138 protein-coding genes, 1 tRNA gene, 1 other RNA gene, 1 pseudogene and 1 riboswitch (1 of these 142 cut by a window edge) are annotated in these 110,455 nt (G+C 62.6%); of the genes and pseudogenes, 100 read left to right on the top strand and 41 right to left on the bottom strand.

Translation table 11 applies throughout. The features are described from left to right. A protein-coding gene (gene hrpA / locus E1809_RS09515; protein ID WP_133203993.1) for an ATP-dependent RNA helicase HrpA crosses the window boundary here: on the top strand, positions 1–1,438 show its 3' end. Its footprint begins 2,579 nt before the window's first position; only the last 1,438 of its 4,017 coding nucleotides appear in the window; its start codon lies beyond the left edge, outside the window; its stop codon occupies positions 1,436–1,438. 21 nt (positions 1,439–1,459) lie between these two features. Here the strand turns inward: hrpA and E1809_RS09510 are convergent, their stop codons facing one another. From E1809_RS09510 to E1809_RS09500, 3 genes are all read right to left on the bottom strand, one after another. Further along, positions 1,460–1,888: an HIT family protein gene (locus tag E1809_RS09510; protein ID WP_133203992.1), complete on the bottom strand. Its 429-nt coding sequence runs from the start codon at positions 1,886–1,888 to the stop codon at positions 1,460–1,462. Beyond that, positions 1,885–3,048: an NAD(P)-dependent alcohol dehydrogenase gene (locus tag E1809_RS09505; protein ID WP_133203991.1), complete on the bottom strand. Its 1,164-nt coding sequence runs from the start codon at positions 3,046–3,048 to the stop codon at positions 1,885–1,887. The genes E1809_RS09510 and E1809_RS09505 overlap by 4 nt, the downstream gene beginning before the upstream one ends. A gap of 91 nt (positions 3,049–3,139) precedes the next feature. Continuing rightward, the gene (locus E1809_RS09500; protein WP_133203990.1) at positions 3,140–4,012 is read right to left on the bottom strand and encodes a sulfurtransferase; all 873 of its coding nucleotides are present in this window, start codon (positions 4,010–4,012) and stop codon (positions 3,140–3,142) included. Between the two features lie 104 nt (positions 4,013–4,116). Between E1809_RS09500 and E1809_RS09495 the strand changes: the two genes are divergently transcribed. Then, positions 4,117–5,205, top strand: coding sequence for a PLP-dependent cysteine synthase family protein (locus E1809_RS09495; protein ID WP_133203989.1), 1,089 nt, complete (start codon positions 4,117–4,119; stop codon positions 5,203–5,205). A 6-nt stretch (positions 5,206–5,211) separates the two neighbouring features. Here E1809_RS09495 and E1809_RS09490 read toward each other — a convergent pair whose 3' ends face one another. Next, positions 5,212–5,868, bottom strand: coding sequence for an MBL fold metallo-hydrolase (locus E1809_RS09490; protein ID WP_133203988.1), 657 nt, complete (start codon positions 5,866–5,868; stop codon positions 5,212–5,214). Positions 5,869–5,977: 109 nt separating this feature from the next. On the opposite strand from E1809_RS09490, the gene E1809_RS09485 reads away from it, so the two are divergent. Continuing rightward, a complete protein-coding gene (locus tag E1809_RS09485; RefSeq protein ID WP_133203987.1) occupies positions 5,978–6,460 on the top strand; it encodes a Fur family transcriptional regulator in 483 nt (160 codons plus the stop codon). On the opposite strand, the gene E1809_RS09480 is transcribed toward E1809_RS09485, so the two are convergent. From E1809_RS09480 to E1809_RS09460, 5 genes are all read right to left on the bottom strand, one after another. Further along, entirely contained in the window at positions 6,457–7,374 is a 918-nt protein-coding gene (locus E1809_RS09480) for a metal ABC transporter permease (protein WP_133203986.1), read from the bottom strand. The two genes, E1809_RS09485 and E1809_RS09480, sit on opposite strands and share 4 nt — an antisense overlap. Further along, positions 7,374–8,189 carry a metal ABC transporter ATP-binding protein gene (locus E1809_RS09475; RefSeq protein ID WP_205754150.1) on the bottom strand — a complete coding sequence of 272 codons (816 nt, stop codon included), beginning with the start codon at positions 8,187–8,189 and terminating at the stop codon, positions 7,374–7,376. Before E1809_RS09475 ends, E1809_RS09480 begins: the two co-directional genes overlap by 1 nt. A gap of 135 nt (positions 8,190–8,324) precedes the next feature. Then, the gene (locus E1809_RS09470) at positions 8,325–9,266 is read right to left on the bottom strand and encodes a metal ABC transporter solute-binding protein, Zn/Mn family (protein WP_133203984.1); all 942 of its coding nucleotides are present in this window, start codon (positions 9,264–9,266) and stop codon (positions 8,325–8,327) included. Positions 9,267–9,414: 148 nt separating this feature from the next. After that, on the bottom strand, positions 9,415–10,485 hold the full coding sequence (locus tag E1809_RS09465; RefSeq protein WP_133203983.1) for a hemolysin family protein: 1,071 nt from the start codon (positions 10,483–10,485) through the stop codon (positions 9,415–9,417). Beyond that, positions 10,482–11,897 (bottom strand): hemolysin family protein, encoded by a 1,416-nt coding sequence (locus E1809_RS09460; protein ID WP_133203982.1) that lies wholly within the window; start codon positions 11,895–11,897, stop codon positions 10,482–10,484. The genes E1809_RS09465 and E1809_RS09460 overlap by 4 nt, the downstream gene beginning before the upstream one ends. 566 nt (positions 11,898–12,463) lie before the next feature. On the opposite strand from E1809_RS09460, the gene E1809_RS09455 reads away from it, so the two are divergent. The 5 genes from E1809_RS09455 to E1809_RS27970 all read left to right on the top strand — a co-directional run bounded on the left by E1809_RS09455 (position 12,464) and on the right by E1809_RS27970 (position 18,797). Further along, positions 12,464–16,246 (top strand): multifunctional oxoglutarate decarboxylase/oxoglutarate dehydrogenase thiamine pyrophosphate-binding subunit/dihydrolipoyllysine-residue succinyltransferase subunit, encoded by a 3,783-nt coding sequence (locus E1809_RS09455; protein ID WP_133203981.1) that lies wholly within the window; start codon positions 12,464–12,466, stop codon positions 16,244–16,246. 134 nt (positions 16,247–16,380) lie between these two features. Then, positions 16,381–16,980 (top strand): GDSL-type esterase/lipase family protein, encoded by a 600-nt coding sequence (locus E1809_RS09450; protein WP_133203980.1) that lies wholly within the window; start codon positions 16,381–16,383, stop codon positions 16,978–16,980. Between the two features lie 157 nt (positions 16,981–17,137). Then, positions 17,138–17,986, top strand: a complete 849-nt coding sequence (locus E1809_RS09445) for a DUF4097 family beta strand repeat-containing protein (RefSeq protein WP_133203979.1) — start codon at positions 17,138–17,140, stop codon at positions 17,984–17,986. Then, positions 17,986–18,600, top strand: coding sequence for a PadR family transcriptional regulator (locus E1809_RS09440; protein ID WP_133203978.1), 615 nt, complete (start codon positions 17,986–17,988; stop codon positions 18,598–18,600). Before E1809_RS09445 ends, E1809_RS09440 begins: the two co-directional genes overlap by 1 nt. Positions 18,601–18,722: 122 nt before the next feature. Then, positions 18,723–18,797, top strand: coding sequence for a 50S ribosomal protein bL37 (locus E1809_RS27970; RefSeq protein WP_369299106.1), 75 nt, complete (start codon positions 18,723–18,725; stop codon positions 18,795–18,797). A gap of 79 nt (positions 18,798–18,876) precedes the next feature. Here E1809_RS27970 and rsrA read toward each other — a convergent pair whose 3' ends face one another. Further along, on the bottom strand, positions 18,877–19,134 hold the full coding sequence (gene rsrA / locus E1809_RS09435; protein ID WP_133203977.1) for a mycothiol system anti-sigma-R factor: 258 nt from the start codon (positions 19,132–19,134) through the stop codon (positions 18,877–18,879). Next, the gene (locus tag E1809_RS09430) at positions 19,131–19,970 is read right to left on the bottom strand and encodes a sigma-70 family RNA polymerase sigma factor (protein ID WP_374102688.1); all 840 of its coding nucleotides are present in this window, start codon (positions 19,968–19,970) and stop codon (positions 19,131–19,133) included. The genes rsrA and E1809_RS09430 overlap by 4 nt, the downstream gene beginning before the upstream one ends. A gap of 228 nt (positions 19,971–20,198) precedes the next feature. Between E1809_RS09430 and E1809_RS09425 the strand changes: the two genes are divergently transcribed. The 7 genes from E1809_RS09425 (at position 20,199) to E1809_RS09395 (ending at position 27,418) form a co-directional block, all read left to right on the top strand. Continuing rightward, the gene (locus tag E1809_RS09425; RefSeq protein WP_133203976.1) at positions 20,199–20,714 is read left to right on the top strand and encodes a DoxX family protein; all 516 of its coding nucleotides are present in this window, start codon (positions 20,199–20,201) and stop codon (positions 20,712–20,714) included. Between the two features lie 7 nt (positions 20,715–20,721). Then, complete coding sequence (gene aroA / locus E1809_RS09420) at positions 20,722–22,137, top strand: 3-phosphoshikimate 1-carboxyvinyltransferase (protein WP_133203975.1); 1,416 nt, start codon at positions 20,722–20,724, stop codon at positions 22,135–22,137. A gap of 2 nt (positions 22,138–22,139) precedes the next feature. Beyond that, positions 22,140–23,255, top strand: coding sequence for a ribosome small subunit-dependent GTPase A (gene rsgA, locus E1809_RS09415; RefSeq protein WP_133203974.1), 1,116 nt, complete (start codon positions 22,140–22,142; stop codon positions 23,253–23,255). A gap of 64 nt (positions 23,256–23,319) precedes the next feature. Next, positions 23,320–24,132 carry a histidinol-phosphatase gene (gene hisN / locus E1809_RS09410; protein ID WP_133203973.1) on the top strand — a complete coding sequence of 271 codons (813 nt, stop codon included), beginning with the start codon at positions 23,320–23,322 and terminating at the stop codon, positions 24,130–24,132. Positions 24,133–24,287: 155 nt separating this feature from the next. Continuing rightward, positions 24,288–24,400: riboswitch (SAM riboswitch) on the top strand. A 35-nt stretch (positions 24,401–24,435) separates the two neighbouring features. Then, the gene (locus E1809_RS09405; protein ID WP_133203972.1) at positions 24,436–25,848 is read left to right on the top strand and encodes an aminotransferase class V-fold PLP-dependent enzyme; all 1,413 of its coding nucleotides are present in this window, start codon (positions 24,436–24,438) and stop codon (positions 25,846–25,848) included. A 49-nt stretch (positions 25,849–25,897) separates the two neighbouring features. Next, positions 25,898–26,674, top strand: a complete 777-nt coding sequence (locus E1809_RS09400; RefSeq protein WP_133203971.1) for a class I SAM-dependent methyltransferase — start codon at positions 25,898–25,900, stop codon at positions 26,672–26,674. A 30-nt stretch (positions 26,675–26,704) separates the two neighbouring features. Next, positions 26,705–27,418: a metal-dependent transcriptional regulator gene (locus E1809_RS09395; protein ID WP_133203970.1), complete on the top strand. Its 714-nt coding sequence runs from the start codon at positions 26,705–26,707 to the stop codon at positions 27,416–27,418. A 27-nt stretch (positions 27,419–27,445) separates the two neighbouring features. Here the strand turns inward: E1809_RS09395 and E1809_RS09390 are convergent, their stop codons facing one another. Then, positions 27,446–28,891: an MFS transporter gene (locus E1809_RS09390; RefSeq protein ID WP_205754148.1), complete on the bottom strand. Its 1,446-nt coding sequence runs from the start codon at positions 28,889–28,891 to the stop codon at positions 27,446–27,448. A 140-nt stretch (positions 28,892–29,031) separates the two neighbouring features. Here E1809_RS09390 and E1809_RS09385 point away from each other — a divergent pair, with 140 nt between their 5' ends. Further along, positions 29,032–29,400, top strand: a complete 369-nt coding sequence (locus E1809_RS09385; protein WP_133203968.1) for a hypothetical protein — start codon at positions 29,032–29,034, stop codon at positions 29,398–29,400. Between the two features lie 121 nt (positions 29,401–29,521). Then, positions 29,522–29,656 (top strand): hypothetical protein, encoded by a 135-nt coding sequence (locus E1809_RS27710; RefSeq protein ID WP_268908671.1) that lies wholly within the window; start codon positions 29,522–29,524, stop codon positions 29,654–29,656. Between the two features lie 30 nt (positions 29,657–29,686). Here the strand turns inward: E1809_RS27710 and E1809_RS09380 are convergent, their stop codons facing one another. From E1809_RS09380 to E1809_RS09305, 16 genes and pseudogenes are all read right to left on the bottom strand, one after another. Then, positions 29,687–30,685, bottom strand: a complete 999-nt coding sequence (locus E1809_RS09380) for a S1C family serine protease (RefSeq protein WP_133203967.1) — start codon at positions 30,683–30,685, stop codon at positions 29,687–29,689. Between the two features lie 155 nt (positions 30,686–30,840). Next, positions 30,841–31,209: a transfer-messenger RNA gene (gene ssrA, locus E1809_RS09375) on the bottom strand. Between the two features lie 144 nt (positions 31,210–31,353). Continuing rightward, a complete protein-coding gene (gene smpB / locus E1809_RS09370; RefSeq protein WP_133203966.1) occupies positions 31,354–31,824 on the bottom strand; it encodes an SsrA-binding protein SmpB in 471 nt (156 codons plus the stop codon). A gap of 65 nt (positions 31,825–31,889) precedes the next feature. After that, positions 31,890–33,230: a peptidoglycan DD-metalloendopeptidase family protein gene (locus E1809_RS09365; RefSeq protein WP_374102687.1), complete on the bottom strand. Its 1,341-nt coding sequence runs from the start codon at positions 33,228–33,230 to the stop codon at positions 31,890–31,892. A gap of 83 nt (positions 33,231–33,313) precedes the next feature. Continuing rightward, positions 33,314–34,228 (bottom strand): permease-like cell division protein FtsX, encoded by a 915-nt coding sequence (ftsX, locus tag E1809_RS09360; protein ID WP_133203965.1) that lies wholly within the window; start codon positions 34,226–34,228, stop codon positions 33,314–33,316. Then, positions 34,225–34,989, bottom strand: a complete 765-nt coding sequence (gene ftsE, locus E1809_RS09355; protein ID WP_133203964.1) for a cell division ATP-binding protein FtsE — start codon at positions 34,987–34,989, stop codon at positions 34,225–34,227. Before ftsE ends, ftsX begins: the two co-directional genes overlap by 4 nt. Before the next feature lie 163 nt (positions 34,990–35,152). Then, positions 35,153–36,268, bottom strand: a complete 1,116-nt coding sequence (prfB, locus tag E1809_RS09350) for a peptide chain release factor 2 (RefSeq protein ID WP_133203963.1) — start codon at positions 36,266–36,268, stop codon at positions 35,153–35,155. An 88-nt stretch (positions 36,269–36,356) separates the two neighbouring features. Continuing rightward, positions 36,357–36,770: a pilus assembly protein TadG-related protein gene (locus E1809_RS09345; protein ID WP_133203962.1), complete on the bottom strand. Its 414-nt coding sequence runs from the start codon at positions 36,768–36,770 to the stop codon at positions 36,357–36,359. A gap of 56 nt (positions 36,771–36,826) precedes the next feature. Then, the gene (locus E1809_RS09340; protein ID WP_165962265.1) at positions 36,827–37,348 is read right to left on the bottom strand and encodes a hypothetical protein; all 522 of its coding nucleotides are present in this window, start codon (positions 37,346–37,348) and stop codon (positions 36,827–36,829) included. Continuing rightward, positions 37,329–37,748: a TadE/TadG family type IV pilus assembly protein gene (locus tag E1809_RS09335; protein ID WP_133203961.1), complete on the bottom strand. Its 420-nt coding sequence runs from the start codon at positions 37,746–37,748 to the stop codon at positions 37,329–37,331. Before E1809_RS09335 ends, E1809_RS09340 begins: the two co-directional genes overlap by 20 nt. 3 nt (positions 37,749–37,751) lie before the next feature. Then, positions 37,752–37,955: a hypothetical protein gene (locus E1809_RS09330; protein WP_133203960.1), complete on the bottom strand. Its 204-nt coding sequence runs from the start codon at positions 37,953–37,955 to the stop codon at positions 37,752–37,754. A 178-nt stretch (positions 37,956–38,133) separates the two neighbouring features. Then, positions 38,134–39,072, bottom strand: coding sequence for a type II secretion system F family protein (locus tag E1809_RS09325; RefSeq protein WP_133203959.1), 939 nt, complete (start codon positions 39,070–39,072; stop codon positions 38,134–38,136). Further along, a complete protein-coding gene (locus tag E1809_RS09320) occupies positions 39,069–39,923 on the bottom strand; it encodes a type II secretion system F family protein (protein WP_133203958.1) in 855 nt (284 codons plus the stop codon). Before E1809_RS09320 ends, E1809_RS09325 begins: the two co-directional genes overlap by 4 nt. Next, a pseudogene (locus E1809_RS09315) lies at positions 39,923–40,135 on the bottom strand (CpaF family protein); the annotation flags it as partial. The pseudogene E1809_RS09315 and the gene E1809_RS09320, both read right to left, overlap by 1 nt. Before the next feature lie 84 nt (positions 40,136–40,219). Then, a complete protein-coding gene (locus E1809_RS09310; protein WP_205754147.1) occupies positions 40,220–40,480 on the bottom strand; it encodes a helix-turn-helix domain-containing protein in 261 nt (86 codons plus the stop codon). A 433-nt stretch (positions 40,481–40,913) separates the two neighbouring features. Next, on the bottom strand, positions 40,914–41,168 hold the full coding sequence (locus E1809_RS09305; protein ID WP_133203956.1) for a helix-turn-helix domain-containing protein: 255 nt from the start codon (positions 41,166–41,168) through the stop codon (positions 40,914–40,916). Between the two features lie 171 nt (positions 41,169–41,339). Between E1809_RS09305 and E1809_RS09300 the strand changes: the two genes are divergently transcribed. From E1809_RS09300 to E1809_RS08975, 72 genes are all read left to right on the top strand, one after another. Continuing rightward, positions 41,340–41,588: a helix-turn-helix domain-containing protein gene (locus E1809_RS09300; RefSeq protein WP_133203955.1), complete on the top strand. Its 249-nt coding sequence runs from the start codon at positions 41,340–41,342 to the stop codon at positions 41,586–41,588. 274 nt (positions 41,589–41,862) lie between these two features. Continuing rightward, positions 41,863–42,114, top strand: coding sequence for a hypothetical protein (locus E1809_RS09295; RefSeq protein ID WP_133203954.1), 252 nt, complete (start codon positions 41,863–41,865; stop codon positions 42,112–42,114). Further along, positions 42,111–42,233, top strand: coding sequence for a hypothetical protein (locus E1809_RS27705; protein ID WP_268908670.1), 123 nt, complete (start codon positions 42,111–42,113; stop codon positions 42,231–42,233). Before E1809_RS09295 ends, E1809_RS27705 begins: the two co-directional genes overlap by 4 nt. 121 nt (positions 42,234–42,354) lie before the next feature. Beyond that, positions 42,355–42,861: a hypothetical protein gene (locus tag E1809_RS09290; RefSeq protein WP_133203953.1), complete on the top strand. Its 507-nt coding sequence runs from the start codon at positions 42,355–42,357 to the stop codon at positions 42,859–42,861. Continuing rightward, the gene (locus E1809_RS09285) at positions 42,858–43,109 is read left to right on the top strand and encodes a hypothetical protein (protein WP_133203952.1); all 252 of its coding nucleotides are present in this window, start codon (positions 42,858–42,860) and stop codon (positions 43,107–43,109) included. The genes E1809_RS09290 and E1809_RS09285 overlap by 4 nt, the downstream gene beginning before the upstream one ends. A 133-nt stretch (positions 43,110–43,242) precedes the next feature. Then, on the top strand, positions 43,243–44,160 hold the full coding sequence (locus E1809_RS09280; protein ID WP_165962264.1) for a lambda-exonuclease family protein: 918 nt from the start codon (positions 43,243–43,245) through the stop codon (positions 44,158–44,160). Between the two features lies 1 nt (position 44,161). Then, on the top strand, positions 44,162–44,545 hold the full coding sequence (locus E1809_RS09275) for a helix-turn-helix domain-containing protein (RefSeq protein WP_133203950.1): 384 nt from the start codon (positions 44,162–44,164) through the stop codon (positions 44,543–44,545). After that, on the top strand, positions 44,545–44,862 hold the full coding sequence (locus tag E1809_RS09270; RefSeq protein WP_133203949.1) for a hypothetical protein: 318 nt from the start codon (positions 44,545–44,547) through the stop codon (positions 44,860–44,862). Before E1809_RS09275 ends, E1809_RS09270 begins: the two co-directional genes overlap by 1 nt. Positions 44,863–44,864: 2 nt before the next feature. Beyond that, positions 44,865–45,170, top strand: a complete 306-nt coding sequence (locus E1809_RS09265; RefSeq protein ID WP_133203948.1) for a hypothetical protein — start codon at positions 44,865–44,867, stop codon at positions 45,168–45,170. Between the two features lie 2 nt (positions 45,171–45,172). Next, on the top strand, positions 45,173–45,475 hold the full coding sequence (locus E1809_RS09260) for a hypothetical protein (RefSeq protein WP_133203947.1): 303 nt from the start codon (positions 45,173–45,175) through the stop codon (positions 45,473–45,475). Further along, positions 45,475–46,047: a hypothetical protein gene (locus E1809_RS09255; RefSeq protein ID WP_133203946.1), complete on the top strand. Its 573-nt coding sequence runs from the start codon at positions 45,475–45,477 to the stop codon at positions 46,045–46,047. The genes E1809_RS09260 and E1809_RS09255 overlap by 1 nt, the downstream gene beginning before the upstream one ends. Then, a complete protein-coding gene (locus E1809_RS09250) occupies positions 46,044–46,367 on the top strand; it encodes a hypothetical protein (protein WP_133203945.1) in 324 nt (107 codons plus the stop codon). Before E1809_RS09255 ends, E1809_RS09250 begins: the two co-directional genes overlap by 4 nt. Next, the gene (locus E1809_RS26630; RefSeq protein WP_165962263.1) at positions 46,364–46,522 is read left to right on the top strand and encodes a hypothetical protein; all 159 of its coding nucleotides are present in this window, start codon (positions 46,364–46,366) and stop codon (positions 46,520–46,522) included. The genes E1809_RS09250 and E1809_RS26630 overlap by 4 nt, the downstream gene beginning before the upstream one ends. Then, positions 46,519–46,914, top strand: coding sequence for a hypothetical protein (locus tag E1809_RS09245; RefSeq protein WP_133203944.1), 396 nt, complete (start codon positions 46,519–46,521; stop codon positions 46,912–46,914). The genes E1809_RS26630 and E1809_RS09245 overlap by 4 nt, the downstream gene beginning before the upstream one ends. Further along, positions 46,911–47,075 (top strand): hypothetical protein, encoded by a 165-nt coding sequence (locus E1809_RS26625; protein ID WP_165962262.1) that lies wholly within the window; start codon positions 46,911–46,913, stop codon positions 47,073–47,075. The genes E1809_RS09245 and E1809_RS26625 overlap by 4 nt, the downstream gene beginning before the upstream one ends. Beyond that, a complete protein-coding gene (locus E1809_RS09240; RefSeq protein ID WP_133203943.1) occupies positions 47,072–47,296 on the top strand; it encodes a hypothetical protein in 225 nt (74 codons plus the stop codon). Before E1809_RS26625 ends, E1809_RS09240 begins: the two co-directional genes overlap by 4 nt. A gap of 283 nt (positions 47,297–47,579) precedes the next feature. Then, entirely contained in the window at positions 47,580–47,912 is a 333-nt protein-coding gene (locus E1809_RS09235) for a hypothetical protein (protein WP_133203942.1), read from the top strand. Next, a complete protein-coding gene (locus tag E1809_RS09230) occupies positions 47,909–48,124 on the top strand; it encodes a hypothetical protein (protein ID WP_165962261.1) in 216 nt (71 codons plus the stop codon). Before E1809_RS09235 ends, E1809_RS09230 begins: the two co-directional genes overlap by 4 nt. Before the next feature lie 116 nt (positions 48,125–48,240). Continuing rightward, positions 48,241–48,966: a hypothetical protein gene (locus E1809_RS27055; protein ID WP_205754146.1), complete on the top strand. Its 726-nt coding sequence runs from the start codon at positions 48,241–48,243 to the stop codon at positions 48,964–48,966. Continuing rightward, positions 48,953–49,288: a hypothetical protein gene (locus tag E1809_RS09220; protein ID WP_133203940.1), complete on the top strand. Its 336-nt coding sequence runs from the start codon at positions 48,953–48,955 to the stop codon at positions 49,286–49,288. Before E1809_RS27055 ends, E1809_RS09220 begins: the two co-directional genes overlap by 14 nt. 1 nt (position 49,289) lies before the next feature. Next, on the top strand, positions 49,290–49,721 hold the full coding sequence (locus tag E1809_RS09215) for a hypothetical protein (RefSeq protein ID WP_133203939.1): 432 nt from the start codon (positions 49,290–49,292) through the stop codon (positions 49,719–49,721). Then, a complete protein-coding gene (locus tag E1809_RS09210; RefSeq protein ID WP_133203938.1) occupies positions 49,718–50,038 on the top strand; it encodes a hypothetical protein in 321 nt (106 codons plus the stop codon). The genes E1809_RS09215 and E1809_RS09210 overlap by 4 nt, the downstream gene beginning before the upstream one ends. A gap of 378 nt (positions 50,039–50,416) precedes the next feature. Next, positions 50,417–50,782, top strand: coding sequence for a hypothetical protein (locus tag E1809_RS09205; protein WP_133204041.1), 366 nt, complete (start codon positions 50,417–50,419; stop codon positions 50,780–50,782). 223 nt (positions 50,783–51,005) lie between these two features. Beyond that, positions 51,006–51,416 carry a hypothetical protein gene (locus E1809_RS09200; protein WP_133203937.1) on the top strand — a complete coding sequence of 137 codons (411 nt, stop codon included), beginning with the start codon at positions 51,006–51,008 and terminating at the stop codon, positions 51,414–51,416. Further along, complete coding sequence (locus tag E1809_RS09195; protein ID WP_133203936.1) at positions 51,416–52,054, top strand: DUF7340 domain-containing protein; 639 nt, start codon at positions 51,416–51,418, stop codon at positions 52,052–52,054. Before E1809_RS09200 ends, E1809_RS09195 begins: the two co-directional genes overlap by 1 nt. Further along, entirely contained in the window at positions 52,051–52,233 is a 183-nt protein-coding gene (locus E1809_RS09190) for a hypothetical protein (RefSeq protein ID WP_133203935.1), read from the top strand. The genes E1809_RS09195 and E1809_RS09190 overlap by 4 nt, the downstream gene beginning before the upstream one ends. 318 nt (positions 52,234–52,551) lie before the next feature. Continuing rightward, positions 52,552–52,692, top strand: a complete 141-nt coding sequence (locus E1809_RS27050; RefSeq protein ID WP_205754145.1) for a hypothetical protein — start codon at positions 52,552–52,554, stop codon at positions 52,690–52,692. Between the two features lie 334 nt (positions 52,693–53,026). Next, positions 53,027–53,158, top strand: a complete 132-nt coding sequence (locus tag E1809_RS27700) for a hypothetical protein (RefSeq protein WP_268908669.1) — start codon at positions 53,027–53,029, stop codon at positions 53,156–53,158. A 169-nt stretch (positions 53,159–53,327) separates the two neighbouring features. Beyond that, positions 53,328–53,468 (top strand): hypothetical protein, encoded by a 141-nt coding sequence (locus E1809_RS26620; RefSeq protein ID WP_165962260.1) that lies wholly within the window; start codon positions 53,328–53,330, stop codon positions 53,466–53,468. Beyond that, positions 53,465–53,599 (top strand): hypothetical protein, encoded by a 135-nt coding sequence (locus E1809_RS27695; RefSeq protein ID WP_268908668.1) that lies wholly within the window; start codon positions 53,465–53,467, stop codon positions 53,597–53,599. The genes E1809_RS26620 and E1809_RS27695 overlap by 4 nt, the downstream gene beginning before the upstream one ends. After that, complete coding sequence (locus E1809_RS26615) at positions 53,596–55,074, top strand: DUF6745 domain-containing protein (protein ID WP_165962259.1); 1,479 nt, start codon at positions 53,596–53,598, stop codon at positions 55,072–55,074. Before E1809_RS27695 ends, E1809_RS26615 begins: the two co-directional genes overlap by 4 nt. Before the next feature lie 25 nt (positions 55,075–55,099). After that, positions 55,100–55,507, top strand: coding sequence for a hypothetical protein (locus E1809_RS09180; RefSeq protein ID WP_133203934.1), 408 nt, complete (start codon positions 55,100–55,102; stop codon positions 55,505–55,507). A 63-nt stretch (positions 55,508–55,570) separates the two neighbouring features. After that, positions 55,571–55,855 (top strand): hypothetical protein, encoded by a 285-nt coding sequence (locus E1809_RS09175; protein WP_133203933.1) that lies wholly within the window; start codon positions 55,571–55,573, stop codon positions 55,853–55,855. Beyond that, positions 55,852–56,181, top strand: coding sequence for a hypothetical protein (locus E1809_RS09170; RefSeq protein ID WP_133203932.1), 330 nt, complete (start codon positions 55,852–55,854; stop codon positions 56,179–56,181). The genes E1809_RS09175 and E1809_RS09170 overlap by 4 nt, the downstream gene beginning before the upstream one ends. Beyond that, entirely contained in the window at positions 56,178–56,366 is a 189-nt protein-coding gene (locus E1809_RS09165; RefSeq protein WP_133203931.1) for a hypothetical protein, read from the top strand. Before E1809_RS09170 ends, E1809_RS09165 begins: the two co-directional genes overlap by 4 nt. After that, on the top strand, positions 56,363–56,686 hold the full coding sequence (locus E1809_RS09160; RefSeq protein ID WP_133203930.1) for a hypothetical protein: 324 nt from the start codon (positions 56,363–56,365) through the stop codon (positions 56,684–56,686). The genes E1809_RS09165 and E1809_RS09160 overlap by 4 nt, the downstream gene beginning before the upstream one ends. Before the next feature lie 327 nt (positions 56,687–57,013). Beyond that, the gene (locus E1809_RS09155) at positions 57,014–57,349 is read left to right on the top strand and encodes a hypothetical protein (RefSeq protein ID WP_133203929.1); all 336 of its coding nucleotides are present in this window, start codon (positions 57,014–57,016) and stop codon (positions 57,347–57,349) included. A 49-nt stretch (positions 57,350–57,398) separates the two neighbouring features. Further along, a complete protein-coding gene (locus E1809_RS09150) occupies positions 57,399–57,830 on the top strand; it encodes a hypothetical protein (protein WP_133203928.1) in 432 nt (143 codons plus the stop codon). Next, positions 57,827–58,267, top strand: coding sequence for a zinc finger domain-containing protein (locus E1809_RS09145; protein WP_133203927.1), 441 nt, complete (start codon positions 57,827–57,829; stop codon positions 58,265–58,267). The genes E1809_RS09150 and E1809_RS09145 overlap by 4 nt, the downstream gene beginning before the upstream one ends. Positions 58,268–58,515: 248 nt before the next feature. Beyond that, positions 58,516–59,004: a hypothetical protein gene (locus E1809_RS09140; RefSeq protein ID WP_133203926.1), complete on the top strand. Its 489-nt coding sequence runs from the start codon at positions 58,516–58,518 to the stop codon at positions 59,002–59,004. Positions 59,005–59,196: 192 nt separating this feature from the next. Continuing rightward, positions 59,197–59,415 (top strand): hypothetical protein, encoded by a 219-nt coding sequence (locus E1809_RS09135; protein WP_133203925.1) that lies wholly within the window; start codon positions 59,197–59,199, stop codon positions 59,413–59,415. Continuing rightward, entirely contained in the window at positions 59,412–59,645 is a 234-nt protein-coding gene (locus E1809_RS09130) for a hypothetical protein (RefSeq protein ID WP_133203924.1), read from the top strand. Before E1809_RS09135 ends, E1809_RS09130 begins: the two co-directional genes overlap by 4 nt. Positions 59,646–59,663: 18 nt before the next feature. After that, on the top strand, positions 59,664–60,032 hold the full coding sequence (locus E1809_RS09125) for a hypothetical protein (protein ID WP_133203923.1): 369 nt from the start codon (positions 59,664–59,666) through the stop codon (positions 60,030–60,032). Positions 60,033–60,306: 274 nt separating this feature from the next. Next, the gene (locus E1809_RS09120; protein ID WP_133203922.1) at positions 60,307–60,876 is read left to right on the top strand and encodes a recombinase family protein; all 570 of its coding nucleotides are present in this window, start codon (positions 60,307–60,309) and stop codon (positions 60,874–60,876) included. A 601-nt stretch (positions 60,877–61,477) separates the two neighbouring features. After that, complete coding sequence (locus tag E1809_RS09115; protein ID WP_133203921.1) at positions 61,478–61,747, top strand: hypothetical protein; 270 nt, start codon at positions 61,478–61,480, stop codon at positions 61,745–61,747. Positions 61,748–61,750: 3 nt separating this feature from the next. After that, positions 61,751–61,821 (top strand) — tRNA-Cys (locus E1809_RS09110). Positions 61,822–61,931: 110 nt separating this feature from the next. Beyond that, positions 61,932–63,452, top strand: a complete 1,521-nt coding sequence (locus E1809_RS09105) for a terminase large subunit domain-containing protein (RefSeq protein ID WP_133203920.1) — start codon at positions 61,932–61,934, stop codon at positions 63,450–63,452. Next, positions 63,449–63,742: a hypothetical protein gene (locus E1809_RS09100; protein WP_133203919.1), complete on the top strand. Its 294-nt coding sequence runs from the start codon at positions 63,449–63,451 to the stop codon at positions 63,740–63,742. Before E1809_RS09105 ends, E1809_RS09100 begins: the two co-directional genes overlap by 4 nt. Beyond that, entirely contained in the window at positions 63,739–64,146 is a 408-nt protein-coding gene (locus tag E1809_RS09095) for a hypothetical protein (RefSeq protein ID WP_133203918.1), read from the top strand. The genes E1809_RS09100 and E1809_RS09095 overlap by 4 nt, the downstream gene beginning before the upstream one ends. A 15-nt stretch (positions 64,147–64,161) precedes the next feature. Further along, the gene (locus tag E1809_RS09090; protein ID WP_133203917.1) at positions 64,162–66,018 is read left to right on the top strand and encodes a phage portal family protein; all 1,857 of its coding nucleotides are present in this window, start codon (positions 64,162–64,164) and stop codon (positions 66,016–66,018) included. After that, on the top strand, positions 66,015–66,965 hold the full coding sequence (locus E1809_RS09085; RefSeq protein WP_133203916.1) for a hypothetical protein: 951 nt from the start codon (positions 66,015–66,017) through the stop codon (positions 66,963–66,965). The genes E1809_RS09090 and E1809_RS09085 overlap by 4 nt, the downstream gene beginning before the upstream one ends. After that, the gene (locus tag E1809_RS09080) at positions 66,962–67,591 is read left to right on the top strand and encodes a terminase large subunit domain-containing protein (RefSeq protein ID WP_133203915.1); all 630 of its coding nucleotides are present in this window, start codon (positions 66,962–66,964) and stop codon (positions 67,589–67,591) included. Before E1809_RS09085 ends, E1809_RS09080 begins: the two co-directional genes overlap by 4 nt. Positions 67,592–67,664: 73 nt before the next feature. Beyond that, positions 67,665–68,189 carry a hypothetical protein gene (locus E1809_RS09075; RefSeq protein ID WP_133203914.1) on the top strand — a complete coding sequence of 175 codons (525 nt, stop codon included), beginning with the start codon at positions 67,665–67,667 and terminating at the stop codon, positions 68,187–68,189. 7 nt (positions 68,190–68,196) lie between these two features. After that, positions 68,197–68,502 (top strand): hypothetical protein, encoded by a 306-nt coding sequence (locus E1809_RS09070; protein ID WP_133203913.1) that lies wholly within the window; start codon positions 68,197–68,199, stop codon positions 68,500–68,502. 3 nt (positions 68,503–68,505) lie between these two features. Next, positions 68,506–69,117: an HAD family hydrolase gene (locus E1809_RS09065; protein WP_133203912.1), complete on the top strand. Its 612-nt coding sequence runs from the start codon at positions 68,506–68,508 to the stop codon at positions 69,115–69,117. 117 nt (positions 69,118–69,234) lie between these two features. Beyond that, entirely contained in the window at positions 69,235–71,160 is a 1,926-nt protein-coding gene (locus E1809_RS09060; RefSeq protein ID WP_133203911.1) for a zinc ribbon domain-containing protein, read from the top strand. Between the two features lie 30 nt (positions 71,161–71,190). Beyond that, positions 71,191–72,984: a hypothetical protein gene (locus E1809_RS09055; RefSeq protein ID WP_133203910.1), complete on the top strand. Its 1,794-nt coding sequence runs from the start codon at positions 71,191–71,193 to the stop codon at positions 72,982–72,984. A 39-nt stretch (positions 72,985–73,023) separates the two neighbouring features. After that, complete coding sequence (locus tag E1809_RS09050; RefSeq protein ID WP_133203909.1) at positions 73,024–73,353, top strand: hypothetical protein; 330 nt, start codon at positions 73,024–73,026, stop codon at positions 73,351–73,353. Beyond that, a complete protein-coding gene (locus E1809_RS09045; RefSeq protein WP_133203908.1) occupies positions 73,350–73,802 on the top strand; it encodes a hypothetical protein in 453 nt (150 codons plus the stop codon). Before E1809_RS09050 ends, E1809_RS09045 begins: the two co-directional genes overlap by 4 nt. Before the next feature lie 144 nt (positions 73,803–73,946). After that, positions 73,947–74,468, top strand: a complete 522-nt coding sequence (locus E1809_RS09040) for a hypothetical protein (protein WP_133203907.1) — start codon at positions 73,947–73,949, stop codon at positions 74,466–74,468. Between the two features lie 2 nt (positions 74,469–74,470). After that, positions 74,471–75,394, top strand: a complete 924-nt coding sequence (locus E1809_RS09035) for a hypothetical protein (protein ID WP_133203906.1) — start codon at positions 74,471–74,473, stop codon at positions 75,392–75,394. A 235-nt stretch (positions 75,395–75,629) separates the two neighbouring features. After that, positions 75,630–76,133 (top strand): hypothetical protein, encoded by a 504-nt coding sequence (locus tag E1809_RS09030; RefSeq protein WP_133203905.1) that lies wholly within the window; start codon positions 75,630–75,632, stop codon positions 76,131–76,133. Beyond that, complete coding sequence (locus tag E1809_RS09025; protein ID WP_133203904.1) at positions 76,130–76,570, top strand: HK97 gp10 family phage protein; 441 nt, start codon at positions 76,130–76,132, stop codon at positions 76,568–76,570. The genes E1809_RS09030 and E1809_RS09025 overlap by 4 nt, the downstream gene beginning before the upstream one ends. Continuing rightward, positions 76,570–76,800, top strand: coding sequence for a hypothetical protein (locus E1809_RS09020; protein WP_133203903.1), 231 nt, complete (start codon positions 76,570–76,572; stop codon positions 76,798–76,800). Before E1809_RS09025 ends, E1809_RS09020 begins: the two co-directional genes overlap by 1 nt. Further along, positions 76,781–78,004, top strand: a complete 1,224-nt coding sequence (locus tag E1809_RS09015) for a phage tail tube protein (protein WP_133203902.1) — start codon at positions 76,781–76,783, stop codon at positions 78,002–78,004. Before E1809_RS09020 ends, E1809_RS09015 begins: the two co-directional genes overlap by 20 nt. A 15-nt stretch (positions 78,005–78,019) precedes the next feature. Beyond that, positions 78,020–78,520, top strand: a complete 501-nt coding sequence (locus E1809_RS09010) for a hypothetical protein (protein WP_133203901.1) — start codon at positions 78,020–78,022, stop codon at positions 78,518–78,520. A 162-nt stretch (positions 78,521–78,682) separates the two neighbouring features. Beyond that, positions 78,683–82,720, top strand: coding sequence for a phage tail tape measure protein (locus tag E1809_RS09000; protein ID WP_133203899.1), 4,038 nt, complete (start codon positions 78,683–78,685; stop codon positions 82,718–82,720). Positions 82,721–82,724: 4 nt separating this feature from the next. Next, entirely contained in the window at positions 82,725–85,796 is a 3,072-nt protein-coding gene (locus E1809_RS08995) for a phage tail protein (protein ID WP_133203898.1), read from the top strand. Then, positions 85,797–86,126, top strand: coding sequence for a hypothetical protein (locus E1809_RS08990; RefSeq protein WP_133203897.1), 330 nt, complete (start codon positions 85,797–85,799; stop codon positions 86,124–86,126). Continuing rightward, on the top strand, positions 86,126–86,509 hold the full coding sequence (locus tag E1809_RS08985; protein ID WP_133203896.1) for a hypothetical protein: 384 nt from the start codon (positions 86,126–86,128) through the stop codon (positions 86,507–86,509). The genes E1809_RS08990 and E1809_RS08985 overlap by 1 nt, the downstream gene beginning before the upstream one ends. Further along, the gene (locus E1809_RS08980; RefSeq protein WP_133203895.1) at positions 86,502–87,902 is read left to right on the top strand and encodes a hyaluronate lyase N-terminal domain-containing protein; all 1,401 of its coding nucleotides are present in this window, start codon (positions 86,502–86,504) and stop codon (positions 87,900–87,902) included. The genes E1809_RS08985 and E1809_RS08980 overlap by 8 nt, the downstream gene beginning before the upstream one ends. Next, positions 87,902–88,306 carry a hypothetical protein gene (locus E1809_RS08975; protein ID WP_133203894.1) on the top strand — a complete coding sequence of 135 codons (405 nt, stop codon included), beginning with the start codon at positions 87,902–87,904 and terminating at the stop codon, positions 88,304–88,306. The genes E1809_RS08980 and E1809_RS08975 overlap by 1 nt, the downstream gene beginning before the upstream one ends. On the opposite strand, the gene E1809_RS08970 is transcribed toward E1809_RS08975, so the two are convergent. Both E1809_RS08970 and E1809_RS08965 read right to left on the bottom strand, forming a co-directional pair. Further along, complete coding sequence (locus tag E1809_RS08970) at positions 88,197–89,597, bottom strand: O-antigen polymerase (RefSeq protein WP_133203893.1); 1,401 nt, start codon at positions 89,595–89,597, stop codon at positions 88,197–88,199. The two genes, E1809_RS08975 and E1809_RS08970, sit on opposite strands and share 110 nt — an antisense overlap. Beyond that, entirely contained in the window at positions 89,557–90,279 is a 723-nt protein-coding gene (locus tag E1809_RS08965) for an SGNH/GDSL hydrolase family protein (RefSeq protein WP_133203892.1), read from the bottom strand. Before E1809_RS08965 ends, E1809_RS08970 begins: the two co-directional genes overlap by 41 nt. A 55-nt stretch (positions 90,280–90,334) precedes the next feature. Here E1809_RS08965 and E1809_RS08960 point away from each other — a divergent pair, with 55 nt between their 5' ends. The 10 genes from E1809_RS08960 to E1809_RS08915 all read left to right on the top strand — a co-directional run bounded on the left by E1809_RS08960 (position 90,335) and on the right by E1809_RS08915 (position 97,590). Continuing rightward, positions 90,335–90,949, top strand: coding sequence for a hypothetical protein (locus E1809_RS08960; protein WP_133203891.1), 615 nt, complete (start codon positions 90,335–90,337; stop codon positions 90,947–90,949). 11 nt (positions 90,950–90,960) lie between these two features. Next, positions 90,961–92,364 carry a LamG domain-containing protein gene (locus E1809_RS08955; RefSeq protein WP_133203890.1) on the top strand — a complete coding sequence of 468 codons (1,404 nt, stop codon included), beginning with the start codon at positions 90,961–90,963 and terminating at the stop codon, positions 92,362–92,364. Between the two features lie 7 nt (positions 92,365–92,371). Continuing rightward, the gene (locus tag E1809_RS08950; RefSeq protein WP_133203889.1) at positions 92,372–92,854 is read left to right on the top strand and encodes a hypothetical protein; all 483 of its coding nucleotides are present in this window, start codon (positions 92,372–92,374) and stop codon (positions 92,852–92,854) included. Positions 92,855–92,861: 7 nt separating this feature from the next. Further along, a complete protein-coding gene (locus E1809_RS08945; RefSeq protein ID WP_133203888.1) occupies positions 92,862–93,371 on the top strand; it encodes a hypothetical protein in 510 nt (169 codons plus the stop codon). Between the two features lie 26 nt (positions 93,372–93,397). Continuing rightward, on the top strand, positions 93,398–93,811 hold the full coding sequence (locus E1809_RS08940; protein WP_133203887.1) for a hypothetical protein: 414 nt from the start codon (positions 93,398–93,400) through the stop codon (positions 93,809–93,811). Further along, positions 93,808–94,119, top strand: a complete 312-nt coding sequence (locus E1809_RS08935; protein ID WP_133203886.1) for a hypothetical protein — start codon at positions 93,808–93,810, stop codon at positions 94,117–94,119. The genes E1809_RS08940 and E1809_RS08935 overlap by 4 nt, the downstream gene beginning before the upstream one ends. 242 nt (positions 94,120–94,361) lie before the next feature. Continuing rightward, positions 94,362–95,885, top strand: coding sequence for a C1 family peptidase (locus tag E1809_RS08930; protein WP_133203885.1), 1,524 nt, complete (start codon positions 94,362–94,364; stop codon positions 95,883–95,885). A 4-nt stretch (positions 95,886–95,889) separates the two neighbouring features. Further along, positions 95,890–96,123 carry a hypothetical protein gene (locus E1809_RS08925; protein WP_133203884.1) on the top strand — a complete coding sequence of 78 codons (234 nt, stop codon included), beginning with the start codon at positions 95,890–95,892 and terminating at the stop codon, positions 96,121–96,123. Then, positions 96,120–97,166, top strand: coding sequence for a GH25 family lysozyme (locus tag E1809_RS08920; RefSeq protein ID WP_133203883.1), 1,047 nt, complete (start codon positions 96,120–96,122; stop codon positions 97,164–97,166). The genes E1809_RS08925 and E1809_RS08920 overlap by 4 nt, the downstream gene beginning before the upstream one ends. A 10-nt stretch (positions 97,167–97,176) precedes the next feature. Further along, positions 97,177–97,590: a hypothetical protein gene (locus tag E1809_RS08915; protein WP_205754144.1), complete on the top strand. Its 414-nt coding sequence runs from the start codon at positions 97,177–97,179 to the stop codon at positions 97,588–97,590. A gap of 87 nt (positions 97,591–97,677) precedes the next feature. Here the strand turns inward: E1809_RS08915 and E1809_RS08910 are convergent, their stop codons facing one another. From E1809_RS08910 to E1809_RS08900, 3 genes are all read right to left on the bottom strand, one after another. Further along, complete coding sequence (locus E1809_RS08910; RefSeq protein WP_133203882.1) at positions 97,678–98,016, bottom strand: hypothetical protein; 339 nt, start codon at positions 98,014–98,016, stop codon at positions 97,678–97,680. 66 nt (positions 98,017–98,082) lie between these two features. Continuing rightward, complete coding sequence (locus E1809_RS08905; RefSeq protein WP_268908672.1) at positions 98,083–98,991, bottom strand: recombinase family protein; 909 nt, start codon at positions 98,989–98,991, stop codon at positions 98,083–98,085. A gap of 109 nt (positions 98,992–99,100) precedes the next feature. Beyond that, entirely contained in the window at positions 99,101–99,427 is a 327-nt protein-coding gene (locus tag E1809_RS08900) for a recombinase family protein (RefSeq protein WP_133203881.1), read from the bottom strand. Positions 99,428–99,875: 448 nt separating this feature from the next. Between E1809_RS08900 and E1809_RS08895 the strand changes: the two genes are divergently transcribed. Then, positions 99,876–104,684 carry a DEAD/DEAH box helicase gene (locus E1809_RS08895; protein ID WP_133203880.1) on the top strand — a complete coding sequence of 1,603 codons (4,809 nt, stop codon included), beginning with the start codon at positions 99,876–99,878 and terminating at the stop codon, positions 104,682–104,684. Positions 104,685–105,043: 359 nt separating this feature from the next. On the opposite strand, the gene E1809_RS08890 is transcribed toward E1809_RS08895, so the two are convergent. The 8 genes from E1809_RS08890 to E1809_RS08855 all read right to left on the bottom strand — a co-directional run. Next, positions 105,044–105,598, bottom strand: a complete 555-nt coding sequence (locus E1809_RS08890; protein WP_133203879.1) for an RES family NAD+ phosphorylase — start codon at positions 105,596–105,598, stop codon at positions 105,044–105,046. Beyond that, on the bottom strand, positions 105,598–106,134 hold the full coding sequence (locus E1809_RS08885; protein ID WP_133203878.1) for a hypothetical protein: 537 nt from the start codon (positions 106,132–106,134) through the stop codon (positions 105,598–105,600). The genes E1809_RS08890 and E1809_RS08885 overlap by 1 nt, the downstream gene beginning before the upstream one ends. A 244-nt stretch (positions 106,135–106,378) precedes the next feature. Next, positions 106,379–106,765: a recombinase family protein gene (locus tag E1809_RS08880; protein WP_133203877.1), complete on the bottom strand. Its 387-nt coding sequence runs from the start codon at positions 106,763–106,765 to the stop codon at positions 106,379–106,381. 239 nt (positions 106,766–107,004) lie between these two features. Beyond that, positions 107,005–107,613 carry a MarC family protein gene (locus E1809_RS08875; protein WP_133204039.1) on the bottom strand — a complete coding sequence of 203 codons (609 nt, stop codon included), beginning with the start codon at positions 107,611–107,613 and terminating at the stop codon, positions 107,005–107,007. A 180-nt stretch (positions 107,614–107,793) separates the two neighbouring features. After that, positions 107,794–108,057 carry a hypothetical protein gene (locus E1809_RS08870; protein WP_133203876.1) on the bottom strand — a complete coding sequence of 88 codons (264 nt, stop codon included), beginning with the start codon at positions 108,055–108,057 and terminating at the stop codon, positions 107,794–107,796. Between the two features lie 5 nt (positions 108,058–108,062). Further along, positions 108,063–108,965, bottom strand: a complete 903-nt coding sequence (gene pdxS / locus E1809_RS08865; RefSeq protein WP_133203875.1) for a pyridoxal 5'-phosphate synthase lyase subunit PdxS — start codon at positions 108,963–108,965, stop codon at positions 108,063–108,065. 25 nt (positions 108,966–108,990) lie between these two features. Further along, positions 108,991–109,743, bottom strand: a complete 753-nt coding sequence (locus E1809_RS08860) for a methylenetetrahydrofolate reductase (protein ID WP_133203874.1) — start codon at positions 109,741–109,743, stop codon at positions 108,991–108,993. Beyond that, positions 109,724–110,455 (bottom strand): lipoyl synthase (locus E1809_RS08855; protein WP_133203873.1); only part of this gene is annotated, 732 nt, incomplete at its 5' end. The genes E1809_RS08860 and E1809_RS08855, both read right to left, overlap by 20 nt.

Genomic DNA, 110,455 nt, shown 5'->3' with positions numbered 1-110,455 from the left:
CGGTTCCCCACCGAATCCGTCCGACGGCGTCACCGCCGAGGTTCCCGTCCTCTTTCTCAACCAGCTCGACGACGCCGCCTTCCGCTGGCAGATTCCCGGCCAAAGAGTGGACCTCGTCACGGCCTTGATCAAGTCCTTGCCGAAACAGGTCCGCAAGAACTTCGTTCCAGCACCCGATGTCGCCCGGCAAGCAGCCGCAGCCCTGGAGGACGGCTTCGATCCCGCGACGGACGAGCTCGAACCGTCCCTCGAACTGGTGTTGCGCCGCCTCCGCGGGCACATCATCCCGCCGGGCTCCTGGAACTGGGATGCGGTGCCTCCCCACCTCCGTGTCAGTTTCAAAGTGGTCGACAGCCGTGGAAAGGTCCTCGGCGAAGGAAAAGACCTCGCCGCGCTCCAGGAGCAGCTCGCGCCCGCCACCCGCCGGGCCATCGCCGAGTCGCTCGGCGCAACGCCCGCGAAGGCCGCCCGCGCCAAGGGCCCGACGCCGGAGCGGACCGCAGGGGCACCCGCGCCTTCCCGGGGCAGCGGCGAAGCCGTTCCCGCGCCGCAGGGCGCCGGTTTCCTGGCAGAGCAGACCGGACTCACGCAATGGACCGTCGGGACGATCCAACGCCAAGTGACCCGCATGGTCAAAGGGCACGACGTCACCGGTTTCCCGGCATTGGTGGACGAAGGCAAGTCCGTGGCACTGCGTGTCTTCCAAACGCGGACCGAACAGGAAGCCGCAATGCGCGGAGGTGTCATCCGTTTTCTCGCGCTGCGGGTTCCTTCCCCGGACCGCTATGTCCTCGAGCACCTGAACAACACCGAGAAGCTCACGTTCAGCCAGAACCCGCACGGTTCCGTGGCAGCGTTGATCGCCGACTGCGTTCTCGCAGCCATCGACAAGCTCGTCCCGGCTGAGCTTCCGTGGGACAAAGCGGCCTTCGATGCCCTGTACGAACTGGTCCGGGCGGATCTGATCGATACGGTATTCACCGTGACCGCCGTCGTCGAACGCGTTTTGGCGAGCACCCGACGCATCGAGAAGCAACTCAAGGGCAGCACGAGCCTTTCCCTCATCAGCGCCCTCAACGACATGAAGAGCCAGCTGGAACAACTCGTGTATCCCGGTTTTGTGGCACAGTCGGGTTACGCGCAGCTCAGCCACCTGCCGAGGTACCTGGCCGCGATCGAGAAGCGCCTTGAGAAGCTCCCCGGCAACGTCCAACGCGACGGACTCAATATGTCCGCGGTCCAAGCGTTGGAGGACGACTACGACGACGCCGTGTCGGCCTTGCTGCCCGGGCGTCGGGCAGGGGCGGAACTAACACGCGTGCGCTGGATGATCGAGGAGCTCCGGGTGAGCCTCTTCGCCGTCGAACTCGGCACGGCGTACTCGGTTTCGGAAAAGCGCATCCGGACCGCGCTCAACCAGGCACTGGCGCCGGCGTAGCCGCATCTCCTGCGAAGCGGTTCAGTCCGCCGGCACGAATTCCGCGTGCCCGGCATCGACCAGTCCGGCGCGGAGCTTCGCCGCGTTGGCATCGAGTACCGCGGGGTCCGGGTGGTGGTCCACCGAACCGAAGTCGAAGTCGGCCAGCGAGTTGGCCGGGAAGACGTGAACGTGGAAGTGCTCCACTTCGAAACCGACCACCGACAGGCCGGCCCGTGGAGCCCCGAACACCTTCACCTGCGCCTGTCCAATGGTTTGCGCCACGGACATGACCTTGCCAAGGAGCTCCGGATCCGAGTCGGTCCAACGATCCACCTCTTGTCGAGGAACCACCAAGGTATGCCCGTCGGTGAGCGGAGCAATGGTCAGGAAAGCCACCACGTCCTCGTCTTTCCAGACGAACCGACCGGGAATCTCGCCGTTGATGATTTTGGTAAACAGGGTGCTCATGCGTCTGCCTTTTCCGAAGGGGTATGGAGTGTCTTGGTATCTAGGACGAAGCGGTATTTCACGTCGCCGGCGACCATGCGGTCGTAGGCGTCGTTGAGCTGGTCCGCGGTGACGATTTCGATGTCGCTCGCGACTCCGTGTTCCGCGCAGAAATCCAGCATTTCCTGGGTCTCGGCAATGCCGCCGATCGACGATCCGACGTAGGCGAGCCGGCGACGCATCAACGAGCCCGGCTTGACCGGCGGCATGTCAGTGGCAGGAAGGCCCAACTGGAAGAGGGCACCGTCCAGGCGCAAGGAACGGAAGTAGGGATCCAGGTCATGCGGAGCCGCCACGGTATCGATGATGAGGTCCACTGTGCGCTCGGCACCCTCCATGGCGTCGCTGTCCGTCGAAAGAATGACGCCATCCGCGCCCAACTCGCGTGCCGCTTCGACCTTGGCCTCCGACGTCGTGAAGACCACCACATGCGCGCCCATCACCTTCGCGAGCTTGACGGCGATGTGGCCCAACCCGCCGAGCCCGACGATTCCCACGACGTCCCCTTCCTCGACATCGAAGTAGCGCAACGGCGAATACGTAGTGATGCCCGCGCAAAGCAGCGGCGCCGCCTCAGCCGGGTCCAGGCTTTCGGGAATGCGAAGGACAAAACGGCGGTCCACGACTACGGAAGTTGAATAGCCCCCCTGCGTGATGGAATCGCCATTCCGGGCGTCCTTCGCCCCGTACGTGCCCACGTTCCCGCGTTCACAGTACTGCTCCAGTCCCTCAAGGCAGCTCTCACACTCGCCGCAGGAGTCCACCAGGCAACCGACGCCCACCCTGTCCCCGGGTGCGAAGTCGTGAATCGCGGAGCCCACGCTGCGGACCCGGCCCACGATCTCGTGTCCCGGGACCAACGGATAATTCCGCATTCCCCATTCACCGCGCGTCGAGTGAACATCGGAGTGGCACAGGCCGCAGAATTCGATCTCGATCTCGACGTCGTCGGGCTTGGGTGCGCGCCGGACGATGGTCAGCGGGACAAGACCGCTCCCGGGAGACGTCGCGCCATAAGCGGCCGCAAGCGTCCGAACGCCGTCGCCGGCCGAACTGGAGTCGGCATCGCCCAAGGTAAGGTGCTTGCCCAAGGGAGGAGGAACAGGTCGTCCGGGAGTCATGGTTCGACGCTACCCCTGCCCCTCATGTTGTGCCACTCTCCGGAAACGGCTCGTAACGCCCCCGATTCGGCGGCTTCACCGGCTGGCGGCTTCACTGGCCGGCGGGGTTCCGGACTTCGGCACGGCCAAGCGGCTCCGCTCCGGTGGCCACGGGGTTGGGCTCGAAGGAAGACCATTGCGAGAAGGAACCCGGGAACAAGGCAGCCTTAATGCCGGCAACCTCCAAGGCAGCGATTTCGTGCGACGCCGTCACCCCTGAACCGCAATACACCGCTACTTTCGTGCCGTCGGCGATCCCAAGCTCCGCGAATCGTGCGCGTAGACCGGCCGAATCCCTGAAGGCGCCGTCGGAGTCGAGGTTTGCTCCGGTGGGCGCACTGATGGCTCCGGGAATATGTCCGGCACGGGGATCGACGGGTTCGATCTCGCCGCGATAGCGCTCGCCGGCGCGGGCGTCGAGGAGGATCCCGTGGCGGTGCCAATCAGCGGCTTCGTCCATGCTGATGGCGGGCATGTGCCCGTGGCCGAGCACTACATTGCCGGGTGCGGGATGGTCCTCGTCCTGCGCCAGCGGATAGCCCGCCGAGCGCCAGGCGCCCAATCCGCCGTCGAGCAGGAAAACCGAATGGAAACCGGCGTCGCGAAGGAGCCACCACAGCCGGGCCGCTGCCATGTTGCCGCTGTCGTCATACGCGACGACGGTATCGCCGTCGTTGACGCCCCACGCCCGCGCGCTTTGCTGAAGGGCAGCCGTCTTCGGCAAAGGATGGCGGCCTTCGCCTTCGGCGGTGGGATCGGCCAGCTCGTTGTGCAAGTCGACGTAGACGGCGCCTGGGATGTGCCCCTGCCGGAAGTGCGAATGGCCGTGCGGATCGCCCAGCACCCATCGGACATCAAGAAGTACCGTCCGCAGGCCCGCATCCATGCGGTTTTTGAGGGTGTCTGCGTCCATCAGGGTGGCCATCAAATCTCCTTCGTCGAGCCGGTCCGGAAAGTCTGCCGCCGTGCGGTTCCCGGCCGCCTACCAGCCTATCCCCCGCTGGCCCGCGCCGCCGGTAGGCTGAGTCGATGAGCATTCCGCGCAACCAGGACCGGGCATGGGCCAACGAGGCGATCCGACGGATCGAAGCCGAGAACAACCGATCCGCGGACACCCACCTGTACGCGGTTCCCCTTCCCGAACACTGGGGCGTCCAGTTGTATTTCAAGGACGAATCCACGCACCGCTCCGGAAGCCTCAAGCATCGATTGGCCCGCTCGCTCTTCCTCTATGGCTTGGTCAACGGATGGATCAGCGAAGGAACAACCATCGTTGAAGCGTCCAGCGGCAGCACCGCGGTGTCTGAAGCGTATTTTGCCCGGCTCATCGGCCTGCCCTTCATTGCCGTCATGACCAGGACCACCAGTCCGGAGAAAATCGCGCTCATCGAGGAATTCGGAGGCGCTTGCCTCCTCGTGGACCACGCCTCGGAAGTCTACGAAGCGGCCGAAAACGTCGCCCGGACCACTGGCGGCTACTACATGGACCAATTCACGTTTGCCGAGCGCGCAACCGACTGGCGGGGTAACAACAACATCGCGGAATCGATCTTCGAACAACTTGCCCTCGAAGAGCACCCCGTCCCCGAGTGGATCGTCGTAGGCGCCGGGACCGGCGGGACGAGCGCGACGATCGGGCGCTACTTGAGGTACCACCGCCATGGCACCCGCCTTGCCGTGGTCGATCCGGAGAATTCGGCCTTCTACCCGGGCTGGCGTGACGGCCTGCAGGACCATTCCACCGGCATGCCGTCACGGATCGAAGGAATTGGCCGGCCTCGCATGGAACCCAGTTTTGTCCCGGCCGTCATCGACACGATGATCCAGGTGCCCGACGCCGCGTCGATCGCCGGCATGCGCTACCTGCAGCGATTGGCCGGTCTTCGCGCCGGGCCGTCCACGGGAACCAACCTCTGGGGCGTCTGCAAGCTGGTGTCGGCCATGGTCGCCGAGGGAAAGCGCGGTAGTGTCGTCTCCCTGATGTGCGATGCCGGCGAACGGTACGAAGGCAGCTACTACAATCCGGAGTGGCTGGCAGAACGCGGCCTGGATCCAGCGCCGTATGAGGCCGTCCTCGCCGGGTTCTTCGAGGACGCCTCCTGGCCTGGCGATATGTAAGCCCGGCTAAACCTCCACCGAATCCATGGGCGACAACCGCGCATACGTGGTGCCGTATTTTGCGCCGATGCGGGTGACGTGGGCTTCGACCAACCCGCGCCCGAGTTCGTTGAGCAGGCCGTCGTGGACGGGATACGCCTTCGGCGCCCGCACGGATATGACGAAGTCCACTACTTCCCCCACTTTCGACCACGGCGCATGGATGGGGACCAGGAGGGTCTTGACGTCGATGCCGTCCGGAACTACGAAAGAGTCCCCCGGGTGGAAGACATTCTCGTCCACGAGGTAACCGATATTGGCGACAACTGGAATCTGGGGGTGGATCAGTGCGTGCTGGCCGCCAAAGGAACGGATTGCAAACCCGCCGGCGTCAAAGGAGCTTCCGGGCTCGACGGCGTGTACCCGGCCGCCGCCGTCGCCCGCCTTGTCCGCAAGCTGGGAAGCGACGCCCGAAGGCGCGTGCACGTGGAGTTCCGGATTGTCCCTGAGCGCCTCGACGACGGCGTCGACGTCCACATGGTCCGCATGCTCGTGGGTGATGAGTACGAAGTTGGCACCCGCGAGCGCCTCCCCCGTTTCCGAGTACGCGCCGGGATCGATCACAAGGACCTGGTTGTCCTTCTCCAGGCGGACACAAGCGTGGGTGAACTTGGTGAGCTTCATGCAGCCAGCCTAGGTGCGGGCGCGCGACGGTGTCCACGAACCCGCGTCCGTAAAGGTCCGGCTGGTAATCTTGGTGCTTGCGAATGTCCACACCGAAATGAGTTCACGAATGTCACAGGGCGCCAAAGCCGCCACGTCCGGGCCCTCTGCCCAGTCGCTTCCGGTTGCGAAGGAACCCGCCGTCAAGGAGCAGCGGGTCACCAAGCAGCGCTTGGCCGTCAGTGCCGCCCTCGATGAACTGGATGACTTCGTCAGCACCCAGGAGCTCTACCGCCTGCTTCAAAACAAGGGTGTCTCGGTGTCTTTGGCAACGGCCTACCGCATTTTGCAATCCCTCGCGGACGACGGCCTGATCGATGTCCTTCGCAACGCCGACGGCGAAGCGGTCTACCGCCGTTGCGCCGTCACCGGCCACCACCACCACTTGCTGTGCCGCAATTGCGGAAGGGCCGTCGAGGTGGAAGCTCCCGCCGTCGAAACCTGGGCAGCCCGGGTGGCCGCCGAAAACGGCTACACGGAAGTTGCGCACACGGTGGAAGTTTTTGGCCTCTGCCCTGATTGCACCGCGAAGAAAGCCGCCGGCCAGCTCTAGCCGGCTACCGCCCGGTCTTCGGCCGGGCGCCCCGCGGCCTGTAACGGGATCCCGGTCCTTCCGTTGATCCCCCGTTTGGTGCGGACGTTGCCGATGATCCGGCACACCACGTAGATCAAGAACGACAACGTGGTGACGTAGGGGCTGATCGGAATCCTGCTTCCGAGCGCCAACAGAATGCCGCCCACGGTAGATGCGGTCGCAAACAGGACACTCAGCAAGACCACAAGACGTGGTGAGGTTGTCACCCTCAGCGCGGCAGCCGCCGGAGTGATCAGCAGCGCGAGGACCAGCAACGCGCCCACGATCTGGATGGACAAGGCGACACTGATCCCGAGCAAAACCATGAAAGCGATCGCCAGGCCCCGCACGGGCACTCCCCTGGCTTCTGCCATTTCGGGGTCGACGCTGGCAAAATTGAGCGGCCGCCACAGGATGGCGAGGGCGATCATGACCACAACGGCGGTGCCTGCGAGCATCTGCAACTGCACCGTATCAACGGACACGATCTGGCCGGTCAAGAGCCCGAACTTGTTGGCCGCCCTGCCTTGGTACAGGGCCAGGAACAAGATTCCCAAGCCGAGGCCGAACGGCATGATGACGCCGATGATCGAATTCTTGTCCCGCGCCCGGACTCCCATGAGTCCCAGCAGGAGCGCGGCCGCAACGGAACCGGCAAGTGATCCGAAAATGATGTCGGCCCCCACCAACAGGGCGAATGCTGCACCCGCGAACGACAATTCGGAGATGCCGTGGACCGCGAACGCGAGGTCGCGCTTCATGACGAAAGTGCCGACGAGCCCGCCGAGGAGCCCGAGCACGGCGCCCGCCCAGATGGAGTTCTGCACGAGGGCCAGCAGTTCGCCGTAGTCCTCGAAGTTGAAGATGGTGTGCAGGATGTCGCCGAAGTCCATCAGTGCCCCTCCTCCACACCGGAGTGTGCGTCGTCGTGGTAGTGGGTGGTCGCATCCGGCAGGCCGACGACGACGATCCTGCCGTTCGCGCGGATGACTTCCACGTGGCTGTTGTACAGATCGGAGAGGACCTCGGTGGTCATGACTTCCTCGGGCGTCCCCACCCTGAACCTGCCGCCCGCGAGGTAGAGGACCCTGTCCACGTATTCGATGACGGGGTTGATTTCGTGTGTCACGAAGACCACCGCGCTGTTCCGTTCGCGGCATTGCCGGTTGATGAGTGCACTCACGGCCTGCTGGTGGTTCAAGTCGAGGGACAGGAGGGGTTCGTCGCAAAGCAGCAATTCGGGCTCGGTAGCCAGTGCCTGAGCGACCCGGAGCCTTTGTTGCTCGCCGCCTGACAATTGGCCGACCGGCACCTTCGCATAGTCCCGTGCGCCCACGAGGTCCAAGAGTCCATCGACCCGTTCATTGACGATCCTGGAGTTCAGCCGGAGACCCCAGCGATGGCCGTCAACGCCCAGTGCCACAAGGTCACGCGCACGGAGCGGAGTGTCCGCGGCAAAGGACTTCTGCTGAGGTATGTAACCGATTTTGCGGCTCCCCCTTTCCACTGGACGGCCGCCCACGGTCGCCGTTCCGGAGTGGAGGCGTTGGAGGCCCAGGAGGACTTTGAGGAAACTGGACTTACCGCTGCCGTTCGGACCGAGCACGGCGAGGAACTCGCCTGCCCGGAGGTCGACGTCGAGATCCTTCCACAAAGCCCTTTGGCCGAACTGGAGGCCCGCGCCGCGAAGGCTCACTACCGGTGTCAAAAAATTCCTCGATCCATGGGGAAACCCCTCCCTTCGGACAGCAGTGCCCCGCGTCCGCCCTGTACATCTTAGGACGATCGCGGGGCCTGGCGGCTTACAGTCTTACCGCCCGTCGTTGTGCCGGCCAGCGCAGCCTTACTTGTTCAGCGCAGCAACAACATTGCCTACGTTGTCATTCATCCAGGAGAGGTAGTCCTTCCCTTCCGGAAGCGTCTCGGTGAAGCCGACCACAGGGACGCCCGCGGCGTTCGCCGCGGCCTTCAGCTTTTCCGTTTCGACGCCGGACGTCTGTTCGTTGTATGCGAGGAAACGGACAGACTTCGAGGAAATCAGGTCATCGGTTTCCTTGACGGCCGCGGGCGGGACGTCGGACCCTTCCTCGATCGCGTGGCTGAACGCCTCTGGGGTCTTGTTCTCCAGTCCGGCAGCCTCGAGGAGGTAGCCGGGGACGGGTTCGGTGATCGCGACGGGGAGTCCACCCCTGGACGATTTGATCGCGGCTACTTTCGCATCCAGCCCTGCGAGGGAGGACTTGAACTTGTCCGCGTTGGCGGCAAAGGTCTTGGCGTCTGCCGGATCCAGGGCTCCCAGCTTGGCTGACACCGCGTCCGCCACCTTGCCCATGGCGTCGAAGTTGTACCAGACGTGCTCGTTGAAGCCTTCCGGTACATTCGTCGAGCCGCCGGTGGTCGAGGCGGGCAAGAGGCCTGAAACGTTGACGGCCACGATGACGTCGTCGGCCGGAACCTTGGTGCCGTCAAGCAGTTTGGTAAAGAAATCGTCGTAGCCTGCGCCATTGCCGATTACCAGCTTCGCCTTGGAAACCGCCAACTTGTCCTGTGTGCTCGCCTCGTAGGAGTGCGGATCCTGGCTTGTCTTGCTGATGATCGATGTCACGGACACTTTATCCCCGCCGACGCTCTTCGCTATGTCCCCGTACACGCTCGTCGAAGCGACCACGTCGATCGCGCCGGAGGACGACGACGGCGCCGTGGCGGCCGGAGCCCCGCACGCGGAGAGCAGGACGGCAAGGCCGGCGGATGCGGCAAGGGAAAGACGGACGGCGGCGAGACGCACGGGATACCTCGGATCTACTCATATGAGAATGAAGCACAATAGCTGGCTCAACGAGTGTATCGATAAATAGGAATGATTCCTATTTAGAACCGGAAGTCCGCGCCAGCCAAGCCGGCCGGCGCGGACCACCGCGAAAGAATGGCGGCAACTAGGCGGGCGCCTGGCCGCCTAGCCTCCGGATTCCCGTTGCCTGCGTGGCGTCGCGGATCTCGCCTACCAATTGCTCGATGACATCCTCAAGGAACAGCACGCCCAGTGTCGATCCGCCCTGGCCAACCACACGGCCAAGGTGCGAACCGGTCCGCTGCATCACGGACATCGCATCTTCGATCTCGTCGTCCGGGGCGAGATTCACAAGCGACCTGACACGGCTTTCGGCGATGGGGTGGCGGCGTCCTTCCTCCGGTATGGACAGCACGTCCTTGATGTGCACGTAACCCGTCAGCTCGCCGTCGTCGTCCAGAACCGGGAACCTCGAAAAGCCGGTACGGCTGACCGCCTTCTCCAATTGCCGCGGAGTGGACCCCGGCTTGAGCATCACGAGCTTGTCGAGCGGAACCATGATGTGCGCGGCGGTGTGCTCGGAAAATTCCAGCGCGCCGCTCAGCAAACCGGCGTCGTCGTCCACAAGCCCGTGGCGCGTCGATTCGAGCACGATCGACTGCACCTCTTCGAGCGTGAAGGAGGAGGTCACTTCGTCCTTCGGTTCGATCCGCATGAGCCGCAGGATGTGGTTGGCCGACCAGTTCAACGTCCAAATAACAGGTTTGACGAACCGTGCAATATGGACCAACGGAGGTGCGAGCAACAGCGCCGCCTTGTCCGCCACCGAAACCGAAATGTTCTTGGGGACCATCTCACCGAAAGTCACGTGCAGGAACGTGACAGCCAGGAGGGCAATGGCGAATGCGACGACGTCTGCCAGCTCGACCGGGACGCCTACCGATCCCAACGGCCCGGCCAGCAAATGGTGGATGGCGGGCTCAGCCACTTGGAGGATCAGCAAGGAACACACGGTGATGCCCAATTGGGCACACGCCAACATGAGCGAGACGCTCTCCATCGCGCGCAAGGTTGTCTGCGCCCGTTTGGATCCTCCGCGTGCCAAAGGCTCGATCTGGCTCCGCCTCGCTGACATCACGGCAAACTCTGCCCCGACGAAGAAGGCGTTGCCGATCAGGAGCACCACAAGCCATAGGATCCCTGCCCAGTCGCTCATGCTGCACGCCCCTTCCGGGCGCCCTTGCCGGGCACCCTGCTGACTGCACTGCGGCCTGGACTTCCGACGGCGGGCGCCGGAACGTTATTGGCGTCCGCACGGTCCTCGCCCGGTTCCCCAGTCGCCGGCTTGAAGCAGATACGGTCGATCCGCCGGCCGTCCATCCGGGTGACCGACAGCGTCCCGCCGCCGGCCTCCACGACGTCGCCGACAACGGCGATACGCCCCAATTGGCTCATGACGTATCCGCCGACTGTCTCATACGCCGGATCATCGGGAACAGTGAGTCCGGGGATCTGTTCACTCACCTCGTCCGGGCGAAGGAGGCCAGGGAAGTACCAGTCGCCGGAGGCGCTTTGCAGCAATCCAGGCCGGACCTTGTCGTGTTCGTCCGCCACTTCACCAACGATTTCCTCCACAAGGTCCTCCAGCGTTGCGATACCCGCGGTTCCGCCGTACTCGTCAAGCACGACAGCGAGCTGCAGGTTCCCTTCGCGAAGTTCCAGGAGCAGGGCGTCAAGATGGATCGTTTCGGGGACGCTCAGGACGTCGGACATGATGGCTCCGGCTTCGACGCCGCCGCGACGTTCCGAGGGGACGGCGACGGCTTTCTTGATGTGCACGACGCCACGGATGTCGTCGGCAGAGTCCCCGATCACGGGGAAACGCGAGTAGCCGGTACGCCGCGCGGCGTCGATGATGTCCGAAACCGGTTGGTCGGCGTCGATCGTTTCCATGCGGATCCGCGGGGTCATGACGTCCGCGGCCGTGCGCGCCGAAAAGTTCAATGTCCGGGCGACAAAGTTTGCCGTCCCGGCGTCGAGGGTTCCCAGCTCCGCCGAACGGCGCACCAAGGATGCCAACTCCGACGGCGAACGAGCGCCCGAAATCTCCTCCTTGGCTTCAAGCCCCATGAGGTTGAGGACCTTGTTGGAAAAGCCGTTGAGCACCACGATGGCGGGCTTGAACACTGCGGTAAAGATCAATTGCGGCCTCGCCAGTGTCCTTCCGAGCGGAAATGCCAAGGCGATGGCCATGTTCTTCGGCACGAGTTCACCGATCAGCATCGACAGGCCTGTGGCGATCGCCATGGCGATGACGAGCGACACGGACTGGGCCGCTGCCGCGGGCAGCCCAATCAAGAGCAATGGCCCGCGCAAGAGGAAGCCAACCGAGGGCTCCATGACGAACCCCGTGAGCAACGTGGTCAGGGTGATACCCAGTTGGCAGCTTGAAAGCTGGGTGGAGAGCGACTTGAGGCAGGCAAGAAGCGCGATGGCCGCGTGGTCGCCGCGGTCTACGGCCCGCTGGACGGTCGCTTGGTCGAGAGCGACCAGGGAGAATTCGACGGCGACAAAAAAGCCGGTCCCCACGATCAAAAGCAGGCCGGCAAGAAGGAGGAGCCACTCCATTATTGGCCACCACCGAAGCGGACGGGCGGCTTGGCTGGCATGAGTGAAGGCGGCTGGAGAGAAAGTGGCTGAAGTGAAATTACCGGAAGGCGGCGGGCCGTTTGGCCCGGCGGGGGTTGGTCGGACGCAGCGGATGATCTATCCGCCGACCTGCCGGCCTGAAGCTCCGGGGTGCGATGGGCATGTGAACGGGTATTGCCGGCTCGGCGAGTGTGCTGCAGGGAGATTGCCAATCGACGTCCCCCGCAGTTCCCAGGCCGGCACCTAGAATTACTGTCCATAAGAATCCCAGTCTACAGTCCGGCGGACCGGGACACTCACGCGCGCTTTGATGGCCGGAGCCAGGCAATTCGCCGTCAAAAACGATGCTCTCCGGGCACCGTTGCGGAGCTTCCTCCGGATCGGCATGATTTAGGTCACCACTATTGGCAGTTACCCGTCGCTCGTCACTAGACTGGCTAGGGTCTGAGTTCGCGGGACCCAGACCCTGGCCCGCTGTTTGCACCCCCTGCACCTACCTACCGGGCCAGCTGGAAATCAACACTCATGGAAGAGGCGTATTTCAAGTGCCAGAGCAGCCAACCCACCGTCTACCCGAGGAATTTGGCGGAAACGAGTGGCTCGTTGACGAACTGTACGAGCGGTACCAACAGGACAAGAATTCAGTCGACGCCAAGTGGTGGCCCCTGTTTGAGTCTTTCGATACCGCTGACGGCACTTCCTCCAACGGAACCTCCGCTCCTGTGAATCCTCCCACTCGCGAACTTCCCGTCGTGGCCCCGGCCGCAGCAACGGCAACGGCGCCGGCTGCTCCCGCTGCGGCCCCGGCCGCAGCTCCTGCCCCTGCTGCACCGGCCAAGAAGGCACCGGCCACTGTCGCCAAAGACGGCGCTCAGAAGCCCGCCGAAGGCCAGGCCCAGCCGATCCCCGCACAGCTCCCCAAGAGCACCAAGGCCCCCACTCCGCCGGAAGAGGACGTCGTCTCCGTCCTTCGCGGACCCGCGAAGGCCATCGCTTCCAACATGGTGACGAGCCTCGAGGTTCCCACCGCAACGAGCGTCAGGGCCGTCCCCGCCAAGCTCCTGATCGACAACCGCGTTGTCATCAACTCCAACCTTGCCCGCGCCCGCGGCGGCAAGGTTTCCTTCACGCACCTCATCGGCTACGCAGTTGTCCGCGCGTTGTCGCAGTTCCCGTCGATGAACGTCTACTACGACGAAGTGGACGGCAAGCCCGTCGCTGTGCAGCCCGCGCACGTCAATTTCGGCATCGCGATCGACATGCCCAAGCCGGATGGCACCCGCCTTTTGATGGTCCCCAACATCAAGAAGGCCGAGACCATGAACTTCGCGGAGTTCTGGCACACCTACGAAGACCTCATCAAGCGCGCCCGCAACGGCAAGCTCACCGCTGACGACCACGCGGGCACCACGGTCTCCCTGACCAACCCGGGCGGCATCGGCACCGTGCACTCCGTGCCGCGCCTCTCCAAGGGCCAGGCTGCAATCATCGGCGTCGGCGCCCTTGACTACCCCGCTGAGTGGCAGGGCGCGAGCGAGAAGATCATTGCCCAGAACGCCATCAGCAAGATCCTCACGCTGACGTCCACCTACGACCACCGCGTCATCCAGGGCGCGGGCAGCGGTGAATTCCTCAAGCTCGTCCACCAGCTGCTCCTCGGCGCACAGAACTTCTACGACGAAATCTTCGAAGCCCTGCGCATCCCCTACGAGCCGGTCCGTTGGAGCCCCGACCTCCAGGTCGATCCCGCCGACGAAATCAACAAGGTCGCCCGCATCCAGCAGCTGATCCACTCGTACCGCGTGCGCGGCCACCTCATGGCGGACACCAATCCGCTTGAATACGTCCAGCGCAAGCACGCCGACCTTGACGTCCTGACCTACGGCCTGACCTTGTGGGACCTCGACCGCGAATGGCCCACGGGCGGCTTCGGCGGCAAGCCGATGCTCAAGTTCCGCGACATCCTCGGTGTCCTCCGCGACGCCTACTGCCGGACCACGGGCATCGAATACATGCACATCCAGGAACCGGCGGAACGCAAGTGGTTCCAGGACCAGCTTGAGCACCCGTACTCGAAGCCGAGCCGCGAAGAGCAGCTGCGGATCGTCTCCAAGCTCAACGCGGCCGAGGCCTTCGAAACCTTCCTGCAGACCAAGTTCGTGGGCCAGAAGCGATTCTCCCTCGAAGGCGGCGAGTCCCTGATCCCGCTCTTGGACACGATCATCTCCGACGCCGCCGACGACGGCCTCGACGAGGTCGCCATCGGCATGGCCCACCGCGGCCGCCTCAACGTGTTGACCAACATCGCCGGCAAGACCTACGCCCAGGTGTTCCGCGAGTTCGAAGGCACCCAGGACCCCCGCTCGGTCCAGGGCTCCGGCGACGTCAAGTACCACCTCGGCACCGAAGGCACCTTCACCTCGGACAACGGCAATGAGACCAAGGTCTACCTGGCCGCCAACCCGTCGCACCTCGAAGCTGTGGACTCCGTGCTCGAAGGCATTGTCCGCGCCAAGCAGGACCGCTTGGACCAGGGCGAAGTCTTCCCGGTGCTGCCCATCATGGTGCACGGTGACGCGGCATTTGCCGGCCAGGGCGTCGTGGCGGAAACCCTCAACCTGTCCCAGCTGCGCGGTTACCGCACGGGTGGAACCATCCACGTCATCGTGAACAACCAGGTCGGCTTCACTACCGCACCGTCGTCGTCGCGTTCTTCCACGTACTCCACCGACGTCGCCAAGATGATCCAGGCTCCCGTCTTCCACGTCAATGGAGACGACCCCGAGGCCGTGGTGCGCATCGCGCAGCTCGCCTACGAGTTCCGCCAGCGCTTCCACAAGGACGTCATTGTGGACATGGTGTGCTACCGCCGCCGTGGCCACAACGAGGGCGACGACCCCTCGATGACCCAGCCGCTCATGTACAACCTGATCGAAGCCAAGCGCTCCGTCCGCAAGCTCTACACGGAATCCCTCATCGGCCGTGGCGACATCACCGAGGACGAAGCCGAGCAGTTGCTGCGCGACTACCAGGAACGCCTTGAGCGGGTCTTCGCCGAGACCCACGCGGCCCAGACCTCGCCGATCCCGATCATCACGGCGGATTCCGCCGCGGTCTCCGACATCGAGCGTCCCATTGCCCAGCAGGCAGACTCCGGTACCAGCGCTCCGGCATCCACCGCCATTTCGGCCGAGAAGCTCCAAAGGATCGGCCAGGCCCACCTGGACATTCCGGAGGACTTCACGGTGCACTCGAAGCTCAAGCAGCTCCTTGAGAAGCGCGAGCAGATGTCCCGCGAAGGCGGAATCGACTGGGGCTTCGGTGAAATCGCAGCCTTCGGTTCGCTCATCATGGAAGGCGTTCCCGTCCGCCTCGCAGGCCAGGACTCGCGCCGTGGAACCTTCGTGCAGCGCCACGCTGTTTTCCACGACCGCGTCAACGGCAATGAGTGGATGCCCCTCGCCAACTTGAGCGACGACCAAGCCAAGCTGTGGATCTACGACTCCTTGCTGTCCGAATACGCGGCAATGGGCTTCGAATACGGCTACTCGGTGGAACGCCCGGATGCCTTGGTGCTCTGGGAGGCCCAGTTCGGCGACTTCGTCAACGGCGCACAGACCATCATCGACGAGTTCATCTCCTCGGCCGAGCAGAAGTGGGGCCAGCGCTCTTCCCTCATCCTGATGCTTCCGCACGGCTACGAAGGACAGGGACCGGACCACTCGTCCGCCCGCATCGAGCGCTTCCTGCAGCTTTGCGCTGAAGACAACATGATTGTTGCCAACCCGACCACGGCGGCATCGCACTTCCACCTGCTGCGCCGCCAGGCCTACAGCCGTCCGCGCAAGCCGCTGATCATCTTCACCCCGAAGCAGCTCCTGCGCCTCAAAGGCGCGGCGTCGTCGGTGGAGGACTTCACCACGGGCGGCTTCAACCCGGTCATCGGCGAACACGAACAGTTCGATGCCCAGAAGGTTGATCGTGTCATCCTGGTTTCGGGCCGCTTGTACTACGACCTCCTGTCGAGCCGCCAGAAAACCGGCGACACGTCTACGGCGATCATTCGTGTTGAGCAGCTTTACCCGTTGCCGGCGGAACAGATCGAGGCCGAGCTGGCCAAGTACCCGAACGCAGAGGTCGTCTGGGCACAGGACGAGCCCGCCAACCAGGGTCCGTGGCCGTTCATCGGCCTGAACCTGCCGCAGCACCTGAACCGCGGGGTCCGCCTTGTCTCGCGTCCGGCGTCGGCGTCCACCGCGGCCGGTTCCATGAAGCGGCACAGCGCCGAGCAGGCCACCTTGCTCAAGCAGGCTTTCGAGCGCAACTAAAACGGCGACTGCCCGGCTGGAGGTTCAATACCCGCTTCCAGCCGGGCAGTTCTGTTTAATGGATAAGTGTTCGGCGATCCCGCCGCCCGGCCGGACACAGTGCATGGACCGCGACGTTTGGTGAAGAGGTAACTGTGGAAGACAGGAAGCTGCGCATCGCAGCTGTAGGTGATGAACTACTCGCCGGGCTCGGTGATCCCCGAGCCTTGGGCTGGCTTGGAAGGGTGCTCGCACGTACACCCCAGGACTCCGTGCTGGTGGAGAGCTATTCCCTGCCCTGCCCCATGGAGGGGACGGAAGGCCTCGCGGCCCGCTGGATGGACGAGGCTGGGCGGCGTTTCAGCGATATCCATGAGAACCGCTTGGTGATCGGCTTGTCCTGCCGGGACATTGAATTCGGCATCTCGACTGCGCGCAGCCGGCTCAACCTGGCCAATATCCTGGACGGAGCTTCCCACAGCAGCATCGAAGTATTCGTCGTCGGTCCACCGCCGACGTTGGATCCCGCGAAGAACCGCCGGATCGCGGAGCTCAACGCTGCGTTCGCTGACGTCACTACACGTCGCAACCACCAGTATGTGGATACGTTTTCTCCCTTGCTCAACCATGAACAATGGCGCACCGACCTCGCGGCGAATGGCGGCACTCCGGGCCAGGCGGGATACGGCCTGATGGCCTGGCTCGTGCTGCACCGCGGTTGGTTCCAATGGTTGCGGATTTCCCAGCCGGAATAGGCTCATAGAGAGCCGACCCGAAAGACAAAAGGCGGATGCGAAGAAGGCACGGACCACGCGGTCCGTGCCTTCTTTCGCGCCCGAACCCCTTGCGGATCCCAAAAACGCGATATATCGTGAACTTGTCAACGCGATATATCGCATTTCTGGAGGGGTCATGTCAGAAGAGAACTGGACCGTCACCGGTCCGCAGACCATAGACGTCGACGGCGTCCGCTCACTCAAACTCGGGATCGTCAAGGGCCGCTTCGACGTCGTAACGCACGACGAAACGACAACGAGGGTCGAAATCTCCGAAATCGCGGGTGATCCGTTGAGTGTCACGCTCATCGACGGCAGGCTCGAAGTCCGCCACCAGCTTCACGGTCCGCAAGGATGGTTCCGCAACCTCATGGGAACGGTCAACAACACGAGTACCAACACGGTCGTCATCAGCATTGCGTTGCCGGTCGGCGTCGATGTGGAAGCCGGAACCGTGAGCGGCGACGGGATGGTTTCCGGCGTCGAAGGCAATATCCGCCTCAATACCGTTTCCGGTTCCGTGCTCGCTGACGGTACCCACGGCGAGCTCCACGTCAACACGGTCAGCGGCGAGGTCATCGCGAGGAACCATGACGGCGTCATGACCGCCAAGAGCGTCTCCGGCGAAGTGACGGCGTCGGGCGACTTCAAGAACATCCGAGCCACCACGGTCAGCGGCGACCTCAGTTTCGATCTCCACGGCTACACCCGGGACTTCGGCGGCAATTCGGTGTCCGGCGACATCACTATCCGACTTCCGCGGGACATTGGAGTGGACGTGACCGCCAAATCGGCGAGCGGGACGGTCGTCATCGACAACCAGCGATTCATTCAGCCGGGCAGCAAGATCCAGACGATCGCAGGTCCGGACGAAAAGCTCATGGTAGTGCGCACGAACTCCGTGTCAGGCAAGACATACATCCTCCACAGCACCGGGCCGAATTCCGGAAACACCCGTCCCCAACCGGAGGAAGAGGGTATCTGATGCCTCCCGTTTTCGCCCACGGGGCCTTGAGGCTGTATCTGCTGGCACTCCTCGAGTCCGGTCCCAAACATGGCTACGAGCTCATCAAAGCCCTTGGTGAACGCTTCGGCGGCACGTACTCCCCCAGCGCGGGCACCATCTACCCCAGGCTTGGCAAACTGGAGGAAGAAGGACTGGTGGCCACAAGCAGCGATGGCCGCCGGACCAACTACTCGATCACAGCTGCCGGACTCGCGGAACTCAACAACCGGCGGCAGGAACTGGCCGACGTCGAAGACAGCATTTCGGCCTCCGTGAGGCGGCTGGCCGACGACCTGCGCGAAGACATCCGCAACAACATGCGTGGACTGCGAGCCGACCTGGCCGCCACTGCTGAGGCTGCCCGCGCGAACGCGAAAACCACGGAATCCCAACCCCGGTCACGGACCTACTCGCCAGAGGGCGACCGTGTCCTCAAGGAAGCCGAGCTCATGGTCCAGTCGTTCCGCGACGACATCCGCGTCGAGCTGCGCAAGCACGCCGGCTCCATGCCTTTGACTCCAGTCGCCCTCGAAACCGTGCGGACCGTCCTCGACCAGGCACGGATCTCCATCCGGAATTCCTTGCGGAGCTGAGCTGGATCCGGCATGGCGACGCCGGTCCGCGAGGCAACGGACCCGGTTCGCGGCGCGACCCCCGGATGTGGGAGACTGGAGGGCAGCTTTGTTGAGTATCAAAGAATCTAAGGAGGCCAGCTATGAGCAAGCGTGCACGTAAGCGTCGTGACCGTAAGCGCGGCGGCGCAAACCACGGCAAGCGTCCCAACACCTAAGCCTGCGGCTTAGCGTAAGACTTAATGCGGAGGGCCCCGGAAACCATGAGGTTTCCGGGGCCCTTGCCGTTCCGGGAGCTTAGACGTCCACCGTATTCATCGCGTGGATCTTGTCCAGGATCGAGTTCTTGAGGTTCTCGGGAGCAGCCTCGGTGCAAGATCGCTTGACGACCGTGCGGATAACGCACTCGAGGTCATACTGCTCCGTGCACTCCGGGCAGCTGTCCAGATGCTCTTTGATCTCCGCGATATCTTCCCGCGTCAACGCACCGTCGAGGTACTCGTAGATACGCTGCATCCGAGCATCGTCGCAGTCGCCCAATCCTTGGCAGCTCATTTCCTTTTCTCCTGTTTTTTGCTTTCGGCCGCACCCGTGGCCAAGGCCTTTTCTTCGGTGGCGGCGTTGATTCCCCGGTCGGCGGCGTAGTCCGCCAGCAGATCGCGCAGCATCTTCCGGCCGCGGTGAAGCCGGGACATGACCGTTCCGATCGGGGTGTTCATGATGTCTGATATTTCCTTGTACGCGAAGCCTTCGACGTCCGCGAAGTACACCGCGAGCCGGAATTCCTCCGGGATGGACTGCAGCGCGCGTTTGACGTCCGAGTCCGGCAAGTGGTCCAGTGCTTCCGCCTCCGCCGAGCGCAAGCCTGTGGACGAGTGCGACTCCGCCCGCGCCAGCTGCCAGTCTTCGATCGTGTCCGAGTTCGACTGCAGCGGCTCACGCTGCCGCTTCCTGTAAAGGTTGATGTAGGTGTTGGTCAGGATGCGGTAAAGCCACGCCTTGAGGTTGGTCCCCGGCTTGTACTGGTGGAAGGCAGAGAAGGCCTTGGTGTAGGCCTCCTGGACGAGGTCCTCTGCGTCGGAAGGGTTCCTGGCCATGCGCATGGCAGCCGAATAGAGCTGGTCCACATATTGCATGGCGTCGCGCTCAAAACGCGCGCGCCGCTGTCCGGGAGTCTCGCTTGCAAAGTCCACCGCAGTCTCGACGGCGGCCTCTACAATTGCGTCGTTGCCGGACGGCGTGTCCGCGGCCTCCATCGCTGCTTCATACATGGCCGCTGCGGCCGGATCCTTGGTGCTCATTGCATCCAAGTCTACTGTCACCCTCCGCGGGTCCATTGGCGCCTCACGGCCGGGGGCCAAGTGCTCCTCGCGGTCCTTCACCAAGGCCAAGAAACCATCTCCACTCATTCGCACGATGTGACTTGCAAGCGCACCGCGGCGCACCACAACCGAAGGTCCAGCCCGTGCCGCACCTTCTACTCACAACGGCAGGCATCGGGCAAATATTCCGCAAAGATGCAAGACTAGGACCGACTGCTCCGGTGAACCGCGCACAAATTACGGAACGCGGAAGCAGCACCACCTGAAAACCGTGGCAAGCCCTCCAGGAGGCAAAACATGTCCCTCGTCCGTTTTCTCGCCAGGCCAATGTTGGCTTCCAGCTTCGTGATCGCCGGGCTGGACAAGCTCAAGAACGCGGATGACACGGCCAAGCAGCTCTCCCCCTTGCTCCGCAGGGCGGCGGAGACCCTGCCCTTCGCGACGGATGAGAAAATGCTTGCTCGCGTGATCGGCGGAACCCAGGTGGGCGCCGGCGCCCTGCTTGCGCTCGGGAAGTGTTCCCGGATCTCGGCCACACTCCTCGCCGGCATCTCGGCACTGAACACTTTCGTCGAGTACCGCTCGGCTGACATCAGCACCAAGGAAGGCCGGATCGCCCGCCGTTCGCGTCTGCTCAAGAATCTCTCCCTGACCGGTGGCGTGTTGCTCGCTGCCGTGGACACTGCCGGACGGCCCAGCCTCGCGTGGCGCGCAGAGCACTTGGCGATGGACGCCAAGAAGGCCACCGGGAAGCAACTCAAGAAGACGGACCGCGCCGTTCGCAAGGCCGTAGACCACGCAGTTGGAGCATAACGAAGCAATGCCAGGAACACCCGCAACGCACGCAGGCAATTCAACGCAGCCCGGCGATTTGGCCCAGGGCACCACGGACTCCGCACTTCCCTTGTGGCCGGCACCCTTCGCCGCCCGCCCCGTGGACGCTACCGTCTCGGTTCCGGGGTCAAAATCCCTGACCAACCGGTACCTCGTGCTGGCAGCGTTGGCCAACGGGCCGTCCAGGCTGCGGGCTCCGCTGCATTCGCGGGATTCAGCCCTCATGATTGAAGCCTTGCGGAGCCTTGGCGCCACGGTCACGGAGGTTCCCGGCGACGGGCACTACGGCCCGGACCTTGAGGTCACGCCGATCGACCCGACGACTGCAGCATCCACTACCGCCATCGATTGCGGCCTTGCCGGCACGGTCATGCGGTTCGTGCCGCCCATCGCCGCGCTTCGTCAAGGTGTCGCGGTCTTCGACGGCGATCCCCATGCCCGCAAGCGACCCATGGGCACCATCATCGAAGCCATCCGCGCCCTCGGAGTCGACGTCGGCACGGAAGACGGGCGGCCCGCGACGTCCTTGCCGTTCAAGGTATCGGGCACCGGCTCCGTGCGCGGGGGCCACTTGGTCATCGACGCGAGCGCGTCGTCGCAATTCGTCTCCGCCCTGCTGCTTGTCGGTGCGCGGTTCGAAGAGGGCCTCCACCTGGAGCATGTCGGCAAGCCCGTCCCGAGCCTGGACCACATCAACATGACCGTGGCCGTTTTGAGGGGCGTCGGCGTCCACGTCGATGATTCGGTTCCTAACCATTGGCGAGTGGCCCCCGGCCCGATTGAAGCGTTCGACGAACGCATCGAACAGGATCTGTCCAACGCCGGCCCGTTCCTCGCCGCAGCGCTGGCAACCAAGGGAACCATCCGCATCCCCAACTGGCCAAGCAACACAACCCAGGTGGGCGACCTCTGGCGCGGCATCCTCGAAACCATGGGAGCCACCGTCACGCTGGCGGACGGCACGCTCACGGTCACCGGCGGAGCAGAAATCCTGGGAGCGGACTTCGACGAAACAAGCGAGCTCGCCCCCACGGTCGCTGCTTTGTGCGCCTTGGCCTCCGGACCTTCCCGGCTCACCGGGATCGCCCACTTGCGCGGCCACGAAACAGACCGGCTTGCCGCGCTGGTAGCCGAAATCAACCGCCTGGGCGGCGACGCGGAGGAAACCAGCGACGGCCTGGTGATCCGGCCCGCAAAGCTGCATGCCGGCGTCGTACACAGTTACGCGGACCACCGCATGGCGACGGCGGGTGCGATCCTGGGGCTCGCCGTCGAGGGCGTCCAGGTGGAAGACATCGCCACCACGTCGAAGACCATGCCCGAATTCCCGCAGATCTGGGCGGCGATGCTGGCCGCGGACGCCGCCGCCGGCAGCACGGCTTCGGCAGGGTCCAGCAACTGACAATGGCCCGCGACGCACGTTCCTGGGACGAATCCGACGTCCGGATCCGCCCCAACAAGAAGGGCTCACGCCCCCGCACAAAAGACCGTCCCAGCCACGATGACGCGGTGATCGGGCGCATCATCACGGTGGACCGCGGCCGCTACACCGCGGTGGTGGGCGAAGGCTCCAACCATGAGCGCGTCGTCATCGCGGCCCGTGCCCGCGAACTGCGGCGCTCCCCGGTGGTCCCCGGCGATTTCGTGGCACTCGTCGGGGACGTGTCCGGCGCGCCGGACACCCTCGCCCGGCTGGTGCGCGTCGAAGACCGCAAGACCCTGCTGCGGCGCAGTGCCGACGACACCGACCCCGTCGAGCGCGCCGTCGTCGCGAACGCCGACCAACTAGTAGTGGTGGTTGCCGCCGCCAACCCCGAGCCGCGTACCGGTTTCATCGACCGCGCCCTCGTGGCAGCGTACGACGCCGGAATTGAGCCGCTGCTCCTCGTCACCAAGGCGGACGTCAAGGATCCGGGCGAATTGCTCGCTAACTACGTGAGCCTCGGCTTCCCTGTCATCATCAGCCGGACGGCCGATGCCGACGCTTCCGGTATCGATGCCCGGTCCGATGACGGCATGTCCGCGCGTCTGGACGGAAGCGCCGTCGGGCAGTTGCGGGATCACCTGGATGGCAAGGTTACAGTTCTCTTGGGGCACTCCGGCGTCGGGAAGTCCACCATGGTGAACGCCCTTACCGGTGCGGAACGCGCCACCGGCGGGGTCAACGCCGTGACCGGCCGCGGACGGCACACCTCTTCGTCCGCCCTCGCCCTGAAGTTGAGCGACGCCCCGGACGGAAGCTGGATCATCGACACCCCGGGCATCCGTTCCTTCGGCTTGGCCCATGTGGATCCCGACCGCATCCTGCACGCGTTCCCCGACCTCGAACCCGGCACGGATACATGTGAGCGCGGCTGCAAGCATGATGCCAGTGCGATCAATTGCGGGCTCGACTCATGGGTCGCGGAAGGCCATGCGGGCGACGCCGGACCTGCCCGGCTTTCGTCGTTGCGCCGACTCCTGGGGGCTGACCCGCGCCAGGAAGCCCAAGAGACGAAAGAACTGGGCAGCGTCACCTAGTTCCGCCGCTCAGTAGCGCCCCGACATCCACAGTTCGCCGCACGATAGACGGTAGTTTGTAATCATGACCCAACCCGATCCGAGCTACAACGACGACCTGCGGCTTGCCCATGTCCTGGCGGACTCCGTCGATTCCCTGACCATGGAGCGCTTCAAGGCCCTGGACCTCCAGGTCGAGACCAAACCGGACTTGACCCCCGTCACTGACGCCGACAAAGCAGCCGAGGAAGCAATCCGCGGGCAGCTCTCCCGTTCCCGTCCGCGCGATGCCGTCATCGGGGAAGAATTCGGAAGCAGCGGCCACGGCTCACGGCGTTGGATCATCGATCCCATCGACGGGACCAAGAACTTCGTGCGCGGGGTGCCAGTGTGGGCAACCCTGATCGCCCTCGTTGACGAAGGCGAAGTGGTGGTGGGGCTCGTCAGCGCACCCGCTCTCGGCAAGCGCTGGTGGGCCGCCAAAGGTTCGGGCGCATACATGGGCCGCTCGCTCGCAGCCGCCACGCGGCTCAAGGTCTCCAACGTGTCTCGCTTGGCGGACGCTTCCTTGTCCTACTCCGAGCTTTCCGAATGGAAGGAACAAGGATCGCTGGACAACTTCCTGGCTCTTGAGAATGACGTTTGGCGCAGCCGCGCATACGGCGACTTCTGGTCCTACTGCCTCGTGGCCGAAGGCGCTGTGGACATTGCCGCCGAACCCGAACTCGCGCTGTACGACATGGCGGCATTGGTGCCGATCGTCACGGAAGCCGGCGGGCGCTTCACCTCCTTGGAAGGCGCCGACGGACCTTTCGGCGGCAATGCCGTTGCCACCAACTCGATCCTCCATTCCGAAGTCCTCAAGCGGCTGAATCCGGAAATCGACGATCTCCTCTAATCGGGTTTTCTGAATATTCGACGGCGGACGCTCCTTTTTCGGGGCGTCCGCCACTTTTTCTTCGACAGAACGGCGTTTTTTCGGCGATCGTAATATCCGCTTAACAATACGGGCCGCCTTGGAACCCTCCGCGCCCGTGTCCTAGTCTCTTTACAGGTCACGAGTGCCAGCGTGAAACCCCGGTTTGCTGGCCGGCAACCCTCCGTCGCGGCGGGGTGCCCCGGGTGACGACCCGGCCGGTCCGGAACGGATACGGCAAGCGCGGATCCCCTGTCACCAGGGGTCCCTCTTGAGTGAGGTTCCATGAGCACAGCTACGTTTACTTCTCCCGTCATCGCCGCTGCTTCAGCACATTCCGGCGTCGAATCCCCTGCAGCCCGCCCGCTGGCCGCCGTCACCGGTGCTGAGTTGCAGGCTCCCTTGATCCAAGGCGGCCACGTCCGGTACGCCAACCTCGACTATGGTGCTTCAGCTCCCGCGCTGACGGTGGTTTCGGCGTACCTGAACGAGATCCTGCCGTACTATGCGAGCGTGCACCGCGGTGCCGGCTACGCTTCCCAAATCAGCACTTCCGTCTATGAGAACGCCCGCAACATCGTGCGCGAATTCGTCGGTGGACGTCCGGACGACTCCGTCATCTTCACGCGCAACACTACGGATTCCCTCAACCTCCTGGCCGGTTGCTTGCCTGCCGAGGACGGCCGGTACCTTGGCGAAGTCCTGTACCTGGACATCGAACACCACGCCAATCTCCTCCCGTGGCAAGGCGTCCCGCACCGCAGCATAATCGCGGCGGAAACCTTGGCGGAGACCGTGAACAACGTCCGCGCTGCCCTCGCCCAAGGCGGAGTCAGCCTCCTTGCCGTCACCGGCGCCTCGAACGTGACCGGCGAAATCCTGCCCATCAAGGAGTTGGCAGCCCTTGCGCACGAGTTCGGCGCACGAATCGTGGTTGACGCGGCACAGCTCGCACCGCACCGCCGGATCGATGTCGCCTCGGCAGACATCGACTACTTGGTGTTCTCCGGACACAAGCTCTACGCACCGTTCGGCGCGGGAGTCCTGGTGGGCCGCCCCGACTGGCTCGACGCCGGTACCCCGCACCTCGCCGGTGGCGGAGCCGTCCGCGAAGCGCGGCTTGATTCCGTCAGCTGGGCCACGGGACCCGCGCGGCACGAAGGCGGCTCCCCGAACGTGCTCGGAGCCGCTACCCTTGCGCGGGCCACCCAGGTCATCGCCAGCCTCGACAACGACGAATGGCACGCCCATGAGGCCGCCATCCGTACGCGCTTGGTCGACGGCCTCAAGGAAATCGACGGCGTGACCGTCCACCAGATCTTCAGCGATACCGACCCCGCCGACACCATCGGCGTGGTGAACTTCTCGCTGCAAGGCTACGACGCCGGCCTGGTCGCGGCGTACCTCGCGGCAGAGCATGGCATTGGCCTGCGTGACGGCCGGTTCTGCGCGCATCCCCTGCTCAAGCGGCTCGGCCTTCCGTCCGGATCCCTGCGTGCGAGCTTCGGCGTCGGTTCGCGCTTGGAGGACGCTACGCGGCTCATCGCTGGAATCAAGGCGCTCAAGAGCGACGGCCTTGGCTGGGACTACGTGGTTGATGCCGGCCGCTGGGTGCCCGCCAATGACCACCGCAGCTACCCTGAGTGGGCGCCGAACACTCCGGGGACCGCGGGCGCCGCACCCTGCAGCACTGACTGATTGAGGTAGATTCGTAGGGTATTTCCACGCCCCACGAAGGAGTTCCTGGGTGGTTCCACGACCCAAAGGCACGTCAACCGGTCCGAAGCTCTTTGAGCAACGTCGCCTCGAACTGGGCCAAAGCTTCCAGGACGGCGGCGAGCACTACGAGCGTGTCCGGCCCGGGTACCCCGCGGATTCCGCCGACTGGGTGATACCGGACGGCGCGCGTGACGCGGCCGACGTCGGCGCCGGCACCGGAAAGTTCACCGCCCTCCTCGTGGAGCGCGGCCTGGCCGTATCCGCCGTGGACCCCTCAACGGACATGCTCGCCCAGCTCCGGAAGGCCTACCCGCAGGTGAACGCCTTGGAGGGAACGGCCGAGGCAACTGGACTGGCGGACTCAGCATTCGACGTCGTCAGCGTTGCCCAAGCCTGGCACTGGTTCGACCCCATCGAAGCCAGCAAAGAAGCCGCCCGCATCCTTCGGCCCGGAGGCGTGATCGGATTGGTCTGGAACCAATTGGATACCTCCGTGCCGTGGGTTCACCGTTTGTCCCGCATCATGCACGCCGGCGACGTCCACAAACCGGACTTCCGGCCAGCGATGGGACCCGAGTTCACGGGGCTCGAGAGCCACCTGACCCGTTGGGAGGATCCCGTGACCCCGGATGACGTCCTCGAATTGGTGAAGTCGCGCAGCTACTACTTGAGGGCCAATGAGGTCACACGCGCCAAGGTCATGGGCAATCTCCAGTGGTACCTCTTCGAACATCTCGGCTACGTCGAGGGCGACGTGCTCATGCTGCCTTATCTGACCCAGAGCTGGCGGGCGCGGAAAGCCTGAGAAGTGACGGTTCGCGATAGGCTTGGAAGCGTGAAGACCAGTGCGCCCTCCTCCTCGATCGAGGACTACGTCAAGGTCATCTACTCCTTCACGGAGTGGCAGGACAAGCCCATCACCTCCTCCCAGCTCGCGCAGCGCCTGGGCGTGGCTAATTCCTCGGTTTCCGAGATGGTCCGCAAGCTCAAGGACCAAGGCCTCGTGGACCACCAGCCTTACAGCGCCATCACGCTGACGCCGGAGGGAATGGAACTCGCCCTGGGCATGGTGCGCAGGCACCGGCTGATTGAGACGTACCTCGTCCGCGAGTTGGGCTACAGCTGGGACGAAGTCCATGACGAAGCCGAGATGCTCGAGCATGCTGTCACGGATACTTTCATTGAGCGGATGGCCGCAAAGCTGGGCAACCCCGCCCGCGATCCGCACGGGGACCCTATCCCGGCGGCCGACGGTTCAGTGAACCTCCCGCATGCACACCGGATGATCGAGCTCGACGACGGCCATTCGGGCAAGATCACCCGGATCAGCGACGAGAACCCCGAACTCCTGCGTTATCTTTCCGCGGAGGAAATTGACCTTGACGCCAAAATAGAGGTCATCGGGCGCAAGCCGTTCGGTGGCGCGCTCGTGGTCCGGATCGCGCATGGCGGCGAAAGCCGGGACTACGACCTCGGCGATGAAGTGACCTCGGCTCTCTGGGTGGCAACAGATACCGAGCACGAAGGGTGCGCCCTCGCGGGACGCTGACCCCGCTCGCGTTTGGACCGCTTCGGGTCACGCCCGCTGGGCAGCCGACCCGCCGTCGTCGGGCCCCGAACCTTCCGCAGCTTCCGTCACCGGGGCTCCCAGTACAGGATTGCGGATCCCGACGGCGGAAGCCGTGGCCCCGATGAAGAACAGTACCGCCGTGACAATCACCGCGTTGTAGAGGCCTTGGCGGGTGAAGACCGGTCCGATAATGAGGCCCGCGAACGCTATGCAGATCAAACCCGCGATGCGCGCAACCGCGTTGTTCACGGCGGAGCCGATCCCCGCTTCCTCAGTGGGGACGGCGCCAAGGATCGCTGCGGTGAGGGGTGCCACCAGGCTGCTGAGTCCGATGCCGAAGACGATCTGCCCCGGCAGGACCTGCGTCCAGTAGTTCAGCGGGTCCTGGACGGTCAGCGTCATGAGGAAGCCGATTCCGCAAATAAACGGGCCAGCCGCCATGAACCAACGGGGCCCGTATTTGCCGGCGAGGCCGCCGAAGAAGGACGCTGTCAGCATCAGGAGGAGGGTGGAAGGCAACAAGGCGATTCCCGCCGTCGTGGCCTTCATGCCGCCCACTTGCTGGAGGTAGATGCCCACCGAAAAGAAGCCAAAGGACAGCGCCCCGTAGATGGCGAGGGTTGCGAGGTTCCCCCACCCGAAGTTACGGATGCCGAAAAGCCGCAAAGGCAGCATCGGAGCCGGCGTCCTGGCTTCATGGACCAGGAAGAACGCCAACGCCACGGCCCCGAGCACGAGCGGGATCCAGACGAGCATGTTGTTCCAACCCATCCGTCCTTGCTCGATGAAGGCATATACCGGGCCGCCCAGTCCAAGCATGGCCAGGAAAGCGCCAAGGTAGTCGATCTTCTTGCTGGTGTCGGTCTCTGCGTCGGACTTCCGCAGGCCCATCAGGATGGGCCACACGGCCACGGCCGGAACTACGTTGATGAAGAAGATGACCCGCCAGGAGAGCAGGTCGACGGATGCTCCACCGATCAGCGGCGCCACAATGGCCGCCGCGCTCGTCCAGCCCGACCATTGGCCGATCGCTTTGGACTGCGCTGGGCCGGCGAAAAAGGTCACGATCATGGCGAGCGAACTCGGAACCAAGAGCGCCCCGGCGATTCCTTGCAGCGCTCGGGATACCACCAGCACTTCACCATTCCACGCGAGCCCGCACGTGACGGAGGTCAAGGTGAAGCCGGCAAGTCCCCACTCAAGGATCCGGGCGCGGCCAAAGTGGTCGGACAACGAACCAGCAACCAGGATCAGCGCGCCCAGGGTCAGTAGGTACGCGTCGACTACCCATTGCTGGATCACGAGCCCGCCGCCTAGCTCACGCCCGATCGCGGGGAGGGCCAAGTTGACCACGAACCCGTCAAGGATGGCAATGAAGGAAGCCACGATAGCCACAACAAGGACCCGCTTTTGCAGCGGAGTGCTTGGCAGCAGGGCCGCTGCATCGGTCATGAGCACAGCCTACGCCTGCCGGGGACGTGGCGGATCCGGCACCGGTTTCGCGGGGCCGGTGCCGGCTCTCGGACCGGCTGCCGCGCGCCGGGAGAGGGACCCGGGACCGGCAACGTCCGGGAGTCCCGTATCGTTGAAAGGTGATCAGTAGACGTGACGCCGCCATAGCCCTCGACATTCCCCTTGAAATGGCGCAGCGCCACGGAATTCCCACCAGGTTGTCGCAGGCCGAACTCACTGAACTGCAGGACAGTCCGCCCGCCTGGTTGGTCCAGTCACGTGCAAACCGCACGGGGAAGAGGCCGGTCTGGGTACACCTCAACTGTGTGGTGTGCGGCTACGCCGAGGCTGCCCGCCCCAAGAAGTGGTGGCCTGAATTCACTTATGTCTTCTGCGGACACCACCGCGATAGCGAAGTTCCTGGAGTGCTGCCCGGAGAAGTCCGGAGCGAATTCGAGGGTATCGGTTCGAGGTTCGTGGGCATCGTGGACGTCCCGGCTGATTCCTGACTCGCAGGGCGGTTAGAGGCCGGTTGCTTTCGGCCAAAACAGGCGTAGCTTACAAGAAGAGGGTCCTTCAGGGCCCTCTTTGCAGGGTCTTCACTGAAGATCCGTAGTTAGGGAGCATGACATGCCTGACAAAGCGCCGCACCAACACGAGATGAAGAAAAGCATCAAGACCATCAAGGAAAAGCGGGCCGTGAAGCGTGCGAAGCACGACACCGAAGCCGCCGCGGATCCCGTGGGCCGTTTGCGGAAGAAGTAGCGCCAGCCGGGGCCATCCACCCCGGCTGTTCTACGCGTCGCCGTCGGTCATCTCGCTGGGAACAGCCACGATCGCGAGGACCTTCCCGTCCCGAAGCACTGTCAGGGGGAACGGCTCACCTATCGCTTGCGAAAACAAGAGTTTCTGCAGGCTTTCGGCACTCGATACCGCTCGGGACTGCGCGCTCAAGACGAGATCGCCCGCTATCAATCCGGCGCGTTCGGCCGGGGACCCGGCGATGACTTCCACCACCCGCAATGCCTCCTTCTGCCCCGTCCGGATGACGGCACTCGCAGCCAAAGGAATCGGGGTGCTGACCAGGCCCAAGTATGCCCGCCTCACGCGTCCGTCTTTGAGGAGCGCGGCTATGATGCGTTGCGTCGTGGCGTTGATGGGAACGGCAAGCCCCAGGCCCAGGCCGGCAATGGCGGTGTTGATGCCAACGATCCGGCCGCGGGTATCCGCCAGCGCTCCCCCGGAATTACCGGGATTCAGGGCGGCGTCCGTCTGGATGACGTCCTCTATGACGCGGCTGTGCCGTCCGGAGCGCACCGGGATCGATCGTCCGAGGCCACTGACCACACCGGCCGTTACGGATCCCGCCAGCCCCAGCGGATTGCCCACCGCAATGACCAGTTGACCCACCCGCAGGGTTTCCGCGTCGCCCAGGGCGGCGGGCGTCGGTGTGTGGTGCCCCCGGACGATGGCAAGGTCGGAGAGCGGATCCGCTCCGACGAGTTCGACGTCGGTATGCGTCCCGTCGGCGAAAATCGCCCTTCCGGCTTGAAGTCCGGAAACGACGTGGGCATTGGTCAGCATGAAACCGTCGCCCGTAAATACGACGGCGGACCCGCTGCCGATCCTCACTTGTCCGTTCCTACGCGCGCTGCTCATCTCCAGGGCCGCCACGTGCGGCGTGACTGACTCCGCGACGCGCATGACGGTCCGCGAATAGGCATCCAACAGGTCGTCGTCCAACGGGGCGCCCGGGCTGTCTTCGGGAAGGGCTTGTTCGGGCAATGTGCTCATGGTGCACCTCCTGTAACCGGTGGTGTCTATATCAACGAATCACTTGCCGCCGTTAGTCCGTTCCCGGGTACGCCGTGGGTGAACGATTGGACTCCCTCAGCCAGGTACCCCGGGAAACAAAACACCCCCGGTCCGAAGACCGGGGGGTGTTTCAAATGTGGAGATGGGGGGAATTGAACCCCCGTCCGATGTCGTGTTGTCAGGGCTTCTCCGGGCGCAGTTCGCGTCGGATTTTCTCGGCCCCAACCATCCTGCGAACAGGTGGCTGATCCGGGCCCAGTCATCTAAGAGTCCCGTTTGCCCCGATGACGAAGGCAAACAGCAGTGGCTATCTAAATGACGCCAGGAACCGGGGCAATAGCAACCTCGGGCTGACGGACTGTCTTACTGCTTAGGCAGCAAGAGCGAAGTCAGTGCGCTTAGAGTTGGCACTTATTGGTTTGCAGACAGCGTTTACGAGATAATTCTGCATCCTCGGCCCGCTTCACCTGTCGCGACTAACATCGTCGAAACCGATCATCCCCGTATTTTGTTACCAATCCCGCAGGCCAACGACTTGCCAGAAGCAATCCACTGTTCTTCCCTGCCGGGTTAACCATCATAACGCATAAGCGCACGTGAACATTCCGAACCTGGCTACGGGCGTGTCCGTTCCGGGGTGCCCGGCCTTAACGGCGGTTCCGCTCCCGCAATTCCCGCAGTGATTCGCGCTTGTCCTGCTGCTCGCGCAGCGTCTGGCGCTTGTCATAGTCTTTCTTGCCTCGCGCCAAGGCGATCTCAACCTTCGCGCGGCCATCGAGGAAGTACAGCTGGAGCGGGACCACGGTGAGGCCGCTTTCGCGGATCTTGCCGGAGATTTTGTTCAGCTCCTCGCGATGGAGCAACAGCTTCCGACGGCGGCGGGCAGCGTGGTTGGTCCAGCTCCCCTGGTTGTACTCGGGGATGTGGACGCTCTCCATCCACAATTCGTCGTTGTAGAAGGTGCAAAATCCATCGACCATGGACGCGTGCCCTTCGCGCAATGACTTTACTTCGGTTCCCATGAGGGCGATTCCGGCCTCGTAGGTATCCAATATGTGGTAGTCATGCCGGGCCTTGCGATTGGTGGCCACTACCTTACGGCCACTTTCCTTGGGCACGGTAGAACTCCTTGATAGTTGAAGAATCCCCCTAGTCTACGCCAACGGAATCCTTGAGAATGCGCTTACAAAAGGCCCATGGGATCGACGGCTTGGCCATTGACCCAGGTCTCGAAGTGCACGTGGCAGCCAGTTGAGTTTCCCGTGGTGCCCGAATACGCAATGAGTTGGCCTTGGCTGACTTGCTGGCCAGAGGAAACCACCACGCTGGTGTTGTGGTAGTAGACCGTAGTCAGGGAGTCGCCGTTGATGACTCCGTGGGAAATCTTGACCCGGTTACCGCCGCCGTCGTTGCCCCAACCAGCCGAAAACACGGTACCTGCGGCCGCGGCATAGACGGGCGTACCGCACGGCGCGCCAAAGTCGATGCCGGTGTGCATGTAGCCGCCCTGGCCGTAGAAATCGATGGTTCCCGGCGGCGTCGCACGCCAGCCGAATCCCGAGGTGATCGGGATGTTCGCGGGCACGGGGTGGATCAGGCCGAAGTTCGAGCGGGGATTGCTCGCGGGTGGTACATAAGGCGCCGGCGCTGCTTGGCCCGCCGCGGCTGCTGCTGCGGCCGCGGCTGCGGCGATGCGCTGTTGCTCGGCCAGCCATGCTTCACGAAGTTTGCGGTCGCGCTCGGAAATCTCCGCCGCTACCGCATCCTGTTGCGCCTTCACTTGGGCCAATTGGGCCTGGATTCCAGGTTTGGCCGCTTGCAGTTGGCTGTTGAGGCGGGTGGTGTCGGCGATGAGCTTGTCCACTTCGGCCTTCTTTGCAGCGGCATCGTCACGGGCCGCTTTTTCCTTCTCCAACGCCGCATCCGCTTTGGCTTTGAGATCGCTGATCTCTTGTTCGACGGCGGCTAGGCGGGCTTGCGAGTTAACGTTCGTGGCGCTCTGCTGGGTCAATTTGGTCATCGCCGCGTTTTGGCTACGCATTGCCTGATTGGCGAGATCCATGGTGTCTGTGAAATTGCCGGTGTCGTTTGAGCCGAACAGCAGTGCGACGTTGGTCGGGACACCGCCGGACTTGTACGCCTGGGCCGCAATTTGTCCGATGAGTTTCTTCGTGTCGGAGATCTTTTGCTTGTCGTTCTCCAGCTGCTCGGTGATCTTTGCCTTGCTTTGCTGCGCCAGGTCCAGGCGCGCTGCGAGGGCTTCGGCTTCCTTTACGGCGGAGGCGACCCGGCCCTGCGCCTCAAGAAGGGCCTGCTGCGCACCAGGCAAACGGCCCTGGTAGACCACGAGGTCCCCTGCCGCCTTGGCGATGTTGGCGTCGACGAATTCCAAAGACTGCTGCACACGTGCGGATTCCGCATTGAGCGCCGCCTGCTGATCGTCGAGGTCGTCGGCATGCGCCAGGGGCGCGGTACTTAGGCTGGCGGCCAAGGCAATCGCCAGTACTGACCCCGCGAACTTCATGCGGCCACTCACCACCCGCATTTGTTCCGCCGTGCGGTATCGACGGCGATCGGGCTGCGTGCCGGGAATCATCGCTTTCATGGCTACACCTTGAGGTATCGGCGAAGGGTCAGGAGTGAGGAGATTCCAGCCAATCCGCCGCCCAACGCAATCAGGACCGGCGCTATGACAAGGACCTGCGTCGAGGATATGAACGGCGTATTCAGGAATTGCCTGGACAGGTCACCATTTAGCCAGAATTGGGCCACGAGCCACAATGTGCCTGACGCCAGTAACGCTCCGACCACCGCCGCGATGACGCCCTCCAGTATGAAAGGCAATTGGATGACCGTCTTCGATGCCCCCACGAGCCGCATGATGCCGGTCTCCCGTCGACGGCTGAAGGCAGACAACCTGATGGTTGTGGTAATGAGCAGGACCGCGCAGAAAATCATGACGGCGGCCACCACCATCGCAGCCACGGATGCCCCGTTCATCCACTCAAAGATCCGTTCGAGGACCTGGCGTTGGTCACTTACAGTCTCCACGCCCGGCTGGGAGGAGAACGTCTCGCTGATGATCTGATACTTTTCCGGGTTCTTCATGTTGATCCGGAAGGAAGACGGAAGCTGGTCCTGGGTCACCGAATCGACAATGGGAGAGTTCGAGAACTGCTCCTTGAAGTGCTTGAAGGCATCCGCCTGGGACTCGAACTGGTAGTCGCTGATGTACGGCTTCACGGCTGGCGAGTCGAGCATTTTTGCCAGGTTGTCTTGTTGTTCCTTGGTCACTGCGCCCGAGGCGCAACCGGTCGCCGTCGAGGAATCGTTGCACAGGAAGATGGCAACCTGGACTTTGTCGTACCAGTAACCCTTCATCTGGTTGATTTGCAGCTGGAGCATGCCGGCTGCGCCAACAAACGTCAGCGACACGAACGTCACCAGGACCACGGACACAACCATGGAAAGGTTCCGGCGCAGACCGCTGCCGATCTCGCCGAGGATGAATGCGAGCCTCACTGCTGCACCCCCTGCGCACGGTCGAGTTCGGCTTCGCTCGCGTCTTTCAACCGCCGAGACTCGCCAACAACCGGAATCATCGAGGTGTAGAGGGCCTTGGCTTCGTCGCGGACAACGACGCCGTTCTTAAGTTCCACGACACGCTTGCGCATCTCGTTCACAATATCGTCGTCGTGGGTGGCCATCACCACGGTGGTTCCGTTCTGGTTGATCTTGTCGAGCACGCCCATGATTCCCATCGACGTGATGGGGTCCAGGTTGCCAGTGGGTTCGTCGGCGAGCAGGATGCCGGGGCGGTTGACTACCGCGCGGGCGATGGCGACTCGCTGCTGCTCACCACCGGACAACTCGTGGGGCATGCGGCGTTCCTTGCCTTCAAGTCCCACCGTCTTCAGCACTTCAGGGACAGTCTCGCGAATGATGCCGCGGCTCTTGCCGATCACCTGCATGGCGAAGGCGACGTTTGCGAAGACGTTCTTTTGCGGAAGCAAGCGGAAGTCCTGGAAAACGACGCCGATTCCGCGGCGAAGCTTGGGAACCCGCCAACTCGAAATGTTAGCCACGTTCTGGCCGGCGACGTAGACCGAGCCGGAAGTCGCCCGGTCTTCCTTCAAGATGAGTCGCAGGAACGTCGACTTGCCGGAGCCTGAAGCTCCAACTAGGAAAGTGAATTCGCCCCGATCAATCTCAAGGCTCACTGAATCCAGCGCAGGGCGGGCATTGGGGTCGTAGACCTTGGTGACATTCTCAAATCGGATCATGACTCTTCAGAACCCCGCCGGACATGCCGCGCTCGACGAGTCCAACCGCCAGCACGCGGGCTATCGATGGGGGAAGATGAGCGCCGGCTCTTCGACTATACGCACGCACCGCATAGGAATCGCGGGGCTTCGCCCGGTGTGTCGCCCAATCGGGCGGGGTCGCCTAGCCTTCGCTGTTCCGGTTTCCCGTGCGCCACCGGATGCCGGCGTCGATGAAGTCGTCGATGTCGCCGTCGAGCACTGCAGAGGTGTTGCCCACTTCGTGCTCGGTGCGCAGGTCCTTGACCATCTGGTACGGGTTGAGGACGTACGAACGCATCTGGTCGCCCCACGACGCCTTCACGTCCCCGGCAAGGGCCTTCTTCTCTGCGTCTTCCTGCTCCTTCTTAAGCAAAAGGAGTCGGGATTGGAGCACACGCATGGCTGCCGCGCGGTTCTGCAGCTGGGACTTCTCGTTTTGCATCGACACCACGATTCCCGAGGGAATGTGCGTCAAGCGCACTGCGGAGTCCGTGGTGTTGACCGATTGTCCACCCGGGCCGGAGGAACGGAAGACGTCGACGCGGATCTCATTATCCGGAATGTCGATCGAATCGGTCTGTTCAATCAGCGGGATGACTTCGACGGCGGCGAACGAGGTTTGCCGCCGTCCTTGGTTGTCGAAGGGGCTGATACGAACGAGACGGTGCGTTCCGGCTTCAACGCTGAGGGTGCCGAAAGCATAAGGCGCCTTGACCTCGAAGGTGGCCGATTTCAAGCCGGCTTCTTCGGCGTACGACGTGTCCATGACGGTGGTGGGATAGCCATGGCGTTCTGCCCAGCGCAGGTACATCCTCAAGAGCATTTCGGCGAAGTCGGCGGCATCCACGCCGCCCGCGCCTGCCCGGATGGTGACGACGGCTTCGCGTTCGTCGTATTCGCCGGACAGCAGCGTCACCACTTCGAGCTCCGTGAGCGCCTTGCGGATGGAGTCCAATTCCGCGGTGGCCTCGGCGATGGAAGCGTCATCGCCCTCATCCTGGCCAAGCTCGACAAGGACTTCGAGGTCGTCGATGCGGCCGGCCAGCTTGTTGAGACGGTCGAGTTCGGACTGGCGATGGGACAACTTGGAGGTGATTACCTGCGCGGACGAGGGATCGTCCCAGAGGTTCGGTTCCCCCGCCTGCTCGCTGAGTTCAGCGATGTCTTCCTTAAGCTTCTCGACGTCGGAAACCTGCTCGATCGAGCTGTAAGTGGAACGAAGCGCGCGGATTTCTGCGGGAAAATCAATCTCAGCCATGGTTGTTCCAGAGTACGCCATCGACCGCCCGGGCGTGGCGCGCCCACCGGATGCATGACGCCCTGCATTGTCCTGCCAGGCGGTCGCGCTATCTTGTCAGCCGGGCCCGGGCCGTGGAACGGGCCTCGACCACTATGCCTTCAGGCATGAAGAAGCCGACGACGGGCGGATGGGCAACGGCCTTCAGCACCACCTCGGCGGTGGCACTCTCCGGGCTTCCCGTGCCATCGCCGATGGCCAGCCGGTCGAAACGGGAATGGGTGCCGTCCCTTGCCAAATAGGACTCCACGACACCTCGCACCCGTTCGCTTTTCAGGACCGCCGAAGGGGTTCCGCTTCCTCCTGCCACCTCGCCGAGGGCATAGCTGTCGGCGGCAGCGACCGATGCGGCGTCTGCCACGGAAAGCAGCTTCTTGTGCTCGATATAGACCGCGGAGGCGGCCGCCACCACCACCGCGAGCAGGAGGGCAATGACCACGTACCCGATGATCAAGACCATCATTTGCCCTTCTTCCCCATCGAGATCCCTGACAGCCCGGGTCCTGGTTCTCCATCGCCTCATCGGAACCGTCCAACCACCTGGGTGGCCGACGCATTCAGGTGGGCGGCATCCAGCTTCATCGAATCTCCGAACGGCACCATCGGCAGGGGCACTTTGAGTTTGACGGTCACCGTGACGGTGCCGCCGGGCGCGTTGCAATCTTCATGGTCGCATGTGACATCTACCGAGGCCCGCTCGGCCGGGTGCCCGTAGTCGGCAAGGGTCAAGAGGGCCGCTTGTTCGGCTGCGAGGCGGCTTTGTTGCGGATCGTCCCGCGTTACGTACACCTTTGACGCCTGGTCCGCAGCACCGACCACGGCGAATGAGCCGCCCTGGATCTGCCCGATGGTGACGATGAAGTACACAACGGGAACCATCAGGAGCAGCGCGAGGAACGTAAATTCGACGGTAGCGCTTCCTCGTTCGGACGATCGGGCGGTGCACTCGGCCTCCCTGACGCCGGAGATCGGCAGGCAGAGCGCCGTACGGCACCGCACACGAACGGCACGAGCTGCACGGTCAGTCGAAAACCGCGGCATGTCCCTTCACCTCCAGCGCGAAGCCGGCTCCGACCAGCCCGATCACAGGCAAAGGCGCCCTGACCGTGACTTCCAACATCCGGGTCTCCTGGGAGCCGGCTTCCGACGTCGAAATGTCCCGGGCGAATTCCGGGTTGAGGGCGGTGCCGATCAGCTCGGCCGTGCGCACGGCCGCGTCCTCCGGCGTCCGGTCCGCAAGCGCGCCGTAGCGAGCGCCCGACGACGCCGCGTCGATCAGTGTGTTGCGCACGTGGAGAACCAGCGTCAACTGAATGATGGCGAGGAAGAACGCCGTGAGCAGTCCTCCCACGAGGACAAAATCCACCACGGCCGATCCCCGTTCATTGCATCGCACTGGCCCCGTGGCGCAGGACTCCGCACCGCCTAGGTGGAACGGCATGGGCTACTTTCCGACCTTACTGATGGCCTGGTTGAAGAGCCCTTCGAGGGCGGGACCCGCGAGGGCCAACAGGCCTGCCACGAGGGCAGCGGACATCAATGTGATCATGACCCAGCCGGGCACGTCGCCCCTCTCGCGATGGTCCTCGGATGGCGTTCCATTATGCGCGGCTGCCTTGTCCAACTGACACGATAGCCAGAACTTCATAAACCACAAACACAGAAAGTGTGACGTCCATACTCGAGCACGGTTGATATTCTTCATTATTTCCCCCAATTTGTGTGTTTTTAGATATCCGCGGACGGACACCTATTCATTTTCTTTTCATAAAACTAAAGTGGGCGCCAATGGATTCCACGTAAGAAAAATTCCCCGGAAAGGCTCATTAAAATCCAAGATCTAAAACCGCCAATCCCGGATAAATGGCAAAGATCACAGTCAGTGGCAGGACGCCGAAAACCAGCGGCACCATCATTCCGATCTCCTTGCGCCCTGCTGACTCCATCAACTCGCGTTTTGCAGAATCCCGAACGTCGGAAGCCTGGGCGCGCAATACGTCCGCCAAAGGAGTGCCCCGCTCCACCGCCACCACGACACCATCCACAAAACGGACGAGCGGGCCGAGGTCGGTCCGCCGGGAAAAGTCCTGGAGAGCTTCGACGAGGGACTTGCCCGATCTCGTGGCGGCCAGGACCAGCGCAAATTCCTTCGCCAGTTCGCCGCGCGCTGTTGCGCAGACACGGTCGAGGGCACCGACCGGGCTCTCCCCTGCACCGACGGCGAGCGCCATCAGTTCCGCAAGGGCCGGAAACTCAGCCAGCATGCGGCGTTCGCGGCGCTTGATCTGCACTCCGAGGAGATAGTCACGGGCAAGGAACGCACCGATCGCACTCGCAAGCACGGCCGCAACCGCTGGAAACGGGCTGAAGCGTCCAGCTGCGGCACTGAAGATTACAACGAAGAGGCCGCAGACGAAACCGCCCGCTGCCCAGAGCAGTTGTTCGGCCCGGAAGTCCAACGCCGCTTTGCCGGAACCTGCCCTTGAGAGTCTCTTGTTCAGCGCGGTGATGTCGAAACTGAACCGCGCCAGATATCGGCACCCATCCTGCAACACGGGCCGCAAGATACGTTCAAGGGGTCCGAAAGGCGCGATCTCGGAAGGCGATGCCAGCAACCGGGATTCGACGTACTGCGATTTGAGCTGTGGCTCGATGCGTTCCGCGAAGGGGATTGCACGCATGAACGGCATGCGAATCAACACAAGCCACAGGCCGGCTCCCAGAACCAGCCCGACGAAGGCGGTCATGGCGACAAGCGCGGTCATCGAAGCACCCTCTCATCCGCGGGAAGGGAACCGATGCGCAACATTGCCCAATAGGAGATGGCGGAAACCAGGAGTCCGCCGGCGAGGACGGTGACTCCTGCTGGCGAGTTGTAGGCTGCGACGGCTTCCGGCCTACAGGCGAGGAGGATTAGAACAATCCAGGGGGCTGCTACCGCAAGGCGTGCTGCGTTGATGGTCCACGATTGCCGGGCTTCCAGCTCGCTGCGCGTCCTGGCACTCTCGCGGAGGAAGTCGGCGAGAGTGCCCAAGAGTCGGCCAAGATCGGATCCTCCCACTTCGCGGGTTATCCTCAACGCTTCAATAATCCTGTCGGCTACGGAATCGGCCAGGCGTTCCTTCAGTCTGCCAAGGGACGAGTCGAAGTGGCCTCCTGCCCGATAGTCGGCAGCGAACTCCTGGAACAGTCCCCGTAATTCAACGGGGCCCTTTTCTCCGAGCTGGATGAGGGCTTCCGGCAGCGAAAGTCCTGCCCGTATGGCCGAGCGCAAGTGGTCAACGATGTCCGGCCACAAACCCCGCAGCGTGGCGGCCCGCCTTCGTGCCCTCCACCTGACGAGAGCCAGCGGAAACCAGGCACCGAAGAGTCCGAAGCACCCGGATATCGGGAGTGAGGCAGTCATGATGAAAACCACCAGCATGGTGAACAGTCCCAGTCCCAGGCAGGAAGCGATGAAGCCGCGGCTGCTCACTTTCTCGATTCCGGCCGTGAGCAGCAGGACCTCAAGGCGCTTAGCTTTTGCTTCCTTCCCGCCAATGGGAGGTTGTTCCCACGTGGACCACCAGATGAGGAACATTCCGAGGCCGCAGAGGACACCGAGCAAGGGCGCCATCAATGGTGCCCGAGAAGTGCGGCGACGTCGAAGCCGGCCTTGGAGAACTTCTCCATTGCGGGCATCGAGTGTGCTGACGGCTGGAGTTGTCCGTCCTGCATCGCGAAGACGGTCGAAGATTCAATGATGCCGTTTTCCACGCGTCGGCCAAGGGACAGGATTTCCGTGACTTGCCGGCGCCCATCACCGTGACGGCTGCAATGCACTGCACTGGAGATATATTCCAAAACACTACGAGAGGAAGGCCCCACCAAACGGTGGGGCCTTCCTGTTTTGGGTGGGTGCGAACCGGTGGCTTATTCCGGGATGGCTGCGTTCTGCACAGCCGTGTGAAGCAGTGCGTCCAGGTCCTCTTCAAGGGCCTTGCAGATAGCCTCGATGTCATTAAGCGTGAAAGGCAGATCGTCCCTGAGCCTGGTTGAGAGGTAACTCGGGGACATCTCCGCCTTCGCGGCCAACTTGGCAGCACTGACCCGTTTCCGGGCCATGGTTGCCCGGACCTCAGCCGAGCTGGCCCGCGCAAAGGGGCCGGATGGATTCTGTTTTCGTTGAGGCATGGTCATGATCGTATCCGCTCGTCGCTGCACTCTCGGGAGGTTGCGTCTCTCAGAGTGCCCATTTCGTCCCTAATTAGGCACAGTCTAGCTAAGTTGCCCAAAATACCTAGTATTTACGCAGTTTTTGCCTAATTTAAGATCCTATGCCTATCTAGGGTACGTTAACGCCGTAGGATAAAACCGGTCTCTTCAGCGCAAGATTTGATGCCCCGTCAGGGCACCCCGTCATGGGCTCGTGGAGTTGGAATATATATTCGGATAGGGGCGAATGGTGAAGTTTGAGCGGTTGGAATCTCTCTTGCTGGAGACTTCCATTGGGGAACTGTGCACGGCTTGGGGGCTTGGTGCTGAAGCTGTACTTGGGGTTAAAAAGAAAGAGCGCCCCATGACCATTCGAGAGGTCGGGGCGCTCGCTGAGCTCTACGGTATGAAGTTACAGGACATCCTTGCCGTCTAGGCGGCGCTGAGCGCGCTCGGTCAATTCACCCAGGGACAGGCCGAGCGCGTTCGCTATGTTAAGGAACGCGGGAAGCGGCAGGTCGCGGTCGCCGGAGAGGTAGCGGTGGAGTGAGGCTTTGGGTATGCCGGCCTTCTGCGCCAGTTCTGGTTGCTTCCAGTCCAGGGCGGCCATCTCAGCTTTGATCTGCTTTATCAATGCTGCTTGGATGTCAGTTCCATAAGTTCCCATATGGGAATAATATCCATCGATTGGACGATAAAGCAACCCGTCCAGATATTTTGTGCGCGACACGACACGCTAGGTGCTTGCTTTAACTAGCTAATTGACTACGCGCGAGACACTCATGACTAGTCTCCAAACCTACTTGTAAAATCTCCATACGGAGATTACAGTGTCTGTATGGGAACAAACATCGCTGAGATAGTCTCAGCCACGAACCGAAACATCGCCCTCGGCATCGTCGAGAAGAACACAAACCGGAACGTGCTTGCCAAGGCCTCCGGAATCCCGCGCACAACGTTCGATCGCAAGCTTGACGGCCATGCAGACTTCACCTTGAAAGAACTGGGCCAGATCGCCCAGGCCCTCGGCCTCCATCTGGGCCAGATCCTCCCCGTCCAACTGATCAAGGCCCCGGACGCGGCATGATCAAGGATGCGGAGTATTGGCGCCACGTTGCCAGCATCGTTGCTGCGGCTCCTCCGCTGACGCCCGAACAAGCAGACCGAATCGCGTCACTGCTTAGGCCCCGGCCAGCGGACGCCGCGCAGGCGGCCTGAAGGCCCCCGCTGAATCACCTTCCCAGAAGCGCCCCTAGTAGGCCCTTCTTCCTCGCTTAGCCCATCGCCCATTTCGGGTCGATGCGTCATGCCCTTTTTCACCTCACCCTTGGGTCCGTCCCTCGGAGATAGGGGTATTTGTCATGCCCAAATTCACCCTGGCGTTCTGGGAGAACCGCGTCCGTGAGGACGTTCCTGACGCCGACCGCTCCTACATCAAGAAAACAGCAAAGCTGGCGATGCGCCGGCACAGGGACTACATCCACGAGCCTACGGAGGCCGAGATGCTCGAGCTTTACAGCAACATCGTCTACCGCGATCCGACACCGGCGGAAGCCATCCGGAACATCAATGAGGCCGCCGCACGGAGGCGGAAGGCCGGGTGCGGGAAATGAGCAAGCACGCGAAGCCGTCCGAGGAGCAGGTCAGGCGCTTCCTTGTGGATCTCACGCTTCTCGCCGTGGTCGTTTACGCCCTGGGTTTCATCATCACCCTCATCAGGGGCGTGTCATGAAGCCCGCCACTCACAACCCGTTGTGCGTCAGCACGCGGGAATGGATCGGGCCTTTCCCGGTCACCACTACCACCCACCACCCGGACTGTGACAACCGTGTTGACGACGATTTGAGGACGCGATGAAGATTTTTGACAAGCTCGTGCGGCTCGCCAAGGGCAGCCACGTCCGCGAGGAGCAGGGCGCTTGCGTCATGGAGTACGTCTCCATGGTCGCCGGCGAGGCATTCAGCGACAGGCCCAAGTGCACCGAGCCGGTGGTGTTCGGTTACGCGTGGCGCGCCAATGACAATATGACCGACGACGGGCGTCAGCGGCTTCTCGAGCTCGTTCCGCGCCTGCTTTCGGCGTCTCCGTTGAATCCGATCCCGGAAGTCGGCGCGACTATCACGGAGATGGCGTTTTGGAGGACGCGCCAATTCGAGCTTGAAGAGCGCCTCCGCGAAGCATGGGTGGACAAACTCTTCCCTTACACGCCAATTCCTGAGGACGACGCCCGGTTCAACGCCCTCAACGCCGTGCTCGATGAGTACGACAAGCTCCGTGAGGAGTGGGATCTCGGGCCCGCTTCCTGCCCCGTCAATGCTGACGACCTGACCGCTCTGGTCGAAGCCGTAGGTGCGCGATGACCGCGCAGATCACGCAGGAGCAGCACGAAGCCGCCGCGCACGTCCTCTGGTATTTCAAACGCGAAGGCTGGCAGCCGGGCAGCTTCACGGAAAGCCTGCTGAGCACGTTCGGGAAAGCCGACATGAACAACGTCCGGAAACTCGCCGGTGCTTTCCCGGAGCTCGGGGACGCGTTCCAGCTCGGCGCGTACTTCGCCGGTGGAATCGAGATTCTCCGGGAACGATTCAACGCGGGCCTGAGGCAGTGAAACGAAACGTCACCGTCGTTTGCGTGGCGTGCGGTTTGAGCATGACCGGTTGGGTCGATGACTCCGAAGAGCACCGCCCCGTCCACGTCGGCCCCTGGCGGTGCCGGTGCACCAAAGCGAAGGAAGTCGAAGCGTGACCGTCATCAGAGAATCGACCATCCTCGGGAACGCCGAGTATGTGGGGACGTTCGAGCAGGACTCCCCGGAATGGCACGCCCAACGGGGCGAGGTCATCGGGTCCTCGGACATTGCGTCCATCCTTGGCCTGTCCCATTTCAAGTCCGCGTACACGCTCTGGCATGAGAAGGCCGGCCTGATCGAACCGAAAACCCCGGACGAACGGTGGCAGAACAAACTGGACTACGGGCATTTCATGGAGCCGTTCGTGGCCAGCAAGTTCATGCAGAAGAACCCTGAGTACTCGTTGCAGGAGACGGGTTCGTGGCGGTCCACGCTGCACCCGTGGCAGGGCTGCAACCCTGACCGTCTCGTGCACCTCGTTGATACCCCGTCTGAGGTTCCTACCGCTCACTCCGTCGTGGAGTTGAAGACCTTCCCCTCCCTCGCGGACTGGGCGGACGGTCCGAGCGCTGGGTACATCGCGCAGCTCAAATGGCAGCTGGACGTGTTCGGGTTCCCGATGGGTTGGGTGGCTGGGTACGCGAACCTTTCCGGTGACTATGTGCAGTACCCGTTCGAGCTTGACCCGTTCGAGGCCGACGCCGTGCGTGCCAAAGCCAGAGCGTTCGCTGACTCCATCACGGAGGGCGTTGCCCCGGATATTGACGGCTCCGACTCCACCTATCAGACGCTCCGCCGCCTGAACCCGTCAATCCCTGACCCCAAAGCGGAGGCCGTGATCCCTGACGAGATCGCGGAGCAGTACTTGGAAGCGGCGAACAACGCGAAGGTCTCCGAGTCGGAACTGCTGAAAGCAAAGGGTCACCTCCTGGCCTTTATGGGGACCGCGAAATTCGCCGTTTACGACGGCAAAAAAATCGCCTCTCGCGTGGCGATCAAAGACGGCGTCCCGTATTTGAAGGAAGCATGAAATGAACACATTGGAATCCCGGTTTGCAGAAGCTGTTTGGCGTTGCCGAAATGGTCTGCGGTTATCGCAGATTGACCTTGCCGCCCTAATGCAGGACTCCGGGTGGGACAACGCGAATCAGGCTCAGGTAAGCCGCATTGAACGCGGAGAACGTCACGTAAGTCTAGGTGAGGCTGCTGCCCTCGCTAGAATCCTGGGATTTTCCCTCAGTGAAGTGGTTGACGGCAAAGAAGTATCGCCGTCCCCAGCGGCAAGCGAGCGCCTACTGCTGGATGAGGTTCAGGGAACACTTTCGCAGTTAGCGCTAAAGATCGAACTTACCCAGCGCGCGTTGAAATACGGCATCGCCATCAAGGATGGCATCCCGCATTTGAAGGAGGCGTGATGACCACCCCGAAGGTAACGGAGTTGTCCCGCCAACTCGACGAGGCCCGCGCGAAGCTGGCGACCCTCCCGAAACCGGGCGTGTTGAACGCCCTCCCGTGGGACACCACGGATTCCCGCCGTGCCGCCGCGATCATCGAGGCCCAGGCTTTGGTGACGCAGCTTGAGAATCTTCTGGCCGCCGCCGTCCGATCCACCCTCACCGAGATCATCGACACGGTTTCGGCCATCCCTGAGGACATGACGAATTTTCGTCTCCTCCGCCAGTCCGTCCTCCTTTTGAACGCCCTAGCCAAGTTGGAAGAGAGCCTGATTTAGCCATGAAATTTGCAGAACTGAAAGCCCAGTCCGCCGTAAAGCAGCAGAGCGTCCTGATGATGCTTTCACTCGAGCGGATCCGGACTGGTTTCCGGAAGACCCGGATGGCTGACATCCAGAACGCGCGCCGCCTCCGCAATAACCACGCGAACCGTGCCACGTTGCGGGCTGCCCGGTTCGGTCACAGCGAGTTCCCCGCTACCGGGCACATTTACTCCGGGACTGTTGATCCTGCCGAGGTGAAGCGCCGCCGCGCGAAGAACAAGGTAGCCCGCCGGACCCGCGCCGCTGCACGGAAGCAGGGCTGACCATGAGCACCGAACCCATCATCATTTACGGTGCGTCCGATGACCTTATTGAGGTCGAAGGCGCCATCTCCGAAGAGTTCGACTGCTCAGGGAAGTGGGAAGGAGTCCTGGAATCCCCTGACGGCTGGAGGCTCGGCGTGACGGCCAAATTCACCGGGGAATGGGAGATCGCCGTCGTCGCGTCCGGCGAAGGATGGTACCCGGATTGGCCCATCCAATTCACGGAACGGCCAGACCGTGAAGGCGACCCTGCGGTGAAGATCTGGGCACCCGAAGGGACAACCCTCACCGAGGTGAAGGGCTGATGGGCTTCCAACTTTCCGACGACTACATCACCGTTGGTGAGCGCATCGTGGAGTTCCGCACCAAATACCCGGACGGCTCACTGCAGCCTGCAGACCTCGCCAAGCCGTACACGTTCGAGACGATCAACGGCAACCAGTCCGTCGTCGTCGTTGCTGCGGCGTACCGCACACCAGAGGACACGCGCCCCGGTATTGGGATGGCGTACGAACCTATCCCGGGGGCCACGAATTTCACCCGCGGGTCTGAGCTGCAGAACGCTGAGACGGCGGCGTGGGGCCGCGCGATTGTCGCGGTCCTGGCTGCGGACACGAAGAGGGGGATCGCCTCTTATGAGGAGGTCCGGGTGCAGCAGGAACGGGAGCAGCCGCGCGCCTCACAGACCCGCTCACAGGGCCGCGCGGCACCCGCAGTCGATGAGCAGGTGCTTGCGGACTGGAAAGCAGCGATTGACCAAGCCGCAGGCGACCGAGACGCGCTACTGAAGCTTTACAACGATGCCCAGTCGCAGAAGGCGCCGAAGGCAATCCTCGACAGGATCAAGGCCGAAGGGAACAAGGCGAAGCCACAATGACCACTGAAGACGAATACGCGGCCGCCATCGCGTTCCTTGACATGGGTCAGCGGGACATCCATTTCTTCCAGATGGGCCCGGGCCTTTGGGAGAACCTGCCGCCGAACGTCATCCTCGAGGAGAACGTTCCGGAGTACCTGACGGCGTGCCTGATCAACGAGGACGCATCGTCCAAAACGATCGCGGACACGAAGCGTGCGGCCTTGCACGTTTATGTCGATTCTCTTGTTGACGCGTTCGAGGAGTGGGCGAGGGACACGGGCCGGGACGACCTGCTGCTGACTGTTGGCCAGCGGCTGGAACAGGCGGTGAAACAGTGACCGACGCCGAAAAACTTTTCCAGAGCATGGACACGGCCGTCACCGTGGTTGAACTGTTCACCGGCTACCGGAACGCCTTCATAGCGGCTGGCTGGTCCTCTAAGGGCGCGGAGATCATGACCATTGAGCTTTTCCGTCAGGGGCAGAAGTCATGAGCGGGTGGGACAGGAATGAAGAGCTGAACAAGCTGTCGTCCCGCAGGCTCGACGGCGCGAACCTCATCCTGGCCAAGATGTGGATATACCACCGAGACCTTGAGGTTCAGTCGTGGACGTACGCACAAGCCAAGACCGAGTATGGCCGCCGCTACGCCCGAGTCGTGGTGCAGTGCCGACTTGAAGGCGAGAAGTCAGCCGAGGTCGCTGGCCGGTACGCCGACATGGACGAAGAAGTACACAAGGCCCATGCAGCATATCGCTTGGCCGAGCAGATGGTAACGGCGAACCGTGAAGCGCTCCGCATACTGCACGCCGAACTCGACGCCCACAGGACGGCCCGGGCTGACGCCCGCATGGCCGACGAATTCCAAGCAAGGACATCGATATGAGTTGGGGAGCGAACGACCCTCAAGCGCGGGCAATCATCGCCCACCATCAGCACGCGACGGAAATTCAGAACGCCATGCACTGCGTGGTTCTTCTGGCCGCGCTGTTCTTCGAGGGAGAAGACCTCGCGAAAGTACTAGCCGAAGTGGAGACGAAGCCATGAACGACTGGAATGACCCTGCCTACCAGGCCGCGAAGAAGGCCCGGACGGACGCGTACATGGAGTTCTGCACGGTCGCCGCGGCTAACCCGCACCTGTACGGCCAAGAAGGATTCATGGAGTACTACGAAGCGCACACCGTCCCGGCACGTGAGGCGTTCAAAGCCGCGCACCGGACATGGATGGCCGAAACCGACCGTGTACAGGCCGGTGCGGGATGCTGAGGACATGCCCCGGCTGCGGACGCCAGACACAGCCGCGCAGCAAGAAGGCGGACAGGCAGTACATTGCCGGTGTCCTGAGGACGCAGCATGCCGATGGGCGGTGCCTGTCTTGCGCAAAGTCCGACAAGGATGGGAAGCCGCGCATGCAGGAATCCCGGACACCGGTCCAAGTGGCCCGGGATAATGTCCGGCTCCATAACACCATCTCCGGTCTGGGTGCGTTCTTGACCGCCCGCCGGCGCCGCAGGGTCCCCGCCGAGGGCTGGCGGGTCAGTGAATCATCATGATGACCGCGAAAGAGTTCAGCAAGTACCTGGACCGCGACGGGGCCCGCTGCTACCACTGCGGCACCACTGAAGGGCTCGTCCCGCAACATCGCGTGGGGCGCGGCATGGGTGGCTCCAAGCTCCTGAACATGCCGTCGAACGTCATCACTTTCTGTTCAATTCAGAACGGCCTTCTCGAATCCTCAGGACCCGCCGCGGACGAAGCACGGGCTATGGGGTGGAAGTTGCAGCGCTGGGAGGCCGATTACCTGCTTGTCAGGCCCGTCTACGACCGGGCGTCAAACAGCTGGTTCTTTCTCAATGATTCGTACGGAAGGACGGTGGCGTGATGACCGATCTCAATACGCGCACGTACGAGTACTCCGGTGACCTAACCATCGCCCAGCAGTTGACCGAGGCGGAACGCAAATTGGCGGTTGCCCTCAGAACGATTGAGGAACTCAAACACCCCAAGATGCCAACCCCGCATAGCGACGGCCATGCCAGGCTCCTCGCCGCAACACGGGAGGCCTACGGACCACGGAAAGGAAAGCGCGTGTGAGAATCCGTGGGACTAAACCGGAATTCTGGAAATCAAAAAGAATTGCCTCCGTTTCATGGGACGCAAGGCTGGTTTTGAAAGGCCTTGAATCCTATGTCGATGATAACGGAGTGGGCGTGGATGACATCGAATTGATTGTCTCTGATGTGTTCCCTCGCGACATGTTCTCCAACCCTCGCGAGACTGTCGCGAGGGTGTCCGAAGCGATTTCCGAGCTTCACCGGGCCGGTTTGGTGCACCGATATGAGACCAAAGGAGAGCGCCTGCTCTTCGTTTCGTTCTGGGAGTCAGCTCAGCGCATCGACAAGCCGGGGAAGGGCAGAAATCCGCGTCCTGACGGGACTTTGGAGTACAAAGACTCTGAAATTCGCGAGAGTGTCGCGATATCTCCCGAAACCCTCGCGCCTGTAACAGGGGAACAGGGGAACAGGGGAACAGGGGAACAGGCCGCTGTGGTTCCGTTACGTAACTACGTTGCAGAGCGCGAAGTTGAAGTTTCACGACGAACCACCGTTCAAACCGGAGCGAAGATCGTGAACCAATTCAACGACCGCATCCCGGAAACTCTCCCTTCGAAAACACGCCAAGACCTAACGGCTCATGTCACGGTCGCTCTTCAAGACGGAATATCCGAAGCTCATATCCGCCGCGGCATTGAACTTTGGTACGCAAAAGCATTGGGGCCAGGAGCATTACCCGGATTCATATTCGAAGCCCAGCGCGAAGCCAACGGGGGAGGCCAAGCAATCAGAACACGTCAAGCCACCGGAACGGAGCGGGCCATAGCCGGGCTTGAGCTCGCCGCACAGTACGCAGAGGAAGAACGCAATGGAGAAAAGTGAAACGGCGAAGATCCTCGCCAAGGCTGCCCTTATCGACAATCGCAAGATTGACCGTGAAACCGTCGAGGCATGGCACGAGGTCATCGGGCATGTTCCTTATGACATCGCCATGGCGGCCCTGACGATCCATCGCCGGACGTCGTCGGACTATCTCGTTCCGGCGCACATCATCTCGAACCTCCGCAAGGCGCGCGAGCTACACGCACTAGAGGTGAATCGGTTGAGGGCTTTGGACCCGCCTAAGCCGGCACCGCGCACGAAGATGCCTGAGTGGTTCCGGGACGCTATTGCAAGCTTCGGCAAGATTCCGGAGGACCAATGAAATGCCCGACTCCCAAATGCCGCTCAAATTTGACGAAGCCGACGCCGACGACCTGATCAACATCATTCGCCGCCGCCGCCCCAACTGGCACCCCCAGGCCATCAAGGCTCAGCTTGGCATCGCAGCGAACAGGGGCGCTTCACTCGGGGAAGTGACGTCAGCAGCAGAGAAGGCCATGAATGACCCAAAAGCGAAGCTGCCGCCGGCGATTCTGTGGCCGGAGTTTTGGGGGAATCCGGAGACGGCTGGCTTGTCTGGTGAGCGGCTGTGTGTGGAGTGTTTGCGGAAATTCGCGGTGGAGACCATGACCAAGCGTGGCCGCTCTTTCTTTTGCGGCGGCTGCGTCCCGGTGAAGCGGGAACCGACCGATTCAGCGTTCGATTCGGCGGAATTCAATCAAGGAACTTTTATGGAAAGGACATCTGGGGAATGAGCGATGAGATCCCCGGGCAGGGTGACATTTTCGCTGAACTGGACGAGCCGGCGCCAACCCCGCCGTTCACGGTCTACACATGCGTGTGGGCCGCGATGGGCCGCTGTGGATGGTGTGGCGGGAAAGGCTGGGACGGCGGCGGTGCATGCCGGAACCCGAAAGACGAAAACGAGTCCTGGTACTACGACTACTGCAAATCATGCCGGGAAAACTACGGCTACCCGCATGTGACCCGTGAAGGTTTCGCGCTGAACATCGATCGCACTCAGAAGCCGCGGCCCGGGGGCGCTCCGGACTTCGGGAAGGATGCGGCATGACTCAAGAAAAGGAGGCTTCAATGCCTGGATCAGAAACCGTCGAACGAACCGAGTGCGGGCATGACCCGGATCTGGTGTGCGCGGATTGCGTCGAGGAAACGATTGAGGTGACGTGCTGATGGCCCAAGTATCAGAAACTTGTTCGTGTGGTGCGCAGTTCACGTGGATCAGCAAGGACGCAGAGTACGCGCAGACCGCTGTTGAGGCGTGGCGTGGCAGTCACCGGCATGAGATGAAACCCGTGGATGACGGGTTCCGCCCCGCCGGCGGGAACGTGGCCTCCACGGAGCGCAAGTCGGATAGCACCGGCCATGAGCTGGATGCTGAGTTCCGTCCCGGCCCGTACGGTCGCGGGATCTCCCTGAAATGGCATCAGTCATGACGGCCTACCACCGGCAGAAGGGTTCGTCCTTTGAGCGGGCCACAGCCGACTACCTTGCCGAGGCGCTGGACGACGACGGCATTGACCGTCAAGTAAAGACCGGGAACAAAGACAAGGGCGATATCCGGGGCGTGAAGATCCACGGGCAGCGCATCGCCGTCGAATGCAAGAACCTGGCACGCCTGAACGTCGGAGCGGCGCTTGCCGAAGCTGAGGTGGAGCGCGGGAACCTCGACGCATTGGCCGGGGTTGTGATTGCGAAACGCCACGGCAAGGGCAAGCCGCAAGATCAGATCGTTTACATGAGCCTCGCGGATTTCGCGGCGATCCTCGCCGGCCACCGCCCGGAACAGGAGCAGTGATGGAGAACGCGCCGGCTAAGTCAGGTTCTCCCTGCTCGCGTAAGTGTTGCTGGACGCCGTTCGGCACGTGTTCGAAGCACCGGAATCGTGGCTGTCATCGGGCGCAGAAGGTGGCTGACGCGGACGCGGAGCGCATCCGGCAGGAGTTGGAGCGTTTGGCCCGCGCGGACCGTCAGGCGAAGACGAGGGCCGCTAACGGCTGGACGGGGATGGGAGCTAAGCCATGGGAACGCTGATCTTCTACCACGGCGGCGTGGACGGGCTGATGGTCGGGGACGTCCTGGAACCGGGGCACTCTCGGAGGCAGCACGACGGGTGCCCGTGGTGTGAGGCCCGGGCCAAGGGTGAAGCGCACATGGGCATGGATGGCCCGTCACGGTGGGCTTCGGTGTACTTCACCCCGAACCGGCTGTACGCGAAGTTCCACGCCAGCATGTATGGCCGCGGGGATTTGTACCGGGTGGAGCCTGTCGGGGAGGTTGTGAGGTCCACGGAAGATTCCATGGAGTCCTACCGCGCACCCACGGCCCGTGTCGTCGCCGTGTATGAGCGGGCGGTGCTGCTGACGATGACGGAGCGGCGGAAGCTGGACCGTGAATGGGCTGCTGCGGACGCACTGATGGGGAGGGTCTGATGGAAACGCTGAATCTGGACATGGCTGTTGGATTGCTGACCCGGTTGTCGAAGCACCGGATCGAGGACGAGGACGGCGGCACGCACTGGGTGACGGCCCTCCCTCTGCTGGTGCAGTTGAAGATGGCCATCGCGAACTCGGCCATGCAACCGACCGTGAAGGGTGCTGGCGGGACGCCGATCCCGCTGGCCGCCGAGGCTTATGACTTGTACTACGGCAGTGACGGGATTGTGCCGGTAACGTCCCATCATTGGTGGCTGCTGCATGCCGTCCACAAGGGCCAGGGGCGGGGCAAGGTCGCCACAGAACTGAGGGCGTGGGCTATGGCGGCCCGGTCCTCTGTTGAGGCCTTCACGGAGGCGGAGCGGATCATTTGCGGGTGGCGTGACGCGATTGAGGGGCTGCTCATACCGACACGGCGGTGGGAGATCGTCGGGGCTTGCCCTGAGTGTCAGGTGTCCCGCGTGGTGGACCGGGAGGAGGACGGGCATATCTTCACGAAGCCTGCCTTGTCGGTGGTGTACGGCCCGGATGGTGCTATCTCGAACGGGGTGTGTGCTGAGTGCGGGGCGGAGTGGCGGGGGGATAACCTGCGGAAGCTCGCCTGGTTGGTGTCAGTCCAGGGGAGGTTGTCGTGAGCTTTCCGGGCTTTGGCCGGGCGGCGGCCAGTTATGAGGAGCTTTTGCCTGAGGACATGGCGTGCGCCGGCTGCGGGGACTGTGACGCGTGCTTCCGGGTGGATGCGGACCTGGAACGTGAAGAGGCCGCGATTTCGGCGATGGAACAAGCAGACGAAGACAGGCGGGTTGGGCTGTGATTGGAAATTGGCCGGACCCTATGGGCGGCGATGATGCCTGAGGGATACACCGGGCGCGGCTTTGGGATTTTTGCCGACTTCACCGACCGCTACGGCAACCGCGTCAGCGTTCATGAGTCCTCGCTGGCGAGTGAACCCTGCGTGTGGATCTCGTGCGATGTAACCGAGGCAACGGCGGAGAGTTACAAGAGTGCTGGGGTCGTTCCCTCGGCGCACCTGACGGTCGATATGGCGCGGAGGGTGCGTGATGCTTTGACGGAGTTCATTGAGTCTCCGAAAGTACTTGTTTATTACCCATTCGGAGACTAGAGTTTCTGTATGGGGATAAACGGAGCCGATGAGAATCCCAGCATCCAATGGGCGCGCGAAGAGCAGATGACAATGCTCAGGCTCAGCTTCGAATCCATGCGCATCACTGACGAACACAACCCTGACAGTGGTCCATCATGCCCTGACTAAAAGACCTGGAGAGTCCCGTTCGCGTGTTCCCCCAGTCGCGCGTTCGGGTCCCCAGAGCCCTCCCCCGGCGGGGTTCTCCACGGAGCCGGGACACACAAATGAATAGCCCGCTGTTACATGAGCGGCGGGAGGGCTGAGCAGTTACTGGTGTTTTCCGGGTTCGAATCCCGGCAGCCCCCGTGTTTTATCTTCTGCGCGGCCAGTCAACACAGCCACCCGCGGAGCTCGGCGTGAAGATCCGTTGGCGGGGTAATCCTTTCTGTCCCGTGTTAGCAACGCTTCTGCTGGCCGCGCAGGACACCAAAAAACCAACCATCAAATTCAGGGGGACGTCATGGAATCTAAGTTTTCTGAACTGATTGATCTGGTCCTTGGCATGGACCGTAACGGTGCGGAATGGGAATCCGTCCGGCCGGCGCAGAAGCTCGCTCATGAGCTTCAGACCCAGGCTAAGGCCGCGGCATGAGCACGCACGCGGACTGGGAGAAGGCCCGGACTGTCCGGAATCAGGCGGCGGTGCGTGTGGCTCGTGCTGTTCTGGCTGGTTACTCGCCTTCAGCGAGGGATCTTGCTGATTTCGCGAAGGCTGATTCTGACATGGAACGCATTGACGATGAGCTTGCGGGGGATCTGCAATGACCCGCGAACAGGCCGCTGTTGAGGCGATGGGTAAGGTCGCTGAGGTTTTGGACGACTGCTACCGGGGCAACCAGACTCTGGCGTCGGCGTTTTTCGAGATCACGCAGGTCCGGGCCGAGTATGAGGCCCAGTCATGACCCGCACCGAACCGTCCACGGCCACGTACGGTCTTGACCCGGAAACCACCCCGGCCCTGCTTGCGAAACTCCGCAACCTCCCCGCTGATCTGCGCGACCAAATCCTCACCAGCAAAGGAACCACCAAATGAGCTACAACGGACCGTATAAGGGCAAACTAACGCCCGAGGATCTTGCGATGCTGCAAGAAACCATCACCGAACGCATGGCGCAGGCGCTGTCCACCGAACGATGCGACCGGGCAACCGCTGAGGCTGCCGTCCGTGAGCTGTACACGGCGAACAACCTCGCCGCCCCGGCATTCATCTGGATGGACTCACCGCTTGGCGGGATCTTCGCGCTATCGACACTCAAGACCATGGCCAAGGGATTGAAAGGGGACCATCTCCGGGACCAGCTCCGGGGCCAGCTCGGGGACCAGCTCTGGGGCCAGCTCGGGGACCAGCTCGGGGACCAKCTCCGGGGCCAGCTCTGGGACCAGCTCTGGGACCAGCTCCGGGGCCAGCTCCGGGGCCATCTCTGGGACCAGCTCGGGGACCAGCTCGGGGACCATCTCGGGGACCAKCTCCGGGGCCAGCTCCGGGGCCAGCTCTGGGACCAKCTCCGGGACCAKCTCCGGGACCAGCTCCGGGACCAGCTCGGGGACCAGCTCGGGGACCAGCTCCGGGGCCAGCTCCGGGACCAKCTCCGGGACCAGCTCTGGGACCAGCTCTGGGACCAGCTCCGGGGCCAGCTCCGGGGCCAGCTCCGGGACCAGCTCGGGGACCAKCTCCGGGACCAGCTCCGGGGCCAGCTCGGGGACCAGCTCTGGGGCCAGCTCGGGGACCAGCTCTGGGACCAGCTCCGGGGCCAGCTCTGGGACCAGCTCTGGGACCAGCTCGGGGACCAGCTCCGGGGCCAGCTCGGGGACCAGCTCAAAGATGACTACAACGCCTACTACAACGGCTTCACGTCCTGGTACGAAACCTACTGGACCGTGCTCTACTCCAAGGCTTTCGAGATCGCGAAGATCCACGCACCGGAACTGGAACACAAGCTCAGCCTGTTCACGAGGGTGATGGATAACACTGGCTGGTGGTATGCAACGCCGGCTGTTGCGTTCATGACAGAACGCCCAGTTCGAGTGCTCCGTGATGCGCAGGGCAGGTTGCACGGCCCGAAGCGTGCCGCCATTGAGTACGCGGATGGGTACACCCTGAACGCGTGGCACGGCACACGCCTCCCGGTTGGTTTCCACGAAACCGATTGGACCCTCGAAGCGGTCATGAAGGAAACGAACGCCGAGGTGCGCCGTTGCGCTATCGAAGCAACCGGGTGGGAAAAGTTCGTAGCCAAGTCTGGCATGAAACCCGTTGGCAAGCCCGTCCCTGACCCTGGTAACGCGCCGTTCGAACTGGCATTGTACGACCTGCCCAAAGCTTTGAACGGCCTGTACGCGCAGAAAGCCCGTGTGCTGCTCTGCACTAACGGCACGGTCGAGCGTGACGGGACCCGCCACAAGTACGGCCTGATCGTTGAGGGCCACCAAACCGACCCCGTTGCCGCTGCCGCTTCACTCTACGGTGTTGACCGTGACACCTACGCCACCCTCGAAATCCGCAAGTAAACCAAACCAAAGGAAAGTAACGATCATGACAACCCTTCTCGAAGCAACCCAATCCACCGGCGTCAAAGTCCTCGACTACCTTGACCACGAAGCTGACGTACCTGTGATCACGAAAGCCGCTTGCCAGGGCGACGTGTCCGTGTTCCGCACAGATGCGCCCGCCGCTACGACACCGATGCCTAAGACCGTCATGGTCGTCCGTTCAGAAGCGTCCACGAACACGCATACCCTGCACCCTGCCGGGGAGTGCTTCTGGGACTACAACAAGACCGCCTCGGTCACCGATCTTGCGCTTGGCACGCTGACCGTCGCGGACGGTTCGAAGGCGCTGCTCATGCATCAAGAACACGGCGGTATCGAGATCGGTCCCGGAACGTACACGGTGGGCCGTCAGCGCGAATTCGCCGGGGAATGGGCTTACGTAGCCGACTAGCAAAGTCCTTTGGTGGGTGCCCGACCGGGCACCCACCAACAACCCCTGACGAAAGGAACCAGCGTGATGTCGATCCGTGAACTGCTCGCACCCGTCAAAACCCGCGCCGAGGCTTACCGTGACCATGGAACGCCAGGACTTCACGCGCCGCAGGACCGCGCCAAGCTGCTCGCCGCCGTTGAAGGCGTCTTGGAGGTTCATGACTCTACCGATGCGATCATGAATCCTGGTCGCCATGAGCGGCTCGTGAAGGTCTGTGTGGGTTGCGGGACGGATGACGGAAACTGGCAGCACTGGCCGTGCCCGACGATCACCGCCGTTACCGCTGCCCTCGGAGGCGGGGAATGAGCCGCGAAGAATATGCCAAGTGCGCAACTCGTGATGAAGCCGCAGCATACGCACTCGCCGCATCGGATGTTAGGTTCCCTGACATCCGCGCCATCCACGCCCTCGCCGCCGCGGATGCCCATGACGCCGCCCGCGGCATCCACAGGGTAGCGATTAACGCCAAGACTGTGGAACGGGTCGCACGGGCGCTCCATGACCGCATCCGCAGTCAGGCCGCTTGCTCGTGCTGCTTCACGGCATGGGAGGACGCGAGCGAGCGAACCCGAGAAAGCTACCGAGACGACGCCCGCGCGGTTCTGGCTGCTGCTGTGGAGGCGGGGCAGTGAGCGGGCAGGGGTGCAACTGCGGTTGCGGGAAAGACCGCGCAACAGTCATCCGTGAAATCGCACGGCACGAAAACCTAAACGAGTATCAAGCAGAGGCACGGCTGGACTGGGCGAATCAGACCCGCGAGGTCGGCCGCCGTGAACGGTACGCCGTCGCCACCATCGAAACCGAGGACGACGAATGATCCCCCAAGAAGCCGCCGAAGCGGCGGAAGCGCGTATCCGCAGCATGTTGCTCCGGGTAGAGAGTGGAGGTGACGCTCTAGGCATAGCTGTAGCCGCAGTTGAAGCCGCTGCCCCGTTCCTGCGGGCACAAGCCCTCGCTGAGGTGGCCCCGCTGATCCACTCCTTGACCGACCGGGACTACTGCTCGTTCGACCACCACGGCGGATGCCAAGCCCACGGCTACCTTGACCTGCAACCCGGCGAAACCTGCCCGCAGCAAGAGGCAAAGGAATTCGTGAAGGCCCACGGCGTGAAGGACGACGATGCCAGCAAAGATTGAGCTCGGCTTCAGGGGCCGGTGCGAGGCCTGCAACGAAAGCAGCCCCTTCGGCTCATGGAATGAAGCCCACGTCTGGATCCTGACCCACAACAAAGCAAACCACAAGGAGAACCGATGACCCGGCTTCTAGCAACGATCCTCGCCACCGTCTGGATTCTCGCCGCCGTGTCAGCAACGCTTCTGCTGGCCGCACCAGAACCAAACCGAAAGGCAAACGATGACCATCACCGAATTCCTGGAAGGGAGTATCACTCCGGGCCGTCTCCTTGGCTTCCATGACTGGGTTCCGGGCCGTGCCGCGAAGATCCTCAAGGGAGAGGTCAAGGCATGAAAAACCTGCCTCGCCCCGAATATCCTAGCCCTCACCCCTCCGAGACCTTCGAGGCGCACCTTGCCAAGGTGGAGCAGTGGGAGCGGGACATGGTTTCTTTTCGCCGCAGTAAGCCGCTACTCAAGCGACTACGAAAAGGGTGGCTGGAGGGATTCGCGGAGTTCCATTTGCAAGTATTCGGTAAGGCCACCCGGTACCGAAAGAGCCAGGTTCAGCTTGAGCAGGAACGCCGGATGGAGCACATGGAACGGATGGCCGAACGGATGAGGGAGTGGAAGCTGCCGCCGAGGCCCGAAAGGGAGGGCAATGGGACGCCGCTATTCGAATCGTAGGGCTGCGGCGAGGCGGCACAAGGGCCGCGGTCTCGGCAAGGGCACGGCGATGAACAAGCTCGAAGAACCCGGATTCTTCATCGCTGTGGATGAACGCAAGATGCGGCGTTTCGAGGACGAGATAAAGGCGCTCGAAAACGCCGAGGAACGCCTTGCCGCCGCTGAGCGCAGGGTTGAAGCTTACGAGCGGAAGCTTGCCAAGATTCGGGCGAAGGTCGAGGCAACAGCCGACGAACGCCAGATCGCCGCCGAGCAAGGAGCCAAACTCCGCAGATTGCAAGACGCCGTCGCCCGCCGTCGCCAAGAGTTGACCGAACTGCAGTCGCTCATGACGACGGCACCCAATGCACCGACAGACAAGAAATTCCGGCACCGCACCGGCAACGACGACCACTTGGAGCTTGGGTTGCCAAAGCGGCCCAAGCCCGAAGAGGTCCCCATATTCCCCGTGACCGTAATACCTGCCGAGGAGGCGTCGTGAATGATGCAATGTTCGCCCTGTTCGTGGCGAGGGAGGTGGAACAAACAAAAGAAGTCAACCGCATGATGAGACATTACGACTATGAGACCTACAGCAGGGAACATAGTTACGTCCGGGAGTATTACGCGCTTCTGCAAGCATGCGCACAGCGCGGACACTTCGAAGCAATTGCTGAAGCCATGTCATGGACCACCGATGAGACGTATGACTCAGATGTTGATTCCCGGGCTGCACAAGCTGCCGTCAAGCGGGATCACGACATGGCCTTTTCGGTCGAATGCCCCTATTGCGGAGCCAAACCGGAAGCTCCATGCGTCATCGGGAACGGCCATAAGAACGCTGGAAAACCTATCGAGAGTTTCCATGGAAACAGGTTTCGACACGCTCAGCATATCCAGTACACAAATGAACCAACACGCCGAACTACATCCTTGTAATTCATGCCCAGTTTCACGATATACTGACAGGGCACACTTGAGCTGTCAAAAAAACAGGTCACTTTAGTCTTCAAAGCCCCCGAACTCCCCCCAATGGTTCGGGGGCTTTGTCGTGCCCGGAACGGAGTGGTCATGGCTCTTCCTGTAACCGCCGCTGACGAGGTTTTGAAGCGAATCAAAGAGCTTGACAGTGAAGAGTCCACAGCCCTCAAGGCAGGTTTGTGATTGCGGGGCAAGTCGGACTCAGAATGCATGCGACCGGCCTTGAGGGCCGGATCATCGAGGAAGTCACCAACTCCGAAACCCACCACACCGTCGTCGCCATCGACGAGACCCGGTGCGTGTCCGCTGAATGGCCGTACGTGATCGTCAGGAACATCAGCGACTACCCGACCCTCGTATGGTCCCGGTTCGAGCTCACAGACGCGGAGAGGGCCGCCATAGTGGCCGAAGCGGAACGCCTTATCGGCCGCCCGTACAACCTCGCCGTCCTGTTCGTGATCCTGTTCTCCCGTGCCTTCCATGTCCCGGTCCCGAAGTTCATCCGCGACTGGCTGAAACGACGCCGGCCCGTGGACTGTTCAGAGCTGTGCTGCATGGCCCTTGAGGCTGGCGGGATCGAGCGTTTCAACACGGACGCCGCACTCGTGGTGCCAGGTGATTTTCAAACGATGTACGAGAGTTTGGGATGGCTAAATGCGAACCAGCGCAGTTCAGGGATTACCGCACAACCATGACGACCAGTGGCGGTGCCCGGTCTGCAAAGTCTGGTACGTGGTCCCCTCCCTCGCCGCCGACTGCGCCGCGAAGCACGGCAATTCGACAAAACGCGCTTAGCGCCGAATAAGTGAATGATCCACCTAGGCGGACGCGATCACAATTATGACCCTTCTCGCCATGTGGAATCGAAGAATGTTCGAGGAGAAGCCATGATCGACCACAAGAACTACTGCTCCGTGCTCAAAACCGGCGAGTGCAACTGCCAGCATGTGGCCCTCCCGCTGCCGTCCGATACGTTCGACGGCGGCATTGACCACGACTTCGACGCGGACACGTACGACTGCCACCGCTGCATCGCGGAACGCGCCGTATTCCGGGCCAAGTACACGCCAGAGCCCGCCCGCGACCGGATGAGCAGCGCCAGATGAACACCGTGATCCGCGCGATCCCGACCAGCCTCATGCACATCAACCAGTTCGGGGAACGGTACTTCACCACCGACAAGCTGTCCTGGCAGCAGCAGATCGACTTGAAAGACGAACTCGCCGGCCAAGGCTACCTCGTTCAAGAGATCTACCTGCCCGACCCGCTCCAAGTCCTCGTCGAACGCCGCGTCCGCACCGAACTGCAAGCCGAATCGGCCAAAAAGCCACTGTAGGGGAAAGGCGGTACGGCCATGGAAATGTCAACCATCCACATGGAAAAAGCCATCGTGGCCGCCGCAACCGGTGAAAGCGTCCTGATCCTCGGCCAAACACAGCGCACAGCCGAAAGGATCGCCCGCGACATCGAAGACACCATGGGAAGCCTCCTGGCCTACAAGATCAACCGATCCAACGGAAACACCCGGATCGACTTCCCGGACGGCGGAACCATCCGATTCCTCACGATCCGGTCAGAGCTCCGCGGCTACAGCTTCGACCGCGTATACGTCCCCGTAGACCTAGAACACGACGAACGCCTCAAGGAACGAATCTGGTGGACACTCCAAACCAGCAAAACAGGCGAAGTCACAGGCTACGGACACTCACGTACCAGAGACTGACTGAGACACCCCACTGGAGCACCCCAAGGGGCGAAAGCCCCGCCGGCACACCCCACGCACCGAAAAACCGAAAAACAAAAAAACGGGCAAAACCGGAACACACAGGACGTGAGCGGGCCGACCTGTTTTCCTGCTCAGGGCAGGCCCGGATTTCCCCGCGCGCGAAGAGCTGGAATGCGTGAAATAGACCCCTATTTGAATTGGGGTACTCCAGTGGCGTGTTTACAGGGGTTTTCCCCTAGTGGCGTACCTGAAATAGGGGTACCTTTAGTTCATGACTAAATGTGCCATATGGGTGAGGGTCTCCACTGAGGAGCAGAACACGGAAAATCAGCTCCTCATGTTGCGTCAATGGGCTGCCAGACGTGGTCTGGAGATAGTAGTGGAGCACCTGGTAGAGGACTCTGCATACAGCACTGCACGGGGCAAAGGGCAGGCCTTTGATACAGCACGTAAGGCCCTACTGCATGGTGCACACCTAGGCCACTACAGTGTGGTGCTGGTGTGGGCTCTTGACCGCCTCTCGCGCAGGGGCATGGAAGACACACTGTCTGTGCTGCGCCAGTTGGGTGAGTGTGACACTGAGATCTGGTCACACGAAGAAGCGTGGTTGAAGACAGGTGACCCTGCCATGCGTGAGCTGCTGGTCGGACTCGCGGCATGGATGGCTAAGCAGGAATCCCTGCGCCGGTCGGAACGGACCAAGGCTGGCATTGAACGCCGCAGGAAGGCCGGCCTGCCAGTTGGTGGCAGGAAGCCCGGCGCGAAGGACAGGAAGCCCGGTCAGAGGCCCCGTGAAGGGTATGTGGCTGAGCAGGAGCGCCGCAGGGCTGAGAAGCTCTAGCTGACCGGGGGGGTGGGTCGGTACATAGGGCGCTACAAAAACCCGTAGTAGCCCTCAGTCGTGTTTATCGCGCGCGCTGGTTGCGGGTTTTTCCTCCCTCTTTTTCTTTTTCACGCGTGCGGATTGCGGGGGGTCGGATGAAGCATCAATGGTCCCTCTTGGGTGGTGGGGGTGGCTGGGAAGTGTATGAGTGTTCCCGCTGTCGCCGTTCTGCGATCCCGTCGATCTTCGGGTTTTTGTGGCCGTGGCCTCGGTGTAAGTAATTTTTCGCGCTGCGCGCGCTGGACAGGAGGTCACTGTGGCGGGTTCTGCGAAGGGCGGGCATTCGAAGGATCCGGCGGAGCGTGCGGCGAAGAGGGCGCGGGCTGTTGCTGAGGGTCGGATGAGTGAGGCGCCGGCACATGCCCCGTTTGAGCCGGGGAATGTTGTGTCGGTGTCTTATGGGGCGCATTCGGATCGGATTGTGTCGTTGCGGGCTCAGGCCCGGTTGGATGCGTGTTTGGCGGATCCGGGGTTTCCGGAGCATGTGAAGCAGCCGTATGTGCGGGACACGTTGAAGTCGTGGTGTTGGGTGCGTTCCCGGATTGAGTTGTATTGGGAGATGTGCGAGCGGATGGGCCCGGATAAGGCTCTTGAGGAGCTTGCGACGGTTGATGAGCGGGTGAAGATCTTCGAGGGCGGGACGCGGCGGCGGTCGTCGGCGTCGAAGCGGATGTCCCCGGAGGATATGTTGCGCCGGTGGGAGGCTCACGCGTTGAACCTGGCGAACGCTCTGGGGTTGACGCCGTTGGCGTTGGCGAAGCTCGGCAAGGACATCGCGGCCGGTCAGCGGGATCTGGCGTCGTATTGGGCGGAGATCGAGAAGCAGTAATTTGGCGATATGGGTGAGTGGTTAGCCTGGTGCCTGCAAAGCACCCTAGGCCGGTTCGATTCCGGCTATCGCTTCTCACTCTTGGCTGTCTCCTGAGGGGATCCGCTAGTGAAGTCAGCTGGTACTGATTCCAGCCGGGAGGCGCCCGTTACAGCGCCGCATTCTCTAACCTGCCGGGAGGTTTGTGCCGACTCTCGAAGACGTCCGCGCCGCGAAGGATGATTTCGGCCTGTTCTGCTCCCTGGTTGGTAAGCCACGCACGGCGTGGCAGATCGACGCGATGGAGCTCCGGAAGCGGCAGACGGTTGTGGTGGCCCCGCGTCAGTGTGGCAAGTCGGAGTCTCTGAGCTTGAAGGCGGCCCATGCGGCGCTGCGGAAACCGAACCAGCTCGTGATGATCGTTTCGGCGTCGGAGACGGCGGCCATTCGTCTGCTGTACATGGTACGTGAGGCGTTCGATCACCCGCTGTTGAGCGGTTCCCTCGCGGAGGACCCGACGCAGACCCGGATTGTCCTGAAGAACGGTTCCCGGATCCTATCGGTGCCGGCGTCGGAGAAGAGCATCCGTGGCTGGTCGGTGGATTTGCTGATCGTGGATGAGTGCGCGTTCGTCGCCGACGACATCCTGCTCTCGGCTGCGTTGCCGACGACGACGGCCCGCCCTGACGCCCGGGTGGTGTTGGCTTCAACACCGTGGGGTGATGCGGGGGCGTTCTTCAACCTTGCGATGCAGGGCCTGTCCGGAACGGATGAGCACACCCGCACGTACCGGTGGAAGTTGCTGGATGCGCCGTGGATCCACCCGGCTGTGGTGGAGGCGGCCCGGAAGTCGTTGCCGCCGTTGCGGTTCCGTGCCGAGTATGAGGGCGAGTTCATCACTTCGGGTGACGCGTACTTCGACCGGTCCGACATTCTTGCCTGCACGGCGGATTACCCGTTGCGTGCTGACGGTGACCGAATGCCTGCTTCGTGTGGTCTTGACTGGGGCCGTCAGCAGGACGCGCATGCGATCGTTCTTGCCGGGGCCTTGTATGACTGGGGTGTGAACCCTCACCCTGTGGTGATTCTTCCGTGGGTGGAGACGTCGCGGCGCCCGTACGGTGCGCAGGTGTCCGAGGTTGAGAAGCTCGCGAAGTCGTGGATGCTGGACGTCCGGACGGAAACGAACGGTGTGGGGGCGTACCCGTCCGAGGAGCTCATGCGGCGTCTGGGTGGTTGGACGCGGGTTGTGCAGCAGGGTTCCAGCCAGAAGTCGAAAGAGGACTACTACGGCCGGTTGCATGTGCTCATGTCTGAGCGGGGCATTGTGATCCCTCAGCATGAGGAGTTGTTGCGGCAGTTGGGTGGGATCACGGCCACGACAACCCCGATGGGCGGTTTGCGGATCCAGGCGCGGCAGGAGTCGTTGCACGATGACATGCCGGACGCTTTGGCGTTGGCTGTGGGGCATCTTCCTTCGGAGTTGGAGCCGTGTCCGGTTTCGGAGCCTCCGGAGGGCATGCATTGGGTTGAGACCCCGGGCGGGATCCGGATCCCGGTCCCGGTGTTGACGCGTAACGCTGAGCCGGACTGGGGTGCCGTGTATTCGGGTGTTCCGGCGTCGGCCGCGGCGGTGGAGGCCCCGAACCCGTGGGCTGAGGTTTACGGGGTGAAGAAGTCCGGCGCCAGTGAGGCGCTCCGGAAGCTGAAGGAGCTGAGTCAATGAGCGATGATCAATGCCCTGACTGCGGGAAACCGTGGCATCGCTGCTTCTGCCCGGTCAGGCGGGTCAGCGATGGCCTGATTCCTCCGGTGTACGACAATGCGCCGTCATGGCACTACGTCCACCGAGACATTCGATTCACGGACGCTGAGCTCGCCGCCGAGGTTCACCGGGCCTCCGCCGAGGTGTACCGGGCCAAGGTCCACGGACTTAACCCGGATGGGTTAATTGACCGGTTCATGGTGTTGAGCCGGTTCGCATCCCTTCCGCATTTTGATGAGGTGCAGGAGTGAAACGCCGCCACACTCCGGACGAGCTGGCGGCGGCGCTGCGCGAGCGTTTCCCGGCCCCGTACTCGCTGTCGTTCCGGCAGGTCGCAGAAGCCGCTGTGGAGCTCATCGACCCGGGCCCCGAGCCCGTTCCTGAGCCTGACGGGGCGCTGACCCCGGAACAGGCCAAAGCCCTCCTGAAAGAGGAGGACAACGGCTACATGGGCACGAAGACCATCTTCGACAAAAGCAAGTGCCAGCACTGCGGCGGCCTTCACGCCCGCAAATGCCCTGCCGTGGCCGAGATCGAATACCACCCTGACGGCAAAGTGAGCCGCGTCGTGTACTTCCCCCACGGCTCATGGCCAGCGGATGAAGTGTTGTGGCTCGAAGACGTTGTGAAAGCGGCGGAAGCCGAAACTGATTGATGACCCAGGAGGCGTGTGGCTAAAGGCAACTCGGTAGCGGCTGCCATCCTCGCCGCAGGCGGTAAGAACCCGGGCTTGATGACTCAACTGGCGCAGCAGGGCCAGTTCGACGTGAACCAGCCGTACAACCCGCTCCCCCGTCCCGCGTCGGCGTTCACGCAGGGCCAGTTCGCTCCGGGTTCCCCGATGATCCCCATGGCGGTGGACGTCCCGGGAGAGTCGGAGCGGCCGGATCCGCGCCGGTCCCAGTACCCGGTCAACTGGAACCTTAACCACGGCACGCCCGGTTCTGAGGGCTTGAAGCTGGCACCGTTCGCGACACTGCGTTCCGCCGCTGACGTGTACTCGGTGGCCCGGTCCTGCGTTGACCACCGCACGAACGAGATCGTTTCCATGGGCTGGGACATTGTCCCAACCGCTGAGGCGACACAGGCGATGAAGGGTGACCCGGATCTTCGGGAGGACTGGGAGAAGCGCCGCCGTCAGGTGGTGGAGTTCTTCTCCTCCCCGGACTCGGACAAGGCCAAGTACCCGACGTTTGAATCCTGGCTGTCCGCGCTCCTCGAGGATCGTTTCGTGATCGACGCCGTGGCCATCCATCTGCGGCCGCCGCGGCGGCGTGGTGCTGGCCCGTTCGGGTCGAACCTTGCAGCGTTGGACATTCTGGACGGTGCGACCATCCGGCCATTGTTCGACCTTGCGGGCGCGACACCTTCGGGCAGTTCCGTGGCGTACCAGCAGTACCTGTGGGGTGTGCCCCGCGTGGATCTGATCTCGGTGCTCACGGGCGAAGACGTGGCGGACCTTGGCGATCCTGCCGTGGAGTTCCGTGGCGACCAGCTCATCTACCTGCGCGAGACCACCCGCACGATCTCCCCCTACGGGTTCTCGTGCGTGGAGAAAGCCATCCGGCCTATCACCATCGGCCTGTACAAGCAGATCTACCAAGAGGACTACTTCACGGAAGGCTCGATCCCGGCGCAGTACGTGATCGCCGGTGACGGGGTGGACACCCCGCAGCAGATCCGCATGCTTCAGGACGCCCTGAATGCCATGGCCGGGGATATCGCGGCGAAGCACCGGATCATTGTCCTGCCGAAGGGTTCACAGACGAAGGACCAGAAGCATTCCCCGCTGGCGGACCAGGGTGATGAGTGGATTATCTCCCAGGTCACGGGGCCGTTCGGCATGACTCCGATGGATCTTGGTGTGACGCCTCGCGTGTCTGCTGTTCAGTCGCCTTCGGAGTCGAAGCAGCTTTCCCAGATCAACACGGATAAGGGTTCGCAGAACCGTATCAAGCCGGTCACGGGGCAGTTGAAGGCCGAGTTGTTCGACTACGTGATCCAGCGCGTGTTCGGCCAGAAGGACATGGAATGGTTCTGGGGCATTCCCTCGGAGACGGATGCCGGGGCGGACATCATCGACACGCACGTCACGATGGTCAAGAACGGTCTCGAAGCGATCGATGAGGCCCGTGTGGCGGTCGGTAAGAACCCGTTCGGTCTTCCTGAGACGTCGGTCCCGGGCATCATCACGTCCACGGGGTATATGCCGTTGACGGTGGCTGTTCAGGCTGCTGTGGCGTCGGTCGCTGCGGCCGCCGGCGCCGCGGAACCAGCGCAGTTGGGTGATGAAGCTCCGGATAAGGCACCGAAAGATGAGGATGAGCCTCTGAAGGGCCCGAACCTGACCACCCCGGCCCATGATGCTGTGAGGGCGGCTGACGGCACCCCGCCGGCTGCGAAGGCTGTCACGGCGGAGTTGGAGAAGCTGGAACGGTTCCTGAGGAAAGGACGCCCGGTATCGGCGTTTTCCTCGGACATCCTGACCTCTGACGAGTTGGCGGAGGCTGAGCTCCCAAAAGCGTGACCGGCGCTGTGCATGCGGTGGCCCGGAAAGCGGGGGCACGGCTGAGGCAGCAGCGCCGGGAGGAGCAGCTTCACCCGGCCATGACGGCTGTCGCGGCCGGTCTGGGGCAGTTGGTGTATGACCACCGTCATCAGGGGTTGTCCACGGCTCAGTTCGTGGACCGGGGCACGTCGGTGATGGCGGGCGGGTATTCGTCGGCGATGGATGCCGGTTCTTCGGACGCTGCAGCGGACCATCCGGACACTCCTGTGGTTTCGTTCGGGTCTGAGGTCCGGCAGCGGGCTGAGGCCCAGCAGGGGTTCCTGATGGGGCTCATGAAATCGGTCATCACGGGCGTTTCCAGCGCGGCTCTGGCGAACCGTTTCGGGTTGTACGCGCAAACTCTTGTGGGGGCTTACAACTCGGCGTATGGGCAGACCGTTGTCGCGGCCAACCCGACTTACGAGATCGTGTGGGAGCTCGGCGCGACTGAGAAGCACTGCGCGCCGTGCTTGTCTCGTGCGGGCAAGGTGTTCACGATGCAGACCTTGCCTGGCTGGCCGGGCGACGGGACGTTCGGCGGGGTTGTTTGTTCCGGCGGTGCCCGGTGCGGGTGTTCGGTGTCGTTCCGTGAGGGCGGTGTTGAGGTGGCCCGTGCAGGGAACACGCAGCGGGAGAACGCGATGTCGCATTACGACCAGCAGAACGATGATGCGGCAGCGCGGCGTGACGCGGCTGAGCAGGCCAGGGCCGATTTCGTGTCAGGGCTGCCTAGCCGTATTGGTTCGGATGGTACGTCCACGCAGGGCCGGGCACTGGATCGTGACGCTATCCGGCAGGAACTTGCTGACGCGGCGAACGCCCGCGAGCGGGCCTCCGGCGGGTATCAGGGCGTCACGTACGAGCCGCGGGACATCCCGGCAGACGAAGTGGCACGGATCTTGAGGGAGAGAGGGAAGACGCTGTGAGTGAATTCGCTGCATTCTGCCTAGGAGCAGGCGCACCCCGGGCCGACTGGCAGGCCGAGTCCATGAGCCTGAAAGAAGTGGTGACTGTCATTGTCGCCCCGCGCCAGACGGGAAAGACCGAGACTGTCGAGCTTCTGGCGGCATGGGAAGCCCTGCGTATGCCAAACCTGACGGTCATGCTCGTATCGTCAAGCGATGGTCAGTCGGGCCGCTCTCAGAAAGCTGTCCGCCGGTTCTGCGATTGCCAAATTGCGGGCGAAGATTTCCATCGGACGGCGCTCATGAATGGCTCGCAAATCCTTTGCGTTCCACCGGAGCGGGCGTCCATCGTCGGATGGAGCGTAGATGTCCTGATCATCGATGACGCGGCTTTCATTGAGGAAGACATACTCAACTGTGCGCTCAAGACTACGGTCGGCGCCGATGCGAAGGTCGTCCTCATCTCCGCCCCATGGGAGGCCAAGGGGATATTCCACGAGTATGCCAAGATCCGCGCGATCCGCTGGGACATCACGGACGCGCCATGGATTGACCCCCGAACCGTCGAAGCGGCGCGCAGGGTCCTCCCCGAGGGCAGGTTCCGATCCGAGTACTTGGCCGAATTCCCGAAGGTTGCGGCGGCATGAGGGAATGGTTGATCGCGTTGCTTTACGCGATATCGATCCTGGCTTTCATCCTGCTCATCGCGGGGGTGCGGCCGTGACAGTCATTGTCCCCTACGTCGAGCCCTTCCTTGAATCGGAGACTGAGACGTGGGCCCGGGCGAACGGGGCGCTGATCTGCCTGCTGCTTCAGTCCGACTCAAGCCACTACTGGACGCTGCTGTCGATGATGTGGATGGCCAGTGCCGGGACCAGCCGGGACCCTGGGCTCAGTGAGCATGTCGGGAAGCCCCTGACCGTTGTGGAGCAGGACGTTGTCCCGGCCCGGGGTGTGGTTGAGGCCATGGAGGCCTGCCCGGAGCCGTGGTGCGCGTCCCCGTACCAGCTCGGCACGGGCGTGTGGCTGGATGAGGGCCTCGGGTGCACGAAGTTCTCCGCGAAGCTCATCGCTGACCACCCGGACCTCATGGAGGTTGTCGGGTGGATCGATGACGACGGGATGCCCGCAAGGGACTGGCACCGCCTGGACGTCCGGATCGCCCGGACGCTCCGGGATCTTGGTTACGCCCCGCACCGGCACCGCCGCTCCACTCATTTGCACGACTACTCGAAACGACCCTAAGGAAACCATGGAACCGAGCATCGGCCGTATCGTCCACTACACGCTGACCGAATCCGACGCCGCGCGGATCAACAAGCGCCGCGAAGACTTCATGGCGTTCGTGAAGGCGTCCAAGGAGTACCCCTCGGACGGCTACCAAGCCCACGTCGGCAACGCGGTGCGTGCGGGTGACGTTTACCCGGCCATCATCGTGCGTGTATGGGCGACGTCGGTGAACCTCCGCGTGATCCTGGACGGCACGGACGACTTCTGGGCGACTTCGATCAGTGAGGGCGAGGGCGAGCGTCACTGGTCCTGGCCGCCGCGGGTCTAGCCTGTGGACGCCGCTGACGTGTTCCTTTCCCGGGCATCGCGGCCCCTGATCGTGTGCGACATCGACGGGACGCTGAACCACTTCGCGGAGTCGATATGCTCGGCCCTGAATGCCCGTTTCGGGCTGTCCCTTGTGGCGGCGGAGGTCAACACCTACCGGATCGGGGAAACGCTCCCTCGCGAGCAGCAGGATTGGCTTGCAGCCCAGTTCTGTAAGGGCGTCTTCTACGCCAACGCGGTGGCTGACCCTTTGGCCATAGAGGCACTCCGGACCATCAAGGATTCCGGGCACAGGGTGTGTGTCGCGACGGACCGGCCCGAGTCGGTGCGGATCTCCACCGAGGCTTGGGTCCAGCGGAACGGGGTCCCCGCTGACAGCCTCAACGTCGGCCCGGGCAACAAGGAACGGCTACTTGCCGGGTGCGGCCCCGACAATCCCGGGCTACTGGTCGATGACTCTCCCGAAAAGTGGCTGACCGTACCCCGCGAAGGCGTCTCGGTCTGGTCCCCCCGACACCCGTACACACCCACCAACTGGCAGGACTACCAAGGCGTATGGGTATTCGATGACTGGGCGCAAGTCCTTGACCGACTCAGCATAGGAGTCCCCGCATGACCGAACAGCCCGCAGAGACCGGAATCGCCATTTATGACGCCGGAATTCCCGTCTGGCCTACCCCGAAAATCCCCCCATTCCCAAAAACCCAAACCAAAGACACCCACCAGGAGGCGTGTGGCATTCACGACTGACGGCGAATCCATCGCCATTTCCATTCCATTCACCAAATCAGAAGAAGCCGCTGACGGCTCCGTCTATGTTGAGGGCATCTGCACCGACGATGGCCTTGATCTCGACAGTCAAATTGTTGACAGGGACTTCGCAACCAAGGGCCTGACGGTCTGGTTTGAGGACTGGGGCAATTGCAGGCAAATGCACTCCTCGAACCTCGCGCCCGCTGGCAAGGCGGTCAAGATGGAGGTCCGCCCGGAGGGTATTTGGGTCCGCACTCATGTCGTGGAACCGACAGCTGTGAAGCTGGTGAAGGAGGGCGTCTACAAGGCGTACTCGGTTGGCATCTCGAAGCCGCGGATTATCCGTGACCCGGATGGTATCGCGAAGAACGGCCGCGTGGTGGACGGGATCTTCTCGGAAATCTCCCTTGTGGACTTCCCCGCGAACCCGCGTTCCCGTTTCGATCTGGCCAAGCGCGCCAGCTCTGGTGAGATCGAGGTCGTTGAGAAGGCCGTCGAAGTGGAGCTGACGAAGGCCGCCCCCACCCCCGCCGATGTGTTCGGCGACAAGGCGAGCGAAGGAGATTCTGTGCCTCAACCTGCTGAAGTTCCCGCTGCTGAGAAGGCGACTGACGCCGACACGGCGCCGGTTGAGCCTGAGGTGACCAAGGGTTCCCGCGACTGCACGAACTGCGGGGCAACGCACCACGCGGATTCCGCGGCGAAGTTCTGCGCTGACTGTGGTTCGAAGCTTCCCGGCAAGACGGAGAAGGCTGAGGAGCCGGAAGTGTCCAAAGCCGCCGACGCGAAGGAGCCTGACGGCGACGAGGACGGCGCGGACACTGACGGCGATGGTGACGGCAAGCCTGACGCCGACGACGACAAGGCTGAGAAGTCCGTGGTCCCGCTGCACGTCAAGCGCCTCCACGACGCCCTGTGCGCCGCGTTCCACGAGGAGGACGTACTGAACGTCCACCCGGTGGTAGCGAAGGGCCTTCCGGGGCTTGTGGAGCCGGCGGTGTGGGCCGCTGATGTCAGCAAGGCGATTGCCGCGGAGGACATCGCCGGCATGGTCCGTCTCTCCGAGGGCTACGGCTTGGCGCTCCAGCTCGCGAAGGCCGATGAGGCCGCGTGCGGCACGGCGATGGACGGGCTGAGGAAGTCCTTCGCGGACGCTTTCCCCGACGCCCACCCCACCCCGGGTGATGTGGAGCCGGGCAAGTTCAAGCGGCCTTACATCTCGGCGGGCCGGGTCAACCCGACTGCGGCGCCGGGGCAGCACCCTCGGATCCCGCTCGCCTCGCACGTCCCGACCCCGAAGGCCGCCGAAGCGGACCTTACCAAGGGTGTTGTGGAGGATCAGGCCGCCGACATCCTCAAGTCGTTCCACGATTTCATCGCGGACCAGCACGCTGACATGTGCCCCATGTTCCCGGAACCGGGTGTTCTCCCCACGCCTGCCCCGGCGACAACGGATGCGCTCGACACCCGCGCCACGGCGACGCCGCAGCCTGTCACGCCCCCGAACTACGGCGATGTCCGTAAGGGCCTTGGCCTGGCCGCTGAGGAGTCGCTGGACGACCGGATCACTTCCCTTCTCGGTAAAGCCATTGAGAAGGCACAGAAGCCCCTGCAGGATGAGAATTCGTCCCTGCGGGAAGAGGTTGAGACGCTCACTAAGCGGATCACTAGCCTCGAATCCGCTCCGGACCCGAGTGATCGGGCTTACCGGGGTGGAGCCCTCGCCGCTCTGCGGCCATCGGTGGAGAAGGGCGCTGCGGGCAGCGTCGATACCGAGGCAGCCGAGGCACTGAGGGCGATCATCCTCAAGGCGCGGCACCCCAGGAGTGATATCTCCGGTCCCGCCATGGACTCGCTCATCAAGGTCGTGGGGCCCAAGCGGGCCGCCGATCTCGTCTCTGATTGACAACCCCTTTCTCTACCCTATTGGAGGTATGTGACCCGTATTTCTGGAACCCTTGAGCTTGACAAGCTCGCCAACACCGAATCGAACACTGACGCCATTTCGAAGGCAATGACTGGCGTCGCGCCTGGCCAGTACGCCGACAAGACCACCGAGATGATCGGTGAGCTGACCAAGGGCCGCAAGGGCGGCTTCAGTGACGATCACGCCGTGGCTGCGGATACTTTCTTCCGCAAGGCCATCAAGAAGGGCTTCGAGGCCCCGGCGGAGGTCGCGAAGGGCCTGAACCCGATGTTCTCCGGCGCGATCGGTGCTGCGATGCAGACGCCGCAGTCGGCGGCGATGGGTCAGCTCGTTGGCCAGCTCGAACAGATCCTTGGTACCGAGCTTGGCAAGAACATCAGCCTCACCAGCCCGCTGGCTTCCGGTCTTGTGCCGTTCGATCTGGCGGCCCCGGCGAAGCTGATCTACCCGGTTCACTCCCCGCTGAGGAACCTTTTCCCCCGCGTTCCCGGTCAGGGCCTCTCGCACCGTGCGAAGGTCATCACGGCGGTGTCCGGTTCGGCCATGGGCGGTCTCGCGACCCCCGGCAACCGCATGTCCATTTCGGAGTTCCCCAACGGGGGCAGCTTCTCGCAGTGGCCGGGTAACCTCCCGGGTTCGGGCTCGCAGACCGCGATTGACCTGAACGTCCCGTACAAGTTCTTCGGCCTGTCCGAGAACGTCTCGTGGCTCTCCCAGTTCGCTGGTCAGGGCTTCGAGGACAACGCGGGACTCGCGTCGCTGATCCTGTTGCAGGAGATGATGATGCTGGAGGAGCGCGCGATCCTCTCCGCCACGGCGACTGCGCTCTCCACCCCGGCACAGGTGACCCTCACGGCCCGCTCCGCGAACTCTGGCGAGGTCGGCATCTCCGGTGTCACCACGAACGTGTACGTGCAGACCACCGCCGTGAACCTCTACGGCGAGACCCTCCCGTCCACGGTCGCCTCGGTGGCTGCGTCGAACGGGCAGGTCATCGACGTGACCCTCACGCAGGTGTCGGGCGGGTTCGCGTCGAACATCTACACCGGCACGGGCACGGCGGCACCCGCCAACTCGGGCATGCACCTGCAGACCGCCGGCGTCGGTGCGACGAAGTTCACCATCCAGGGCGCGCTTCCGACCACGGGCGCAACCCCGCCCACGGCCGACACCGGTACGTCGAGCGCGAACGACTACGAGGGTCTCGTCTCCACGGTCTCCGGGCACGCTGCGGGCGGTGTGTACCCCGCCGGGTACCAGGGCTCCTACGTGAACCAGGCAGTCGGTGACATTCTCTCGGTCAACACGGTCAACAACGCCTTGCAGGCGATGTACAACGGTGCCAGCGGTATCGGCGCTGACCCGGACTTCATCCTCACTGAGGCTGGCGACCAGATGCGTCTTGGCGCTTCGATTGCCAACGCGGGCACGGGCACGGCGGGTTACCGTCTTGAGGTTTCGCAGGATCAGGTTGACGGTGTGCGGGTCGGCACGAAGGTGCGCGAGTTCGTCAACCCGATCACGGGCAAGGTCATCGACATGCGGTCGCACCCGTACCTCGCGCAGGGCACGGCAATGCCGATCTCGCTGAAGCTGCCTCAGCCGCAGCAGAACATCAGCAACGTGTGGGAAAACGTCATGGTTCAGGACTACCTGTCCATCTCGTGGCCCGTCATCGACGTGACGTTCCGCTACAGCATGTTCATGTACGGCACTCTCTTCTGCCCGGCCGTTCAGTACAACGGCCTCATCCAGGGCATCCAGAAGACTGTGGCGTCCGGCACGACCGGAACCTACAGCTAGTCCCAAAGTCCACTGCCCCGACCTAAGCAGGCCGGGGCAGTGGCATCCAATCCTTCAGGAGATCCCTTGGACTTCTACGTCGATCGCAAGAACGGCGCCCCGATGCGTGAAGGCTGCTACGGCATCAAGGTCGGCAGCACCAATTACAACGCTGACAGCCATGGCCGCGTGACTGTGGACAACCCGGATCATGTGCGCCTCATCGAGCAGTCCGCCCGCGACGACGGCGGCCGGATCCAAAAGGCCACCGGCACCAGGATTACCCGGACCGCTTCAAAGCGGTGCGAGCCGTGCCGATTCACCGCCTACCGTTTTTCGACCGTCTGCCCGAAGTGCGGCGGCCCTCTCGAACTCAAAGGAGAATCATGACCGCCTACGCCGCTTCCAGTGTCACCGCTTTCGCCCCGGGCAATGTCCCGTGCAACGGGCACCTCAAGGGCGAGGACGATGAGCGTTTTATCATCGACTGCCCCGTTTGCGAGCCCTTGCTTGCGGGTGACCCGTTCTGGGCGACTTCCCTCGAGGAGGCCCCGCTGACGGGTCCTGAGATGCGCGAGGCGGAGCGGAAGAAAGCGCAGGGCTCGGCTGCCATGGCCGAGTTCTCGCAGGCTTTCATGGCGAACTTCATGTCCCAGCAGGCGGCGGCGTTCGCCGCGCAGCAGGCTGAAGCCGCGAAGGCCGCTGAGTCCGAGAAGGCCAAAGCTGAGGTAGAAGCTAACGCCGCCAAGGAGGACGCCGAAGCCGCTGCAAGGGCTGCCGCGCCGAAGCCCGCTCCGAAGTCTGCCCCGCGTTCCAAGGCCCGTGGGGCGTCCGCGTAGCGGGTGCCCACGCTGCGGGGGCCCTCAGAGACGCCCCCGCCCGCTGGTGGGCCAATGCTCGGATTGCAAGGAAATGGTCTGCCAGAAGCACGTCCAGTGGGTCGATGACCGTTGGGTGTGCACGAAATGCGCGAAGGGGACGCGATGAGCAACGCAAACATTCAGATGACTCCGGGAGGGGCGATATGTGTCATCCCTGGACCGTCCGAGCTGAAGCTCCTGCCGGCGGTGATGACGGACGGCGACGGGAACCTCATTGGCTCGGTTGACCAGGCTAATGGTACCGCCGCGGTCCTTGCGACCCAGATCGGCGGACCTGTGCAGATCGTTTACAGTGAGCCTCTGACGGCCCGTTCGTCCTCGGGTTACGTGGACACGCTCAAGTCGGGTCCTGCAGTGAGTGGCGCGCAGGAGATGTTCCTTGGCGTGAACGTCTCGGCGGCCTCGGGGTCGTTGGTTGTGACGCTTCAGCAGCAGGACGCCAACGGTGTCTGGCAGGTTGCCGCGTCCACGCCGGCGATCACGCAGACGGGCACTGTGGCGCTTTCCATCGGCACGGGCACGCAGAACCCGACGATGCTCAACGGTGGCCCGTACAGGCTCGTGTGGGCCATTTCCGGGGCGTCCCCTTCGTTCACTTTCCAGATGAGTTTGCAGGGGCGCTGATCATGACGAACATTGTGGGCCCGGGCGCCCCGTATATCACCCCGGCCATGCTGATTGCCGCGCCTACTGGTATTTCGTGGTCCACGATCCCGACCCCGCGCGCTAGCCCAGAACAGCAGCTCGCGGAGCAGCTGAACATTTGCATGCGCGCCACGGCAGCGGTGGACGATTATGTCTCGACTCCGCTGCGGGCCACCATTGACACGGAGACGCTGTTTGGTCCCGGTGACATGCGGTTCCAGATCCGGCCGAACGGTACGTGCTGGCTTGTCCTGTCCCGGCCCCCGGTTGTGTCAGTGCTGTCCGGCCAGTACTCGGCCTCGGCGTCGTTCCCCCCGGCATGGACGCCTCTCGATGCCAGCAAGTTCAAGGTTTACAAGCCCATCATGGGTTTGTACGGCACGAGCGTCCCCGGGACCACGGACACGGGCGGTCAGGCCGTCCTGATGGCCCCGGGCGTCGTTTCCGGTTCCCGCGGCTCCGTCGAAGTCCAGGTGACTTACATGAACGGGTGGCCGCATACGCAACTCATGGCGGCTGCGAACGTCGGTGACACCACCATTCAGATAGATGACGTGACTGGCTGGCTTGGCGCGTGCGGGACTATCCGCGACTCGGTGGGACAGGAAGCCGCCGTGGTCACAGCAGTGTCTCCTACGGTCACGGGTTCCCTGTCCGGGCCGGGAACGCTGACGCTCGCCGCACCGTTGGCGAACGCCCACCCCGTGGGGACGCTGTTCACAACCATCCCTGAGTCTGTGGTTTCGGCGGCGATCCTGTACGCCGTTTCAGAGGCTCTCGTGCGCGGCGCCACGGCGGTCTCAGCGCCGGGCGGTTCCGGTTCCTCCGGCGGCGGCTCGAAGTCCATTGACCAGTACACGTCCGAGGCGGAACTGAAGATCCACAGATTCCGGCCAACGTTGTGAGCTGGAAATCCCACTCCCATCACGGGAAAAGGAAGTTCCACCACCGCCGGACGCTCCACCACCGGCATTACCACCTGAAGCACAAGCGGCGGGCGGTTCACGCGACACACAGACGGGCGACGAAGTTACGCCGCCATTACCACCTGAGGCACAAGCGCCATCTGACGCACCGACGCCAAGTCACCAACCGCCACACCGCGCACCGCGCGGCCCGCCGTAAACGCTAGGAGGCCCAATGACGCTGAACGCGACGCAACTATACGTCAAGGGCCTCCTCGACGGGCTGACGTTACCGATCGCTGAGCTCGGGACGCTGGAGGCTCACGTTTCCTACCCGAACCCCCTGGATCAGGTCACCCCGCTGTGCTTCATCTGGGGCGCAATGGGCGATGAGAAACGGCACACCATGCCGCGCGCACAGCCAGGGAACCTCTCTACGGGCGGGTTCAAGGACACCGCGTACGACATCGACCTGTGGATATTCCATGCCGAGCTTGCGGACGACCCGAACGCGGACTCCCTGTTCCCGGTCGTGATCGACGCCGTCCGGAAGGTGCTGCGTAACACCCAACTAATGGCGCAACTAACCGATTCGGTCACCGGCGAGAAGTCAACGATCAAGAAGATCGGCGAAAACATCAAGATCGACTACATGCCCGCACGGGCACTGGAGGATCAGCGCATGCTCCAGTACGAGTGCCGGATGATCGTGAGCGTTGTGGAGGCGATCCAGGCATGAGCGAAACATTCTCCTTCAACGCCAGCATTCCTGACTTGCCTTTGGCGCATTTCAACTGGGCGACACGGGCGGCGGGCTGGGCGGACCATATCGGACCGATCATGCGCGCCGAACTGATGAAGCAGGCCCCGAAGCAATCCGAGCGGCTGGCAAAGTCCATCCGGTACCAGCGGTCCCTTCTCGCGGACGGTTTGAAGGTCAAGTGGACCGCGAACACCCCCTACGCCAAATACGTGGTGGAGGGAACGAAACCGCACGACATCGTGCCCAAGGCCGCACGGGCGCTCCACATCATGGACGCCCACGGTGAGGCGGGCTTCGCGGCGTTCGCCCACCACCCCGGGTCCAAGCCAAACGATTTCCCCAAACGCGCCGCCGACGCCCTCGGCAGCCGGATCGCACTGACGTTCCGGGCAGCCGTCACGGAAGGCCTCTGATGAAGATCACCTTTACCGGCCAGCAACCCGTCTACGTCCACAACATCGGCATCTTCGAACCCGGGGATACCAAGGACATCGACGGGCCGATAGGGCCGCACCTGCTCAGGCGAACAGATTTCATCCCAACCCCCAAGCCGGTCCCGGTGAGGGCAATCACCAAAGCCAAGGCGCCCGCCAAGGCGAAGAACACCAACACCCAGGAGGTCTGTGACCAGCCAAGTAATTGAACGGTGGGGGTCGCTCTCTGCCACCGGTATCGGCGTCGAACAAGTTTTCGGAACGCCGGTCCTGCCGACAAGCAACGTGCCCATGACGGGTAACTCCCTTCAGATGGATCCGGGGCTGTTCTTCCCGAAGGTCCAGATGGGCCAGCGGGATTTGAACATCTTCCCGCTGTACGGGCAGCAGAAACTGTCCGGTTCCGTGTCCGCTCCTCTGTTCCCGTCCAACGGTGCTGAGCTTGTGGTGTCTGCCATCGGCATGGACGCGGCACCCGGTCAGGGTGTTGTGGGTTCCACCCCGACGAACTCCACGACCATGACGTCCAGTTCCACGGCTGGTGCGACGACGATCCTGGTCGCCGCGGTCACCGGGTATGTGGCGGGCACGACGATTGTGCAGATCGACACGAACACCGGCACCACGAAGACCTCTGAGTGCCGGAAGGTCACCACGATCACGGGCACCACGTCGCCGTACACGCTGACCCTGGACGCGGCCCTGACGTATGCGCACGCGTCAGCTTCGGCTGTCGCCGCGGTCGTGGCACCGTTCACGCACACGATCTCCCAGCAGAACACCCTGCCGTCCCTGACGGTGGAGAAGAACCTCGGCGGGTACGACTCGCTGCAGTTCGCCGGCTGCCGGATCAACAAGCTGGCCTTGGCGTGCCAGTCCACGAACCAGGAAGCCACGGTCACGGCGGACCTCATTGCACAGTCCGCCGCGGTCCTCGATTCCCCTTCCCCGATTGCGGTTGTCAACGAGAACCCGTTCGTGTTCGCGGAGGCGTCCCTGTCCCTGTTTGGTCAGACCGTCGCGCAGGCGGAGAACTTCTCGATGGACATTGAGAACGGCATCAAGGACACGTACACGTACGGGCAGGCCGGGCCGAAGTTCCTCACCCCTGTCACCCGGCACATTTCCGGTAAGGCGGATGTGGTGTTTACGTCCCTTGATGATGCCACGTGGGGTTACTACACCCAGATGGCGAACAAGGTCGAAGGCGCGGTCGCGTGGACCCTGGCTCACCCGAACAACGGCGGCACGTGGACGTTCAACCTCCCCGCGATCCGTCTGAAGACCTACACCGACGCGGTTCCGATGGATGACGTGATCAAGTCCTCGCTGGCTTTCGAGGCCCGCCTGAACCTTGCCACGTCCACCACGATCTCCGCGACTCTCGTCAACTCCGCATACCTCGGCTACTAGATAGGACCAACGCACATGGGCTTTATTTCCAAGTACACGAAGACGGAACGCATCGACCTTGAGGACGGTTTCTGGGTGGAGATCCGCCCGCACCTGACCGCCGCTCAGAAGGCCGCGGCTGAGGACAAGCTGGTCAGCATGGACGGCAACACGTCCGGAATGCAGATCGGCACCGGGGCTTACAACATCGTGTTGACGACTCAGGCGATCTGCTCGTGGAACCTCACGGACGAGCATGACAACCCGATGCCCGTCACCCCGGAGGACAAGCGTCTGGAGTCCGTGAAGAGGCTCCCGTCGTGGGTGACGGCGAAGGTTGTCGCCGCGATCCGCGATGCGGAGACGAAGAGCGCTGAGGGGCGGGCCGCGTTTCCGGGCGGAAGTGGAGAAAGCCCTGCGGTCGCCGGACAGCAACCAGAGGCCCCCGTGGCAGTTGGCGCAGTTCCGGAAGGCGGAGGCGTTCTGGACGAAGTTCGGGGCGAGGCTCCTGCCGGAGGACCTCAACCACTGGCCTGACGGGCTGGTTGAGGATTTCATCGTCATCCTCAACACCGATGCCGAGGTCCAGAACGAAAAGCATGACGGCAAGGCGGCGGCCAGCACTCCTGAGCGGGCCGCCGCCACGCAAACAGCATTCGACAACCTCCCGCGTAGGAAACGCGGCGAAACAGGAGGTATGTGACCAATGAGCTGATCCTCCTCGAAGTCGAGGCCCGGGACCGCGCGTCAGCGGTTTTCAAGTCCATTGAGGGGAGCCTTGGGAAGTTCACGGGCGGACTCGACAACATGCGGACCGCTCTCGGTAGGTCCGGGACGGACATGGAGGCAGCTCAGGCGAAGGCCGCCGCCCTCGGGCGCGCACACGAGGCCGCCGCGGCGCAGGTGAAGGCCGCACAGGCTGACATGGTCGCCGCCGGCGGGAAGGTCAAGGAAGCCCAGTCGGCGATGGCGGACGCGGCGAAGCTGTCCGGGGACGAGCAGAAGAAAGCCTCGGAACTCGCCGCGACCGCGATGCAGAAGGCATCCAACGACGAGCAGGCCGCCCTTCTGACCCTACAGGGTGCGCTTGAAACCTCGACCAAGAAGCACAAGGAATTCCAAGACGCCCAGTCCGAGATGTCGGCAAGGTCCGAGGCTGTCACGAAGACCATGGCCGGGGTTGGTGTCGCGACCGGCGCTGTCGCTGTTGGGGTTGGTCTCCTCGCTGTGGATTCAGCGAAAGCGGCCGGTGATTTTCAGGCGAACATGACGAAGGTCGCCACCTCAGCCGGTGAGCCTGTGGAGAACCTGCAGAAGGACTCCGACGCGATCATGGCGCTGGCCCGGGACACCGGGGCCACCCTGGAGAGCCTCACGGAGGGCTTCTACAAGGTGTCTTCGGCTGGTTTCCACGGCGCGGACGGAATGAACGTCCTGAAGGCCTCTCAGGAGGGCGCGAAGGCTGAAGGCGCGGACTTGGAGACCGTCTCGGATGCTGTGTCTTCGTCCCTGATCGACTACCACCTCAAAGCTTCTGACGCGGCTGACGTGACCTCGAAGCTTGTCGCCGCGACCGCGGCGGGCAAGATGCGGTTCCAGGACCTGGCATCGGCAATGCCTGCCATCCTGCCTACGGCGTCGGCGGCGCACGTGGCCTTGTCGGACATCTTGGGTGACATGGCCTCCATGACGGTCCACGGTGAGTCGGCGCAGCAGGCGTCACAGAACCTTGCGGACGCGATCCGGCACATGGAGAACCCGACAGCCCAGCAAGCCAAGCAGCTTGCCCTGTTGGGCATGACCACGACGCAGTTGGCGGACGACATCAAGTCCAAGGGCTTGTCGGGGACTTTGCAGGAGATCTCCACCAAGATCACGAACATGATGCCGCCGGGGTCGGACAAGGTTCTCCTGCAGATGCGCACGGCCATGGATTCGTTGACGGGGCCGGCGAAGGATCTTGCGCAGCACCTGTTTGACGGTTCGATGACCATGAAGCAGTACCAGAAAGCTGCGCTGGACCTTGACCCCGTGTCAGCCAAGCAGGCGTCGTCATTCGCTACCCTGCTCGGCGCGACGCACCGTATCGGTGACGCGCAGGTGTCCGGTTCGGAGGTGCTGCAGAACTACACGCAGGCACTCGCCAAAGCAACTGGTGACGCGACAGGCCTGAACGTGGCCCTGATGCTGACCGGCGAGAACGCCGGCACCACCAATGCCGCGATCAAGTCCGTTGCCGGGGCCACGGCTGACGCGCAGGGCAACGTGAAGGGCTGGACGGAGATCCAGGCGAACTTCAACACGAAGCTCGACAAAGCCAAGGAATCCTTTGAGACCGTGAAGGTTGCCATCGGAACGGCTCTCCTGCCGATCCTCGGGACCCTGATGGACAAGGTTTCCTCGTTCATGGGTCCGATCGTTGACTGGATCTCGCACAACCCGCAGCTTGCCGCAACGATCCTGATCGTCACGGGCGCCGTCATGGGGCTTATCGCCGTGGTCGCGGCCCTGACTATCGCGTTCACGTTCCTTGCCGCTAACCCGATTGTGCTGGTGATCACCGGGATCATCATCGCAATCGCGGCCCTTGCCTTCGGGGTCGTCCAGCTCGTCACGCACTGGAACGACGTCGTCAAGTGGATCACCCAGATCTGGGGCGGGTTCATGAACTGGCTCAAGCAGATCATCGACGGCTTTGTGACCTGGTGGAACGGTGTCTGGGCCCCGGTGGGGGCGTTCTTCAAGACCATCTGGGATGACGTCGTGAACTGGACGAAGGGCGCCATCGGCGGCTTCGTTCAGTGGTGGATGTCCGTGTGGACGCCTATCGAGACCGGGTTCAAGGCTGTGTGGGACGGGATCGTTACCGTGGCGAAGTTCGTCGTGACGCTTCTGGCTGCGGTCCTGATCGGCCCGATTGTCGGGATCGTCCACCTCCTCGGGGACGCATGGAACTGGCTGTGGAAAAACGCGATCAAACCCGCATGGGACGGGATCGTTGACGTGATGAAAGTCGCCTGGAACTGGATTCTGGGGAACGTCATCAACCCGATCGTGAACTACGTGAAGTTCGTGGCCTCGATCTACGTGTGGCTGTGGCAGAACGTCCTTGTCCCGGTGTGGAACGGCATCGTGGACGTGTTCCGCACGGCGTGGAACTGGATCCTCACGAACGTGGTTCAGCCGATCATCGACTGGTACCACAAGCTCGCGGACACCTTCACATGGTTCTGGCAGAACGTTGTCGTCCCGGTGTGGAAGGGCATCCAGGACGCGATTGCTTTTGCGTGGAACTGGATCGTCCAGAACGTCATGAATTTCATCCACACCGAGATCACCGGCCTCGGCATCATCTTCAACTGGTTGCATGACGACGTGATCAAGCCGGTGTGGCAGGCCATCCAGGACGCGATTGGTGCGGCGTGGAACTGGCTGACCCAGAACGTGTTCGACCCAATTGGCAAGGTTATTGACGGCGTTGGCAAGGGCTTTGACGCCATGGGTCAAGGCATCAAGAAGGCCTGGGACGGAATGAAGGAAGCGGCTAAGGTTCCGATCCAGTTCGTCGTGGACACCATTTACAACAACGGCATCCTGCCGGTCTGGAACAACGTTGCCAAGACTGTTGGGATCGCGCCGATTGACCCGGTACACCTGAACTTCGCGACAGGCGGCACCGTCCCCGGCTACTCGCCGGGGAACGATACCGTTCACGCGATGCTATCCCCGGGTGAGGGCGTCCTTGTCCCGCAGGCCGTCCGGGCTCTTGGCGGTGCTTCCGGGATTGACGCGATCAACTCCATGTTCGGGCATGGCGGCGGACCCTCCCTGAAGGGCGGCCGTCAGCATTTCGCGGACGGCGGTGTTGTCGGGGACATCATCGGAAGTATTGGCAACGTGGTTGGCGGGGCCCTGAACGGCCTCAAGGACGCCGCCCTTGGCGGCCTGCGGGCACTGGCGGCACCAGTGGTGCAGGGCATTGAGCATCTCGCGGATGGTTCGCTTGGCTCGACAGGGTTCGGCGGCCTGATGGATTCGGGTGTGCACAAGATCGGGGACGGCTTCCTGTCCTTCCTTGGCGGGAAGGACTCCACGGCGGCGAAGTCCGCCGGCAACGCGAACATCGGTTCCCCGGGGGCCGTGTCCGGGGATCTTGCGCAGTGGGTGGCTCAGGCCATGTCCGACGCCGGGGTGACCGGCGGGGACTGGTTGAACGGTCTGGAAACGATCGCCATGCACGAGTCGGGCGGGAACCCGAACGCCGCGAACAACTGGGACTCCAACGCTGCGGCCGGAGACCCTTCCAGGGGTCTGATGCAGACCATCGGTTCCACGTTCGAGGCTTACCGGTCGGCGGCCCTGCCGGATGACATCTTCGATCCGGTGGCGAACATCGTCGCCGGTATCGGATACATCCGGTCCCGGTACGGCGGCATCGGGAACGTGCCCGGTCTGGTGTCCATGTCCAACGGCGGCCCCTACGTGGGGTACGACTCGGGCGGGTGGCTGCAACCGGGCATCACGCAGGTCTACAACGGCACGGGCAAACCTGAACGGGTGATCTCCCCTGACGGGGCGGGCCCGGGCGGGGACGCCCCGTCGATGGTCTTCAACATCGACATCCACGACATCAACGGCACCCTTGATGACCGGTTCGTGGCCAAGCTGGAGGACGCGCTCGGTAAGCGCATGGCGACGTGGACCCTTCCAAGCGCAGGACACATGATCCGGAGGTAACCGAATGTCCACTGTCGGTGACCTCACCAATAACTCGTACGCTGACTCGCAGAGCAACTACGCCAACCAGGTTGCTTGTGTTCTGACGATGCCCGCGAACGGGTGGATCACCTCGGCCAGCGTGATCATGGGTGGTTTGTACACGAACCCGTGGTCTGCGCTGGCGTTGTGGGCGAGCAATGGTGTGCTTCTCTGGTCCGGTCCCGGTTTCTCCGCCGGGACCGGCCGGGCACTTCAAACCCAGTCCGTTGCGAACCTCCGGGTTGGTGGCGGCGCGGCGTTCTATGCCGGGTTCTGGCGTGACCCGAACGCGGACGCGATCTGGGGCTTGGACGGTTCGGTTGCGACGAACTGGGGGGCGCAGTCCACCCCGGGCAGCGGCGGCCCGTCGAACTTCACCAACTCGATTGCCCCGTACGGTCCGGGGCAGTTGTCGGCGTCGGTCAACTATGTTGCGAACGCTGCCCCGAACGCTGGTTCTTGGCAGTCTCCTACCCCTTCGGGGGCGATCTCGGACACCAACCCGACGTTCTCCGGGACGACACCACAGAACCCGGCTGACGCCGCGTACGACTATGTGGGTCAGGTCTGGTGGCAGATCACCCGAACGGACTCTGGCGTCCTTGTCGCGGACCAAAAATGGTCGGTGAACGCGGCCATCCCTTCGTGGTCGAAGAAACCGTCCGACTTCGGTATCAGCCTCCTCGCCGGCGTCCAGTACTCGGTCACGTTCGCGTACTCCGATTCGTGGGGCGCGTGGTCCGGATGGTCCGCGGCGCAGACGTTCACGGCCAACGCCGGGCCGAACGCCCCGGCACCGACCGCCCCGACCGGGAAGCTCACAACCATTACGGGCGTGAACTTCACGGCCACCTACACGCACCCCTCCAGCCTGTCGGCGCAGAACGTCCAAGTCCAAGTTCTCGACCCTTCGGGCCGGACGGTCTTCCAGGATTCCGGCGTGGTGGCCAAGACGGTCGCCCCCGGGGCCAGCTACACGGTGGCGCAATGGTTCCCTTCGCTTGCGTGGGGTTCGGCGTACACGTGGTGGACCCGCGCGCAGGACACGTCCGGGGTGTGGGGTCCGTGGTCTTCACTGACCGCGTTCACCACTGACACCGCACCGAACGCCCCCATTCCTTCGGCGCCGGGGATGGCCGCGATCATCTCGTCCGGTTCTGTTGTGCTGAAGGCGGCGTTCTCCACCCCTGACGGGTCGAATGTCACTTCCCTGATCTGGGACTTGTTCGACGTGACGGCTGGCGCGGAGGTGCCCGGTTACCCGGCCACGGTCACTGGCTCGTTCACGTCGGGGGCTACCCAGACCCGTGACGTGACCTCGGCCCTTGTGGTGGGGCACGCGTACGAATGGCGCGCACAAGGCTCTGACGGGACCCTGACGGGCGCATGGTCGCCGTACTGGACGTTCACTTACACCACACCCCCGTCCGTGACGGTCACAGCACCGGCTGGCGGGGCCGTGGAGGCGTCCGCTACGGCTACGGTCACGATCAACTACGGCGGGTCCGCGGCCAAAGCCTACGACCGGACACTGATCACGGACACCACCGGGGGCGGGACCGCGATCATCTACGACTCCGGGAACATCGCCGGCGCCCGGACAACCTGGGGGCTGCCATTCTCGACCATCCAGAACGGGCACTCCTACTCGATCTCGGTCATCGTCACTGACGTGAACGGGCTCTACGCGGTGTCCGCCCCCGTGGCGTTCTCCGCGTCATGGACGATCACGGCCACCCCGGAGCTGCAGCTACTTGTTGCCGGGCAGGACCGGACGGCGAACTTCAACCAGGATCAGTGGTCCCTGTCTCAGGATTGGGGCAGGCAGGGCGATACGGCGTCGATTATCCTCACGGATGAGTTCAAGACGGCGCCGAACTTCGCTTTGCCGCCGATGTCCACGGTCGAGCTGCGGGACTTGAACCTCGGGGTTCTGCTGTTCGGTGGTGTCGCGACCCAACCGAAGTCCTCCCGGTCAGGGAACCTGATGACGTGGACACTGATGTGTTCCTCGCCTGCCGTTTATCTGCAGAACCGGATCGTCTCGTCGGACTATTCGGGGTGGACGGCGGACGCGATTGTCCGTGACATGCTGGCACAGGCCGACTGCGGGATCACGGCGAACCATGTGGAGGCCGGGCCGATCATCGACCATTTCAAGGGCCTGAACCACACGGTGACGCAGGCGTTGCAGAAGCTCTGCCATCTCGCTTCCACGACGTCAACGTATGGGTGGTGGGTGGACGGCGGTTCGGACCTGCACTTCGCGGCGACAACGCAGGCGGACGCCCAACCGTCAGGGGTTGTGTTGACGGACCGGGTAACCTCGGCGGCGACGACCATGACGGGGTTTTACGAGACGGACTCGCAGACGTACTACCAGTGGGATTCCTCTTCGTTGAAGACCCGTGTGCTGGTGCAGGGCGGTTCGATTACCCGGACGACCACTGAGCAGTTCGTGGGCGACGGAACCTCAAGGACGTTCCACCTGTCCTACCCGGTGCAGACGAACCCGCTCAACGCTGTTGTGCAGGTCAACGGGGTGGCTGCCCCTGTGAGTGACCAGACGGACGCCACAACCCCGTGGCTGCTCGTTCAGGGCGCCCCGGGCGTGTGGTCGCTGTCCACGCAGCCCGGCGGCGCACCACCGGCCTCCGGGGCGATTGTGGCGGTCACATACAACTACGTGACTCCGGTGGTGGCGCAGGCGCAGTCCAGTGCGGGTATCGCGGCGGCGACGGGCCCGAATCAGGGCTTGTTCGACACGCTCATCACCGACTCGACCCTGGACGGGCTTGAACCGGCGCAGGCGCGGGCGTTGCGGGAGTTGGAAGAGTACGCCCTGTCTCAGGAGCGGGTTGTTCTGGTGACCACGGAGGACTGGCCGGGCTGGCTCACGGTCGGGCAGTCCTTCCGGTTCCAGAACGGTTACTTCGCTGATTCGCAGAACAACTACACGCCGGGCATCGATGACACGTTCCTTGTGATCCAGATGCGCGCTTCGGGGGTTGCTGGCGGGTTCCGGACGTGCTCGATCACGGGAGTGAGGGTCTAAATGGCTGGCGGCAACCGTGCGTATACCTTGCAGGACGTCCTGGGGCAGTTGAATCAGGACTCCTCGCAGGGTCAGACGGACGACGGCGCCGGGCTTCAGATCAACCAACTAACCGGCGTGTTTGACACGGTGGTGGCCGCCGACACGGTGACCACCGTTACCGGCGGCGTTTCGTTCAACTGGGACGCCTCTGCCGTGTGGGGCTCTGTTGAGTGGGGCGGGGTATTCGACGGCGGCGGTGCCTCGCCGGGTGCGGGCTCAATCATCGACGGCGGCGTGGCATCTTCCACGTATGCGACTTCAGGGAACTTTGACGGAGGTGGGGCCTGATGCCGGTCATCCAGTTCTATGAGACGGTTCCGGCTGCTGACGGGTCTTCGGTCCCGGCTGTCGGCCGGTTCCAGTTCACCCCGTCAGGGTCGGTGATCAACGGGACGCAGGAGGTTCTTGCGAAGCCGTTCACCGCCGCCTTGGACGGCACGGGTCGGATGAGCGTCAACCTGGCCGCGACGACGTCGAACTGGGCGTGGCGGGTGGACATGGACATCCGCGGCGTCCCGCCGCAGACGGTCTACGTTTCGGTGCTGTCGTCGGACACCCAGTGGGCGAACCTGACCCGCGTTGACCCGCACTCTTTGACCGCCATTCCTGCTTTCCTGCCACCGCCGTGGGTGGCCAACATCAACATTGACGGGGGTACGGCCAGTGGCTAACAGAATCCAGATCCGCCGTGACACTGCCGCTAACTGGACGTCCGTGAATCCGGTCCTCGCTTCGGGGGAAGAGGGCTTGGAGACGGACACCGGAAACCGGAAGCTCGGTGACGGGGTCACCGCGTGGGCTTCCCTCGGGTACCAAGCGCCCAACGCAGCGACACTCAGTGCCACTTATGTCCCGTTGGCTTCGCGTGGCGCAGCGTCAGGTGTGGCCAGTCTGGATAGCGGTTCGAAGGTTCCCACGGCGCAGATCCCGGATCTCAGTTCGCTCTACATCCCGATTGCGACAGGCAACAACCCAGGACTTCACGTCAACACCCCCTCCCCGACTTACGGGACGTGGTTCACGTTCGGCAACGCGCCGGGGAGCATGGGCTTTGCCGGTAATGGTTCCCCTCCTGAGGCGTGGGCACCGTGGATTGTTTACCAGAAGTTCGGGGATTACACGGGTGGCACGAATGCGGCGGTCACCAAGACCACACAGGCTGCTGCGATCCTCGCCAGCTACTACGGACCATGCGCCGATGACGCAGCGGAGGCATTCTCGTCCTTCGTCGGACTCAAGAACACGGGTACGGCTTTCGCGCACACGAAGCCCACCGTAGCCATTGAGGGCATCGCGCAGATCGAAGGCTCGAACACTGCCATGGGCGGCGATGCTGCACCGCTGCTAGGAATCGGCTCGCGCGTCATCATCCAAAGCACCGCGCACGTTGCCACATCGGCTAACTTCAAGGCCACAACGAACAGCACTGGCGGCCCGACGTTCGGAACGTCAGACAAACACATTGCGTTCTGGCAGCCGACCCCCGCTGCCGCGAACGGTGGTACCTTCACCAAGGCATACGGTGTGTACGTGTGCGACCCGATCAACAGTGAAGGCGGCTACACGCTCGGGGCATCCGGTTACACCGGTCAGGCGTGGATTCTGGCGAACGGCGGAGCGGACACTGGAACGTCGTTCGCTTTCTTCCAAGCGCCATCAACGGCCAACCTGACCACCATGACGCTGCGGGCCGCGACCGGTCAATCCAAGTCCATCCTGCAAGCCGTGGACTCTGGTGGTACTACCCGCTTCCAAGTCAGCTTCGCAGGATCGGTAAACCAGACCAGCCAGAGCTACAACTGGCAGAACTCATCGTCAGTCTCGCAGGTTGTCATCGCTGGCAACAGCAGTAACGGCACGATCACCCTCGCGGGCGGCGTGAACTTCATCCTGGACACGACCACCGGAAGCAAGATCGGAACCGTAGGTGGGGCTAGCGGCCAGAAGATCGGATTCTTCGGAGCAGCCCCAGTCATTCAACAGCTACTCGCCACGGGAGCAAGCCACACCGTGGACGACATCATTACCACCTTGCAAACCCTCGGACTAGTTAGGCAGACATAGTGAGCACGTACTTCCCAGACGACGGAAATTGTCTACAGATCCAGTCCGAGACGGAAACCCTGTTTAGCCTCGACATCACCCCAGATAACGAAGCTCACGTTCAATACGACCCAAAAGACTGGCACAAAATCGCGAAAATCGTGGGCTTGGCCTATTCACACTTCCCTGACGACCTGAAAGAAAAGGAACAGCCGACCGTGCTTTCGATTAATACCCTCCACGTGTTCGCTGACATGCTGAACAACACGCAGATCCCTGTTGGTCACCCTGACTTCGAGCAGAGCGCACTTGGCCTCATTGCCGCGAAGAAGGAACTGGCAGCGGCAATTCAAGCGGCTTCCGAGAGCGAGCCGTCAACGCCCCAAGAAGGCACAGCCCAAGGAACGCCAGCACCATCGGCTTGAGGCTGACGTAGTTGTAGATCGAGTGCATCATCCACGTGCCCCAGTAGCCATACGCTGCTGCGGTGTACAGGTTGGGGCGGCGGAGGTAGCCGTTGCGGAAGCGCCGAGTGATGAAGCCAAGGGCAAGCATCCCGGCGATGACCAGCGGCACCCCGCCGTCGATGTACAAGCCGCCAAGCACGGTGGGTGGGCTGCCGCCAACTTGGGCGTAGCTGCGGCCCGTAATGACTTGAGTGGTGAACGAGTCTGACGGTGGCAAACCCGAGCGCAGCAGTACCGCGGCATCGGCAAGGAAGAACTGCCCGTTCTGGAACGGCACATCGTCCGGGATCAGGTCGCGGCTCGCCTGGAACACTCGAGGTCCGATCTGCAAACTCAGGATGCCGGAGGCCAAAGGATAGTCACCAAGCCCGTTCTGATCCAGTGCCGCATTCAAAGCTTCAGCGGTTCCGGACTGCTGCTGACGGTAGTAGTTGAAACCGGTAAGGGCCGCGAAGCCGAGAACCGCGACGAGCAGTACCGTGACAGCTTTGACCGCTCGCGTTTCCAGCCACGCCACAACAATGGCGACGATCGGCAGGATAAGGAACGTCCGGGAACCGCTGGCAAGCAGGAACCCCAACAGGACCAGGATCAGCAGCGTGTCAAATGCCGAGATCTTCCGATCGGCCCGCTTCCGTGACCATCGGTCCAGCACCAGCACCACAAGGGCGAATTGCTCGACACCAACGATGATGCCGGTTATCGGGCCAAGGACCGAGGCGTTCTCCTGAAACCGTGCCGCATTGATGTTGGATGCCAGCAGCGGGATCCCGCCGGTCACAAAGTTCACGCTGGCGAGGCCAAGCCCTGCGAACGCAGAAAGCCGCCCAAGGTTGAACTCGGCAGGGGCGATGACGCGGGGCCCGAAGCGTGGGGCCTTCTTCGACGTGACCGCGGCGCCAGCCATGAAACAGCCAAGCCCGAGGCCGTAGAGCCACCATTGGGTCGCGTCCGGATCCAAGCCGAGAGCGCCGCGCTGACCCAGCTTGAGCGAGCCGAGGATATAGGCGACACCGAACACCATTGGGTAGAGCAGGAGCGCGCCGCCCCAACGGGAGCCCTCGGCCTGCCAGCGGTCCCATTGGATTAGGAACGCAGGGAACAGGATAAGCAGTACGCCAAGCGGCGCGACCCATGGCTCGGTCCCCGAGATACCGCAGAAGCACGCGAACGCGGCGGCTCCGCAAAAGAGAAGCGCCTGGGCGACACTACCGGATTTGGGCGGCGACGAGATCCGCGAATTTAGCATGGCTGGCCTCCGTGAGGTGAAGTCGGTCAGGAAGGTAATCGAAGCTCCACGACAGAGCGGAGATGTACTGGCGATTATTGGTAGCTGCCGCAGCCGAGAGCGCAGCATCAATGTCAGTCAGACCCGAACGCGCCGGGGCATTGACCGGGCCAAGGACAATAACGTTCTTGACGGCGCTGAACTTCCTCAGCAGCCCGTCGGCGGCTGACTGAACTTCCTCGCGTGACTTCCCGGCGTCGTTGAGGCCGCCTTCGATGATGAGGGTATCCGGGGCAAGCTGCCTAATGTTCGCGATCCGCGTGCCGTACTGCTGGTCACCGCAGAACCCGCCGTTCGTGTACCCGGTGTACCCGACACCGTCCACGTACTCACTCCAACCTTTGGCCTGCGCGAGGTCGTACACCCAGCCCTTGGTGCGGTCAGTCAACAGATCACCGGCGGCGTAGGAGTCGCCAAGGATGGCCACCTTCTCCGCGCCGGTCCCGATCTTAACAAAGTCGCCGCGGGACTCGACCCAGTTCGTGACCGACTCGCAACCCTTGTCGTTGTCGAGTTGCTTCTTGACCAGGATCCCACCCCCGGTCAGCGCCCCAGCAGCGAGGACGGCTCCGGCGATGATCAGCGCGGCAGATTTGTGGCGGCGGATGGTTCCGCGCAGATGGCGCCCGTGAAAGATCGGCAAAAGTTACCCCCCCAATGAGTTGTTGCCCTGATTGTACCGAAAGGCTCAGTGAACCATGACTGTAGATCCCATCGTTACCTACATGTCCGCAGATGCTCTCCGCGAGATGGAAGAGTCAGAGACGCCCATTCCAGAGAGCCACACAGCCCATGCCCGCGATCTACGAGCGCGGTTTCTCGCACCCCTCGGTGTCGTCGGCGTCATCACCCTGCAGCTGTACGAGGAAGACGAACTGGTTGAGACCCGGGAGTGCAAGAACCTGATCACGACAGCAGGCCTCACCGCCTTGGCGTCGGCCCTGAACTGGTCGTCCATCTCGGATCAGGCCGCGAACCTTGGGATCAACACCCCCTACTCGCTCGCCCCCGCGTACGGGGCTGTCGGCACAGGCACCACACCCGTCACCGCCCTTGACACAGCACTGACCAACGAGATCCAACGCGGCACCGTCTCGCAAGCATCCGCCGCGAACGGACAATCCGTGCTGTCGTTTTTCTTCGGCAACACCCAAGCCGTAGGAACCATCAGCGAAGCGGGCCTTTTCGCCGCCGCATCCATCACCCCCGGGTCCGGCATCCTCATCGATCACGTCCTCATCAGTCCGGCCCTGACCAAAACAAACATCCAGACCATGACAATGCAGGTCAGCTTCACACTGACCAGCGGATAAGGGGCGACACAATGGCTGTCGGCTACGCACAAGTCATCCTCAGGGACGCCCCCGCCTCCTACTGGCGGCTCGGGGACCTCTTATCGAACTCCTCCGCCACTGACACCGCAGGAACCGTCACCGGCACCTACTCCGGGTCGATCAGCCGTGGCATGCCCGGCGCCGTCATGGGTGACCAGGACTCGTGCACGTTCTTCCTGAACGGCTACGTGGACATGGGCAACCAGTACATCATGGGCGGCACGGCGGCGTGGACCGTTGAGGCGTGGGTGCAGATCCAGAAGTTCAACGGTGTCGGCACCATCGCCGGGAACTACTACAACGGCGGCGGCGGCTTCCAAGGGTGGGGCCTGTCCGTCTCAGGGTCCGGGTCCATCGAAGCGTTCCGGGCGCTCAATGGAACGTTCAACACCGCATCCACGGCCAACTGGGCGATGCCCCTCGGGCAGTGGACATACTGCGCCGCAACATATGACGGGACCAACATCACCCTCTACGTCAACGGCGCCCAGGTCGCACAAGTGGCCTCCTCGCTGTCCGTCAGTTCCGCAGGCTCGGTTTTCCGGATCGCCAATGACGGGATCGGCCTGCCCATTCAGGCCATGGTCGATGAAGTCGCCGTCTACACCCACGCCCTTACCGCCACGCAGATCCTGAACCACTACAACGCCGCAAGCTTCCTCACAAACGCCCCAACCTACCTCGCCGCCAAAAGCGACGGAACACAGGTGGCACAGGCCGGGCAGATCAACCAGTCACTCGGCATGCACGCCCTCACCATGCACAACACGGGCACGCTGCAGGTCGGGGCGACAGGAAGCGCTACCCCCGGAACAACATGGTCACTCGCCACACAGTGGCTTGACCAACCATTCACGCTCCCCGCGGGGATCGACACGATCAACCGGGTGGAAGTCGCCCTACAGGCCCTCGGGACCGGGGCCGACGTAACCGCCTCCATTCAGGCCGACGTATCCGGTTCCCCGTCAGGAACCCCGCTGGCGTCGATAACCATACCGGCGCAATTCGTCCCCGTGAACCGGGCCCGCATGGTGTCCCTACCATTGCAGGTCTCCGGGCTGACCGGCTCCGCCGTCTACCACCTCGTACTCCAAACGGCAGGATCCTCCGGGAACACCCTCGCCGCCCCGCAAGGCGGCACCGGACTGGGGACCCTCCAAACATCCCCCACCGGGGCCACATGGACGGCACAAACCAGCGTGCAGCTCATCGTCGGCGTATACACGGGCGACAACCCCCCGCTCCGGAACCTCAGGGAATCCTCCACGGCATGGGTCGAACTCGAGAACTCCGCCGCCGGGCGCCTGGTCGGCGCGTACGAGATGATCCAAGGCGCCCGCACCGCGCACCGCTTCCAATATTCCGGTTATGGCCGGATGAACCAGATCCTTTAGGGGGCGTGTGGGTTCACTTCTCGACGCAGCACTTTTCGCCTACGGACAGAACCCGATCATGGGCGCCCGGATGATCCAGTCCAGCGTCCAAGCGGTCGGCGCCAACGTCTATTCGACCCTCGGTTTCCAGAACGTGGAGTTCGACACTTCCGGCTCCGCGATTGCCAGCACCTCGGGCACGCTGACAGCGAACCTCACCGGTTTGTGGTCGGTGTCGGGGACGGTCTCCTACGCCACGACCAGTTCCCATGCCGGTTATTGGTTCTCGGGGTGGATTACCCGCAACTCCACCGCCGGCGGGGATGTCCTCGCCGTGGGCACGACGCTGGCGTACAACGGCGCGTACGCGACGTCGGTGAACGTGGCCGCCGTCGTCCGGCTCGCCGCCGGGGACGTGCTCCGGTTGCAGGCCCTCCACAACTACACCCCAGCCAACGTGAACACCCAGGCACTCACCTGTTTCCAAATGGCCTACCTCGGCCCAGCCTAAGGAGAATGTGACCGACAAACCGCACCTGACCGCCGCCCACGAAGTTGACCGAGTCCTGCACGAGCAAGTCTTCTACCCCGAGCATGACAAGCGCACAGAGTCCCCCGCGTACGCCAAAGTTCACCACCGGCTCGTCGTCACCGAGGACCGGCCCTGTCTTATCTGCGGGGTTCGGAACTCGACACTGAACGACCCTGCGCAGAATCCCCACGGGGCGAAACAGATCGAGACGCACCACCACATCATTGAGTGGGCCCTCCAGAACGCCATCGACTTGGACAAGTTCAACGAGCACGTCTGGCCGAACCTGCAGGCGCGCCACCCCGGAGTGTTTGAGAAGCCGTTCACGCAGCAGGAGATGCTGGACTTCATTGACCACTCCGAATTTAACCTTTGGTGCCTCTGCGATATTCACCACCGCCACCAGCTTGTCGGTATTCACTCGATCACCGCCCCGATCTGGGGCGCCCAGAACCTCATCAAGGATGAATTCACGTACATCCCCGGGGGTGCCTGATGACAACCCCGGAGGAACAAAGGGCAATGGAAAACTCGAACGCGGCCGCCAAGGCCATCTTCGATCTCTTCCAAGACTGGCTCAAGCGTGTTGAGACGAAGATCGACACGATGACGGGGCGCCTCGAAGGCAAAGCGGACCGGGCCGAGGTCGCCGATCTTGCGGCACGGATGGACACCAAAGTGGACCGTGCCGAACTGGAGCGGTTCACCTCGAAATACGACCGCGAAGCCGAACGGATCCACACGAAGATCGACACCGAAGTGGAGAAGCTGAACGTCAAAGTTGAACACGAATCGGACCGCCTGGACGACATCGACAAGAAAGTTGGTCTGGGCGACCAGCGGGACAACGAGCGCAAGGAATGGCGGCAGTGGATCATCCCGCTGCTCATGACCGCGATCCTCGCCGCCGCCACGGTCTGGCAGGCGGTGAAGTGATGCTCGCCAAGCTGAAGGCCCTCAACGACAAGGCCGCCCTTGCCCTCGCCGCCGCGTACGGTTCCGCGCTGTGTATCTGGATGTTCGCCGGGTTCAGCATCATCGGTGCGTTCGTACCCGACATGGTGCTGGCCAAGATGCTGTATTGGTCCAACGCCGCACAACTCGTGTTCTGCCCGCTTTCCGTGTATGTCAGCGCCCTTGTGCTGCGCCGCCAGCAGGCCATGAAAGCCAAGCACGACGAGACTCATGCGCTCGTCAAAGAAATGCATACCCACGTCAAAACCAACCACCCTGGAGGTGTGTGACCAGATTCCGGATCCTTCACGAAGACCCGTCCAACCCGTACCGTCTCGGACGTCATCAGGTCCCCGACGCTTTCCCGAAGAACAAGGACGCCCGCAGCCTGGGCGCTTTCTTCGCCAAGATCAAAACCGTCACCCACGCCGAGCACGTAGCCCCCTTCAATCAGGGCAACACGGGGTCGTGCCACGACCCTGAGACGGAAATTCTCACTCGGGCTGGATGGCTTCCGTTCCAAGACCTCACCATGGACAACGAGCTTGCCACCGTTGATCCGGAAACCAATGAGCTGACCTACGAAAAGCCGACGCGCGTCATTCGGTTGGACTACAAGGGCGATCTGTATCGGGTGCAAAACCGAAGCAACGATTTCGCCGTCACGGCCGATCACACGATGCTCGTGCGGAAGTGGGATGAGTCCGCTCGCACGCTAAGCGATGACTTCTCGTTTGTCCCGATGAAAGATGTCGGATGGTACGCAGGGCTCATGGCAACCGTGCAGTTCAACGGAGCCGCCGCTCAAAGTGACACATACACACTTCCTGGCATCCCGGGATACAAGCGAGCTTCGCAACGCGAGGACCTCAAAGTACCCATGCAGTCATGGCTGCACTTCTTGGGCATCTACCTTGCCGAAGGAACAATGCTTCGGGATGCGCATCCTAACAAGATCCAAATCGCTGCATCCAAGGAACGGGAGAAGGACTTCGTTCGACAGACGCTCGCCGATCTGGGAGTCAAGGCGCTGGAGTTGAAGGATCGCTTCACGTTCGCGAATGCTCGCATTTACCGACACATGGAAGATCTCGGACTTAAGGGCATCTATGCAGCCGAGAAGTTCGTTCCCGGCTTTGTGTTCGAGTTGCCCGGCTCTCAGATCACGCATCTCCTCGAAGGTCATCGTGCCGGGGATGGATCGTTCCAGAACGGGCAATGGACGCACTATACCGCGTCGCCCCAGCTGGCTGAGGATATGCAGCGTCTGATCTTTCTTGCTGGCGGTAAAACTGGCATGTCCACCCGTGCCGCTCGAGCAAGCCAGATGAAAGACGGTCGGGAGGTTCACGGCGTGCACCCCGAACGCAGTGTCAGGCATCTCAAGGGCGTTACAACCTGCATCGAACGCAAGAAGGATGTCACGGTTGAGCACTACGAGGGGCCCGTGTATTGCGCGGAGGTTCCAACTCATCACACGCTCGTGACGCGCCGCAACGGGAAGATCCTGATCTCCGGCAACTGCACGGCCAATGCCGCCCTCGGAACGCTGGCGTGTGACCCGTTCTTTGAGCCGGGCCTTGCCGCGGCGTTGAACGAAGCCAAGGCCATCGAGCTCTACACGGCGGAAACGAAACTGGACGACTCCCAGATGCCGGGCCACTACCCGCCGGACGACACAGGTTCGACGGGGCCATGGTCGATGCGTGCGCTCGAGCAGTGGGGTTGGATTGATGACTACGTTCACACCCGCTCCACGCACATCGCACTGGGCCTCTTGAACAAGGGCCCGATCTCCATAGGCGTCCCGTGGCTGTCCTCAATGTTCACGCCGGACAAGACAGGAACGATCCACGTTGACCCGTCCTCGGGACTCGCCGGCGGCCATCAGGTCGCCGTCGTCGGCAACGACGCCCAAGGTCAGCGGATCTACATCCGCAACAGTTGGGGCGAGGGCTGGGGCATCGACGGGCACGCGTGGCTGTCGTGGGCCGAGCTCGAGTACCTGCTCAGCGAGGGCGGCGGAGACGTCGTTCAGCCCATCAAGCACCGGTGAGGCCATGAGGCTCATCCGTGCTCTTTTCCGCACCCCGATAGGCGCGGTCAACGTCGCTTCCGGGGTTGTCACGATCCTGGGCGTCGTCGGGATCCTGTCCTCCCCTATCGCCGCGGCTTTGCAGGGCGTCCTGTCCGTCGCGCTGGGGCTTGCCGTTGCTGTTGGGAGCACTGCAGCCCATCGGGCCATCGAGAAGCGCGCCATCGCGCGCGCACTGGCCGAGAGAGGAAAGCCATGACCCTGTTTGGAATCGACGTCTCGTCCGCGCAGCACGGCATCGATACGGGCGCCGTGCCGTCCGACATTGTGATGATAAAGCTGACCGGCGGGACTGGGTACGTGAACCCTGACTTCGACGCGGAACTCGCGAAAGCGAAGGCCGACAACAAGGGTGTGCTCGCGTATCACTTCTACCACGAGGAATACCTCGAGGGGACGCCCGATCAGGAGGCTCAGTTCTTCCTATCCCACGTGATGCCGTACCTTGACGGGACCGTTGGTGTCGCACTCGACTACGAGCCAACACCAACGGGCAGGTTCAACGCCTTGGACCCGGCCCAGTCCAAGGCGTGGTGCGACATCGTGCACGCCCAGTCCGGCGTGGTCCCGTGGGGTTATGGCCCGGTGTCCACCATCGGCGCCGGGCTGCGCTCGGTGTCCGACGCCGGATATCCGATCTGGGCGGCCGCGTACACGCTCGGCTACCAGCCCATCTACGGTTACACCCCCCCGGTCGGCCCGCTCGGGGTGCCAGCCGGGATGAACGTGAAGATGTGGCAGTTCACCTCCAGCGGCCACCTGCCCAACTGGCCGAACGAACTGGACCTGAACATCTTCTACGGCACCCGCGCCGAATTCGACGCCCTGTGCGCCGTGGGCGGCGCCATCAACCCGCAAGGGTACAAACCAACACCACCATCGGAGGATGACGGCATGTCCCAAGCAGAAGTACTGGAAATCCAAGGTTTCATCGACACGCTCCAGACGGAACTTCAAAAGTCCGTGGGGGAGGTGACCCAGCAGCTTATTCAGGACCAGATCCGGGACCTGACCGCACACGTGGACGCATCCATCCAAGCGGCCCTGTTCGCGTCGGAGAAGTTTGACCAGAAGGCAGGCCAGGACGAAGGCGCGGTCATCATCAACGAAGTCCGGGCCAACGCCAACATGCTGGTCGCCATCGCCGCCAAGAACGCCCCGGCCGTCGCGGCGGCCATCCCAGCGGATATCGCCCAAGCCGTGGCTGACGAGCTCGCCAAACGACTGACCGAAACAAAGTAAGGAAACCCTAATGATCCAGTTCCATGTCCCGCTTTACTTGGTGCTGTCCGTTGTCGGCGGCACAGTGTTCCCGGTCCTTGTCGGGCTGGTAACCTCCAAGGTCACCGATTCCAAGCTGCAGGCCGTGTACCTCGCTGCGCTGTCCGTGCTGGCCCCGCTGGTCGGGTCCGTTGCTGACGCTCTTCAGAACCACACGGCCTTTGATCTGGGCACTGCTCTACTGACGGCCATTGCGACCTTCGTTACCGGTGTGGCGTTGCACTTCGGGCTGTGGAAGCCCACCGGAGTGGCCGACAAGGCGCAGTCCGTATTCGCGTCTGATACCCGCCCCGGCGGCCTGCTGGGCAACACCAAAGATGCACCTGTCGTACCGACGCCCGTTCCTGCCCCTGCTCCCGCGCCGGTAACTCCGCCGGCCGCCTAGGTATAAGAAATTCCTTATACCCCGGTATAGGTTGTTATAAGTGCCCCCGCCCTTCACCGGGCGGGGGCGCTACAGCTATTTAACGGCTCAGGCGACGGCTTGTGCGCAGCGGCGGCTGATGTCCGCGAACAGTTGCGCTGAGATCTCCGAAGCGCGGCCCGTCCCGGAGGCCAACGAGAGCGCCCCGCCGTTCACCAGCCCAGCGGTCAGCACAATGCGCGCCCCGCCCGGATCTTCCGTCACCTGACCCTGGCAATGGAAAGGAACCCGGTAGAAGGACTTGGTCCGGAAAACGACCGTCTTCGCGAACTCGTCAACGACTACCTTTCTGTACTTCCCCCCATGGGCGGCGTCCCGGAACGCGTCGAAAAGCACGCCCGCCGGCACCGGGTAAACGCGCTCGAATCTTTGCTGCTGACCTGCCACTTTCTGTCTCCCCAACTTCAGTGTGGATGCTGTCACAGAATGATGACACCTCGGCATGGGCCTCGGCTATACCGCATAGGTTTTCCAGTCGATACGGACGCGGGACTTATCGAACACCCGCGGCGCGGCCTTCCGAACCGGGTCAATGTGGATAACCATCCGGTCTTCAATGACCATGCGGCGCTTCTCAACGCTCGCTTGATTCCACCACTGCGGGATTTCATCGGGCGCAACCCCAGCCAGAATGCCAGCACCGCGGGCGTGGGACATTTGCGACTCGATCTTTTCCAACTCGGCAAAGATGCTCGATTCGATCTTGGCCAGTGCTGCAGGGCTTGGGCTGCCCGTCTTGGCAGCTTCTTCGTAATAGCCGTCAAGACGTTCCCGCAGCGTCACAGCCTGCTGCTGCAGCTCGGTCATCCGTTCCAGCTCGTCACGCTCAGCTGGAGCGCCAAACAGCGCCAGGGAGCCCGGCTGCTGGAGGTATGAAACCACGACGTCAGATATGAACTCCTCCAACGGCGCAGCCGTCTGGAAGGCATGGCCGCCGCCTTTCGTCGGGCACTTGTAATAGTTCCTGTTCGTCGCGCTGGCACTCTGACTGCGGGATGAAATCTTCATCCGAGCTTCGCACTGTCCGCAAAGAATCAGGCCGGCAAGCATGTGCTTAATTCGTGCGTCGAACTGGGTTCTGCGGGACGGGTCCTTGACTATACGTGCCGCGGTTCGCCATTCGTTCTCCGAAACAATAGGCGGAAATTCTGACTTTCCTGTTTCTTTGCCTTTATGCATTGCAATTCCGGCATTTGTCGAACGCATAACCATATTTCTGACTGCTGTTGATGTCCAATGACCCCCGCGGCTGGTTGCTACCCCCCGCCCGTTTAGGTCATTCACAATCGAACCGATAGAACCACCGTTGATAATGGTCCGCACAGCCTTTAGGACCTCGACGGCTTGCTCTTTATTGGGAATGATCCGACCAGCCTCGTCACGGCTGTATCCGAACGGTATCGGGCCGCCGCTGAACTTGCCGTCTACGGCCAGTTCAAGCTTCTTGCGCTTGATGCGCTCGGACTTGTGATCAGATTCGTACTTGGCCCAAGCGCCGAGCGTACGGGCGATGGCTTGACCGGAGGGTGTAGCGAGATCGATTGTTAAGCCGGTCAGTGTGCCAGGCGAGGATCCTAACTATCCGCCCTTCGCGCATGGCGGCGAGCATCTCTAGATACTCCGGGCGCGCCTTCCCTGAGTAGGCGCTGATGTCGTTATCGACGTAGACGCGAGCAACGTCCCATCCGTTTGTTTCGGCCAGCCGCCGGCAGTCCTCCTCTTGCCGTTTCACGCCGAGGCCGCCGCCTTCTTTCTTGTCCTTGGAGATGCGGCAGTAGATGACCGTCGAGTTTCCCATGGCATGATGGTACCCGAAAACCGTAGTGGCTTGAAATAGAGCGCACTTGAGATATTGCCACCTGCGAGGAGCGGCAAGGTGCAGATCTTCGTTACGGCGTCAGTGGTGGTGCAACTATGACGTGTACCTTCTCGTCGACGTCAAACACTCAACGGCATGTAGGTGAACCCGGACAAGCTTGAGGAACCCTCATATATTGCAACGCTTTAGGGGGTGCCGTTGCGGAGAGGCGCCTTGCCGTGTCGTGCCGCTATCGATCGGAAAGTGAGTGAGGCCGGCAACTACTACACCGGTCGCCGGCCTCTGAACCGCCCCACAATCTGAATATGGCAGAGGAACGCATGGAGTCTACCCCGCAGCACGGCACGACCGAAATGGGCAGGCGCCCCGGCTCTCGGTATGGAGTTTGGTACTCCTGCAGCGTGCGACATAAGGCAAGATACTTTCCATGGGTTCAGCAAGTTTCGAAGACGTCCTCGATCGCCTCTACTTCTCAGCGAGTGATCAGCACGACAAGGGCACCAAATTCGAACACCTCATGAAACGCTACCTGGAACTTGAACCCAAGTACGCCGACCAGTTCTCCGAGGTCTGGCTATGGAGCGAATGGCCCGGCCGGAACGGGCACGTCGACACCGGCATCGACCTGGTCGCCAAGGACCGGTATTCAGGTGAGCTGACCGGAATCCAGTGCAAGTTCTACGATCCGGCCCGGACCCTGGATAAGAAGCAGATCGACTCGTTCTTCACCGCCGTCGGCAAGGCCGACTTCTCGTACGGCATGGTGGTTTCCACGACCGACAAGTGGTCCAAGCACGCCGAGGACGCCCTGGAAGGCCAGTCCAAGCCGATGACCCGGCTCCGGTTCGCGGACCTGGCAGATTCGACTATCGACTGGTCCGAATTCAACGTCGATGCCCCGCAGGAAATGCGCCAGCTCGGCGGCAAGGAACCCCGCAAATACCAGCGGGAAGCCATCGACGATGTCAAGCGCGGCTTCCAGATCAGCGACCGGGGCCGGCTCATCATGGCCTGCGGCACCGGCAAGACCTACACGTCCCTGAAGATGGTCGAGGAGATCGTCCCCATCGGCGGCTCCGTGCTGTTCCTGGTCCCGTCCATCGCCCTGCTGCAGCAGACGCTGAACGAATGGACCGCCCAGGCCTCCGTTCCGCTGCGTCCCCTGGCCGTCTGCTCCGACACCAAGGTCGGCCGCAAAGAGCACGAGGATGTCAGCGTCCATGACCTGGCGTTCCCGGCCACCACCGACCCGGCAAAGCTCCTGAACCGGGCCCGGATCAGCACCGGGCAGGAAGCCATCACGGTGGTCTTCTCGACCTACCAGTCCATCGACGTCATCCACCAAGCCCAGAAGGAGGGTCTGCAGGAGTTCGACCTCATCGTCTGCGACGAGGCCCACCGCACCACCGGCATCACCGAGGCCAGCCACGACGACTCGGCGTTCGTGCGGGTTCACGACAACACGTACATCGAGTCCGGCAAGCGGCTGTACATGACGGCCACGCCGAGGATCTATGTCCAGGAGTCCAAGGCCAAGGCCGCGCAGGACGACGTCACCGTCTACTCGATGGACGACGAGGCTGTCTACGGCCCCGAGTTCCACCACCTGGGCTTCGGCAAAGCCGTGGAGATGGGGCACCTCGCCGACTACAAGGTCCTGGTGCTCGCCGTGGACGAAGAAGCGGTCAGCAAGTCGTTCCAGGGCCTGTTCGAGGAAAACGGCGACCTGAACTTGGATGATGCAGCCCGCATCGTCGGCTGCTGGAACGGGCTGTCCAAGCGTGGCGTCAATGGCCAACGGCTGGACATCACTGACGCCTCCCCCATGCGCCGCGCCGTCGCGTTCGCCCGCAACATCAAGGAGTCCAAAAAACTGGCAGCCGACTTCGAACTCGTAGGCCGGCAGCTGCTCGTCAACCAGGGCGACACTGACGCTCCGGCACTGAAGCTGGAAGCCGATCACGTGGACGGTACCTTCAACGTCCTGGAACGCTCGGCCAAACTTGACTGGCTCAAGGCAGAGGATGCCGGCGACGAGACCTGCCGCATCCTCTCCAACGCCCGCTGCCTGTCCGAGGGCGTGGACGTCCCCACTCTTGACGCTGTGCTGTTCCTGAACCCGCGCAACTCCCAGGTCGACGTCGTCCAGTCCGTCGGCCGCGTCATGCGAACCTCGACGGAGACCAACAAGGAGTACGGGTACATCATCCTGCCGATCGCCGTCCCGGCCAGCCAGGACCCCGAAACGGCCCTGAACGACAACAAGAAGTACAAGGTCGTCTGGGACGTCCTGCAGGCGCTGCGCGCCCACGATGACCGGTTCGAGGCGATGATCAACAAGCTCGAACTGAACCGGAACGCCAACAACAAGATCGACGTCATCACGGTCGCGGACCCGTTCGGGGAAGGACAAGGCGGAACCGGCGGCGGGGACACTGAAAGCGGTGGTACCGGCACCGAGGCCCTGTTCCACATGGCCGCCGGCGCAGACCAGTGGCGCAACGCGATTTTCGCCCGCATGGTCCGCAAAGTCGGCGACCGCCGCTATTGGGAATCCTGGGCCAAAGACGTCAAAGAAATCGCGGACCGCCATGTGCTCAGGATCCGCACCATTCTGGACGGCGAAGACCAGCGGCCGCGGGAAGAATTCAGCGTCTTCCTGCAAGGCCTGCGCGGGAACCTGAACGACTCCATCACCGAGTCGGACGCCATCGATATGCTCTCGCAGCATCTGATCACCAAGCCGGTGTTTGAGGCCCTGTTCGAGGGCTACTCGTTCGCGGCCCACAACCCGGTCTCCCAAGTCATGGACTCCATGGTCGACATCCTGGAGAAGTACAACCTGGACTCCGAGGTCGCCAACCTCGAATCCTTCTACCGTTCCGTGAGGATCCGCGCCGAAGGCATCACCAATGCCGAGGGCAAGCAGAAGATCGTCACCGAGCTGTACGAGAAGTTCTTCAAACTGGCCTTCCCCCGCACCGCCGAATCCCTGGGTATCGTCTACACCCCGGTGGAGGTCGTCGATTTCATCATCCGCGCCGTCGACGACGTCCTGAAGAAAGACTTCAACGCCTCCATCAGCGACGAAGGCGTCCACGTCCTGGACCCCTTCACAGGCACCGGGACGTTCATCGTGCGGCTGCTCCAATCCGGCCGGATCAAACCCGAAGACCTGCTCCGTAAGTACACCCAGGAGCTGCACGCCAACGAACTGCTCCTCATGGCCTACTACATCGCCGCAATAAACATCGAAGCCACCGTGCACGGGCTCTTGGAGGAACAGGCGGCAGCCGAGGGCAAGGATGCCGGCGAGGTGCCTTACCTTCCCTTCGACGGCATCGTCCTGACCGACACCTTCCAGATGACGGAAGACGGCGACACCCTCGACGAGCATGTCTTCACCTCGAACAACGACCGCGTGAAAGCCCAGAACGCCCTCGACATCCGGGTCATCGTCGGCAACCCGCCCTACTCCGCCGGGCAAGGCAGCCAGAACGACGACAACGCAAACTTGAAGTACCCGACTCTGGACGAATCGATCCGCTCCACCTATGCGGAACTGTCAACGGCAACGCTCAAAAACTCGTTGTACGACTCCTACATCCGTGCCATCCGCTGGGGCTCCAACCGGATCCTCAATTCTCCCCATGGCGGGGTCCTCTGTTACGTCTCCAATGGCGGCTACATCGACGGCAACACGGCCGACGGGCTGCGGAAGACTCTCGCATCCGAGTTCCACGACATCTACGTCTACAACCTCCGCGGCAACCAGCGCACAGCAGGCGAACAAAGCCGGCGCGAGGGCGGCAAAATCTTCGACTCCGGCAGCCGCAACACCGTGGCCATCCTCCTGCTCGTTAAGCGACCCGGCACGGTAGAGAGCTGTTCCCTTAACTACAGGGACATCGGCGACTACCTGGATCGGAAAGAGAAACTTGCGATCGTCAACGAAGCAACTCTCGCAACAATCGACTGGACGCAGCTCACGCCAAACAGCGACGGCGACTGGATCAACCAGCGCAACGCCCTCTTCGAGGGCTTCACTCCGATTGGCGAGAAGGACGGGAAGGCCGGAATCTTCACAACCTTCTCAGGCGGCCTGAAGACCAACCGGGATGCTTGGGTCTACAACTTCTCCAGCAGCAAACTGCAGGACAACGTAGAGCAGATGATCGCCAACTACAACGGCCAGCTCGGAACCCCCATCTCCGACCGTGACCCGGCGCGCATCAGCTGGTCAAGCGGGTTGGAAGCACAGCACCAGCGCGGAAAGGCACTGAAGCTAGAAGAAAACTGCGTCCAGACATCCATCTACCGCCCCTTCACCCGGATGTCCGTCTACTTCGATGACAGCCTCAACGACCGGCGGGGTCGGCTTCCGCGCTTTTTCCCGGCAGCAGATGCGGAAAACCACGGATACTTCTTCCCCGCACCGGGGAATTCCGCTCCCGACTTTCTCTGCCTTGCCACAAACGCCTTTCCGGACCTGGGAGGTGCTGGTATCAGCGGAGTCCAGTTCTTCCCGCGCTACTCCTACTCGGCACCAGCGGCCGGCGGCTTGTTCGACGAACTCAGCACCCAAAACCAGAGCCTGCAGCTAGTCGACAATATCACCGACTCCGCCTTGGCGGACTACCGCGCTGCTTACGGCCCGGACGTAACCAAGGATGACATCTTCTACTACGTCTACGGGCTTCTCCACTCTCCCGAATACCGGACCAGGTTCGCCGCGGACCTGAAGAAGATGCTTCCCCGCATCCCGCAGGTTCCCGGCACAGAGCGTTTCCAGGCCTTCGTCAACGCCGGCAAGGCGCTCTCCGATCTCCACATCGGCTACGAGTCGCTGGAGCCGTACGCCCTCACCGAGGTGACCACCGGTCTGGCCATCGAGCAGGACGAGTATGCCCGGTATGCCGTGACCAAGATGAAGTACGCCGGAAAGGCCGGCGCCTGGGACAAGACCCGTGTCATCTACAACTCCCACATCACCTTGGAGGGTATCCCGGAGGACGCTCACCGTTACATGCTGGGCTCCCGCTCGGCCCTGGACTGGATCCTTGAGCGGTACCAGGTCAAGACGGACAAGGCGTCGGGCATCATCAACGACCCAAATGACTGGTCCCGCGAGCATGAGCAGCCCCGCTACATCATCGACCTGATCGGCCGCATCGTGGCGCTCAGCCTGGAGACTAACAGGATGGTGGACGCTTTACCGGAGCTGGGACTTGGCTAGAGGTTTACCGGAACGCCTTGTGCAGCTTCGAAAACGAGTCGATGGTCGCATGCCGCGGCTCCTGCGTATGCCCCCCGGCACAAGCCTCCGGCCCATGCGTCACGGGAAACTGAACTTTGTCTGCCGGTAGTCGTGCCGACTTGCTGTCGGTAGCGAAACGCGTTGAGTTTTCTTGGGTCGGACGGTCACAACTGCTTCAGTAGAACTAGCAAGCTTCCTGTTCAGGAGGTGTTTTCAGCGGGGAGCCAGGGAAAGTGTTGATCGTTGCCATGTTGTTCTCCTGAGAGGTAAGGGGGCGGTTGCCCGTTTGCTTACCTCTCATGTGTGCGGAGCCAGGAAAGCCTCTCACCGTTGAGGGACTAGCTAATGACCCGCCTGATCAGCGCAGCGGCGTCCTGTACCGCCGGGTGGCTAAGGGTGAGCACCTCGGGCCGGCCCATCACACTGAGGCTCGATACGTCCCACAGTCCGTAACTGGCCCAGCGCGGCTCATAGACGGACCACCAGGACAAGCCCGCGTAGTCCCCTGTGTCGTACATGGAACGCGCCCACTGCTGGGTCGACTGCCGGTCCCTGGAGACAACACTGCTGGGCCGCAGCGACCAGTCCTGCAGGACCCCCGGGTCATCCAGGTCCAGAATGGCCGGATCGCCCTCGTACTTCACCAACGCCTTGACCGTCCCGGCCGGCGTTCCCGGCGGAGGGTCCAGGACTTCCGGCCTCCAGGTCGAGTAGCTGCCGAAGGCCTCGGCGATTGCTCCCTCCGGTGAATCGCCGACGTAGAGGACCAGGTAATCCCGGTCCGGGTCATCGATCCGTCCCGGTCCCTGCCTGGGCCTGATGTAGAGAGGGTGCCCGTTTGCGGACGGGTCAGCTGCCGCCGAGTGATAGTTCAGGACGCGCCAGAACTCCACTAGGCGAATGCTCCTTGCTCGTGGGCGCGGATCGCTTCGATCACCGGCGCTGCACCCTCGAGCCGGTAGACGTCGATGGGCCGGGCGTTGAGGTAGGCGTTCTGTCCCTCCAACCAAAGGATGGCCTGGGCAGGTGTGAACGCGCTGTGGAGATGGCCGACCAACGCGTCCAGGTCGGCGAGTTGGATCCGGTTCTCGTCATTCGGCACGTCTTTGCCGGAGGCCCAGCGGCTCGGACGATCCTTATTGACACCCAATAGCGCGGCCACGGTGTTGTTCCCGAGTGCGTTGACGAGCCGTTGTGTCGTGGCGACAGGCCCGTAGTCAGGGGCGTCCTTTCTCAGGCCGCCCAGATTGATTGAGCCCGTCCGTTCGGGCGCCCTCCCACGCGTCGTGGAACGGGCAGGCCGGCGCGTCTGTACCCGGGTCAGGCCTTTGGGCATCATCGCGACACCGTCCCGGACTTTCACCGTGAACTCTTGGCCACCGATTTTGAGGATGACCGTCTGTTCAGAGGCAGCCTTCTCTGTCTGCATGAACCAACACTATCTGTTGGGCACGGTGAGTGGAAGGTGTCAGGCCTGGCGATGCGCCGTCCACGTGTCGGAGCGGGGGGCCACGTTGTAGACGTCGTTATCCATCCGGTGGGGAACCGCCCGTGCGACGGCCACCGCAGCGGCGCACCCTGATCAGCATCCTCCGGTCGCGGCCTCATCCACGCGACCTCCACCACAGCGCATCCCTCCTCGTTTGGCTTCTACAAGGGAACATGCGCAGATGTCAGTCCCGCGGCGGGAGCGGCTTGCTGTCGGCGTACTGGGACCGGCCGCGGCCGAGCACCACGTGCCTGTCATCGAGCTCTGGGACCTCGGCACCGTACTTCTTCAGGTAGCGGTACAGGGTGGCCCGTGACCAGCCGACCGTCTCGGCCGCGCGCTCCGCAGTCTTACCCTTGGACAGGAGCTGGCGGGCCACTTCGAGCTTCGCTTCAACAGTGTCCTGGTTGACCGGCTTCTGACCGAACCGGACACCGCACGCCCTGGCGGCCATGATCCCTGCCCGGACCCGTTCGTTGATGAGCTCGCGCTCATACTCCGCCAGGGTCGCGAACAGGCCCAGCTGGAGCCGGCCGGAGGTTCTGTAGAGTTCGCATGTCTCATGAGACATCGGTGGGCTAGGGGTTACCTACTGTGGTGCGCTCTCGAGGAGGCGTCCAAAACTAGGGCAGACCTGATAAGAGAGAGAAACCTGCCGGTGCGCTCACGGAACTGTTGCGTCAGCGTCCGCACCGGATATGAATACGGCGGTCCTACTCAAGAGAGCGTGTGGGCGGCGCCGATGGCGAAGTAGGCCTTTCGACAAACCGCAAAATCCCGCGGCTGGGCCCGCCGCGCATCTCGGTTGGGTCAGGCCCAGGATTTTACGAACTCCTGCGCCGAATCGGCAATCATTTGAACAGCGATTGCCGACAGCAACAGACCCGCTATGCGGGTAACAAGCTCCACGCCGTCCTCACGCAAGATCCTTTGGACAAGCGATGCGAACCGCATCGCCAAGTACAGCGCCAAAAAGGTTAGGAGCAGTCCTGCAACGACCGCGCTGATACGGGCAGGGCTGTTGGCCTGCTGGGCGAAAACAATGACTGCAACTATGGCTCCCGGACCGGCCATCAGCGGGGTTCCAAGAGGAACAAACGCGATGTTTTTATAGCGGTTGGCATTGTTCGCCGCGTCGGTTTCCCCTGTCAGCAGCTGAAGGGCTATGAGGATGAGAAGGAGGCCGCCAGCCCCCTGCAACGCCGCAAGGCTGATGTGCATGTAACTGAGAATGTTCTGGCCAAAGATGGCAAAGGCTGTAATGACGCCCACAGCGACGGCAATGGCCTGCAGCGCAGAACGGTTGCGGGCCTTCGGTGTCATGTCAGCCGTCAGGGATATAAACAACGGAACAGTTCCCGGAGGGTCCATAATAACGAAAAGGGTGACCAGAACAGAGATAAACAGCTGGCCATCAATCCATGCCATCGCGTTTATCCTTTGTTTCAGTGCGGCTCTCATTGCAGGTCACCGTCGTTTGGTGCCAGGCCTGTTCCAGACGGCTACGCCTGTGGCTTTCCTTTGCGTAGCCAGCTTCCACTTGCCGGTTCCATCGGGATCTTGAGCTTGCGTGGAAACTCCGCCCGAGTGCGCAACCATTCACAGTCGGCAGCCTTTGGGCAACCAGACGCGGGTGCCGTCGTCCTCGTAAACCGCAACGCGGCCCCCTCCGTCAATCTGTACCCAGAAGATCGTGGCGTGATAGTTCAGTATGTCGATTTCCCCGGCACGTACAGGCTCGCCCAGGCGCTGAATAATGACATATTGTCCCTCTTCCAGTTTCTTCCACTGACCGTGTGAAAGCTCGGCGCCGGGCTCGTACGGAGCAAATCCAAGGGTCCGCTGTGTCTCAACGATTGTCATGTCGGTCACCAGCCGCGTTCGGCGAGGCGGTGCGGCTGCGGGATTTCGTCGACGTTGATGCCGACCATGGCTTCGCCCAGGCCGCGGGAGACCTTGGCGATGACGTCGGGGTCGTCGTAGAAGGTGGTGGCCTTCACGACGGCGGCGGCACGCTGGGCCGGGTTGCCGGACTTGAAGATGCCCGAGCCGACGAAGACACCGTCGGCGCCGAGCTGCATCATCATGGCAGCGTCGGCCGGGGTGGCGATGCCGCCGGCGGTGAACAGCACGACCGGGAGCTTGCCGGTGGCGGCAACTTCCTTGACCAGTTCGTACGGGGCCTGCAGTTCCTTTGCCGCGACGTAGAGCTCGTCCTCGGGCAGGGAGGAAAGGTTCTTGATCTGCGCACGGATCTGGCGCATGTGCGTGGTGGCGTTGGACACATCACCGGTGCCGGCCTCGCCCTTGGAACGGATCATGGCCGCGCCCTCGTTGATGCGGCGCAGCGCCTCACCCAGGTTGGTGGCACCGCAGACGAAGGGAACGGTGAAGTTCCACTTGTCGATGTGGTTCGTGTAGTCGGCCGGGGTCAGGACCTCGGACTCGTCGATATAGTCCACGCTCAAAGACTGCAGGACCTGCGCCTCGACGAAGTGGCCGATGCGGGCCTTGGCCATGACCGGGATGGACACGGCACCAATGATCTGATCGATCATGTCCGGATCGGACATCCGGGACACGCCGCCCTGGGCGCGGATGTCCGCCGGAACACGCTCGAGCGCCATGACCGCCACGGCACCGGCGTCTTCGGCGATGCGGGCCTGCTCGACGTTGACGACGTCCATGATGACGCCGCCCTTGAGCATCTCCGCCATACCGCGCTTCACACGGCTACTGCCCGTGGTCTGAAGATCTGGGGTTTGAATCATTGTTGGTCCTCTCAGTGAGAAGCTGTCAGAGACAGCGGGATATTGAGCCTGTTGAAAGTATTGATGTGCAGGCCGGCGAATTCCGTTCCGAGTGCAACCTTGAATTGCTCGAGGTCGAATGCGCCGTCTTTGAATGGCCGCCTGCCAAGGGGCCCATGCGACTGATTTTTCGGAAGGACGCACCCACTCCTGTCCGTGATACAGCACCGATGAGTTCGTCGCGTTTGAGCGGGCATGGTGCGCTTGCCCATACGGGAAGGACGATTCCATCCTTCCTTAGCCGCTCCAGGTAGCGGCGAAGGATTCCTGCATCAAAGCAGACCTGTGTTGTTAGGTCTGCCGCCAAGTGCTGTTTGGCGAGTAAGGCGTCAAGAAGTATCGAGTCCGGCAGGTGCGGGTGCGGCTCTGGGTGACCGACAATGCCGAGCTTGAAGGTTCCCCCACCGAACTCCGTCAGGTCCTCCATTAAGTGGAGGCTGTCGATGTATGGCCCTTCCGGTGCCCCGTCTCCTGCCATGACTAGGATTCGATCAATGTCGGAGCGGGTGAGGCTGCCCAGCACGTTACGGAGGAAGCTTATGCTCGGGATCATCCGGGCCGGCAGGTGCGGGACCACCCGATAGCCTTCCCCCGCTAACCTCGCGGCCGAATCCAGAGTGGCGCTGATTCCGTGCACCGGGAGAGAGGAAATGGTGATTTCCGCACCGGAAGGCAGGAAGTTTTTCACCATGTTCTCGATACCCGGTGAGGGCGCGATCTTAAAACGAAGATGCTCCACGGAAGGATCCTTTCCTGCGCTCTTTCTGGACGATCGTGCGGGCTTCCTGGCGGGTGGTGCCGGAGTCCTGGATGCCTTCGGCGATGTGGGCAATGTGCTTCAAGTGCGTGGGGATGTCGCGGCCTTTTTTGCGCATGGCGGTGGCCCAGAGGCGTCCGGCGCGGTAGGAGGAGCGCACGAGGGGTCCGGACATGACGCCGAGGAAGCCCAGTTCTTCGGCTTCGGTGGCGAGCTCGACGAATTCCTGGGGTTTGACCCAGCGGTCCACGGGCAGGTGCCGTTCGGAGGGGCGCAGGTACTGGGTGATGGTGATCAGGTCGCAGCCGGCAGCGTGCAGGTCGGCCAGGGCTTCGGAGATCTCTTCCCGGGTTTCGCCCATCCCCAGGATGAGGTTGGACTTGGTGACCATCCCATGGTTGCGGCCCTGGGTGATGACGTCCAGGGAACGCTCGTACCGGAACGCGGGGCGGATGCGTTTGAAGATGCGCGGCACGGTTTCGACGTTGTGGGCGAACACTTCCGGGGCCGAGTCGCAGATCGCCTTGATGTGCTCGGGGTTGCCGGAGAAGTCGGGGATGAGCAGTTCCACGCCGGTGCCGGGGTTCAGTTCGTGGATCTTGCGCACAGTTTCGGCGTAGAGCCAGACGCCTTCGTCGTCGAGGTCGTCGCGGGCGACGCCGGTGACGGTGGCGTAGCGCAGGTTCATGGATTG

The sequence above is a fragment of the Arthrobacter terricola genome, from assembly GCF_004354015.1.
In the GTDB taxonomy this organism is placed as follows: domain Bacteria; phylum Actinomycetota; class Actinomycetes; order Actinomycetales; family Micrococcaceae; genus Arthrobacter; species Arthrobacter terricola.
The sequence above is the reverse complement of the archived record's forward strand: the minus strand, read 5'-3'. Positions and strand labels throughout refer to the sequence as shown.

Coding starts and splice junctions, on each gene's coding strand:
- E1809_RS08960 (WP_133203891.1), top strand. CDS start 90,335: ATGACTGTAGATCCCATCGTTACCTACATGTCCGCAGATGCTCTCCGC.
- E1809_RS09365 (WP_374102687.1), bottom strand. CDS start 33,230: ATGAAGTTCGCGGGGTCAGTACTGGCGATTGCCTTGGCCGCCAGCCTA.
- E1809_RS09025 (WP_133203904.1), top strand. CDS start 76,130: ATGAGCGAAACATTCTCCTTCAACGCCAGCATTCCTGACTTGCCTTTG.
- E1809_RS08970 (WP_133203893.1), bottom strand. CDS start 89,597: ATGCTAAATTCGCGGATCTCGTCGCCGCCCAAATCCGGTAGTGTCGCC.
- E1809_RS09390 (WP_205754148.1), bottom strand. CDS start 28,891: ATGACCGATGCAGCGGCCCTGCTGCCAAGCACTCCGCTGCAAAAGCGG.
- E1809_RS09240 (WP_133203943.1), top strand. CDS start 47,072: ATGAACGACTGGAATGACCCTGCCTACCAGGCCGCGAAGAAGGCCCGG.
- E1809_RS08990 (WP_133203897.1), top strand. CDS start 85,797: ATGGCTGGCGGCAACCGTGCGTATACCTTGCAGGACGTCCTGGGGCAG.
- E1809_RS09300 (WP_133203955.1), top strand. CDS start 41,340: ATGGGAACAAACATCGCTGAGATAGTCTCAGCCACGAACCGAAACATC.
- E1809_RS26620 (WP_165962260.1), top strand. CDS start 53,328: ATGACCCGCGAACAGGCCGCTGTTGAGGCGATGGGTAAGGTCGCTGAG.
- E1809_RS09425 (WP_133203976.1), top strand. CDS start 20,199: ATGTCCCTCGTCCGTTTTCTCGCCAGGCCAATGTTGGCTTCCAGCTTC.
- E1809_RS09270 (WP_133203949.1), top strand. CDS start 44,545: ATGACCACCCCGAAGGTAACGGAGTTGTCCCGCCAACTCGACGAGGCC.
- E1809_RS09320 (WP_133203958.1), bottom strand. CDS start 39,923: ATGGCGCCCTTGCTCGGTGTCCTCTGCGGCCTCGGAATGTTCCTCATC.
- E1809_RS09290 (WP_133203953.1), top strand. CDS start 42,355: ATGAAGATTTTTGACAAGCTCGTGCGGCTCGCCAAGGGCAGCCACGTC.
- E1809_RS09380 (WP_133203967.1), bottom strand. CDS start 30,685: ATGAGCACATTGCCCGAACAAGCCCTTCCCGAAGACAGCCCGGGCGCC.
- E1809_RS09340 (WP_165962265.1), bottom strand. CDS start 37,348: ATGCCGCGGTTTTCGACTGACCGTGCAGCTCGTGCCGTTCGTGTGCGG.
- E1809_RS09260 (WP_133203947.1), top strand. CDS start 45,173: ATGAGCACCGAACCCATCATCATTTACGGTGCGTCCGATGACCTTATT.
- E1809_RS09120 (WP_133203922.1), top strand. CDS start 60,307: ATGACTAAATGTGCCATATGGGTGAGGGTCTCCACTGAGGAGCAGAAC.
- E1809_RS09200 (WP_133203937.1), top strand. CDS start 51,006: ATGGGAACGCTGATCTTCTACCACGGCGGCGTGGACGGGCTGATGGTC.
- E1809_RS09305 (WP_133203956.1), bottom strand. CDS start 41,168: ATGGGAACTTATGGAACTGACATCCAAGCAGCATTGATAAAGCAGATC.
- E1809_RS09235 (WP_133203942.1), top strand. CDS start 47,580: ATGATGACCGCGAAAGAGTTCAGCAAGTACCTGGACCGCGACGGGGCC.
- E1809_RS09160 (WP_133203930.1), top strand. CDS start 56,363: ATGATCCCCCAAGAAGCCGCCGAAGCGGCGGAAGCGCGTATCCGCAGC.
- E1809_RS09510 (WP_133203992.1), bottom strand. CDS start 1,888: ATGAGCACCCTGTTTACCAAAATCATCAACGGCGAGATTCCCGGTCGG.
- E1809_RS09405 (WP_133203972.1), top strand. CDS start 24,436: ATGAGCACAGCTACGTTTACTTCTCCCGTCATCGCCGCTGCTTCAGCA.
- pdxS (WP_133203875.1), bottom strand. CDS start 108,965: ATGATTCAAACCCCAGATCTTCAGACCACGGGCAGTAGCCGTGTGAAG.
- E1809_RS09130 (WP_133203924.1), top strand. CDS start 59,412: ATGAACACCGTGATCCGCGCGATCCCGACCAGCCTCATGCACATCAAC.
- E1809_RS08930 (WP_133203885.1), top strand. CDS start 94,362: ATGGACAACGAGCTTGCCACCGTTGATCCGGAAACCAATGAGCTGACC.
- E1809_RS09170 (WP_133203932.1), top strand. CDS start 55,852: ATGAGCCGCGAAGAATATGCCAAGTGCGCAACTCGTGATGAAGCCGCA.
- E1809_RS09030 (WP_133203905.1), top strand. CDS start 75,630: ATGACGCTGAACGCGACGCAACTATACGTCAAGGGCCTCCTCGACGGG.
- ftsE (WP_133203964.1), bottom strand. CDS start 34,989: ATGATCCGATTTGAGAATGTCACCAAGGTCTACGACCCCAATGCCCGC.
- E1809_RS09480 (WP_133203986.1), bottom strand. CDS start 7,374: ATGGACTTCGGCGACATCCTGCACACCATCTTCAACTTCGAGGACTAC.
- E1809_RS27050 (WP_205754145.1), top strand. CDS start 52,552: ATGGGGATAAACGGAGCCGATGAGAATCCCAGCATCCAATGGGCGCGC.
- aroA (WP_133203975.1), top strand. CDS start 20,722: ATGCCAGGAACACCCGCAACGCACGCAGGCAATTCAACGCAGCCCGGC.
- E1809_RS09140 (WP_133203926.1), top strand. CDS start 58,516: ATGCATGCGACCGGCCTTGAGGGCCGGATCATCGAGGAAGTCACCAAC.
- E1809_RS09205 (WP_133204041.1), top strand. CDS start 50,417: ATGACGGCCTACCACCGGCAGAAGGGTTCGTCCTTTGAGCGGGCCACA.
- E1809_RS08920 (WP_133203883.1), top strand. CDS start 96,120: ATGACCCTGTTTGGAATCGACGTCTCGTCCGCGCAGCACGGCATCGAT.
- E1809_RS09310 (WP_205754147.1), bottom strand. CDS start 40,480: ATGCCTCAACGAAAACAGAATCCATCCGGCCCCTTTGCGCGGGCCAGC.
- E1809_RS09040 (WP_133203907.1), top strand. CDS start 73,947: ATGAGCAACGCAAACATTCAGATGACTCCGGGAGGGGCGATATGTGTC.
- rsrA (WP_133203977.1), bottom strand. CDS start 19,134: ATGAGCTGCCAAGGATTGGGCGACTGCGACGATGCTCGGATGCAGCGT.
- rsgA (WP_133203974.1), top strand. CDS start 22,140: ATGGCCCGCGACGCACGTTCCTGGGACGAATCCGACGTCCGGATCCGC.
- E1809_RS09125 (WP_133203923.1), top strand. CDS start 59,664: ATGGAAATGTCAACCATCCACATGGAAAAAGCCATCGTGGCCGCCGCA.
- E1809_RS08940 (WP_133203887.1), top strand. CDS start 93,398: ATGGAAAACTCGAACGCGGCCGCCAAGGCCATCTTCGATCTCTTCCAA.
- E1809_RS09460 (WP_133203982.1), bottom strand. CDS start 11,897: ATGGAGTGGCTCCTCCTTCTTGCCGGCCTGCTTTTGATCGTGGGGACC.
- E1809_RS09465 (WP_133203983.1), bottom strand. CDS start 10,485: ATGAGCGACTGGGCAGGGATCCTATGGCTTGTGGTGCTCCTGATCGGC.
- E1809_RS09035 (WP_133203906.1), top strand. CDS start 74,471: ATGACGAACATTGTGGGCCCGGGCGCCCCGTATATCACCCCGGCCATG.
- E1809_RS09020 (WP_133203903.1), top strand. CDS start 76,570: ATGAAGATCACCTTTACCGGCCAGCAACCCGTCTACGTCCACAACATC.
- E1809_RS09505 (WP_133203991.1), bottom strand. CDS start 3,048: ATGACTCCCGGACGACCTGTTCCTCCTCCCTTGGGCAAGCACCTTACC.
- E1809_RS09180 (WP_133203934.1), top strand. CDS start 55,100: ATGACAACCCTTCTCGAAGCAACCCAATCCACCGGCGTCAAAGTCCTC.
- E1809_RS08885 (WP_133203878.1), bottom strand. CDS start 106,134: ATGCAGACAGAGAAGGCTGCCTCTGAACAGACGGTCATCCTCAAAATC.
- E1809_RS09195 (WP_133203936.1), top strand. CDS start 51,416: ATGGAAACGCTGAATCTGGACATGGCTGTTGGATTGCTGACCCGGTTG.
- E1809_RS08900 (WP_133203881.1), bottom strand. CDS start 99,427: ATGGGAAACTCGACGGTCATCTACTGCCGCATCTCCAAGGACAAGAAA.
- E1809_RS09070 (WP_133203913.1), top strand. CDS start 68,197: ATGGAACCGAGCATCGGCCGTATCGTCCACTACACGCTGACCGAATCC.
- E1809_RS09325 (WP_133203959.1), bottom strand. CDS start 39,072: ATGACCGCGCTTGTCGCCATGACCGCCTTCGTCGGGCTGGTTCTGGGA.
- E1809_RS08985 (WP_133203896.1), top strand. CDS start 86,126: ATGCCGGTCATCCAGTTCTATGAGACGGTTCCGGCTGCTGACGGGTCT.
- E1809_RS09485 (WP_133203987.1), top strand. CDS start 5,978: ATGTCACAGGGCGCCAAAGCCGCCACGTCCGGGCCCTCTGCCCAGTCG.
- E1809_RS09100 (WP_133203919.1), top strand. CDS start 63,449: ATGAGCGATGATCAATGCCCTGACTGCGGGAAACCGTGGCATCGCTGC.
- E1809_RS09045 (WP_133203908.1), top strand. CDS start 73,350: ATGACCGCCTACGCCGCTTCCAGTGTCACCGCTTTCGCCCCGGGCAAT.
- E1809_RS09265 (WP_133203948.1), top strand. CDS start 44,865: ATGAAATTTGCAGAACTGAAAGCCCAGTCCGCCGTAAAGCAGCAGAGC.
- E1809_RS09135 (WP_133203925.1), top strand. CDS start 59,197: ATGATCGACCACAAGAACTACTGCTCCGTGCTCAAAACCGGCGAGTGC.
- E1809_RS09295 (WP_133203954.1), top strand. CDS start 41,863: ATGCCCAAATTCACCCTGGCGTTCTGGGAGAACCGCGTCCGTGAGGAC.
- E1809_RS08995 (WP_133203898.1), top strand. CDS start 82,725: ATGTCCACTGTCGGTGACCTCACCAATAACTCGTACGCTGACTCGCAG.
- E1809_RS27695 (WP_268908668.1), top strand. CDS start 53,465: ATGACCCGCACCGAACCGTCCACGGCCACGTACGGTCTTGACCCGGAA.
- E1809_RS09495 (WP_133203989.1), top strand. CDS start 4,117: ATGAGCATTCCGCGCAACCAGGACCGGGCATGGGCCAACGAGGCGATC.
- hisN (WP_133203973.1), top strand. CDS start 23,320: ATGACCCAACCCGATCCGAGCTACAACGACGACCTGCGGCTTGCCCAT.
- E1809_RS09245 (WP_133203944.1), top strand. CDS start 46,519: ATGAGCGGGTGGGACAGGAATGAAGAGCTGAACAAGCTGTCGTCCCGC.
- E1809_RS08870 (WP_133203876.1), bottom strand. CDS start 108,057: ATGACAATCGTTGAGACACAGCGGACCCTTGGATTTGCTCCGTACGAG.
- E1809_RS09010 (WP_133203901.1), top strand. CDS start 78,020: ATGGGCTTTATTTCCAAGTACACGAAGACGGAACGCATCGACCTTGAG.
- E1809_RS09345 (WP_133203962.1), bottom strand. CDS start 36,770: ATGATGGTCTTGATCATCGGGTACGTGGTCATTGCCCTCCTGCTCGCG.
- E1809_RS09440 (WP_133203978.1), top strand. CDS start 17,986: ATGCCTCCCGTTTTCGCCCACGGGGCCTTGAGGCTGTATCTGCTGGCA.
- E1809_RS09500 (WP_133203990.1), bottom strand. CDS start 4,012: ATGGCCACCCTGATGGACGCAGACACCCTCAAAAACCGCATGGATGCG.
- E1809_RS08925 (WP_133203884.1), top strand. CDS start 95,890: ATGAGGCTCATCCGTGCTCTTTTCCGCACCCCGATAGGCGCGGTCAAC.
- E1809_RS09250 (WP_133203945.1), top strand. CDS start 46,044: ATGACCACTGAAGACGAATACGCGGCCGCCATCGCGTTCCTTGACATG.
- E1809_RS09115 (WP_133203921.1), top strand. CDS start 61,478: ATGTGCGAGCGGATGGGCCCGGATAAGGCTCTTGAGGAGCTTGCGACG.
- prfB (WP_133203963.1), bottom strand. CDS start 36,268: ATGGCTGAGATTGATTTTCCCGCAGAAATCCGCGCGCTTCGTTCCACT.
- E1809_RS09275 (WP_133203950.1), top strand. CDS start 44,162: ATGAACACATTGGAATCCCGGTTTGCAGAAGCTGTTTGGCGTTGCCGA.
- E1809_RS09330 (WP_133203960.1), bottom strand. CDS start 37,955: ATGAAGTTCTGGCTATCGTGTCAGTTGGACAAGGCAGCCGCGCATAAT.
- E1809_RS27705 (WP_268908670.1), top strand. CDS start 42,111: ATGAGCAAGCACGCGAAGCCGTCCGAGGAGCAGGTCAGGCGCTTCCTT.
- E1809_RS08895 (WP_133203880.1), top strand. CDS start 99,876: ATGGGTTCAGCAAGTTTCGAAGACGTCCTCGATCGCCTCTACTTCTCA.
- E1809_RS27700 (WP_268908669.1), top strand. CDS start 53,027: ATGGAATCTAAGTTTTCTGAACTGATTGATCTGGTCCTTGGCATGGAC.
- E1809_RS09155 (WP_133203929.1), top strand. CDS start 57,014: ATGAAAAACCTGCCTCGCCCCGAATATCCTAGCCCTCACCCCTCCGAG.
- E1809_RS09445 (WP_133203979.1), top strand. CDS start 17,138: ATGTCAGAAGAGAACTGGACCGTCACCGGTCCGCAGACCATAGACGTC.
- E1809_RS09215 (WP_133203939.1), top strand. CDS start 49,290: ATGCCCGACTCCCAAATGCCGCTCAAATTTGACGAAGCCGACGCCGAC.
- E1809_RS08915 (WP_205754144.1), top strand. CDS start 97,177: ATGATCCAGTTCCATGTCCCGCTTTACTTGGTGCTGTCCGTTGTCGGC.
- E1809_RS27710 (WP_268908671.1), top strand. CDS start 29,522: ATGCCTGACAAAGCGCCGCACCAACACGAGATGAAGAAAAGCATCAAG.
- E1809_RS08880 (WP_133203877.1), bottom strand. CDS start 106,765: ATGTCTCATGAGACATGCGAACTCTACAGAACCTCCGGCCGGCTCCAG.
- E1809_RS08955 (WP_133203890.1), top strand. CDS start 90,961: ATGGCTGTCGGCTACGCACAAGTCATCCTCAGGGACGCCCCCGCCTCC.
- E1809_RS09255 (WP_133203946.1), top strand. CDS start 45,475: ATGGGCTTCCAACTTTCCGACGACTACATCACCGTTGGTGAGCGCATC.
- E1809_RS09220 (WP_133203940.1), top strand. CDS start 48,953: ATGGAGAAAAGTGAAACGGCGAAGATCCTCGCCAAGGCTGCCCTTATC.
- E1809_RS09210 (WP_133203938.1), top strand. CDS start 49,718: ATGAGCGATGAGATCCCCGGGCAGGGTGACATTTTCGCTGAACTGGAC.
- E1809_RS09335 (WP_133203961.1), bottom strand. CDS start 37,748: ATGCCGTTCCACCTAGGCGGTGCGGAGTCCTGCGCCACGGGGCCAGTG.
- E1809_RS09285 (WP_133203952.1), top strand. CDS start 42,858: ATGACCGCGCAGATCACGCAGGAGCAGCACGAAGCCGCCGCGCACGTC.
- E1809_RS09150 (WP_133203928.1), top strand. CDS start 57,399: ATGAACAAGCTCGAAGAACCCGGATTCTTCATCGCTGTGGATGAACGC.
- E1809_RS09490 (WP_133203988.1), bottom strand. CDS start 5,868: ATGAAGCTCACCAAGTTCACCCACGCTTGTGTCCGCCTGGAGAAGGAC.
- E1809_RS26625 (WP_165962262.1), top strand. CDS start 46,911: ATGAGTTGGGGAGCGAACGACCCTCAAGCGCGGGCAATCATCGCCCAC.